The organism is Geodermatophilus sp. SYSU D00691 (assembly GCF_054050275.1).
On sequence record NZ_JBJGYZ010000008.1, the window covers coordinates 1 to 115343 of the forward strand.

At 74.1% G+C, this 115343-nt stretch carries 108 protein-coding genes, 2 tRNA genes and 2 pseudogenes (1 of these 112 running past the window's edge); 72 read left to right on the plus strand and 40 right to left on the minus strand.

The window, feature by feature from the left end:
• The first annotated feature begins 197 nt into the window (after positions 1 to 197).
• The 11 genes and pseudogenes from ACI797_RS07780 (at position 198) to ACI797_RS07830 (ending at position 12460) form a co-directional block, all read left to right on the plus strand.
• A complete protein-coding gene (locus ACI797_RS07780; RefSeq protein WP_456858028.1) occupies positions 198 to 1451 on the plus strand; it encodes a glutamate-5-semialdehyde dehydrogenase in 1254 nt (417 codons plus the stop codon).
• Between the two features lie 8 nt (positions 1452 to 1459).
• Positions 1460 to 2347 carry an AAA family ATPase gene (locus ACI797_RS07785; protein WP_456538163.1) on the plus strand — a complete coding sequence of 296 codons (888 nt, stop codon included), beginning with the start codon at positions 1460 to 1462 and terminating at the stop codon, positions 2345 to 2347.
• On the plus strand, positions 2347 to 3777 hold the full coding sequence (locus ACI797_RS07790) for a vWA domain-containing protein (protein WP_456858030.1): 1431 nt from the start codon (positions 2347 to 2349) through the stop codon (positions 3775 to 3777). Before ACI797_RS07785 ends, ACI797_RS07790 begins: the two co-directional genes overlap by 1 nt.
• A gap of 319 nt (positions 3778 to 4096) precedes the next feature.
• Positions 4097 to 4837, plus strand: coding sequence for a nicotinate-nucleotide adenylyltransferase (gene nadD, locus ACI797_RS07795; protein ID WP_456858033.1), 741 nt, complete (start codon positions 4097 to 4099; stop codon positions 4835 to 4837).
• Positions 4834 to 5385, plus strand: a complete 552-nt coding sequence (rsfS, locus tag ACI797_RS07800; RefSeq protein ID WP_456858034.1) for a ribosome silencing factor — start codon at positions 4834 to 4836, stop codon at positions 5383 to 5385. The genes nadD and rsfS overlap by 4 nt, the downstream gene beginning before the upstream one ends.
• A complete protein-coding gene (locus ACI797_RS07805; protein WP_456858035.1) occupies positions 5382 to 6110 on the plus strand; it encodes a histidine phosphatase family protein in 729 nt (242 codons plus the stop codon). The genes rsfS and ACI797_RS07805 overlap by 4 nt, the downstream gene beginning before the upstream one ends.
• Before the next feature lie 64 nt (positions 6111 to 6174).
• Positions 6175 to 7080: a DegV family protein gene (locus tag ACI797_RS07810; protein ID WP_456858036.1), complete on the plus strand. Its 906-nt coding sequence runs from the start codon at positions 6175 to 6177 to the stop codon at positions 7078 to 7080.
• Positions 7081 to 7208: 128 nt separating this feature from the next.
• Positions 7209 to 8027: a ComEA family DNA-binding protein gene (locus tag ACI797_RS07815; protein WP_456858037.1), complete on the plus strand. Its 819-nt coding sequence runs from the start codon at positions 7209 to 7211 to the stop codon at positions 8025 to 8027.
• Between the two features lie 683 nt (positions 8028 to 8710).
• Positions 8711 to 10072 (plus strand): annotated as a pseudogene (locus ACI797_RS07820) (ComEC/Rec2 family competence protein); the annotation flags it as partial.
• A 307-nt stretch (positions 10073 to 10379) separates the two neighbouring features.
• Positions 10380 to 11381, plus strand: a complete 1002-nt coding sequence (gene holA / locus ACI797_RS07825) for a DNA polymerase III subunit delta (protein WP_456858038.1) — start codon at positions 10380 to 10382, stop codon at positions 11379 to 11381.
• A 128-nt stretch (positions 11382 to 11509) separates the two neighbouring features.
• A complete protein-coding gene (locus tag ACI797_RS07830; protein ID WP_456858201.1) occupies positions 11510 to 12460 on the plus strand; it encodes an Acg family FMN-binding oxidoreductase in 951 nt (316 codons plus the stop codon).
• Positions 12461 to 12541: 81 nt separating this feature from the next.
• Here the strand turns inward: ACI797_RS07830 and rpsT are convergent, their stop codons facing one another.
• Together rpsT and ACI797_RS07840 are read right to left on the minus strand one after the other, a co-directional pair.
• Positions 12542 to 12808 (minus strand): 30S ribosomal protein S20, encoded by a 267-nt coding sequence (gene rpsT, locus ACI797_RS07835; protein ID WP_456538155.1) that lies wholly within the window; start codon positions 12806 to 12808, stop codon positions 12542 to 12544.
• Between the two features lie 190 nt (positions 12809 to 12998).
• Positions 12999 to 13667, minus strand: coding sequence for an alpha/beta fold hydrolase (locus ACI797_RS07840; protein ID WP_456858040.1), 669 nt, complete (start codon positions 13665 to 13667; stop codon positions 12999 to 13001).
• Between the two features lie 99 nt (positions 13668 to 13766).
• Between ACI797_RS07840 and lepA the strand changes: the two genes are divergently transcribed.
• The 8 genes from lepA (at position 13767) to ACI797_RS07880 (ending at position 25707) form a co-directional block, all read left to right on the plus strand.
• Positions 13767 to 15608 (plus strand): translation elongation factor 4, encoded by a 1842-nt coding sequence (gene lepA, locus ACI797_RS07845; RefSeq protein WP_456858041.1) that lies wholly within the window; start codon positions 13767 to 13769, stop codon positions 15606 to 15608.
• Complete coding sequence (locus ACI797_RS07850; protein ID WP_456858042.1) at positions 15605 to 16255, plus strand: MOSC domain-containing protein; 651 nt, start codon at positions 15605 to 15607, stop codon at positions 16253 to 16255. Before lepA ends, ACI797_RS07850 begins: the two co-directional genes overlap by 4 nt.
• Before the next feature lie 55 nt (positions 16256 to 16310).
• Positions 16311 to 17000: an LppX_LprAFG lipoprotein gene (locus ACI797_RS07855; RefSeq protein ID WP_456858043.1), complete on the plus strand. Its 690-nt coding sequence runs from the start codon at positions 16311 to 16313 to the stop codon at positions 16998 to 17000.
• A complete protein-coding gene (locus tag ACI797_RS07860) occupies positions 16969 to 18711 on the plus strand; it encodes an MFS transporter (RefSeq protein ID WP_456858044.1) in 1743 nt (580 codons plus the stop codon). The genes ACI797_RS07855 and ACI797_RS07860 overlap by 32 nt, the downstream gene beginning before the upstream one ends.
• A 126-nt stretch (positions 18712 to 18837) precedes the next feature.
• Positions 18838 to 22419 (plus strand): BTAD domain-containing putative transcriptional regulator, encoded by a 3582-nt coding sequence (locus tag ACI797_RS07865; RefSeq protein WP_456858045.1) that lies wholly within the window; start codon positions 18838 to 18840, stop codon positions 22417 to 22419.
• Between the two features lie 13 nt (positions 22420 to 22432).
• The gene (locus ACI797_RS07870) at positions 22433 to 23812 is read left to right on the plus strand and encodes an FAD-binding oxidoreductase (protein ID WP_456858046.1); all 1380 of its coding nucleotides are present in this window, start codon (positions 22433 to 22435) and stop codon (positions 23810 to 23812) included.
• Between the two features lie 108 nt (positions 23813 to 23920).
• Complete coding sequence (locus ACI797_RS07875) at positions 23921 to 25324, plus strand: FAD-binding oxidoreductase (protein WP_456858047.1); 1404 nt, start codon at positions 23921 to 23923, stop codon at positions 25322 to 25324.
• A gap of 74 nt (positions 25325 to 25398) precedes the next feature.
• Entirely contained in the window at positions 25399 to 25707 is a 309-nt protein-coding gene (locus tag ACI797_RS07880) for a hypothetical protein (protein WP_456858048.1), read from the plus strand.
• A gap of 12 nt (positions 25708 to 25719) precedes the next feature.
• Here ACI797_RS07880 and ACI797_RS07885 read toward each other — a convergent pair whose 3' ends face one another.
• The 3 genes from ACI797_RS07885 to ACI797_RS07895 are packed head-to-tail and all read right to left on the minus strand — an operon-like array spanning position 25720 to position 28319.
• A complete protein-coding gene (locus ACI797_RS07885; protein WP_456858049.1) occupies positions 25720 to 26685 on the minus strand; it encodes a zinc-binding dehydrogenase in 966 nt (321 codons plus the stop codon).
• Positions 26686 to 26694: 9 nt separating this feature from the next.
• Positions 26695 to 27702, minus strand: a complete 1008-nt coding sequence (gene selD, locus ACI797_RS07890) for a selenide, water dikinase SelD (protein ID WP_456858050.1) — start codon at positions 27700 to 27702, stop codon at positions 26695 to 26697.
• 20 nt (positions 27703 to 27722) lie between these two features.
• Entirely contained in the window at positions 27723 to 28319 is a 597-nt protein-coding gene (locus tag ACI797_RS07895; RefSeq protein WP_456858051.1) for a helix-turn-helix transcriptional regulator, read from the minus strand.
• A gap of 53 nt (positions 28320 to 28372) precedes the next feature.
• Between ACI797_RS07895 and ACI797_RS07900 the strand changes: the two genes are divergently transcribed.
• The 3 genes from ACI797_RS07900 to selB all read left to right on the plus strand — a co-directional run bounded on the left by ACI797_RS07900 (position 28373) and on the right by selB (position 31551).
• Positions 28373 to 28468: transfer RNA gene (locus tag ACI797_RS07900), tRNA-OTHER, on the plus strand.
• Positions 28469 to 28495: 27 nt separating this feature from the next.
• A complete protein-coding gene (gene selA / locus ACI797_RS07905; RefSeq protein ID WP_456858052.1) occupies positions 28496 to 29815 on the plus strand; it encodes an L-seryl-tRNA(Sec) selenium transferase in 1320 nt (439 codons plus the stop codon).
• On the plus strand, positions 29806 to 31551 hold the full coding sequence (gene selB / locus ACI797_RS07910) for a selenocysteine-specific translation elongation factor (RefSeq protein ID WP_456858054.1): 1746 nt from the start codon (positions 29806 to 29808) through the stop codon (positions 31549 to 31551). Before selA ends, selB begins: the two co-directional genes overlap by 10 nt.
• Before the next feature lie 6 nt (positions 31552 to 31557).
• Here selB and ACI797_RS07915 read toward each other — a convergent pair whose 3' ends face one another.
• Both ACI797_RS07915 and ACI797_RS07920 read right to left on the minus strand, forming a co-directional pair.
• Positions 31558 to 31710 (minus strand): hypothetical protein, encoded by a 153-nt coding sequence (locus tag ACI797_RS07915; protein ID WP_456858056.1) that lies wholly within the window; start codon positions 31708 to 31710, stop codon positions 31558 to 31560.
• Between the two features lie 50 nt (positions 31711 to 31760).
• The gene (locus ACI797_RS07920) at positions 31761 to 32528 is read right to left on the minus strand and encodes an enoyl-CoA hydratase-related protein (protein ID WP_456858058.1); all 768 of its coding nucleotides are present in this window, start codon (positions 32526 to 32528) and stop codon (positions 31761 to 31763) included.
• Positions 32529 to 32578: 50 nt separating this feature from the next.
• Between ACI797_RS07920 and hemW the strand changes: the two genes are divergently transcribed.
• The 7 genes from hemW to ACI797_RS07955 all read left to right on the plus strand — a co-directional run bounded on the left by hemW (position 32579) and on the right by ACI797_RS07955 (position 39831).
• Positions 32579 to 33766: a radical SAM family heme chaperone HemW gene (gene hemW, locus ACI797_RS07925; RefSeq protein WP_456858059.1), complete on the plus strand. Its 1188-nt coding sequence runs from the start codon at positions 32579 to 32581 to the stop codon at positions 33764 to 33766.
• A gap of 29 nt (positions 33767 to 33795) precedes the next feature.
• Complete coding sequence (gene sulP, locus ACI797_RS07930; protein ID WP_456858060.1) at positions 33796 to 35517, plus strand: sulfate permease; 1722 nt, start codon at positions 33796 to 33798, stop codon at positions 35515 to 35517.
• Between the two features lie 14 nt (positions 35518 to 35531).
• Positions 35532 to 36401, plus strand: a complete 870-nt coding sequence (locus ACI797_RS07935) for an oxygenase MpaB family protein (RefSeq protein ID WP_456858062.1) — start codon at positions 35532 to 35534, stop codon at positions 36399 to 36401.
• Between the two features lie 70 nt (positions 36402 to 36471).
• Positions 36472 to 37356 carry an ABC transporter ATP-binding protein gene (locus ACI797_RS07940; RefSeq protein WP_456858063.1) on the plus strand — a complete coding sequence of 295 codons (885 nt, stop codon included), beginning with the start codon at positions 36472 to 36474 and terminating at the stop codon, positions 37354 to 37356.
• Positions 37353 to 38099, plus strand: coding sequence for an ABC transporter permease (locus ACI797_RS07945; protein ID WP_456858064.1), 747 nt, complete (start codon positions 37353 to 37355; stop codon positions 38097 to 38099). The genes ACI797_RS07940 and ACI797_RS07945 overlap by 4 nt, the downstream gene beginning before the upstream one ends.
• Positions 38100 to 38119: 20 nt before the next feature.
• Positions 38120 to 39229, plus strand: a complete 1110-nt coding sequence (locus tag ACI797_RS07950) for a sensor histidine kinase (protein ID WP_456858066.1) — start codon at positions 38120 to 38122, stop codon at positions 39227 to 39229.
• Positions 39226 to 39831 carry a response regulator transcription factor gene (locus ACI797_RS07955; RefSeq protein WP_456538131.1) on the plus strand — a complete coding sequence of 202 codons (606 nt, stop codon included), beginning with the start codon at positions 39226 to 39228 and terminating at the stop codon, positions 39829 to 39831. Before ACI797_RS07950 ends, ACI797_RS07955 begins: the two co-directional genes overlap by 4 nt.
• Before the next feature lie 61 nt (positions 39832 to 39892).
• Here the strand turns inward: ACI797_RS07955 and ACI797_RS07960 are convergent, their stop codons facing one another.
• Positions 39893 to 40531, minus strand: a complete 639-nt coding sequence (locus tag ACI797_RS07960; protein ID WP_456858067.1) for a type II toxin-antitoxin system VapB family antitoxin — start codon at positions 40529 to 40531, stop codon at positions 39893 to 39895.
• Here ACI797_RS07960 and hrcA point away from each other — a divergent pair.
• From hrcA to ACI797_RS07980, 4 genes are all read left to right on the plus strand, one after another.
• On the plus strand, positions 40491 to 41513 hold the full coding sequence (gene hrcA / locus ACI797_RS07965; protein WP_456858069.1) for a heat-inducible transcriptional repressor HrcA: 1023 nt from the start codon (positions 40491 to 40493) through the stop codon (positions 41511 to 41513). The two genes, ACI797_RS07960 and hrcA, sit on opposite strands and share 41 nt — an antisense overlap.
• A gap of 9 nt (positions 41514 to 41522) precedes the next feature.
• A complete protein-coding gene (dnaJ, locus tag ACI797_RS07970) occupies positions 41523 to 42665 on the plus strand; it encodes a molecular chaperone DnaJ (protein WP_456858072.1) in 1143 nt (380 codons plus the stop codon).
• A complete protein-coding gene (locus ACI797_RS07975) occupies positions 42662 to 43420 on the plus strand; it encodes a 16S rRNA (uracil(1498)-N(3))-methyltransferase (RefSeq protein ID WP_456858075.1) in 759 nt (252 codons plus the stop codon). Before dnaJ ends, ACI797_RS07975 begins: the two co-directional genes overlap by 4 nt.
• A 79-nt stretch (positions 43421 to 43499) precedes the next feature.
• Positions 43500 to 43859 (plus strand): histidine triad nucleotide-binding protein, encoded by a 360-nt coding sequence (locus ACI797_RS07980; RefSeq protein WP_456858076.1) that lies wholly within the window; start codon positions 43500 to 43502, stop codon positions 43857 to 43859.
• Here ACI797_RS07980 and ACI797_RS07985 read toward each other — a convergent pair whose 3' ends face one another.
• Positions 43860 to 44708 (minus strand): alpha/beta fold hydrolase, encoded by an 849-nt coding sequence (locus ACI797_RS07985; protein ID WP_456858077.1) that lies wholly within the window; start codon positions 44706 to 44708, stop codon positions 43860 to 43862.
• 69 nt (positions 44709 to 44777) lie between these two features.
• Between ACI797_RS07985 and ACI797_RS07990 the strand changes: the two genes are divergently transcribed.
• From ACI797_RS07990 to ACI797_RS08015, 6 genes are all read left to right on the plus strand, one after another.
• Positions 44778 to 45590: an enoyl-CoA hydratase/isomerase family protein gene (locus ACI797_RS07990; RefSeq protein ID WP_456858079.1), complete on the plus strand. Its 813-nt coding sequence runs from the start codon at positions 44778 to 44780 to the stop codon at positions 45588 to 45590.
• Positions 45591 to 45856: 266 nt separating this feature from the next.
• The gene (locus ACI797_RS07995) at positions 45857 to 46834 is read left to right on the plus strand and encodes a PhoH family protein (protein ID WP_456858080.1); all 978 of its coding nucleotides are present in this window, start codon (positions 45857 to 45859) and stop codon (positions 46832 to 46834) included.
• Between the two features lie 5 nt (positions 46835 to 46839).
• Positions 46840 to 47343 (plus strand): rRNA maturation RNase YbeY, encoded by a 504-nt coding sequence (ybeY, locus tag ACI797_RS08000; RefSeq protein ID WP_456538122.1) that lies wholly within the window; start codon positions 46840 to 46842, stop codon positions 47341 to 47343.
• Positions 47340 to 48671: a hemolysin family protein gene (locus ACI797_RS08005; protein ID WP_456858081.1), complete on the plus strand. Its 1332-nt coding sequence runs from the start codon at positions 47340 to 47342 to the stop codon at positions 48669 to 48671. The genes ybeY and ACI797_RS08005 overlap by 4 nt, the downstream gene beginning before the upstream one ends.
• A gap of 20 nt (positions 48672 to 48691) precedes the next feature.
• On the plus strand, positions 48692 to 49024 hold the full coding sequence (locus tag ACI797_RS08010) for a cytidine deaminase (RefSeq protein ID WP_456858082.1): 333 nt from the start codon (positions 48692 to 48694) through the stop codon (positions 49022 to 49024).
• 94 nt (positions 49025 to 49118) lie between these two features.
• Positions 49119 to 49664 carry a GNAT family N-acetyltransferase gene (locus ACI797_RS08015; RefSeq protein WP_456858084.1) on the plus strand — a complete coding sequence of 182 codons (546 nt, stop codon included), beginning with the start codon at positions 49119 to 49121 and terminating at the stop codon, positions 49662 to 49664.
• Positions 49665 to 49698: 34 nt separating this feature from the next.
• Here ACI797_RS08015 and ACI797_RS08020 read toward each other — a convergent pair whose 3' ends face one another.
• The 3 genes from ACI797_RS08020 to ACI797_RS08030 are packed head-to-tail and all read right to left on the minus strand — an operon-like array spanning position 49699 to position 51113.
• Complete coding sequence (locus tag ACI797_RS08020; protein WP_456858086.1) at positions 49699 to 50103, minus strand: DUF1801 domain-containing protein; 405 nt, start codon at positions 50101 to 50103, stop codon at positions 49699 to 49701.
• Positions 50100 to 50501 (minus strand): DUF6176 family protein, encoded by a 402-nt coding sequence (locus ACI797_RS08025; RefSeq protein ID WP_456858088.1) that lies wholly within the window; start codon positions 50499 to 50501, stop codon positions 50100 to 50102. The genes ACI797_RS08020 and ACI797_RS08025 overlap by 4 nt, the downstream gene beginning before the upstream one ends.
• 18 nt (positions 50502 to 50519) lie before the next feature.
• Positions 50520 to 51113, minus strand: a complete 594-nt coding sequence (locus ACI797_RS08030) for a hypothetical protein (RefSeq protein ID WP_456858090.1) — start codon at positions 51111 to 51113, stop codon at positions 50520 to 50522.
• Between the two features lie 98 nt (positions 51114 to 51211).
• Here ACI797_RS08030 and era point away from each other — a divergent pair, with 98 nt between their 5' ends.
• The 3 genes from era to ACI797_RS08045 are packed head-to-tail and all read left to right on the plus strand — an operon-like array spanning position 51212 to position 53633.
• A complete protein-coding gene (era, locus tag ACI797_RS08035) occupies positions 51212 to 52132 on the plus strand; it encodes a GTPase Era (protein ID WP_456858092.1) in 921 nt (306 codons plus the stop codon).
• Complete coding sequence (recO, locus tag ACI797_RS08040; RefSeq protein ID WP_456858094.1) at positions 52132 to 52878, plus strand: DNA repair protein RecO; 747 nt, start codon at positions 52132 to 52134, stop codon at positions 52876 to 52878. Before era ends, recO begins: the two co-directional genes overlap by 1 nt.
• The gene (locus tag ACI797_RS08045; protein WP_456858096.1) at positions 52878 to 53633 is read left to right on the plus strand and encodes an isoprenyl transferase; all 756 of its coding nucleotides are present in this window, start codon (positions 52878 to 52880) and stop codon (positions 53631 to 53633) included. Before recO ends, ACI797_RS08045 begins: the two co-directional genes overlap by 1 nt.
• Positions 53634 to 53639: 6 nt before the next feature.
• Here ACI797_RS08045 and ACI797_RS08050 read toward each other — a convergent pair whose 3' ends face one another.
• Positions 53640 to 55316, minus strand: a complete 1677-nt coding sequence (locus ACI797_RS08050; RefSeq protein ID WP_456858097.1) for a serine/threonine-protein kinase — start codon at positions 55314 to 55316, stop codon at positions 53640 to 53642.
• A 264-nt stretch (positions 55317 to 55580) separates the two neighbouring features.
• On the opposite strand from ACI797_RS08050, the gene ACI797_RS08055 reads away from it, so the two are divergent.
• From ACI797_RS08055 to ACI797_RS08065, 3 genes are read left to right on the plus strand one after another with little or no spacing between them, the layout of a single operon-like run.
• Positions 55581 to 57134 carry a hypothetical protein gene (locus ACI797_RS08055; protein ID WP_456858098.1) on the plus strand — a complete coding sequence of 518 codons (1554 nt, stop codon included), beginning with the start codon at positions 55581 to 55583 and terminating at the stop codon, positions 57132 to 57134.
• A gap of 43 nt (positions 57135 to 57177) precedes the next feature.
• Positions 57178 to 57618, plus strand: coding sequence for a hypothetical protein (locus ACI797_RS08060; RefSeq protein WP_456858099.1), 441 nt, complete (start codon positions 57178 to 57180; stop codon positions 57616 to 57618).
• On the plus strand, positions 57618 to 59177 hold the full coding sequence (locus ACI797_RS08065) for an FHA domain-containing protein (protein ID WP_456858100.1): 1560 nt from the start codon (positions 57618 to 57620) through the stop codon (positions 59175 to 59177). The genes ACI797_RS08060 and ACI797_RS08065 overlap by 1 nt, the downstream gene beginning before the upstream one ends.
• 253 nt (positions 59178 to 59430) lie before the next feature.
• On the opposite strand, the gene ACI797_RS08070 is transcribed toward ACI797_RS08065, so the two are convergent.
• Positions 59431 to 61521, minus strand: a complete 2091-nt coding sequence (locus ACI797_RS08070) for a cation:proton antiporter domain-containing protein (protein ID WP_456858103.1) — start codon at positions 61519 to 61521, stop codon at positions 59431 to 59433.
• Positions 61522 to 61796: 275 nt separating this feature from the next.
• Here ACI797_RS08070 and ACI797_RS08075 point away from each other — a divergent pair, with 275 nt between their 5' ends.
• Positions 61797 to 62636, plus strand: a complete 840-nt coding sequence (locus tag ACI797_RS08075) for a serine/threonine-protein kinase (RefSeq protein ID WP_456538108.1) — start codon at positions 61797 to 61799, stop codon at positions 62634 to 62636.
• 56 nt (positions 62637 to 62692) lie between these two features.
• Here the strand turns inward: ACI797_RS08075 and ACI797_RS08080 are convergent, their stop codons facing one another.
• Complete coding sequence (locus ACI797_RS08080) at positions 62693 to 64576, minus strand: protein kinase domain-containing protein (protein WP_456858106.1); 1884 nt, start codon at positions 64574 to 64576, stop codon at positions 62693 to 62695.
• A 293-nt stretch (positions 64577 to 64869) separates the two neighbouring features.
• Here ACI797_RS08080 and ACI797_RS08085 point away from each other — a divergent pair, with 293 nt between their 5' ends.
• From ACI797_RS08085 to ACI797_RS08155, 15 genes are all read left to right on the plus strand, one after another.
• On the plus strand, positions 64870 to 65694 hold the full coding sequence (locus ACI797_RS08085; RefSeq protein WP_456858107.1) for a hypothetical protein: 825 nt from the start codon (positions 64870 to 64872) through the stop codon (positions 65692 to 65694).
• A 73-nt stretch (positions 65695 to 65767) separates the two neighbouring features.
• Positions 65768 to 66046 (plus strand): antibiotic biosynthesis monooxygenase family protein, encoded by a 279-nt coding sequence (locus ACI797_RS08090; RefSeq protein WP_456858108.1) that lies wholly within the window; start codon positions 65768 to 65770, stop codon positions 66044 to 66046.
• Positions 66047 to 66056: 10 nt separating this feature from the next.
• The gene (locus tag ACI797_RS08095) at positions 66057 to 66332 is read left to right on the plus strand and encodes a hypothetical protein (RefSeq protein ID WP_456858109.1); all 276 of its coding nucleotides are present in this window, start codon (positions 66057 to 66059) and stop codon (positions 66330 to 66332) included.
• Positions 66333 to 66404: 72 nt separating this feature from the next.
• Entirely contained in the window at positions 66405 to 67820 is a 1416-nt protein-coding gene (locus ACI797_RS08100) for a glycine--tRNA ligase (protein WP_456538103.1), read from the plus strand.
• A 57-nt stretch (positions 67821 to 67877) separates the two neighbouring features.
• Positions 67878 to 69548, plus strand: a complete 1671-nt coding sequence (locus ACI797_RS08105) for an ABC transporter transmembrane domain-containing protein (protein ID WP_456858111.1) — start codon at positions 67878 to 67880, stop codon at positions 69546 to 69548.
• Positions 69545 to 71281 (plus strand): ABC transporter ATP-binding protein, encoded by a 1737-nt coding sequence (locus ACI797_RS08110; protein ID WP_456858112.1) that lies wholly within the window; start codon positions 69545 to 69547, stop codon positions 71279 to 71281. Before ACI797_RS08105 ends, ACI797_RS08110 begins: the two co-directional genes overlap by 4 nt.
• A 202-nt stretch (positions 71282 to 71483) precedes the next feature.
• Entirely contained in the window at positions 71484 to 71852 is a 369-nt protein-coding gene (locus ACI797_RS08115) for a hypothetical protein (RefSeq protein ID WP_456858113.1), read from the plus strand.
• A gap of 94 nt (positions 71853 to 71946) precedes the next feature.
• On the plus strand, positions 71947 to 73104 hold the full coding sequence (gene dusB / locus ACI797_RS08120; protein ID WP_456858114.1) for a tRNA dihydrouridine synthase DusB: 1158 nt from the start codon (positions 71947 to 71949) through the stop codon (positions 73102 to 73104).
• Positions 73101 to 73550, plus strand: a complete 450-nt coding sequence (locus ACI797_RS08125) for a hypothetical protein (protein WP_456858115.1) — start codon at positions 73101 to 73103, stop codon at positions 73548 to 73550. Before dusB ends, ACI797_RS08125 begins: the two co-directional genes overlap by 4 nt.
• Positions 73551 to 73668: 118 nt before the next feature.
• Entirely contained in the window at positions 73669 to 73998 is a 330-nt protein-coding gene (locus ACI797_RS08130) for a hypothetical protein (protein ID WP_456538097.1), read from the plus strand.
• A 195-nt stretch (positions 73999 to 74193) separates the two neighbouring features.
• A complete protein-coding gene (gene ppdK, locus ACI797_RS08135; protein WP_456858116.1) occupies positions 74194 to 76884 on the plus strand; it encodes a pyruvate, phosphate dikinase in 2691 nt (896 codons plus the stop codon).
• Between the two features lie 58 nt (positions 76885 to 76942).
• Positions 76943 to 77572, plus strand: coding sequence for a YdcF family protein (locus ACI797_RS08140; RefSeq protein ID WP_456858117.1), 630 nt, complete (start codon positions 76943 to 76945; stop codon positions 77570 to 77572).
• A complete protein-coding gene (locus tag ACI797_RS08145) occupies positions 77569 to 78084 on the plus strand; it encodes a hypothetical protein (RefSeq protein WP_456858118.1) in 516 nt (171 codons plus the stop codon). The genes ACI797_RS08140 and ACI797_RS08145 overlap by 4 nt, the downstream gene beginning before the upstream one ends.
• Positions 78084 to 79973, plus strand: coding sequence for a DNA primase (gene dnaG, locus ACI797_RS08150; protein WP_456858119.1), 1890 nt, complete (start codon positions 78084 to 78086; stop codon positions 79971 to 79973). Before ACI797_RS08145 ends, dnaG begins: the two co-directional genes overlap by 1 nt.
• Positions 79970 to 80548 carry a hypothetical protein gene (locus tag ACI797_RS08155; RefSeq protein ID WP_456858120.1) on the plus strand — a complete coding sequence of 193 codons (579 nt, stop codon included), beginning with the start codon at positions 79970 to 79972 and terminating at the stop codon, positions 80546 to 80548. Before dnaG ends, ACI797_RS08155 begins: the two co-directional genes overlap by 4 nt.
• Before the next feature lie 224 nt (positions 80549 to 80772).
• Here the strand turns inward: ACI797_RS08155 and ACI797_RS08160 are convergent, their stop codons facing one another.
• The gene (locus ACI797_RS08160; protein WP_456538089.1) at positions 80773 to 80982 is read right to left on the minus strand and encodes a hypothetical protein; all 210 of its coding nucleotides are present in this window, start codon (positions 80980 to 80982) and stop codon (positions 80773 to 80775) included.
• A 136-nt stretch (positions 80983 to 81118) separates the two neighbouring features.
• Between ACI797_RS08160 and ACI797_RS08165 the strand changes: the two genes are divergently transcribed.
• Positions 81119 to 81191, plus strand: a tRNA-Asn gene (locus ACI797_RS08165).
• Between the two features lie 108 nt (positions 81192 to 81299).
• On the opposite strand, the gene ACI797_RS08170 is transcribed toward ACI797_RS08165, so the two are convergent.
• Together ACI797_RS08170 and ACI797_RS08175 are read right to left on the minus strand one after the other, a co-directional pair.
• Complete coding sequence (locus ACI797_RS08170) at positions 81300 to 82508, minus strand: site-specific integrase (protein WP_456858121.1); 1209 nt, start codon at positions 82506 to 82508, stop codon at positions 81300 to 81302.
• Between the two features lie 167 nt (positions 82509 to 82675).
• Complete coding sequence (locus tag ACI797_RS08175) at positions 82676 to 83059, minus strand: PIN domain-containing protein (protein WP_456858122.1); 384 nt, start codon at positions 83057 to 83059, stop codon at positions 82676 to 82678.
• A 474-nt stretch (positions 83060 to 83533) separates the two neighbouring features.
• Between ACI797_RS08175 and ACI797_RS08180 the strand changes: the two genes are divergently transcribed.
• From ACI797_RS08180 to ACI797_RS08195, 4 genes are all read left to right on the plus strand, one after another.
• A complete protein-coding gene (locus tag ACI797_RS08180) occupies positions 83534 to 83989 on the plus strand; it encodes an IS110 family transposase (RefSeq protein WP_456858123.1) in 456 nt (151 codons plus the stop codon).
• Positions 83990 to 84058: 69 nt separating this feature from the next.
• Positions 84059 to 84862, plus strand: coding sequence for a transposase (locus ACI797_RS08185; RefSeq protein WP_456858124.1), 804 nt, complete (start codon positions 84059 to 84061; stop codon positions 84860 to 84862).
• A gap of 224 nt (positions 84863 to 85086) precedes the next feature.
• Positions 85087 to 85752: a hypothetical protein gene (locus ACI797_RS08190; protein WP_456858125.1), complete on the plus strand. Its 666-nt coding sequence runs from the start codon at positions 85087 to 85089 to the stop codon at positions 85750 to 85752.
• Positions 85753 to 85938 (plus strand): hypothetical protein, encoded by a 186-nt coding sequence (locus ACI797_RS08195; RefSeq protein WP_456858126.1) that lies wholly within the window; start codon positions 85753 to 85755, stop codon positions 85936 to 85938.
• A gap of 551 nt (positions 85939 to 86489) precedes the next feature.
• Here the strand turns inward: ACI797_RS08195 and ACI797_RS08200 are convergent.
• Positions 86490 to 86864, minus strand: coding sequence for a DUF1304 domain-containing protein (locus ACI797_RS08200; protein ID WP_456858127.1), 375 nt, complete (start codon positions 86862 to 86864; stop codon positions 86490 to 86492).
• Between the two features lie 495 nt (positions 86865 to 87359).
• On the opposite strand from ACI797_RS08200, the gene ACI797_RS08205 reads away from it, so the two are divergent.
• A complete protein-coding gene (locus ACI797_RS08205; protein ID WP_456858128.1) occupies positions 87360 to 88616 on the plus strand; it encodes an IS110 family RNA-guided transposase in 1257 nt (418 codons plus the stop codon).
• 205 nt (positions 88617 to 88821) lie between these two features.
• Here ACI797_RS08205 and ACI797_RS08210 read toward each other — a convergent pair whose 3' ends face one another.
• Positions 88822 to 89142, minus strand: coding sequence for a hypothetical protein (locus ACI797_RS08210; RefSeq protein ID WP_456858129.1), 321 nt, complete (start codon positions 89140 to 89142; stop codon positions 88822 to 88824).
• Positions 89143 to 90022: 880 nt separating this feature from the next.
• A complete protein-coding gene (locus tag ACI797_RS08215) occupies positions 90023 to 90880 on the minus strand; it encodes a hypothetical protein (RefSeq protein ID WP_456858130.1) in 858 nt (285 codons plus the stop codon).
• A gap of 129 nt (positions 90881 to 91009) precedes the next feature.
• Here ACI797_RS08215 and ACI797_RS08220 point away from each other — a divergent pair, with 129 nt between their 5' ends.
• A complete protein-coding gene (locus ACI797_RS08220; protein WP_456858131.1) occupies positions 91010 to 91894 on the plus strand; it encodes a LysR family transcriptional regulator in 885 nt (294 codons plus the stop codon).
• A 131-nt stretch (positions 91895 to 92025) separates the two neighbouring features.
• Here the strand turns inward: ACI797_RS08220 and ACI797_RS08225 are convergent, their stop codons facing one another.
• The 6 genes from ACI797_RS08225 to ACI797_RS08250 all read right to left on the minus strand — a co-directional run bounded on the left by ACI797_RS08225 (position 92026) and on the right by ACI797_RS08250 (position 97704).
• On the minus strand, positions 92026 to 93294 hold the full coding sequence (locus tag ACI797_RS08225) for an acyl-CoA dehydrogenase family protein (RefSeq protein ID WP_456858132.1): 1269 nt from the start codon (positions 93292 to 93294) through the stop codon (positions 92026 to 92028).
• 230 nt (positions 93295 to 93524) lie between these two features.
• Positions 93525 to 93896, minus strand: a complete 372-nt coding sequence (locus ACI797_RS08230; RefSeq protein WP_456858133.1) for an EthD domain-containing protein — start codon at positions 93894 to 93896, stop codon at positions 93525 to 93527.
• A gap of 116 nt (positions 93897 to 94012) precedes the next feature.
• Positions 94013 to 94894, minus strand: a complete 882-nt coding sequence (locus ACI797_RS08235; RefSeq protein ID WP_456858134.1) for an alpha/beta fold hydrolase — start codon at positions 94892 to 94894, stop codon at positions 94013 to 94015.
• Between the two features lie 176 nt (positions 94895 to 95070).
• Positions 95071 to 95550 (minus strand): metal-sulfur cluster assembly factor, encoded by a 480-nt coding sequence (locus ACI797_RS08240; protein WP_456858135.1) that lies wholly within the window; start codon positions 95548 to 95550, stop codon positions 95071 to 95073.
• Complete coding sequence (locus tag ACI797_RS08245) at positions 95441 to 96520, minus strand: amidohydrolase family protein (protein WP_456858136.1); 1080 nt, start codon at positions 96518 to 96520, stop codon at positions 95441 to 95443. The genes ACI797_RS08240 and ACI797_RS08245 overlap by 110 nt, the downstream gene beginning before the upstream one ends.
• An 833-nt stretch (positions 96521 to 97353) precedes the next feature.
• A complete protein-coding gene (locus ACI797_RS08250; RefSeq protein WP_456858137.1) occupies positions 97354 to 97704 on the minus strand; it encodes a helix-turn-helix domain-containing protein in 351 nt (116 codons plus the stop codon).
• 324 nt (positions 97705 to 98028) lie between these two features.
• On the opposite strand from ACI797_RS08250, the pseudogene ACI797_RS08255 reads away from it, so the two are divergent.
• The 3 genes and pseudogenes from ACI797_RS08255 (at position 98029) to ACI797_RS08265 (ending at position 100526) form a co-directional block, all read left to right on the plus strand.
• A pseudogene (locus ACI797_RS08255) lies at positions 98029 to 98457 on the plus strand (lipocalin-like domain-containing protein).
• A gap of 99 nt (positions 98458 to 98556) precedes the next feature.
• The gene (locus tag ACI797_RS08260; protein WP_456858138.1) at positions 98557 to 99513 is read left to right on the plus strand and encodes an SDR family NAD(P)-dependent oxidoreductase; all 957 of its coding nucleotides are present in this window, start codon (positions 98557 to 98559) and stop codon (positions 99511 to 99513) included.
• 278 nt (positions 99514 to 99791) lie between these two features.
• Positions 99792 to 100526 (plus strand): HpcH/HpaI aldolase family protein, encoded by a 735-nt coding sequence (locus ACI797_RS08265; RefSeq protein ID WP_456858139.1) that lies wholly within the window; start codon positions 99792 to 99794, stop codon positions 100524 to 100526.
• A 223-nt stretch (positions 100527 to 100749) separates the two neighbouring features.
• On the opposite strand, the gene ACI797_RS08270 is transcribed toward ACI797_RS08265, so the two are convergent.
• The 13 genes from ACI797_RS08270 to ACI797_RS08330 form a co-directional block, all read right to left on the minus strand.
• The gene (locus ACI797_RS08270; RefSeq protein ID WP_456858140.1) at positions 100750 to 101307 is read right to left on the minus strand and encodes a hypothetical protein; all 558 of its coding nucleotides are present in this window, start codon (positions 101305 to 101307) and stop codon (positions 100750 to 100752) included.
• Between the two features lie 303 nt (positions 101308 to 101610).
• Positions 101611 to 102246 (minus strand): hypothetical protein, encoded by a 636-nt coding sequence (locus ACI797_RS08275; protein ID WP_456858141.1) that lies wholly within the window; start codon positions 102244 to 102246, stop codon positions 101611 to 101613.
• 8 nt (positions 102247 to 102254) lie between these two features.
• Positions 102255 to 103211 (minus strand): hypothetical protein, encoded by a 957-nt coding sequence (locus ACI797_RS08280; RefSeq protein WP_456858142.1) that lies wholly within the window; start codon positions 103209 to 103211, stop codon positions 102255 to 102257.
• Positions 103208 to 104071 (minus strand): ABC transporter ATP-binding protein, encoded by an 864-nt coding sequence (locus tag ACI797_RS08285; protein ID WP_456858143.1) that lies wholly within the window; start codon positions 104069 to 104071, stop codon positions 103208 to 103210. Before ACI797_RS08285 ends, ACI797_RS08280 begins: the two co-directional genes overlap by 4 nt.
• Complete coding sequence (locus tag ACI797_RS08290; RefSeq protein ID WP_456858144.1) at positions 104068 to 104937, minus strand: hypothetical protein; 870 nt, start codon at positions 104935 to 104937, stop codon at positions 104068 to 104070. Before ACI797_RS08290 ends, ACI797_RS08285 begins: the two co-directional genes overlap by 4 nt.
• Positions 104934 to 105428, minus strand: coding sequence for an RNA polymerase sigma factor (locus ACI797_RS08295; protein WP_456858145.1), 495 nt, complete (start codon positions 105426 to 105428; stop codon positions 104934 to 104936). The genes ACI797_RS08290 and ACI797_RS08295 overlap by 4 nt, the downstream gene beginning before the upstream one ends.
• Before the next feature lie 949 nt (positions 105429 to 106377).
• The gene (locus tag ACI797_RS08300) at positions 106378 to 108150 is read right to left on the minus strand and encodes a sensor histidine kinase (RefSeq protein WP_456858146.1); all 1773 of its coding nucleotides are present in this window, start codon (positions 108148 to 108150) and stop codon (positions 106378 to 106380) included.
• Between the two features lie 54 nt (positions 108151 to 108204).
• Positions 108205 to 109026 (minus strand): SGNH/GDSL hydrolase family protein, encoded by an 822-nt coding sequence (locus tag ACI797_RS08305; RefSeq protein ID WP_456858147.1) that lies wholly within the window; start codon positions 109024 to 109026, stop codon positions 108205 to 108207.
• A gap of 67 nt (positions 109027 to 109093) precedes the next feature.
• The gene (locus ACI797_RS08310) at positions 109094 to 109774 is read right to left on the minus strand and encodes a LuxR C-terminal-related transcriptional regulator (protein WP_456858148.1); all 681 of its coding nucleotides are present in this window, start codon (positions 109772 to 109774) and stop codon (positions 109094 to 109096) included.
• Positions 109775 to 110082: 308 nt separating this feature from the next.
• A complete protein-coding gene (locus tag ACI797_RS08315) occupies positions 110083 to 110625 on the minus strand; it encodes a VOC family protein (protein WP_456858149.1) in 543 nt (180 codons plus the stop codon).
• Positions 110626 to 110632: 7 nt separating this feature from the next.
• Positions 110633 to 111877 carry an amidohydrolase family protein gene (locus ACI797_RS08320; RefSeq protein ID WP_456858150.1) on the minus strand — a complete coding sequence of 415 codons (1245 nt, stop codon included), beginning with the start codon at positions 111875 to 111877 and terminating at the stop codon, positions 110633 to 110635.
• A 520-nt stretch (positions 111878 to 112397) separates the two neighbouring features.
• The gene (gene srmL, locus ACI797_RS08325) at positions 112398 to 113537 is read right to left on the minus strand and encodes a PheS-related mystery ligase SrmL (RefSeq protein ID WP_456858151.1); all 1140 of its coding nucleotides are present in this window, start codon (positions 113535 to 113537) and stop codon (positions 112398 to 112400) included.
• Positions 113538 to 113794: 257 nt separating this feature from the next.
• On the minus strand, positions 113795 to 114730 hold the full coding sequence (locus ACI797_RS08330) for an SAM-dependent methyltransferase (protein WP_456858152.1): 936 nt from the start codon (positions 114728 to 114730) through the stop codon (positions 113795 to 113797).
• A 248-nt stretch (positions 114731 to 114978) separates the two neighbouring features.
• On the opposite strand from ACI797_RS08330, the gene ACI797_RS08335 reads away from it, so the two are divergent.
• On the plus strand, positions 114979 to 115343 hold the 5' end (the start) of the coding sequence (locus tag ACI797_RS08335) for an NADP-dependent oxidoreductase (RefSeq protein ID WP_456858153.1). 643 nt of this gene lie beyond the right edge of the window; only the first 365 of its 1008 coding nucleotides appear in the window; the start codon lies at positions 114979 to 114981; its stop codon lies off the right edge, out of view.

Here is a 115343-nt window from a genome sequence, read left to right on the forward strand (position 1 = left end):
TCGCCGACGAACTCAACGGCCGCCCCCGCCAGACCCTGGGCTGGCGCACCCCGGCCGAGGCGATGGCCGCCCTACTCTCGACCCACGATCACAACAGCGGTGTTGCGACCGCTCCTAGAAACCACCTGAGCTGATCCCCGCCGGGGCCCGACCGCGCTGAGTTCTGGGGGCGAACCGGGCCGCGTACCCTCGCGGACGTGCCCGACGTCGCCGACCTGCCGCTGATCGGTGCCGCCGCGCTGCGTGCGCGCGCGGCCTCCCGCGTGCTGCGGACCCTGCCCACCGACGTGAAGGACGGCGCCCTGGCCGCCATCGCCGACGCGCTGGTCGAGCGGGCGGACGAGATCCTCGAGGCCAACGCCGCCGACGTGGCCGCCGCCCGCGCCGACGGGACGCCGGAGTCGACGGTCGACCGGCTGCGCCTGGACGCCGGCCGGGTGGCCGGGGTCGCCGACGCGCTGCGCACCCTCATCGCGCTGCCCGACCCGGTCGGCGACGTCGTCCGCGGGTCGCGGCTGCCCAACGGGCTGGAGCTCAAGCAGGTCCGGGTGCCGCTCGGCGTGGTCGGCATCGTCTACGAGGCGCGGCCCAACGTGACCGTCGACGCCGCGGGCCTGTGCCTGAAGAGCGGCAACGCGGCGCTGCTGCGGGGCTCGGCGTCGGCGTTCCGCACCAACACGGTGCTCGTGGCGGTGATGACCGAGGCGGCGGCCAAGGCCGGGCTGCCCGAGGGCTCGATCGAGCTGCTGCCGGCCGACCGGGCGTCGGTCGGGGAGCTGCTGGGCGCCCGCGGGTTCGTCGACGTCGTCATCCCGCGCGGCGGCGGCTCGCTGATCCAGCGGGTGGTCAACGAGGCGAAGGTGCCGGTGATCGAGACCGGCGAGGGCAACTGCCACGTCTACGTCGACGCGTCCGCCGATCCGGCGATCGCCGAGGCCGTCGTCCTCAACTCCAAGACGCACCGGGTGAGCGTCTGCAACTCCGCCGAGACGCTGCTCGTGCACCGCGACGTACCGTTCCTGCCGCGGCTGCTCGCCGCGCTGGCCGGCTCCGGCGTGACGCTGCACGGCGACGACGCCGCCCGGGCAGCGCACGACGCCGTCCGCCCGGCCACCGACGAGGACTGGGCGACCGAGTACCTGTCGATGGACATGGCCGTGCGCGTCGTGGACGACCTGCCGGCCGCGCTGGACCACATCGCCCGGTGGAGCACCGGGCACACCGAGGCGATCGTCGCCGACTCGGCGACGGCGATCGCGGCGTTCACCGCCGGGGTGGACGCGGCCGCGGTGATGGTGAACGCCTCGACCCGGTTCACCGACGGCGGCGAGTTCGGGTTCGGCGCCGAGATCGGCATCTCCACGCAGAAGCTGCACGCCCGGGGGCCGCTGGGGCTGCCGGAACTGACCTCGACCACCTACGTGGTCACCGGGAACGGCCACACCCGCTAGGAGTTCCTTTGCCCCTCCCGCCGACGCAGTCCCCGCAGTTCTCCTCGGTCGCGGACGTCAGCAAGCGGCTGTCGACGGCCGGCTACCTGCCCGACGCGCAGATCGCCACGACCGTCTTCCTCGCCGACCGGCTGGGCAAGCCGCTGCTGGTCGAGGGGCCGGCGGGCACCGGCAAGACCGAGCTGGCCAAGGCGCTGGCGGCGGCGACGGGCTCGGAGCTGATCCGGCTGCAGTGCTACGAGGGCCTCGACGAGGCCCGGGCGCTGTACGAGTGGAACTACAAGAAGCAGCTGCTGCGAATCCAGGCGGCGCAGGGCACGGACGGCGCCGACTGGGACACAGTGCACGACGACATCTTCGGCGAGGAGTTCCTGCTCTCCCGGCCGCTGCTGACCGCGATCCGGCGCACCGAGCCGACCGTGCTGCTCGTCGACGAGACCGACAAGGCCGACGTCGAGGTGGAGGGCCTGCTGCTGGAGGTGCTCAGCGACTTCCAGGTCACCATCCCCGAGCTCGGCACGGTCACCGCGGCCCGCCGGCCCACCGTCGTCCTCACCTCGAACGCGACCCGCGAGCTGTCGGAGGCGCTCAAGCGGCGCTGTCTGTACCTCGCGCTGGACTACCCGTCGGCCGAGCGGGAGCGGGAGATCGTGCTCTCCCGCGTGCCCGACCTGGCGCCGGGGCTGGCCGAGCAGCTGGTGCGGACCATCCGGGCGCTGCGAGCGCTGGAGCTGAAGAAGTCGCCGTCGATCTCCGAGACGCTGGACTGGGCGCAGACCCTCCTGGAACTGGGCCTGGACACCCTCGACGAGGGCGCCGTGAGGTCGACTCTGGGCGTGGTGCTCAAGCACGCCAGCGACCAGGAGCGGGCCGCGGCCGAGCTGCGGCTGAACTGATGAGCGCGCCGTCCACCTCGCGGGAGCCCGGTGGGCTCGCCGGGCACCTCGACGGCTTCGTGCGCGCGGTCCGCGAGGCCGGGATCCCGGTCGGGATCAGCCAGGCGGTCGACGCGGCCGAGATCCTCACCGCGGTGGACCTGCTCGACCGCGAGCAGCTGCGGCACGGGCTGGCGGCGGTGCTGCTGCAGCGGGCCGCGCAGCGCCCGGCCTACGACGTGCTGTTCGACCTGTGGTGGCCGTTGGGCGACCGGCCGGCGGCCGGCGAGCCGTCCGGCGGGGACGGCGACGGCGAGCCCGGGACGACGCTGGACCTGCCCGACGACGGCGACCCCGGCCGGATGACCGAGCTGATGCGCGAGCAGCTGCTGCAGCTCCTCCTCGACGGCGACGACGAGGCGCTGCGGCGCTTCGCCCGCCAGGCGGTCGACCTGCTGGGGCAGGCGGCACCGTCGCCGTCGGGGCAGTCGTTCTTCAGCTACCGGGTGATGCGGGCGCTCTCCCCGGACACGCTGGTCTCCCAGCTGCTCGCGGGCCTGCTGAACGGCGGGGAGCGCGGCGGGCTGGCCGAGCAGGTGGCGCGGCAGACGATCCGCGAGCGGCTGGCGGCGTTCCGGGCGGCGGTGGAGGCAGAGGTGCGGCGGCGCTCGGCCGAGCAGCGCGGCCGCGACCGGGTGGCCAAGAGCGCGGTGCGGCCGCTGGCCGACCAGGTGGACTTCCTGCGGGCCCAGCAGTCGGACCTGGCCGAGCTGCGCCGGACGGTGGCGCCGCTGGCCCGCCGGCTGGCGGTGCGGTTGTCGGCGCGGCGCCGGCACGGCCGGGAGGGGCGGCTGGACTTCCGCAAGACGGTGCGGGCGTCGCTGGGCACCGGCGGCGTGCCGGTCGTGACCCACCACCGGCCGCGCAAGGTGCACAAGCCCGAGCTCGTGGTGCTCTGCGACATCTCCGGCTCGGTCGCCGGGTTCAGCCACTTCACGCTGATGCTCACCCAGGCGCTGCGCGAGCACTTCACCGGCGTGCGGGCGTTCGCCTTCGTCGACTCGACCGACGAGGTCACCCGCTTCTTCCGGCCCGGCGCCGACGTCGTCGACGCGGTGTCCCGGATCGGGCGGGAGGCCGACGTCGTCTCCTTCGACGGGCACAGCGACTACGGCAACGCGTTCGAGGTGTTCCTCGACCGGTGGCCGACGGCGCTGGGGCCGAAGTCGTCGCTGCTCGTGCTCGGGGACGGGCGCACCAACTACCGCCGCCCGGGCCTGCCGGTGCTCGCCGAGATGGTGAAGCGGAGCCGGTCGGCGCACTGGCTGAACCCCGAGCCGCAGCGGCTGTGGGGGAGCGGCGACTCCGCCGCCGACCAGTACGGCGAGGTCATCGACATGGTCGAGTGCCGCAACGCCGCCCAGCTCGCGGACTTCGTCACCACCCTCTGAGCCGCGCCGCTCCGGGCGACCTGCCGCCGTGTCGTCTCGTCGACACGGCGACATGTCGGCACCTCGACACGCCCGGGAGCCCATCTCCGGCCGGGCTCGTAACCGAACGACACGCGTGGCGTTCTCCAGTGCGGTGCCGTTGCTCCACACCGGCGGCCCCCGTCCTCCCCGGCGGCCCACCCGGGAACGCCGGCGGACGGCGACCGGCTGCACGGGGGAGCCGGTCGCACACCGGTCCCCGCCCGGGCGGGACGGTGGCGGCCCGTCGGGGCCGGTCCCGCGCGGACCGGCCCCGACGAGCACCGGTTAGGCTCGATCGGTGGCAGGTGGGCGGATCGGGGTGATGGGCGGGACGTTCGATCCCATCCACCACGGCCACCTGGTGGCCGCCAGCGAGGTCGCCGGGCTGTTCGGCCTCGACGAGGTGGTGTTCGTCCCCACAGGTCAGCCGTGGCAGAAGAGCGACCGCGAGGTCGCCCCGGCCGAGGACCGCTACCTCATGACGGTCATCGCGACCGCCTCCAACCCGCGCTTCTCGGTGAGCCGGGTCGACATCGACCGCGGCGGGCCGACGTACACCATCGACACGCTCACCGACCTGAAGGTCCAGCGGCCCGACTCCGAGCTCTTCTTCATCACCGGCGCCGACGCCCTCTCCCAGATCCTCAGCTGGCGCGACAGCGAGCAGTGCTTCTCGCTGGCGCACTTCATCGGCGTCACCCGGCCCGGGTTCACGCTGGCCGACGCCCACCTGCCCGAGGGCGTGGTGAGCCTCGTCGAGGTGCCCGCGCTGGCGATCAGCTCCACCGACTGCCGCGAGCGCGTCGCCCGCGGCATGCCGGTCTGGTACCTCGTGCCCGACGGGGTCGTCCAGTACATCGAGAAGCGCGGGCTCTACCGCCAGGGCCGCCCCGCCCGTCGGGCCGGCGACGTGCTCGACGGCCGCCCCGCCGGTGACCGCCCGACCTACGACCGGCCGCCACCGTCGGCCAACGGCGGACCCGGCCGCCCCCCGTCGTCCGAACCACCGTCCCCCCACGCAGTCGAGGTGCCCCGATGACCGCCTCCACCGAGGCGCGCGAGACCGCGTTGGTCGCCGCCCAGGCCGCCGCCGACAAGCTCGCCACCGACGTCTCGATCGTCGACGTGAGCGACCGGCTGGCCATCACCGACGCGTTCGTGCTCGCCTCCGCTCCCAACGAGCGGCAGGTGCAGGCGATCGTCGACGAGGTCGAGGAGCGGCTGCGCCGGCAGGGCATCAAGCCGGTCCGCCGCGAGGGCGTGGCCGAGGCCCGCTGGGTGCTGCTCGACTTCGTCGACGTCGTGGTGCACGTCCAGCACGCCGAGGAGCGGGCGTACTACGCGCTCGAGCGGCTCTGGAAGGACTGCCCGACCATCCCGTTCGTCGACCGCGACGCCGCCCGGCACGCGGCCGGCATCGACACCGGGGGCACGATCTCCGGCGGCACGATCTCCGGCGGCCCGGCCGTCGGCGGCCCCGCCGCCGGCGACGGGGTGGGCACGCTGTCCGCCGACGACGTCGACCCGGGCAGCGCCGACCCGACCCCGCTGGAGCCCCCGCCGGCCGCGGACCCGACCGAGCGGTGACCGCCGCGCCCGCCACGCTGCCGGTACCGCGTCTGGTGCTCTGGCGGCACGGCCGCACGGAGTGGAACGCGACCGGCCGCTTCCAGGGCCAGCTGGATCCGCCGCTGGACGACGAGGGCCGCCGGCAGGCCGCCCGGGCGGCCCCGCTCCTGGCCGGGGTGCTGCCGGCCGGTGACGCGGTCGTGGTGTCCAGCGACCTCGGGCGGGCCGTCGAGACCGCCGGCGCGCTCACCGAGGTGCTCGGGATCCCGCTGCGCGTGGACGCCCGGCTGCGCGAGCACGGCCTGGGCTGCTGGGAGGGCCTGACCCGCGACGAGGTCGCCGAGCGCTACCCCGACCAGTACGCCGACTGGATGGCCGGCCGTCCGGTGCTCGGCCGCGGCGGGGAGGAGGCCGCGCAGGTCGCCGAGCGCGCCCTGGCCGCCCTCGCCGACCTGCCGCCGGCCGCGGTGGCCGTCGTCGTGACGCACGGCGGTACGGCCGGCCGGATGCTCGAGGCAGTGCTGGGGCTGGGCCCGGAGCACCGGCGGGTGTTCGGTCCGCTCGCCAACTGCGCGTGGAGCGAGCTGCGCTTCCAGGACCCGCGCTGGCGGCTGGTCCGCCACAACAGCTGGGTGCCGGCGGGCGTCGAGGGCGCCGGTCCGGCACCGGGTGCCGCACCGCGGGCGGGGGCGACGCCCGAGGAAGGCGCGCCGACGCGGCCCACCGACGCCGACGCCGTCTGAGCCTTTCGGGCGACCTCGCCGCCGCTGGTGCGGCATCGGCGCGCAGGCGGGCTAGCCTCGCCCGGTGTCCGTCGCCGTCGTCACCGATTCGACGGCCTACCTGCCCGCGGACCTCGTGGAGCGGTACGGCATCGAGGTCGTGCCGCTGTACGTGGTGCTGCCCGGCCGCTCGGGCAGCGAGGGCCGCGACATCGGGCCCCACGACGTCGCCGCCACCCTCTCCGCCCGCGGCCAGGTGTCGACCTCCCGCCCGACCCCCGGCGACTTCGTGGCCGCCTACCGCCGCTGCCTCGACGGCGGCGCCGACCGGATCGTCTCGGTGCACCTGTCCGCGGAGCTGTCGGGCACCTGGGACGCCGCACGGCTGGCCGCCGCGCAGGTCGGCGAGCACGTGGTCACGGTGATCGACTCGCGGGCGACCGCGATGGCCACGGGCTTCGCCGTCCTGGCCGCCGCCCGCGCCGCGGCCGACGGCGCCCCCGCCGGCGCGGTCGCGGACGCGGCCCGCGACACCGCCGCGGCCACCAGGACGCTGTTCGTCGTCGAGACCCTGGAGCACCTGCGCCGGGGCGGCCGGATCGGTGCCGCCGCCGCCATCCTCGGCTCCGCGCTGGCCGTGAAGCCGGTGCTGCACGTCGTCGACGGCAAGGTCGTCCCCCTCGAGAAGGTGCGCACCTCGGCCCGGGCCTTCAACCGGCTCGTGCAGCGGGCGGTCGAGACGGCCGGCACCGGCCCCGCCTCTCTCGCGGTGCACCACCTGGCGGCGCCGGAGCGGGCCGAGCGCCTCGCCGCCGAGCTGCGCCAGCGGCTGCCGGAGGCCAAGGAGCTGTACGTCAGCGAGCTGGGCGCCGCGATCGGCGCGCACGTCGGCCCCGGCGCGGTGGGCGTCGTGGTGGTGCCGGCGCCCGCCGAGGAGGCGCCGGACGGCCCGGCCGAGGACGACGACCGGGGAGAGCCCGCGGCGGAGTGAGGACGGCACGGCGGGCACCCTGCCCCACGCCCGGGCCGCGCGCCGTCCGTCGTCCACAGCCGGGGGCGGCGTCCACAGATCCGCCTGAGCGCCGCCCGGACGGCTGCCCGGTCCCTAGCGTCGCGCCGGTGCGTTCCTCCTCCCGCCGCATCGACGACGCCGACGTGATCCGCGCCCGGCTGCGCGCCCTCCTGGCCGAGAGCGAGCGGGCCGGCGGCTGGGTGCCCGACGACGACCCCGACCCCGATCCACCGGAGCCGGAGCCGGAGGACGCGGACGAGGACGGCGGGGGAGCGCCACCCGGCATCGGCAGGCACCGGGCGCCCGCGACGGCCGTGCGGCTCGACCCCGGCCGTCGCGGTGCCCGCGCGCTGTGGCTCGCCGGACTGCTCGCCGCGCTGCTGCTCGTCGTCTGGACCTGGCTGGACCGCCCCCGCGTCGAACCCGTCGAGCCGGCCGAGCCCGGCGGCACCACCGCACCGGCCACCCCCGAGGTGGGCGAGGCCGCCGAGACGGCGACGACCGCCGTGGTGTCGGTCGTGGGGTTGGTCGCACGGCCGGGGCTGGTCACGCTGCCGACCGGCGCTCGGGTGGCCGACGCGATCGCCGCCGCCGGCGGGCTGCTGCCGGAGGCCGATCCGGCCTCGGTCAACCTCGCCGCGGTGGTCACCGACGGCCAGCAGGTGGCGGTGGGCGTGGCGGGCGCGGCCGCCGGTCCGGCTGGCGGGACCGCGGCCGACGAGACCGCCGGCGGTGGCCTGGTGGACCTCAACACCGCCACCGAGGCCGACCTGGACGCCCTGCCCGGCATCGGCCCGGTGCTGGCCCAGCGCATCGTCGCCCACCGCGACCGGCAGGGCCGCTTCGCCAGCATCGAGCAGCTCGACGACGTGCCGGGCATCGGCCCGGCGATCTACGCCCAGCTCGCGGACCTGGTGACCGTGTGAGCACCGGCGCGCGGTGGACGTGGCTGGACCTGCGGCTCGTCCCCGCGGCGGCCGCCTCCTGGCTCGCCACCCTGGCGGTCCCGTTCGCGCCCGTGCGGGCGCTGGCGGTGGTCGCCGCGGCCGCGGGGGTGGTCGGGCTTGGTCTGGCCGTCCGGAGCCGCCGGGCGCCGGCGCTGGTCGCGCTGGGCGTGCTCGCCGCGCTCGCCCTCACTGCGACCGCCGGTGCGGTCCGCGGTCTGCAGCGGGACGCCTCTCCGCTGCGCGCCGCCGCTGAGCGGGACCGGACCGTCGAGGTGCAGGTGGTGCTCGACGACGTGCCGCGGCGGCTGACCGGCGCGGGCGCCTCCCGCGTCGTCGCCGACGCGACCGTGCGCGCGGTCCGGGTGGGCGGGACGACGACCCGGGTGGACGACGACGTCCTGCTGTTCGCCCCCGCCGAGGCCTGGGCCGACCTGCCGCCCGGTCAGCCGGTGCGGGCGCTGGTGCGTGCGTCCCTGCCCCGCGACGGGCACCTGGTGGCCGTGCTCGGCGCGCGGGGCGCGCCGGAGCTCGTCGGGGCGCCGGGGCGGGCGCAGCGCGTCGCCGCGGGCGTGCGCGAGGGCCTGGCCGCGTCGTCGGCACGGGTGCTCCCGCCGCGACCGGCGGGCCTGCTGCCGGGGCTCGTGGTCGGCGACACCAGCGGCATGGACCCGGTGCTCCGGGAGGACTTCCGGCGCACCGGCCTGGCGCACCTGACCGCGGTCTCGGGGGCCAACGTGGCGATCGTGGTCGCGGGCGTGCTGTGGCCGCTGCGCCGCCGGGCGGTCGACCGGCGGGTGCAGGCGCTGGTCGGCGCGGCCGGCCTCGCCGGCTTCGTGGTGCTGGCCGGGCCGAGCGCGAGCGTGCTCCGGGCCGCGGCCATGGGCGCGGTCGTGCTGATCGCCCTCGCCTCGGGGCGGGAGCGGGCCGCGGTGCCGGCGCTGTGCGCCGGGGTACTGGTCCTGCTGCTGGTGGAGCCGGCGCTGGCCGCCGACGCCGGGTTCGCGCTCTCCGTCGCCGCCACGGCCGCGATCGTCCTCGTCGCCCGCCGCTGGTCCCGGGCCCTGCGCCACCGGGGTGTCCTGACGCCGGTCGCCGACGCGCTCGCGGTCAGCGCGGCGGCCGGCCTGGCGACCGCGCCGCTCGTGGCCGCGCTGAGCGGGCAGGTCAGCCTGGTCTCGCTCCCGGCCAACCTCCTCGCCGCGCCCGCCGTCGCCCCGGCCACCGTGCTGGGGCTGCTCGCGGCGCTGGCCGCCCCGGTGAGCCCGGTAGCCGGCGACGTCCTGGTGTGGCTGGCCGGCTGGCCGGTGCGCTGGCTGGTGGTCGTCGCCGAGCGCGGCGCGGCGCTGCCCGACGCCGCCGTGGGGTGGACCGCCGGCACCGCGGGCGCGGTGGGTCTCACCGTGCTGCTCCTGGTCTGCGCCGCCGTGCTGTGGCGCTTCCCGCGCACGCGCCCGCTCGCGCTGGCGGTGGTGGTCGGCCTGGTCGTGCTCGGCTGGCCGCTGCGCCAGGCGGTGCGCGGGTGGCCGCCGCCGTCCACCGTGGCCGTCGCCTGCGACGTCGGCCAGGGCGACGCCCTCGTCCTCCCGACCGGCCCGGGGGAGGCGCTGCTCGTCGACGCCGGGCCCGACGTCGGCGCGGTGGACCGGTGCCTGGACCGGCTGGGCGTCGACCGGCTGCGCATGGTCCTGCTGTCCCACCTCGACGCCGACCACGCCGGCGGCCTCGCCGGGGCGCTCGGCGGCCGCCGGGTGGACGTGGTGGCGACCGGCACCCTGTCCCCGGCCGACGAGCGGGGCGCCGCCGTCGACCGGCTCACGGCCGCGTCCGGCGCCCGCCGCGAGGTCCTGGTGCCCGGGGACCGGCGCACCCTCGGGAGGGCGCGGCTGGAAGTGCTGGCGCCCCCACCGGAGATCGCCACCGCAGGCGCCGAGCCCAACGACCTCTCGGTGGTCGCCCGCGTCACGGTGCACGGGGTGCGGGTGCTGCTCACCGGCGACCTCAGCGCCCAGGCGCAGGCCCGCGTGCTCGCCCGCGGCGTCGACCTGCGCGCCGACGTGCTCAAGATGCCGCACCACGGCAGCGCCGACGTCGACCCGGCCTTCCTCGCCGCGAGCGGTGCACGGGTGGCGCTGGTGTCGGTCGGCGCCGACAACGGCTACGGTCACCCGACCGCCACCGCGCTGCGCCTGCTGGCCCGCGACGGGATGCGGGTGTACCGCACCGACCGCCAGGGCGACGTCGCCGTCGCCGGCACCGCGGAGGAGTGGGGCGTCGCGGTCGCCACCCCCGCGCCGGGCCAGGACCGTCGGCGCGCCGTGACACCATGCAGGCGTGGCAGCGGCACCTCCGGCACCGACCTCCCGGATCCGGGTCGTGGTGGGGGAGGAGGAGCTGCTGCGCGCCCGCGCGGTCAGCGCCGTGCGCGCCGCGGTGCTCGAGCGCCACCCCGACGCCGAGGAGCACGACCTCGTGGCCGCCGGCCTCCCCGTGGGCCACCTCGCCGACGTGCTGGCGCCGTCGCTGTTCGGCGGGCACCGGCTGGTCACCGTCAACGGTGTGCACGAGGCGGCGGGCGCGCTGGCCGACGCGCTGACCGCCTACGCCGAGGACCCCGATCCCGACCTGACGCTGGTGATCGTGCACGCCGGCGGCAAGCGCAACGAGGCGCTGGTCAAGGCGTTCAAGGCCGCCGGCGCCGCGGTCGACGAGTGCCCCAAGATCACCTCACCCGGCGACCGCGCCAACTTCGTGCGCAACGAGGTGCGGTCCGCGGGCGGGCGGATCACCGCCGACGCCCTGGCCGCGCTGGTCGAGGCGGTCGGCAACGACCTGCGGCAGCTGTCCTCGGCGGCCAGCCAGCTGGTCTCCGACTTCGGCGGCACGATCGACGCCGACGCGGTCGCCCGCTTCCACCGCGGCCAGGCCGAGGTCACCGGATTCACCGTGGCCGAGAAGGTGCTGGTGGGCGACCGGCAGGGGGCCGTGGAGACGCTGCGCTGGGCCCTCGAGCGCGGCGTCGCGCACGTGCTCATCGCCGACGCCATCGCCGACGGCGTGCGGACGGCGGCCCGGGTGGCCAGCCTGAACAGCAGCAACCCCGGCGACCTGGCCCGGGCGCTGAAGATGCCGCCCTGGAAGGTGAAGCGGGCCCAGGCGCAGTCCCGCGGCTGGAGCATCGACGGGCTGCAGCGGGCCATCGGCGTCACCGCCGAGCTGAACGCCGACGTCAAGGGTGCGGCGGCCAGCGCCGACTACGCCCTCGAGCGGGCGGTCCGCCGGATCATCGAGATCCGCACCGAGACCCGCCGGGACCGCGCCGTCCGCGGGCGCTGACCGGCGATCCGGCCGAGCGGCCGTCGCCCTCGGAGGCGGGCGCGCCGCCCTTTCGGCCCGTCGGGGCAGGGCCATCGCCACTGGTCCGGCCGTCCGCGCGCGGCGACGGTGGGCCGCGGGAGGTGCTGATGACCGAGCTGCTCACCGGCACGAGGAGGGCCGTCGAGGCCGCGACGCTCGCTCCGTCGTCACACAACACCCAGCCGTGGAGGTTCCGGGTTCGAGGCGGCACTGTCGACCTCCTCGCCGACCGCACCCGCGCGCTGCCGGTCAACGACCCCGTCGACCGCGAACTCACGATCAGCTGCGGAGCCGCGCTGGCGAACCTGGTCGTCGCGGCGCGGGCCGGCGGCCTCGAGCCGGCGGTCGAGGTGGTGCCCGACCCCGACGACACGGACCTGCTGGCGCGGGTGGTCCTGCGTGCAGCAGGTGACCGGGCGGAGCTGGAGCTGGCAGCGGCGATCCCCGCCCGCCACACGTGCCGCGAGCAGTTCGCCGGCGGACCGGCCGACGGCACGCTGGCCCGGATGGCGCGGGGCTGCGCCGACCTGGGGGTGGCCTTCCAGGTCGTGACCGGCGACGTGGACCGCGCCGCGCTGGCGGACCTGGTGGCCGCGGGCGACCGGGCCCAGTTCGACGACCCGTCGTGGCGGCGTGAGCTCGCTGCGTGGATGCATCCCCGTCGCCGCGGCGACGGCCTGACCGTGCCGCCGGTCACCGGTGCGCTGACCCGGTTCGTCGTCTCGCACGTGGACGTGGGCGCGGGCACCGCCGGCAAGGACGCGGAGCTGACGCGCCGGTCGCCGGTCGTCGTCGTCCTGGCCACCGAGCACGACGACGTCCGGAGCTGGCTGGCGACAGGTCAGGCGGTCGAGCGCGCCCTGCTGGAGGCGGCCCGCGACGGCGTGCTCGCGGGCTACGCCAACCAGCCCTGCCAGGTCGCCGCCCTGCGCCCCCGCCTGCGCGAGGCGCTGCGCCTCACCGGCCACCCCCAGCTGGTCCTCCGGCTCGGCGTGCCGGTCCGACCGCCGCACCCTGCGCCCCGCCGCCCGCTGGAGGAGGTCTGCGACGGCGTGTGATCCCGGGCCGGTGGCCCCCCGACATGCGACGAGCCCCCGTCCCCGGGAGGGACGAGGGCTCGCGCGAGCGGTGCGGGGAGCTCAGCCCTGGATGCTGGTGAGCTGCTTGGCCATGCCCGACTTGCGGTTGGCGGCCTGGTTCTTGTGGATGATGCCCTTGCTGGCCGCCTTGTCGAGCGCCTTGCTGGCGGTCGCGAGCGCGGTGGCCGCAGCCTCGGCGTCCCCGGCGTCAGCAGCGGTGCGGAACCGCCGGACCGCCGTCTTCAGGGCGGACTTGACCGCGACGTTGCGCTGCCGGCGCCGCTCGTTGGTCTTGTTCCGCTTGATCTGGGACTTGATGTTCGCCACGCGTGAGCCTCGGTGTCTGGAAGGGGATGCCTGCTGTCCAACGTCCGGGCGCACGTGCGCACGCGGACCGGCCTGCCAGGTTACCAGCGTCGTCGCGGTCAGCCCAACCCGCGTCCGGCGGCCGCCGCAGCGTCCACCGCGTCGAGGTGCGCCGAGAGGAGAGCGGTCAGCGGATCGACGATCCGGCCGCTCAGCGCGTGCCCATGCCCGGGACGACCTCCAGCCGCGCCGAACCGATCACCGAGGCCAGGTGCGCCGCGTGCGGCGGCGGGTTGACCGGGTCCTCCGGTGCCTCGATCACCAGCGTGGGCACCCGCACCGCGGCCAGCTCCGCGGCCCGGTCCAGGCCGGCCTGGTCGGCCTGGTCGGCCTGGTCGGCCTGGTCGGCCAGCGCGTGCGCCGACGGGTTGCTCGCGGACCCGCTGTGGGCGATCACACGTTCCTCGAGCGCCCGGAACTCCGCCTCGTCGAACGGCAGCACCCCGCCGTCCAGGAGACGCCAGTGCGCCACCCGCCAGTCCAGCTCCGCGGCCTCGTCCCGCTCCTCGCCCATCGTCTGCCAGAGCTCCAGCAGCCGCGGGTCCGGGCCGGGCAGCTCGGACTCCCCGGCGACGTCGGCGAGCCCGGCGCCGAGGGCGGAGGTCGCGAACAGCGTCGCGCTCAGCAGCCGCTCCGGGGCGTCGAGCAGGAGCAGCTGCACCAGGGTGCCGCCCATCGACATCCCCACCACGTGCGCCCGCTCGGTGCCCAGCGCGTCGAGCACCCGGACGGCGTCGGCGGCCAGGTGGCCCCGCTGGCGTTGACGCCCATGACCAGCAGGACGGGCGTGCCGGCCTTGTCGCCCCGGTCCTCCGCCCACAGCGACACGCCCTCGGCAACGGCGATCCGGTGCTCCACCGCCGACACCCTGTCAGCTGCGCCGCGCCGCCGTCGGAGGGATCGCCCGGACCGTGGGACGATGGGCAGCACTGTGACGACTCCTGCTGCCACCGACCCGGCCCGCATCCGGAACTTCTGCATCATCGCCCACATCGACCACGGCAAGTCGACGCTGGCCGACCGGATGCTCGAGGTCACCGGGATCATCGAGGCACGGCAGATGCGCGCCCAGTACCTCGACCGCATGGACATCGAGCGCGAGCGCGGCATCACCATCAAGGCGCAGAACGTGCGGCTGCCGTGGCAGGTCGACGGCACCGAGTACGTCCTCGACATGATCGACACCCCGGGGCACGTCGACTTCACCTACGAGGTGAGCCGGAGCCTGGCCGCCTGCGAGGGCGCCGTCCTGCTCGTCGACGCCGCCCAGGGCATCGAGGCGCAGACGCTGGCCAACCTCTACCTGGCCCTCGAGAACGACCTGCACATCATCCCGGTGCTCAACAAGATCGACCTGCCGGCCGCGCAGCCGGAGAAGTACGCGGCCGAGATCGCGCACATCATCGGCTGCGACCCCGGCGACGTGCTGCGGGTCAGCGGCAAGACCGGCGAGGGCGTCCCCGAGCTGCTGGACAAGATCGTCGCCGAGATCCCGGCGCCGGTCGGCGACGCCGATGGCCCTGCCCGGGCGATGATCTTCGACTCCGTCTACGACATCTACCGCGGCGTCATCACCTACGTCCGCGTCGTCGACGGCCGCATCTCCGCCCGCGAGCGGATCCGGATGATGTCCACCGGCGCGGTCCACGATCTGCTCGAGATCGGCGTCATCTCTCCGGAACCCAAGCCGGTCGACAGCCTCGGCGTCGGCGAGGTCGGCTACTTCATCACCGGCGTGAAGGACGTCCGCCAGTCCCGCGTCGGCGACACGGTCACCCTGCAGAACAAGCCGGCCGCCGAGCCGATCGGCGGCTACAGCGACCCCAAGCCGATGGTCTACTCCGGCCTCTACCCGATCGACGGCAGCGAGTACCCGCTGCTGCGGGAGGCCTTGGACAAGCTGCTGCTCAACGACGCCGCCCTGGTCTACGAGCCGGAGACCTCCGCCGCGCTCGGCTTCGGCTTCCGGGTCGGCTTCCTCGGCCTGCTGCACCTGGAGATCGTCCGCGAGCGGCTGGAGCGCGAGAGCGGGCTGTCGCTCATCTCCACCGCGCCCAACGTCGTCTACCGCGTGGTCATGGAGGACGGCACCGAGCACACGGTGACCAACCCCAGCGACTGGCCCAGCGGCAAGATCGCCACGATCTACGAGCCGGTCGTCAACGCCACGGTCATCGCGCCGAGCGACTACACCGGCACGATCATGGAGCTCTGCCAGAGCCGCCGCGGCTCGCTGACCGGCATGGACTACCTGTCCGAGTCCCGCGTCGAGCTGCGCTACACGCTGCCGCTCGGCGAGATCATCTTCGACTTCTTCGACGCGCTGAAGTCGCGCACCCGCGGCTACGCCTCCCTCGACTACACCGAGGCCGGCGAGCAGGAGTCGCAGCTGGTCAAGGTCGACATCCTGCTGCAGGGCGAGCCCGTCGACGCGTTCAGCGCGATCGTGCACAAGGACAAGGCCTACGCCTACGGCGTCATGATGGCCGGCAAGCTGCGCGAGCTCATCCCACGGCAGCAGTTCGAGGTGCCGATCCAGGCCGCCGTCGGCTCCCGGGTGATCGCCCGCGAGACGGTCCGCGCCATCCGCAAGGACGTGCTCGCCAAGTGCTACGGGGGTGACATCACCCGCAAGCGCAAGCTGCTGGAGAAGCAGAAGGAGGGCAAGAAGCGGATGAAGATGGTCGGTCGCGTCGAGGTCCCTCAAGAGGCCTTCGTCGCCGCGCTGTCCACCAACGAGTCGACCGCTTCCAAGAAGTGACCGGCCGGATCGAGGCGGTCTGCGTCTCCGGCACCACCGACCTCTACCGGCTGCCCACCCGCCGCAGCGGCATCGACAAGCAGCCGGTGGCCGGCCGGGTCGCCGTCCACCCCCTCGGCCTGGACGGCGACGTGCAGGTCAACAAGAAGCACCACGGCGGCGAGGGCCAGGCCGTCTACGCCTACGCCCAGGAAGACGCCGCCTGGTGGGAGCGGGAGCTCGGCCGCGAGCTGCCGCCCGGCCGGTTCGGCGAGAACCTGCGCACCAGCGGCCTCGACCTGCTCGGCGCCGTCCTCGGCGAGCGCTGGCGCATCGGCACCGCCCTGTTCGAGGTGACCGCCTGGCGCACGCCGTGCGCCAACTTCGCCCGGTACTGGGGCGTCCCCGACCTGGTCAAGCGCTTCGCCGCGCACGGCGCCACCGGCGCCTACCTGCGGGTGCTGGAGACCGGTGAGCTCGGCGCCGGGGACGACGTCCTGGTGCTCGACCGCCCCGACCACGGGGTCACGGTGGGGGAGGCCTTCCGCATCGTGACCACCCGGCAGGCCCGGCTGCCCGAGCTCGAGCCGGCGCTGCGCCACCTCCCGCTCAAGGACCAGCCCAAGCTGGCCGCGCGCATCGCGGCGCGCACCGGCGTGGGCGCCTGAGCCCGGTACTGTCCGCCGCGGTACGCCGGGACCCGCCGGCGACGGGGAGGTCGTCATGCTGCTGCGCCGCGCCGGCGCCGGGCTGCTCGCGGTGGGGCTGGTGCTCGCCGGGTGCGGTGGCGGCTCCGACGAGTCCGCACCCGACCTGCTCGACCGGGCGAAGCAGACCCTCGACGCCGCCGACAGCGCGCACTTCGTGCTCAGCAGCGACGGCGCCCCGGCCACCGGCACCCTGCTCGTCGGCGGCGAGGGCGACATCCTCCGGCCGGCCTCCTTCCAGGGCACCCTGCAGGTGCAGACCTCCGGCGCCACCGCCGACCTCGACGTCATCTCCGTCGACGGCACCGTCTACGCCCAGCTGCCCTTCGTGCAGGCCTGGAGCGAGATCGATCCCGCGCAGTTCGGCTTCGGCGACCCCGGCGCCCTGCTCGACCCCGACACCGGCATCTCGCAGCTGCTGGCCGAGGCCGAGAACGCGGAGCTCGGCGACGAGCGCCGGGTGGACGGCGAGGTCGTGCGCGAGGTGACCGCCGAGCTGCCCGGGCAGCTGGTCGCCGACCTGCTCACCAGCGAGGACCCCGAGCAGGCGGTCCGGGCGCGGTTCGCCATCGCGACCGAGAGCGGCGAGCTGCGGCGCGCCGAGCTCACCGGGCCCTTCTTCACCGCCGACGAGGACGGCACCTACACCCTCGAGCTCAGCGACTTCGGGGCCGATGTCGAGATCAGCGCACCGCCCACCGGCTGACGCGGCGACCGCGCCGGCGGTCCCCGGGCTCGCCGCCGTCGTCCTCGCGACGCTCGCCGTCCTCGTCACGGCGGCCGACACCTACGTCGTCGTCCTGGCGCTGCCCGACATCCTCACCGGCGTCGGCGTCGGCATCGACGAGCTGCAGCGGGCCACCCCCATCGTCGGCGGCTTCCTGCTCGGCTACACCGCCACGCTGCCGCTGCTCGGCCGGCTGGCCGACCTGCGCGGCCGGGTGCCGGTGCTGGTCGGCTGCCTGCTGCTGTTCGCCCTGGGCTCCCTGCTGACGGCGACGGCGGTGTCGCTCGGTCCCGCGGTCGCCGGCCGGCTGCTGCAGGGCGTCGGCGCCGGCGGGCTCGTGCCCGCCACGCTGGCCCTGGTCGCCGACCGCTGGCCGCCCGAGCGCCGCGCCCTGCCGCTCGGCGTCGTCGGCGCGGTCCAGGAGGCCGGCGCCGTCCTCGGCCCGCTGGCCGGCGCCGCGGTGCTCGCCGTCGCCGACTGGCGGGCCATCTTCTGGCTGAACCTGCTGCTGGGCCTCGCGCTGGCGGTCGGCGCGCTGGTCACCGGCCGCGCCCGCCGGCCCGACCCGGTCGGCGTGGCGCTCGCCGCGCTCGCGTCGCTCGCGCTCGGCCTGCAGCTGGCCGAGCCCGCCGCGCTCGCCGAGGACGTCACCCTCGGCCTGCTCTACGTGCCGGTCGTCGACGCCGTCCCGGCCTCGACCCCGCTGGTGCTCGTCGCGGTCGTCGCCGGGGTCGCCACCGTCGTGCGCTCGCTGACCCACCCGGACGGCGCCGTGCTGCCGCTGCGCGGGCTGCGGCGGCTGGCGCGCGAGGTCGACGTCGTCGGCTCGCTGCTGGTCGTCGTCGCGCTGGGCTGCCTGGTCTGGGCCTTCGCCGCGGCCGACCCGGCCACCCAGGTCGTCGCGCACGGGCCGGTGCTGCTGCCGGTCGCCGCCGCCGCGGCGGTCGCCTTCGTCGTGCACGAGCGGCGCACCGCCGACCCGGTGCTGCCGCTGGCCGCGCTCCGCCCCGTCGGCGCCTGGGGCGCCCTGCTGGTCAACCTGCTCGTCGGCGTCGCGCTCGTCGCCGCCCTCGTCGACGTCCCCCTGTTCGCCCGCGCCACCACCACCCCCGGCGACCAGTTCGGCGCGGCGCTGGTGCTGCTCCGGCTGCTCGTCGCGGTGCCGGTCGGTGCCGTGGTCGGCGGCTGGCTGTGCCGGCGGGTGCCGCCGCGCGTCGTCGCCGCGGCCGGCACGGCGCTCACCGCGCTGGCGCTGGCGGCCATGACGCGGTGGGACGAGCGGTCGCTGGACGGCGCCGCCTCCTGGGCCGTGCTGCTCGCCGCCGGCCTCGGCTTCGGGCTGGCGATCGCGCCGGTCAACGCCGTCCTGCTCGCCGTCACCGGCCCCGCCGTGCACGGCAGCGCCAGCGCGCTGGCCGTGGTGGCCCGGACCGTCGGCATGCTCGTCGGCCTCTCGCTGCTGACGGCGGTGGCGCTGCGCCGGTTCACCGCCGAGGTGGCCGCCATCGGCTCGCCGGTCGAGCTCTGCCCGCGGACGCCCGCCGCCTGCCCGGCCTACGACGCCGCCACCGACGCCGCCGTCCTCACCCAGCTGCACACCGTCTTCGCCGGTGCCGCGATCGCCGCGGCGCTGGCCGCCGTCGCCGCGCTCCTCCTGCTGCGGGGGAGTCGTGCTCGACCGATGAGGTGAGGTGCTCGTCGGCGGCCCGCAGGTGGTGCGGGGCAGGCGCGTCACGCGCCCGGTCGTCGACCGGGTCCGACCCCCTCCACGGATCCGCCGTCCTCGTCTACCTTTCCCGCCAATGAGGAGGGGTGGGTGGACGGCGGCCGGCTGCGGGTGAACCTCCTGGGCGAGCTCACCGCCGCCTGCGACGGGGCGCCGCTCGACCTGGGCGGGCCGCGGCAGCGCGCCGTCCTGGCGGTCCTGCTGCTCGCCCGCGGCGAGATCGTCCCCGCCGACCGGCTCGTCGAGTCGGTCTGGGGCGACGCCCCGCCCGCCGACACCACCGCCGCCCTGCAGTCCTACGTCTCGCACCTGCGCCGCCGGCTCGAGCCGGGCAGCGCCGCGCGGGCCCGCTCGACGGTCCTCGTGCGGGAGGGGCCCGGATACGCCGTCCGGCTGCCCGCCGACGCCGTCGACGCGTGGCGGTTCGAGCGGCTGCTGCAGCAGGCCGCCGCCGAGCCCGACCGGGCGGTGCCGCTGCTCGAGGAGGCGCTGCGGCTCTGGCGGGGTCCGGCCCTGGCCGACTACGCCGACGCGCCGTGGGCGCAGGCCGAGATCGGGCGGCTCGCCGAGCTGCGCGCCACCGCGCGCGAGCGGCTGCTCGCCGCCCGGCTCGAGGCCGGCGAGGCCGCGCTCCTGGTGGCCGACCTCGAGGCGATGGTCGCCGAGGAGCCGCTGCGCGAGGAGCGCTGGCGGCTGCTCGCGCTGGCGCTCTACCGCGCCGGCCGGCAGGCCGACGCCCTCGCCGCGCTGCGCCGGGCGCGGACCACCCTCGCCGACGAGCTCGGCGTCGACCCCGGCCCGGCGCTGCGGGAGCTGGAGCGGGCCGTCCTGGACCAGTCGCCCGCGCTGCGGCCGCGCGTGCCCCCGCCCCGCGGCGAGCCGCCGCCCCGCGCCGAGCCCCCGGTGCCCGCGCCGCGCGCGCCCGACGACCTCGTCGACCGCGACCGCGAGCTCGCGGCCGTCCGTACCGCCCTCGACGACCTCGCCGGGGGACGCCCGGGGCTCCTGCTGGTCGAGGGCCCGGCCGGCATCGGCAAGACCCGGCTGCTGGCCGAGGCCCGGCGGCTGGCCGCCGAGCGCGGGCTGCGGGTGCTCGCCGCCCGCGGCAGCCAGATGGAGAGGGCGTTCGGCTTCGGCGTCGTCCGGCAGCTCTTCGAACCCGAGCTGGTCGAGGCCGACCGGCGGGCGGCGCTGCTGCGCGGCGCCGCGTCCGCCGCCGGCGGGGTCTTCGACCTCACCGCGGGCGAGGGCGACGGCTCGTTCGCCGTCCTCCACGGCCTGTACTGGCTGGCGGTCAACGCCGGCGCCGACGGGCCGGTGGTGCTGGCCGTGGACGACCTGCAGTGGTGCGACACCGCCTCGCTGCGCTGGCTGGTCTACCTCGCCCGCCGGCTCGACGGCGTCCCGGTCCTGCTCGTCGGCACGATCCGCACCGGCGAGCAGGTCGACGACGAGGAGCTGCTGACCGAGCTGCAGCTCGAACCCGCCGCCGTCGTCGTGACCCCGCCCGCGCTCACCCCCGAGGCGACCTCCCGCATGGTGGCGCAGCGCCTCGGCGACCCGGTCTCGCCCCTGTTCGCCCGGGCCTGCCACCGCACCACCTCGGGCAACCCGCTGCTGCTCCGCCAGCTCCTGCGCGGGCTGGAGGCCGACCGGGTGCGCCCCGACGCCGCCCACGCCGACCGGGTCGTGGCCGTCGGGTCCCGCGCCGTGTCGAGCATGGTCACGATGCGGCTGCGGCGGCTGCCGCCGGAGGTCCTGCCGGTGGCCCGGGCCGCCGCGGTGCTCGGGGACGGCGCCGCCCTGCCGGTGGTCGCCGCGCTGGCCGGGCGGTCCGACCAGGAGGTCGCCGCCGCCCTCGCGGTGCTGGCCCGCATCGAGGTCGTCAAGGACGAGTGGCCGCTGGCCTTCGCCCACCCGCTGGTGCGCGACGCGGTGTACCGCGACCTGCCCGCGGCGGAGCGCGCGCTGCTGCACGAGCGCGCCGCCCGGCTCCTCGACGGGACCGGGGCGGAGCAGGTGGCCGCCCACCTGCTGCGGGCGCCGCGGCGGGGCGACGCCGGCACGGTCGCGCTGCTGCGCCGGGCGGCCGCCACGGCCGCCGAGCGCGGCGCGGCGGAGACGGCGGTGACCCTGCTCCGCCGGGCGCTGGAGGAGCCGCCGGCGGACGACGGCACCCGCCGCGACGTGCTGACCGAGCTCGGCCTGCTCGAGTCGCTGGTCGAGGGCGCGGCCGGGGCCGAGCACCTCCTGCAGGCCTACGCGCTGCACGACGACCCGCGGACCCGGGCCGACCTCGCCGTCGTCATCGGCCGGACGCAGGTGTTCGCCGGTGCGCTGGGGGTGGCGACCGCCTTCGCCCGCGAGGCGCGGCTGGCCCTGCCGCCCGAGCTGGACGACCACCGGCAGGCGCTGACCGCGCTGGAGCGCATCACCGGCTTCATGCACGACGTGGACCCCGCGGTGTGGCGCACGGCCGAGCCGCCCGGACCCGGCGGCGACGGCACCGGGGCGCTGATGCTGGCCGCCGCGCTGGCGTTCGAGGCGACGCTCGAGGGCGAGCAGCGCTCTCGGGCGGTCAGGCTCGCCCGGGCGGCCCTCGCCGGCGACCGCCTCTGGACCGTCGACAACGGGCTGTTCTGGATCGTCGCCGCCGTCGTCCGCATGCTCGCCGACGACGACCTGGGCGACTTCTGGACCCGGGCGCGCCGCGCCGCGCACGCCCGCGGATCGGTGTTCGCCGTGCACTCCACCAACCTCTGGCAGGGGCTCTGGCACTGGCGGCGGGGCGAGCTGGACGACGCGCTCGGTCTGGTCCGCATGGCCCACGACCAGGCCCGGATCTGGGGGCACGAGAGCCTGGGCGACGCGTACGCCTTCGGGGTGGAGATCGCCTGCCACCTCGACCGGGGCGACGTCGCCGCGGCCCGGAGCGCGGCGGACGCCGGGGCCGCGCTGCCGGCCGCCGGGGACGGGTACCGCTTCTTCCGGCACGCGGTGGCCCGGTTGCTGGTGGCGGAGCGCCGCTACGAGGAGGCCCTCGGCGCCGTCGTCGGGATCGCGGCCCCGGTGCCGATCCCCAACCCCGTCTGGCACCCCTGGCGCGGCACGGGCGCGCTCGCGCTGCACGGCCTGGGCCGCACGGAGGAGGCGGTCCGGCTCGCGGAGGAGGAGGTCCGGCTGCTGCGCCGGTGGGGTGCGCCGAGCTACCTGGGCGACGGGTTGCTCCTGCTCGGCCGGCTGCGCGGCCCCTCCGGGGTGGACCTGCTGCGGGAGGCCGTCGACCTGCTGTCCACGACCCCCGCCGCGGTCGACCTGGCCCGCGCCCGCTGCGCTCTCGGCGCCATCCCGCAGGTCGCCGACGACGAGGCCGTCCCGCTGCTGCGCGCGGCGGTCGAGGCGGCGACGGAGCTCGGCGCGGAGGGCGTCCTGGCCCGGGCGTGCGCCGCGCTGGCCGCCCGGGGGGTCCGGGAGGACCACCCGGTGCCCGCGCCCCGGCGGTCCGGCGCCGAGCGGCAGGTCCTCGCGCTCGCCGCGTCGGGCCTCGACGTCGTGCAGATCGCCCAGCGGCTGTTCCTGACGCCGGGGACCGTCGGCGCCGTCCTCGAGGCGGCCGACGGCGGGCGTCTCAAGTTCCCCTCAAGTCGACCGACGGACGCTGTCCACCACTGAGACGAGGAGACCCGTGACCCAGCAGCAGACGCCGGCTCCCGCCCACCTCCGGGCGGAGGGCCTGCGCGGGCTGTGCGGGGGAGCGGTGCACCTGCCCGGCGACCCGGCCTACGACCTGGCCCGCTCGCCGTGGAACCTGCAGATGTCCGACTACCCGGCGGCGGTCGTCTACCCGGCCTTCCCCGACGAGGTCGCCGAGGTGCTCCGCCGGGCCGCGGCCGAGGGCCTGGCGGTCGCGCCGCAGGGCACCGGCCACGGCGCCCCGCCGCTGCAGGGGCACCTGACCGAGGCGGTGCTGCTGCGCACCTCGGCGATGACCGAGCTGGTGGTGGACGCCGACCGGCGCTCCGCCCGCGTCGGGGCGGGGGTGCTCTGGGGCGACCTCACCGACGCCGCCGGGTCGAACGGGCTGGCCGCCCTGCACCCGTCCTCGCCCGACGTGGGCGTGGTCGGCTACTCCCTCGGCGGCGGCATCGGCTGGTACGCCCGCCAGCGGGGGCTGCAGTGCAACGCCGTGACCGCGGTGGAGCTGGTGCTCGCCGACGGCACCTTCGTGCGCGCCACCGCCGACGACGACGCCGACCTGTTCTGGGCCCTGCGCGGCGGCGCGGCACCGCTGGGCGTGGTGACGGCGCTGGAGTTCGACCTGTTCCCGCTCGACACGGTGGTCGCCGGGTTCCTCGCCTGGGACTGGACCGAGGTCGAGCGCGTGCTGCCGGCGTGGGTGCGGTGGTGCGCGGGCGCCCCGGAGACCGCGACGACGTCCTTCCGGCTGCTCGACGTCCCGGTGATGGACCACGTCCCCCCGCCGCTGCGCGGCCGCCGGCTGGCCATGGTCGACGGCGCGGTGCTGGGGGACGACGCCGCCGCCGCGGAGGTGCTGGCCCCGCTGCGGGCGCTGCGGCCGGAGTTCGACACGGCGGCGCGGGTGCCGGCGGCGAGCCTGGCGCGGCTGCACCTGGAGCCGGAGGGCCCGACGCCGGCGTACGCCAGCAGCACGCTGGTCGGGTCGCTGCCCGAGCCGGCGATCGCCGCGGTCGTGGACGCCGTCGGCCCGGGCTCGGGCACGATCCTGGCCATCGCCGAGCTGCGCCACCTCGGTGGGGCGCTGGCCCGGCCGGACCCCTCCGGCGGCGCGCTGAACGCGCTGGACGGCGGCTTCCTCGCCCTGAGCGTCGGCTTCCAGGGCGACCCGGCGGTGCAGCGGGTGGACGCGGCGCGGTTCCTCTCCGCCGTCGAGCCGTGGGCGACCGGCCGGCGGTACCTGCCGATGCTCGACGACCCGGTCGACACCCGGAAGGCGTTCCCGCCGGGGGTGCACGCGCGGCTGTCGGCGATCCGGCGCGGCGTCGACCCGCACGGGCTGTTCCTGTCCCCGCACCCCGCCGTCTGACGCCTTCTTGAGGCGCGCCCTCAAGAGGTGCGCAAGAGCCGGGCAAGAGCCCGGGGCCACGGTTTCCGCAGACGTCACGCCGACGTTCCCCGGATCCAGGAGGAAACCGTGAGCACCACCCTCGACACCGTCGTCGACGACCTCACCGTCGACGCCCCCTTCGACGTGCTCGACGCCGTCATCACCGGCTCCGTGCACCAGCCCGGCGAGGCCGGCTACGCCGCGCACGTCACGCCGTGGAACCTCGCCGTCCCGCTGCACCCGGCCGCCGTCGTCGCCGCGCGGACGGCGGAGGACGTGGCCGCCGCGGTGCGCTTCGCCGGCGCGTTCGGCCTGACCGCCGGCGTCCAGGGCACCGGTCACGGCGCGATCCCCGGCATCGCCGGCCACCTGCTGGTGTCCACCCGCGACCTCGACGAGGTGACCGTGCACCCGGAGGGCTGGGCGCGGGTCGGCGCGGGCGTCAAGTGGCTGCGGGTCGTGCAGGAGGCCGCCCCGTACGGGCTGGCCCCGCTGTCGGGCTCGGTCACCGACGTCGGCGTCGTCGGCTACACCACCGGCGGCGGCGTGGGTCCGATGGCCCGCACGTTCGGGCTGGCGGCCGACAAGGTGCGCGCGTTCGACGTCGTCACCGGCGACGGCGTGCTGCGCCGGGTGACGCCCACCGAGCACCCCGACCTGTTCTGGGCGCTGCGCGGCGGCAAGGGCACCACGGCGATCGTCACCGCGGTCGAGTTCGACCTGGTGCACCTGCCCACCTTCTACGGCGGCTCGGTCTGGTTCGACGCCGCGGACGCCCCCCGGGTCATCGCCGCCTGGCGGACGTGGGCGGCCGAGCTGCCCGAGCAGGGGACGACGTCGTTCGGGCTGTTCCAGCTGCCGCCGCTGCCCGAGGTCCCGCCGCCGCTGGCCGGCCGGATGACCCTGAGCCTGCGCTTCCTGTGGACCGGCGACCCGGAGGAGGGCGCACGGCACCTGGACCGGATGCGCGCCGTCGCGCCCGTGGTCCTGGACGACGCCGCGCTCAAGCCCTACACCGCGGTCGACTCGGTGCACACCGACCCCGTCGACCCGACGCCCGCGGTCGACCCGGCGATCCTGCTGTCGGAGTTCCCGGCCGAGGCCGCCGACCGGCTGCTCGAGGTGGCCGGCTCCGGCTCGGGCTCCTCGCTGATCCTGCTCGAGGTGCGTGCCCTGGGTGGCGCGTACGCGCGGCCGGGGGAGCACCCCAACTCCTTCTGCCACCGGGACGCGGCGTTCAGCGTGCTCGCCGTCGGGCTGGCCGCCGACGCCGACATGGCCGCCCGCGCGATGGTCGACGCCGACCGGGTCTTCGCCGCCCTCGCCCCGTGGGACAACGGGCACGTGTGGCCGAACTTCGGCCCGGTGCACGACGAGCGGTCGGCCCGGCGCGCCTACGACGAGCCGACCCTGCGGCGGCTGGCCGAGATCTCGCGCACCTACGACCCCGACGGCGTCCTGCACATCGGCCGTTGGACCCGGGACTTCTGAGGGCCGTGCGGGACTACGGTGTGGCCCGGTCCGGCGGACCGCCGGACCGGGCCGCAGCCCGAGCGGAGGCCTCCATGCCCGTAGGGATCGTCACCGACGTACCGGCGCCCGTAGAGATGTACGACGCGCTCCACGCGGAGCTCCTCCGCCGGTACCCAGGACCGGTCGAGGGGCTGCTGCTGCACGTCGCGCGGCCCACCGCGGCCGGGTTCCAGGTCGTGGAGGTCTGGGAGTCGCGGGAGGTGTTCGACCGCTACAACGCCGAGGTCGTCTTCCCGCTGATGGCGGAGCTCTCCGGCGGCGCGCCGATGCCCGACGCGCCGGCCCCGGAGGAGTTCGAGGTCCGCGGGCTGGTCATCCAGGGTGCCGGGGTACGGGTCTGACCGCCCGTCGGCTCACAGGGTGAAGACGATCTTCCCGTTCGTCCGCCCCTCGAGCATGCGCGCGAAGCCCTCGCGGGCCTCGGTCAGCGGCAGCTCGACGTCGATCTGCGGCCGCACGCCGGCGACCCGGCAGAGCTCGACCAGGTCCTCGAGCTCGTCGCGGGTGCCCATGGTCGAGCCGATGACCGACAGCTGGGTGAAGTACACCCGGTTGAGCTCCGCGCCCGGGTTGAACCCGGTGGTGGCGCCCGAGGTGACCAGCACCCCGCCGGGCTTGAGCGACTTGACGCTGTGCGACCAGGTGGCCTCGCCGACGGTCTCCATGACGCCGTCGACCCGCTCGGGCAGCCGGGCGCCGGTCTCGAAGGCCTGGTCGGCGCCGAGGGCGAGGGCGGCCGCCCGCTTCTCCTCGCTGCGGCCGGTCACCCAGATCCGGTAGCCGGCGGCCCGGCCCAGCACGATCAGCGCGGTGGCGACGCCGCCGCTGGCGCCCTGCACCAGCACCGTCTGCCCGGGGCGCAGCCCGGACCGCACGAAGAGCATGCGGTAGGCGGTCAGCCAGGCGGTGGGCAGGCAGGCCGCCTCGGCGAAGGACAGCTTGGCCGGCTTGGGCAGCAGGTTCCGGCGGGGGACGGCGACCCGCTCGGCCATGGTGCCCTGGTGCAGCTCGCTGAACAGCGAGCGCTTGGGGTCCAGCGTCTCGTCCCCGGTCCAGCCGGGGCTGGCGACGACGCCGTGGACGACGACCTCGTTGCCGTCCTCGTCGAGCCCGGCGGCGTCGGTGCCGAGGATCATCGGCATCCGCTCCTGCGGCAGGCCGACGCCGCGCAGGCTGAACAGGTCGTGGTGGTTGAGGGACACCGCCTTGACCCGGACCGTCGTCCAGCCGTCGGGCACCTCCGGCTCCGGGCGCTCGCCGATCTCCAGCACGGAGAGCGGGTCCTTCGGGGCGGGCGTGGAGACGAAGGCAGCCAGCATGGGGGGACGCTAACGAACGACCAGGACGTGCTCCCCGCGGGGGACGAACTCGCCGATCACCGGGGCGCCGGGGACCTCGCCACCGAGCAGCAGGCCGCCCGAGGTCTGGGCGTCGGCCAGCAGCAGCGCCTCGCCCTCGTCGACCGCCGACAGGTCGGTGTGCGGGCGGACCCAGTCGAGGTTGCGGCGGGTGCCGCCGGAGACGTAGCCGGCGGCGAGCGCCTCGCGCGCCCCGGTCAGGTAGGGGACGGCGGCGGCGTCGACCACCGCGGTCACCCCGCTGGCCCGGGCCATCTTGTACAGGTGGCCGAGCAGGCCGAAGCCGGTGACGTCGGTGCCGGCGCGGATGCCGGCCGCGACCGCCGCCCGGCCGGCCTCGCGGTTGAGCGCGGTCATCGACGCGACCGCCTCCGCGGAGACCTCGCCGGTCTGCTTGTGCCGGCTGTTGAGCACGCCCACCCCCAGCGGCTTGGTCAGCGACAGCGGGGTGCCGGCGACCGCGGCGTCGTTGCGGATCACCCGCTCGACGTCGACCAGGCCGGTCACCGCCATCCCGTACTTCGGCTCGGGGTCGTCGATCGAGTGCCCGCCGCCGACGTGGCAGCCGGCCTCCCGGGCGACGTCCAGGCCGCCGCGCAGCACCTCGGCGGCGAGCTCGGCGGGCAGCACGTCGCGCGGCCAGCCGAGCAGGTTGACCGCCAGCACCGGGGTGCCGCCCATCGCGTAGACGTCGGACAGCGCGTTGGCCGCGGCGATCCGGCCGAAGGTGTGCGCGTCGTCGACGACGGGGGTGAAGAAGTCGGTGGTGAGCACCAGTCCCTGGCCGCCGGCGATGCGCACGACCGCGGCGTCGTCGCCGTCGTCGAGCCCGACGACCAGCTCGGCGGCGGGCTCCACCGGCCCGCCGGCGGTGAGGCCCGCGACGACCGCCTCCAGCTCGCCGGGCGGGATCTTGCAGGCGCAGCCACCCCCGTGCGCGTACTGGGTGAGGCGGATGGTCGGCGGTGCGCTGGTCACCGCCCGAATCTAGGCGGGGGTCACGCCCGCCCGCCGGGCAGCACGGTGAGGCGGGGCGGCTGTGGCGGGGGAGCCACGGCCGGGGCCTTGGCCCCGCGGCCCAGCGCACGCCCGGCCGGGTGGGTGTCGGAGGGGGCGCCGAACAGCCCGGGGTCGCGGCGGGGAGCGGTCTCGGTGGTCAGCTCGACGGCCTCGATCCGGTCCTCGCGGAACCAGCGGGGCGCCTGCCGCTCGCGGCACCACCCGACGAGGAACCAGTGGTCGTGGGCGTGGGCCAGCAGCTGCGGCTCGACCTCGCGCCGGGAGACCTGCCCCTTGCCGTCGCGGTAGCGCACGACCAGGACGCGGTGGCGGGCCACGGCCTGCTCCACCACCGACCGGATCTCGGCCGACCGGCTGGCCTCGGCGCTGACCCACAGGCTGGTCGCCAGCAGCTGCGCCCGGCGCTGCGGGTCGGGCTCGAGGACGTCGAGCACCTTCTCCAGCGCCCCGCGGCCCGCCTCGGCGTAGGCGCCGTCGGGCTGGGCGGCGAGGGCGACGGCGACGGCCGCGGCCTCCTCGGGGGTGAGGGTCACCGGGGGAAGCGTCGCGGCGGGGCGGTGCTCGGTGCGGGCCATGCCGGAAGGGTGGCGGGAGGCACTGACAGTTTCGACGACGTAGGGTTCGCGGCGGAGGCGTCAGGGTGTCTGGTGACCCCCGCGGCCTCTAAAGCCGACGTGACCGAGCAGCTCGGTCAGGCGGGTTCGATTCCCGTCCGCCTCCGCCACTCCGCCCGCCCGCCTACGCTTCGGACGTGGTGATCACGGACCCGCGCCGGCAGGTGCCGCGCACCGACGCGCTGCTGGCCGAGCCGGCCGTGGCCGCCGCCGCGGACCGGCTCGGGCGGGACCTGGTCAAGGGCGCCGTCCAGGCGGTCCAGCAGCGCATCCGGGACGGCGAGCTGCCGCCGGGCGGCGCCGTCGACGCCGTCCTGGCCGCGCTGCCGTCGACCGCCGCCAGCTTGCGCCCCGTGCTCAACGCGACCGGGGTGCTCGTGCACACCAACCTCGGGCGGGCGCCGCTGTCGGCCGCCGCCGTCGAGGCGATCGCCGCCGCCGCCGGCACCACCGACGTCGAGCTCGACCTGGCAACCGGCCGCCGCGGCCCGCGCGGCGAGGCGGCGCTCGCGGCGCTGCTCGCCGCCGTCCCCGCGGCCGGGGCGGCGCTCGTGGTCAACAACTGCGCCGCCGCGCTCGCCCTGGTGGCGACCGCGCTGGGCCAGGGCCGCGAGCTCGTGATCGCCCGCGGCGAGCTCGTCGAGATCGGCGACGGGTTCCGCATCCCCGAGCTGCTCGCCGCCACCGGCGCCCGGCTGCGCGAGGTCGGGACGACGAACCGGGTCACCCTCGACGACTACCGGGACGCCCTGCACGACGGCACCGGCGCGGTGCTCAAGGTGCACCCCTCGAACTTCGTCGTCCGCGGCTTCACCCGCGCGGTGCCGGTGCACGAGCTGGCGCAGGCGCTGCACGGCAGCGGGGTGCCGCTGGTGGCCGACGTCGGCTCGGGCCTGCTCGCGCCCGACCCCGTGCTGCCCGACGAGCCCGACCTGCAGTCGACCCTGGCCGCCGGCGCCGACCTCGTGCTGGCCAGCGGCGACAAGCTGCTCGGCGGCCCGCAGGCCGGGCTGGTGCTGGGCCGGGCCGAGCTCGTGCAGCGGCTGCGCCGGCACCCCCTCTACCGGGCGCTGCGGGTCGACAAGACGACGCTGGCCGCGCTCGAGGCGACGCTGCGCGGCCCGACGCCGCCGGTGCGCGCCATGCTCGCCGCCGACGTCGACGGCCTGCGGGCGCGGGCCCGCGCGCTCGCCGAGCGGCTCGCCGCGGCCGGCGTCGACGCCCGGGCGGTCGCCGCCGAGGCCCGGGTCGGCGGGGGAGGGGCGCCGGAGCACCCGCTGCCCAGCGCCGCGGTCTCGCTGCCGCCGTCCTTCGCCGAGCCGCTGCGGCTCGGGCAGCCGCCGGTCGTCGGCTACGTCGCCGACGACCGGACGCTGCTCGACCTGCGCAGCCTCCCGCCCGGGGACGACGACGCGCTGGCCGCCGCCGTGCTGGAGGTGGCCGCCCGGTGGAGGTGATCGCCACCGCGGGCCACGTCGACCACGGCAAGTCCACGCTGGTGCGGGCGCTCACCGGCATGGAGCCCGACCGGTGGGAGGAGGAGCGCCGCCGCGGGCTCACCATCGACCTCGGCTTCGCCTGGACGACGCTGCCGTCGGGACGGCGGCTGGCCGTGGTGGACGTGCCCGGGCACGAGCGGTTCGTCGGCAACATGCTGGCCGGCGTGGGCTCGGTGCCCGCCGCGCTGGTGGTGGTGGCCGCCGACGACGGCTGGTCGGCGCAGACCGCCGAGCACGTCGCCGTCCTCGACGCGCTGGGCGTGCGGCACGCGCTGCTCGCCGTCACCAAGGCCGACCTGGCCGATCCCGGGCCCGTGCTGGCCGACGTGCGCGAGCGGCTCGCCGAGACCGCGATGGGCGACGTCCCCGGGGTGGCGGTCAGCGCGGTCTCCGGCGCCGGGGTCCCCGAGCTCGCCGCGACGCTCGAGCGGGTGCTGGCCGCGCTGCCCGCACCCGACCGCGGCCCCCCCGTGCGGCTGTGGGTCGACCGCGCCTTCACCATCCGCGGCGCGGGCACCGTGGTCACGGGCACCCTCGCCGCGGGCACCGTCGCGCCCGGCGACCGGCTGGCGCTGGGCGACCGCGAGGTCGTCGTCCGGGGCGTGCACTCCCTCGGCGAGCCGGTCGAGCGGGCGGCGGCCACGGCGCGGGTCGCGCTCAACCTGCGCGGGATCGCGGTCGAGGAGCTCTCCCGCGGCGACGCGCTGCTGACCCCGGGCGCGTTCCGCCGCACCGACCTGGTCGACGTCACCCTCGACGCGGTGCCGGAGGACCGGCTGCCCGCCGAGCCGGTGGTGCACGTCGGTTCGGCCACCGTCGCCGCCCGGGTGCGGCCGCTGGAGGGCAGCGCGCTGCGGCTGCGGCTGGCCGCGCCGCTGCCGCTGCGGGTGGGCGACCGGCTGCTGGTCCGCGACCCGGGCACCCGGCGCGTGCTCGGCGCGGACGTGCGCGACGTCGCCCCGCCGGAGCTGCGCCGCCGCGGCGCGGCCCGCGTGCGCGGCGCCGAGCTGGCCGCGCAGCTGCCCGGCACGGCGGGCGCGGCCGCGGACCTCGCCCGGCGGCGGTTCGTGCGGGCCGCCGACTTCGCCGCGATGGGCTGGCCCGAGCCGCCCGGCGCGACGCGGGTCGGCCCGTGGCTGGTGGCCCCCGGCGTCCTCGACGAGCTGGCCGGCCGGCTGCCCGACGTCGTCGCCCGCTACCGCCGGCTGCGGCCGCTGGAGCCCGGCCCGCCGGTCGACGTCGTCCGCCGGGCCCTCGAGCTGCCCGGCGCCGAGCTGGTCGGCGCCCTGGTGCGGCCGCCGCTGGCGCTGCGGGACGGCCGGGTGGCCGAGGCGGCCGCGGGCCTGCCGGCGGCCGTGCAGCGCGCGGTGGACGAGGTGCGGGCGCGGCTGGCGGCCGACCCGTTCGCCGCCCCCGAGGCGGGCGACCTGGCCGCGGCCGGGCTCGGCCCGCGGGAGCTGGCGGCGGCCGTGCGGGACGGGCAGCTGGTGCGGGTCGCCGACGGCGTCTACCTGGCCCCGGGGGTGGAGGGGGAGGCGCGCGCCCGCCTGACCGGGCTGCCCGCGCCGTTCACCGTGAGCCAGGCCCGCCAGGCGTGGGGGACCAGCCGCCGCGTCGCCGTCCCGCTGATGGAGTGGCTCGACGCGCGGGGCGTGACCCAGCGGCTGCCCGACAACTCCCGCCGGCTGCGCTGAGCCGGCTCAGCCGGCCGCGTTGCGCAGCATGAACTCCCGCTGCTCGGTCTCCTCGTCGCGGACCGGGTGCGCCGAGACGTCGGCGGTCTCGACCAGGTCCTCGGGGCGCACCGGCTCGGGCAGGTGCCGGAAGCGCTCGTCGTCGCGCCGCTCGGTCATGGCAGGAGTCTGCAGGTCCTGGTGCTCTGCCCACCAGGGTGGGCAGAGCACTAGGACGTCGGTACCCACATGGCCGGGCGCTTCTCCCGGAAGGCCGCGATGCCCTCCTGGCCCTCCTCGCTGGCGAAGAACCGGGCCGAGAGCTCGAGCAGGTCGTCGAACCGCAGCGGGGGAGCGCCGGCGCGCAGCAGCCGCTTGGTCTCGGCCAGCGCCGCGGGCGCGCCGGCGGCCAGGGCGGCGACCTGCTGCGCGACCACCTCGGAGACCTCGTCGTCGGCCGTGACCAGGTCGACCAGCCCACCGGCCGCGGCGGTGGCGGCGTCGAAGACCTCGCCGGTCAGCATCAGCCGGTGCGCGACGTGGGTCAGCATCCGCGGCAGCACCACCGCCGAGATCACCGCCGGGACGACGCCGATCCGCACCTCGCTGAACGCGAAGGTGGCCGAGGCACCCGCCACGACGACGTCGCACGCGGCCAGCAGCCCGACCCCGCCGGCCCGCGCCGGACCCCGGACGGCGGCCAGCACCGGCTTCGGCGACGACCAGATCGCCGCCAGGATCTCGGGGAACTCGCGGACCCCCTGGTCCTGCACGCCGCCGCCCGCGGCCTCCGACAGGTCCATCCCCGAGCAGAACACCCGGCCGGTGTGGTCGAGCACGACCACCCGCACCGCGTCGTCGGCGAGCGCCTCGGTCAGCGCGGCGCGCAGCTGTGCGCGCATCGCCCGGGACAGCGCGTTGCGGTTGGCGGGGGAGTCCAGGGTCAGCGTCGCCACCCCGCGCTCGACCGTGGCCTTCAGGACGTCGTCGTCGCTCACGCCCGCCGATCCTGCCGGTCGGCGGCGCGGACGGGGGACACTGGGAGCAGATGGACACCTTCGAGCTGCCGGAGACCGCCCGCGACGGCCTGGCCACCACGCCCTTCGGGCTGTACGTGCACGTGCCGTTCTGCGCCACCCGCTGCGGCTACTGCGACTTCAACACCTACACCTCCGAGGAGCTCGGCCCCGGCGCCAACCGGTCGGAGTACGCCGGGACGGCGATCGCCGAGCTGCGCGCCGCGGCGGCCACCCTCGGGCCCGAGCTGCCGACCGTGCGCACCGTGTTCGTCGGCGGCGGCACCCCGACGCTCCTGCCGGCCGACGACCTGGCCGCCGTCCTGGCCGAGATCCGGCGGCTGTTCCCCGTCGCCGACGACGTCGAGGTGACCACCGAGGCCAACCCCGAGACGGTGACCCCGGCGTCGCTGGCGACCCTGCGCGCGGCCGGCTACACCAGGGTCAGCCTCGGCATGCAGTCGGCCGCCGAGCACGTGCTCGCCGTCCTCGACCGGCGGCACACCCCGGGCCGGGCGGTGGAGGCCGCCCGCGAGGCCCGCGCGGCCGGCTTCGAGCACGTCAACCTGGACCTCATCTACGGCACGCCGGGGGAGACCGAGGCCGACTGGGCGGCCAGCCTCGACGCCGTCCTCGCCGCCCCGGTCGACCACGTCAGCGCCTACGCGCTGATCGTCGAGGAGGGCACCCGGCTGGCCCGGCGGATCCGCCGCGGCGAGCTGCCGATGCCCGACGACGACGTGCTCGCCGACCGCTACGAGCAGGCCGACGCGACCCTCCGCAGGGCCGGGTTCGAGTGGTACGAGGTGAGCAACTGGGCGACGTCGGACGCCGCCCGCTGCCGGCACAACGAGCTCTACTGGGCCAACGCCAACTGGTGGGGCATCGGCCCCGGCGCGCACAGCCACGTCGGCGGCCTCCGCTGGTGGAACGTCAAGCACCCCGCCGCCCACGCCGACCGGCTGGCCCGCGGGGAGAGCCCGGCGGCGGGCCGCGAGCTGCTCGACGACGCCGACCGGGCGCTGGAGGCGATCATGCTCGGCCTGCGGCTGCGCGACGGCCTGCCGCTGCCCGCGCTGTCCGCCGTCGGCCGGACCCGCGCCGCGGCCGCCGTCGACCGGGGCCTGCTCCAGCCGGGGGCGCACGCCGCCGGCCGCGCCGTCCTCACCGACCGCGGACGGCTGCTCGCCGACGCCGTCGTCCGGGACCTGACCGACTGACGGCCCCGGGCGCGGCAGGATGTCCCGCCGTGACCAGCGAGCCCACGGGTGCCTGGCGTCTCGCGCCGGGACTGCACCGGCTGCGCCGCTACGAGCGGGCCTGGCTGCGCCCGGACGTCCTCGCCGGCGTCGGGGTCGCCGCCTACCTCGTGCCGCAGGTCATGGCGTACGCCGCGGTGGCCGGTCTGCCGCCGGTCACCGGGCTCTGGGCGATCGGCGTCGCGCTGCTCGTCTACGCCGCCCTCGGCTCGTCACGGCAGCTCTCGGTGGGCCCGGAGTCCACCACGGCCCTGATGACCGCCCTGGCGGTCGCTCCGCTGGCCGACGGCGACCCGCTGCGCTACGCGGCCCTGGCCGCCGCGCTCGCCGTGCTCGTCGGCGTCCTGTGCCTCCTCGCACGGCTGGCCCGGATCGGGTTCGTGGCCGACCTGCTGTCCAAGCCGGTGCTCGTCGGCTACCTGGCCGGCGTCGCCGTGCTGATGGTCGTGAGCCAGCTCGAGCGGGTCACCGGCGTGCCGGTGGACGGCGACGGCGTCCTGGCGGAGCTGGGCTCGTTCCTCCGGGGGCTCGGGGAGGTGCAGCCGCCCACCCTCCTGCTCGCCACCGGCGTGCTCGTCCTGCTCCTGCTCGTGCAGCACTGGTTCCCGCGGGCGCCGGCGCCGCTGATCGGCATCCTCGCCGCGGCCGGCGCCGTCGCCGCCTTCTCCCTCGGCGACCGGGGGATCGCCGTGGTCGGCGAGATCCCGGCCGACCTGCCCGACGTGGGCGTCCCCGCCGTCGGCCTCGCCGACCTCACCGCGCTGCTCCCGGCCGCCGTCGGGGTGGCCATCGTCGGCTTCACCGACAACGTGCTCACCGCGCGGGCGTTCGCCCAGCGGGGCGGCTACCGGATCGACGCCGACCAGGAGCTGCTCGCCCTCGGGGTCGCCAACGTCGGCGTCGGGCTCACCCAGGGGTTCCCGGTGAGCAGCAGCGGCAGCCGCACGGTGATCGGTGACGCCCTGGGCAGCCGCAGCCAGCTGCACTCGCTGGTCGCGCTGGCCACCGTCGTCCTGGCCCTGCTCCTCGCCGGGCCGGTCCTCGCGGCGTTCCCCACCGCGGCGCTCGGCGCGATCGTCGTCTACGCCGCGCTGCGGCTCGTCGACGTGGGGGAGTTCCGCCGGTTCGCCGCGTTCCGCCGCAGCGAGCTGCTGCTCGCCCTCGCCACCACGGCCGGCGTCGTCGTGCTCGGCGTGCTGCCCGGCGTGCTGGTGGCCGTCGGCCTCTCCGTGGCCGACCTGCTGCGCCGCGTCGCCCGGCCGCACGACGGCATCCTCGGCTACGCCGAGGGGATCGCCGGGATGCACGACATCGACGACCACCCCGGGGCGCGGCTGGTGCCCGGCCTGGTCGTCTACCGCTACGACTCCCCGCTGTTCTTCGCCAACGCCGAGGACTTCCGGACCCGCGCGCTGGCCGCGGTCGACGGCGTGCCGACGCCGACGGAGTGGTTCGTGCTCAACGCCGAGTCCAACGTCGAGGTCGACCTCACCGGGCTGGACGCGCTGGAGGAGGTGCGGGCCGAACTGGACCGGCGGGGCGTCGTCTTCGCGATGGCACGGGTCAAGGAGGACCTGCGCGTGCCCCTGGCGGCGGCGGGCCTGGTCGACCGGATCGGCGAGGAGCGGCTCTTCCCGACCCTGCCGACCGCGGTCCAGGCTTACGTCGCCTGGTACACGGCGCGGCACGGGGCGCCGCCGCCGGAGGCGTGACCGGAGGAGGCGCGGTGGGGCGCTACGACGTGCTGCGGCGGATCGAGGCGCTCGACCCCGGCCGCGACTTCCGCGAGATCTACCAGCTGACCTGCACCTACGAGTTCCCGTGGGACATGAACCAGGCGCTGAGCTTCGCGCTGTTCCGCACCTACGCGGTGCCCAGCATCGGCGGCTTGCTGGCCCGCACCGGCGAGCTGGTCGACCGGGTGCAGAAGCGCTACGACGACACCGTCCTCATCCTCGAGGCGATCCTGCGGCACGGCTTCACCGACGGCGACGGGCGGACGGCGCTGCGCCGGATGAACCGCATGCACGCCGTCCACGGCATCGGCGACGACGACCTGCGCTACGTGCTCGCCACCTTCGTCGTCACCCCCATCCGCTGGTTGGACGAGTTCGGCTGGCGCCCGATGACCGAGGTCGAGCGGATCGCCGGTGCCAACTACTACCGGGCGCTGGGCCGGCACATGGGCATCCGCGACGTGCCGGAGACCTGGCAGGCGTTCACCCGGCACCTCGACGCCTACGAGCGGGCGCACTTCGCCTTCGACCCCGGCGGCCGCCGCGTCGCCGACGCCACCCTCGAGCTGCTCAACACCTTCCCGCCCAACGACCGGCTGCCACCGGCCCTGGTCCGGCGGATCTCGTGCGCGCTCATGGACGGGCCGCTGCTCGACGCCCTCGGCTACCCGCGGCCGCACCCGGCGTTCCGGGCGCTGGTCCGCGCCGGCGTGCGGGCCCGCGGGCGGGTGGTGCGGTTCCTGCCGGCGCGCCGCGCGCCGCGGTGGGCCGGCGACATGCCGCAGGTCCGCAGCTACCCGCACGGCCACGACGTCGCCGAGCTGGGCACCTTCCCCGAGCGGCAGGGCGCCCCCGCGTGACGGATGTCAGGCGGGATCGACGACGTCCCGCACTGCCGCGGCACCGGTGCCGGCCGCGAGGCTTGCCGGCGTGCCAGACACGCTCGCCCTCGACGTCTCGGGGCTGACCGTCCGCTTCGGCGACACCGTCGCCGTCGACGGCGTCGACCTCGCCATCCCGCGCGGCCAGACGGTCGCCCTGCTCGGCCCCAACGGCGCCGGCAAGTCCACCACCGTCAACGCCGTCCTCGGCCTGCTCCGGCCCACGGCCGGCAGCATCCGGGTGCTCGGCCGGTCGCCCGCCGCCGCGGTCCGCTCCGGCGCCGTCGGCGCGATGCTGCAGCACGGCGGGCTGCCGACCGAGGCGCGCGTCGGCGAGCTGCTCGACCTGGCCCGGCGCAGCTACCCGACCGCCTGGCCGCTGGACGACCTGGTCGTCACGGCCGGCATCGACGGCCTCCTCGGACGCAGCACCGACCAGCTCTCCGGCGGCCAGCGCCAGCGGGTGCTGCTGGCCCTCGCCCTGGCCGGCGAGTCGCCACTGCTGCTGCTCGACGAGCCGACCTCGGCCATGGACGTCGAGGGCCGCCGCGCGTTCTGGACGACGATGCGCGCGCTGGCCGGGCGCGGGCACACGGTCGTCTTCGCCACCCACCACCTCGACGAGGCCGACGCCGTCGCCGACCGCGTGGTGGTCGTCTCCGGCGGCCGCGTCGTCGCCGACGGGCCGGCCGCGCAGATCAAGGCCCGTGCCGCCGGGCGGACCATCTCCTTCACCACCGCCGGCGGCCGGTTCGACGACGTCCCCGGTGTGACCGCCACCGACCGCCGCGGCGACACCGTCGCCCTGACCACGGTCGACCCGGAGGCCACGCTGCGTGCCCTGCTCACCGACGGCGTCCCGCTGGCCGACCTCGAGGTCCGCGGCGCCAGCCTCGAGGACGCCGTCCTCACCCTGACGGGAGCTGCCCGATGACGACCCTGCTGCTCTTCCAGCTGCGCCGCGTCGGCCGCAACAAGCAGTACCTGTTCTTCACCGTCCTGCTGCCGGCGCTGTTCACCGTCTTCTTCACGAAGGTCTTCGGCGGCCAGGCGACCTCGGCCGCGCAGTACCAGGACTACGCGGGGAACTTCCTGGTGTCGATGATGGCGTACGGAGCCCTCGGCGCCGCCCTGGGCGCCACCATCCGGCTCTCCTTCGACCGGGCCTCCGGCTGGCTGCGCCAGCTGCGGGTGATGCCGGTGCCGACCTGGTCGGTGCTCGCCGTCGAGGTCGTCGTCGGTGCCCTGCTCACCCTGCCCAGCCTGGTGGTCGTGGCGCTGGTCGGCCGCTTCGTCAACGGCGTGCAGCTGCCGCTCGCGACCTGGGTCGGCCTGGTGGCCGTGCTGTGGGTCGGGTCGCTCGCCTTCGTCGCCCTCGGACTGCTCATCGGGCTGGCGCTGGACGAGAAGGCCGCCGGCGGCGCCACCGGCATCCTCGGCGTCGTGCTGGCGACCCTGGGCGGGCTGTGGGTGCCGGTGCAGGTGTTCCCCGAGGCGCTGCGGGCGGTCGCGCACGCGATGCCGTCCTACTGGTACGCCGAGCTCGGTCGCGACGTGGCCGCCGGGTCGGCCCCGTCGCCGTCCGCGGTGCTCGCCGTGCTCGGCTTCGGCGTCCTGTTCGCGGGGCTGGCCACCCTGGTGGGCCGCCACCGCCCGCTGCACGCCGTCTCGGGATGAGCCGGGCTACCGTCCGGGGCGTGGACGGACGCGGACGTCGGCAGCAGATCGGCTGGGCCCTGCCCTGGCTGCTGTTCCAGGCGTTCCCGGTCGTCGACCTGGTCACCACGCCCCGGCCGGTCTGGGAGACGGTGCTGGCCGGGGTCGCGCTGCTGGCCTTCACCGTCGTCTACCTCGACGTGTTCCGGCGGGCCTTCAGCCCCTGCGGGCCCGTCGGCGCGCGGCTGGTGGTCGTGGTCGCCCTCGGCGTCGCGCTCGCCGCCTGGCAGGGGCCGCCCTGGGCCGGCCTGATGATCTACGTGTCGGCCGCCGTCTCGGTCGCGCTGCCCACGCGCTGGATCGCCCCGGCAGTGCTCGGGGCCGCGGGCGTGTGCGCGGCCGTGCTGGCGGCCCACGGCCAGCTCGGCGAGCTGTTCATCCTCCCGGTCATCTGCCTGCTCACCGCCTTCGCGCTGCAGGGCACCCGGCACCTGATCTCGATCAACGCGGAGCTCACGGAGGCGCGGGAGGAGCTGGCCCGCAACGCCGTCGCCGAGGAGCGCCTGCGCTTCGCCCGCGACCTGCACGACCTGCTCGGACACAGCCTGTCGCTCATCGCGCTCAAGAGCGAGCTCGCCGGGCGGCTGGCCGAGCGCGACCCGGCGCGGGCCCGCGAGGAGATGGCCGACGTCGAGGCCGCCGCCCGCCGCGCGCTGGCCGAGGTGCGCGACGCCGTCAGCGGCTACCGGCAGGTCAGCCTCGGCCAGGCGCTGGCCGAGGCCCGCTCGGCCCTCTCCGCTGCCGGCGTCGGGCTCAGGGCGCCGGCGGTGCCGCCGCTGCCCGCGGCGGTCGACGCCGCGCTCGGCTGGGTGGTGCGGGAGGCGACGACGAACGTGCTGCGGCACAGCGGCGCCCGGTCGGTCACCGTCGAGCTCGTCACCACGAACGCCGACGCCACGCTGACCGTCACCGACGACGGCCACGGGCCCTCGGGGACGGCGACGGGCGGCGCCGGCCTGTCCGGCCTCGCCGAGCGGGTCGAGGCGCTGGGCGGGCACTTCGAGAGCGGTCCGGCGCCCGGCCGGGGCTTCCGGCTGCAGGCCCGGCTCCCGGTCACCACGCCGGCGCCGACGCGGGTGGGCGCGGCGTGATCCGGGTGCTCATCGCCGAGGACCAGTCGATGGTCCGCGGGGCGCTGCGGGCGCTGCTCGACCTGGAGGACGACCTGGAGGTGGTCGCCGAGGTCGGCCGCGGCGACGCCGTGGTCGAGGCCGCGCGCGAGCACCGGCCCGACGTCGCGCTGCTCGACATCGAGATGCCCGGCATGGACGGCCTCGAGGCCGCCCGCGCGCTGGCCACCGCGCTGCCGGAGGTGCGGGCCGTCGTCCTCACCACCTTCGGCCGGCCCGGGTTCCTGCGCCGGGCCATGGAGGTCGGCGCCTCGGGGTTCCTGGTCAAGGACGCCCCCGTCGCCGAGCTGGCCCGCGCGATCCGGGCGGTCGTGGCGGGGGAGCGGGTCATCGACCGCGAGCTGGCCGCCGCGGCGCTGGCCATCGGCGCCACCCCGCTGTCGGCCCGCGAGGCCGACGTGCTGCGCGAGGCGGCCGACGGCGCCACGGTCGCCGAGATCGCCCGCCGGCTGTTCCTGTCGGAGGGGACGGTGCGCAACTACCTGTCCTCGGCGATCGGCAAGACCGGCGCCCGCACCCGCGTCGAGGCCGCCCGGGTGGCCGAGGAGAAGGGCTGGCTCTAGAAGGACCCCGCTGCCCCCCACGCCTCGCACGCTCGGCGCGGGGCCCTGCAGCGGGGCCGTTCTACCGCTCCCGGGGCTGCGGGGCCGGCACCGGCGGCTGGGCGGGCAGCGTCTCGGTGGTCGGCCCGCTGGCCGCCTGCGACACCGGCATGAGCGCGTCGAGGTCGAGCACGCGGACGTGGATCACGTTGCGCTGCTGCAGCGCCGCCCGCAGCGCCCGGTGCAGGCCGTCCTCCAGGTACAGCTCGCCGTGCCACAGCACCGCGTGCGGGAAGAGGTCGCCGTAGAACGTCGAGTCGTCGGCGAGGAGGGCGTCGAGCGCCAGCTCCCGCTTCGTCGTCACCAGCGTGTCCAGCCGGACCTGCCGGGGTGGGATCAGCGCCCAGTCCTTGGTGGTCATCCCGTGGTCCGGGTAGGGACGGCCCTCGCGCACCGCTTTGAAGATCAGGGGAACGACCTCCGCTGTCCTGCCCCGTCCCGGGCCACCGTCCGGACCCACCCTAACGGCCGGGCCCGGCCCGCGCTGCTCCCTCGCCGGGGCGCCGACCCGCCGCGAGGCGCGCGACGGGAGCAGCCTCCGGTCGTATGCTGAACTGGCACTCGATCCCTGCGAGTGCCAACCGCCGGCACGGCGTCGACCGGTACGGGGAGGTGTACGCGTGGCGCACGAGGAACGGCGCCTGGAGGTCCTCCGGGCCATCGTCCAGGACTTCGTCTCGACCAACGACCCGGTGGGCAGCAAGGCCCTCGCCGAGCGGCACGACCTGGGGGTCTCGCCGGCGACCATCCGCAACGACATGGCGGTGCTGGAGGAGCAGGGCTACATCACCCAGCCCCACACCAGCGCCGGGCGGGTGCCCACCGACAAGGGCTACCGGCTCTTCGTCGACCGGCTCTCGGCGATCAAGCCGCTGTCGGTCGCCGAGCGGCGCGCCATCGAGCGCTTCCTCGACGGCGCCGTCGACCTGCACGACGTCCTCGGCCGGACGGTGCGGCTGCTCGCGCAGCTGACCCGCCAGGTCGCCGTCGTCCAGTACCCGACGCTGTCGCGCAGCTCGGTGCGGCACCTCGAGGTGGTGCCGGTCGGCGCCACCCGGCTGCTGCTCGTCCTGATCACCGACACCGGCCGGGTGGAGCAGCGGACCGTCGAGACGCCGGTCGAGGTCGACCACGAGGCGGTCGCCGAGCTGCGGGCCCTGCTCAACTCCGCCTTCGTCGGGGTGAAGCTCGCCGACGCCGGGGCGAAGGTGCCCGACCTGCTCGTAACCGTGCCGCCGCACCTGCGGGCGCTGGTCGGCGCCGTCAGCGCCACGCTGATGGAGACCCTGGTCGAGCCGGGGGAGGACCGCCTGGTCATCGGCGGGACGGCGAACCTCGCCCGCAGCGGGGCCCTGGACTTCCCGCACAGCGTCCGGCCGCTGCTGGAGGCGCTGGAAGAACAGGTCGTGGTCCTGCGGTTGATGGGAGAGGTGGACCCGGGCACCGTGCTGGTGCGGATCGGCGAGGAGAACGCGCACGAGGCCCTGGCCGGCGCGTCGTTCGTCTCCGTGGGGTACGGCTCCGGGGACCGCGCACTGGGTGGGCTGGGCGTCGTCGGCCCCACCCGCATGGACTACCCGGGCAACATGGCCGCGGTCCGCGCCGTGGCCCGCTACGTCGGCCAGCTGCTGGCCGAGAGCTGAGGAAGAGACTTGGCGACCGACTACTACGCCGTTCTAGGGCTGGCCCGGGGCGCGACGGACAACGAGATCAAGCGCGCCTACCGGCGGCTGGCCCGTGACCTGCACCCCGACGTCAACCCCGACCCCGAGGCCAAGGAGCGCTTCCAGGAGGTCAACCGCGCCTACCAGGCGCTGACCGACCCGGAGAAGCGCCGCATCGTCGACCTCGGCGGCGATCCGTTCGACACCGCCGGTGCGGGCGCGGGCGGGGGCAACCCGTTCGGCGCCGGCTTCGGCGGCCTCGGCGACATCATGGACGCCTTCTTCGGCGGCGGGACCGCCACGCGCGGTCCGCGCAGCCGCGTCCGCGCCGGCGGCGACGCGCTCATCCGGGTCGAGCTCGACCTCGACGAGACCGTCTTCGGCACCACGAAGGAGCTCACCGTCGACACGGCGGTGCTCTGCACCACCTGCAGCGGCGCCGGCACCGCGCCCGGGACGCACCCGACGACCTGCACCACCTGCTCCGGCCGCGGCGAGGTGCAGAGCGTGCAGCGCTCGTTCCTCGGCCAGGTCGTCTCCACCCGCACCTGCCCGACCTGCGCCGGCACCGGGCAGGTCATCCCCGAGCCGTGCCCGCAGTGCGCCGGCGACGGCCGCGTGCGCGCCCGCCGGACCATCCCGGTGAAGGTGCCGGCGGGGGTCGAGGACGGCATGCGCATCCGGCTCACCGGGCACGGCGAGGTCGGCCCCGGCGGCGGCCCGGCCGGCGACCTGTACGTGGAGATCCACGAGCGGCCGCACGCGGTGTTCACCCGCGACGGCGAGGACCTGCACTGCCGGGTCACCCTGCCGATGACGTCGGCGGCGCTGGGCACCACGCTCAACCTGACCACCCTCGACGGCGAGACCGAGCTCGACATCAAGCCCGGCACGCAGTCCGGCAGCGTGCTCACGCTGCGCGCCCAGGGCGCCCCGCGGCTGCGGGCCACCGGCCGGGGCAACCTGCTGGTGCACGTCGAGGTGCAGACGCCGACCAAGCTCGACGCCGAGCAGGAGAAGCTGCTGCGCGAGCTGGCCACGCTGCGCGGCGAGGACACCGCCGGCTCCACCCGCGAGAGCCAGCAGGGCTTCTTCTCCCGCGTCCGCGACGCGTGGAACGGGCACGCGTGACGGCCGACACCGGCGCGCCCGAGCTCGACGGCGCCCCGCTGTTCCTGCTCGACGAGCTGCCCGACACCGAGGAGCTGCTCGTCGGCGGCGCGGAGGGCCGGCACGCCGTCGACGTCCTGCGCCTGGCGCCGGGGGAGACGGTCCGGGTCGGCGACGGCCGCGGGCTGGTGGCCGAGGGCGACGTCGTCGCCGCCGGGCCGGAGGGCCTGCGGGTGCGGGTGCGCGCCCGCCACGAGGTGCCGGCCCCGCAGCCGGAGCTGGTGCTGGTGCAGGCGCTGCCGAAGGGCGACCGCGGCCCGCTCGCCGTCGACCTGGCCACCGAGCTGGGCGTCGACCGGATCGTGCCGTGGACGGCGTCGCGCTGCGTCACCCGCTGGCGGGAGGACCGCGTCGACAAGGGCCTGGCCAGGTGGCGGGCCGCGGCGCGGGCGGCCACCAAGCAGTCACGCCGGCCGCGGGTCCCCGAGGTGACCGGGCCGATGACCACCCGGCAGGTCTGCGGGCTGCTCGCCGACGCCGACCTGGCGCTGGTGCTGCACGAGCAGGCCCGCCGCCCGCTGGCCGAGGTGCCGGCGCCGCGGCAGGGGACCATCGCCGTCGTCGTGGGGCCCGAGGGCGGGCTGACCGACGGCGAGATCGTCGCCTTCCGCGCCGCGGGCGCCGAGCCCGTGCGGCTGGGCCCGGAGGTGCTGCGGACCTCCACCGCCGGCGCCGCCGCCCTCGCCGCGCTGAGCGTCAAGGTCCGCTGGGCCTGACGCGGAACGGCCCCTGTCGAGGGGCCCGCCCCGAGCGTGCGAGGGTGGGGAGGACGGGGGTCCTTATAGGGTCGCGGGCGTGAGCGACTGCCTGTTCTGCCGGATGGTCGCGGGGGAGATCCCCGCGGACGTCGTCCACGAGACCGACCGCGTGCTGGCCTTCCGCGACATCAACCCGCAGGCCCCCACCCACGTGCTGGTGATCCCGAAGGAGCACCACCGCAACCTCGGCGCCCTCGCCGCCGCCGACGCCGACCTCCTCGGCGAGGTCGCGCGGGCCGCGCACGCCGTGGCGCAGCAGGAAGGCCTGGTGGCCGACGGCGGCATCGAACCCGGCTACCGGGTGGTCACCAACACCGGCCCGCAGGCCGGCCAGTCCGTCGACCACCTGCACCTGCACGTGCTGGGCGGCCGGGGCCTGGGCTGGCCGCCCGGCTGATCACCCGGCGACCAGCGCAGCCAGCCGGGAGGGGTCTTCCTCGGGGCCGAGGTGCCCGAGGTCGTCGAGGACGACGAGGTCCTCGCCCAGGCGGTCGGCGACGGCCGCCGCCAGCGCCTCGGGACGGAAGAAGCAGTCGTGGGCGCCGGCGACGACCACCCGCGGCACCCCACGCCACCGGTCGGTCACCTCGCGCGGGAGGGGACCCGGCGCTCCCGCGGCGTGCACGTGCCGCGCGACCAGGGCCAGCCACTCGACCAGCTCGGGCCTCGGCGCGTGCCCGGGGCCGGACATCCGGCCGGCGAGCGCTGCGGCGCTGCGCGGCGAGGGCCGGACGAGCCACCGCAGGGTCACGGCGAGCACGGCCGGGGACACCCGGGCCGGCACGAAGCCCGCGGGATCGACCAGCACGAGGCGGTCGACCACGCCGGGCGTCGCGCACAGGGCGACGGCGGCGCCCAGGGAGTGCCCGACCAGCACGAGCTGACCGGCGCCGTCCTCCCGCACCCGGGCCACCACCTCGTCGACCCACCGCCCGTACGCGGCCATCCGCTCGGGCCCCGGCCGCTCCGCCGTGCTCAGCCCCGGCTGGCCGGGCAGGTCCGGGACGACCACCCGGCCGTGCGCCCGCAGCTCCGCGACCACGCGCAGGCTGGTCGCGGCGTTGAAGTGGGTCCCGGGCAGGAGGACGAACGTCCGCGGCCCCTCGCCGGTCACCAGGAGGTGGGTGGGACCCGTGGTGGTCTCCAGCGTCGTCCGCCCGTGCGGCACGGGCCAGGCGGCGAGCCGGTCGGCGCACCAGGCCTGCAGCCGCTCGCGGCCCTCGTCGGAGCGGTACACGCCGGCCACGCGCGGGACGCTAGCGCCGGGGACGCACCCGGGGTGCGTCCTCCGGCGCGGCCCTGACAGGCTCGGGCCATGACCGACCCGGTGCGCATCGAGAGGGACGGCGACGTCGCCGTCGTCGTCCTGGACTCCCCGCCGCTGAACCTCTTCGACGAGGCGGTGTTCGCCGGGTACGAACGGGCGGTCGCCGAGCTGGTCGAGCTGACCGACCCCGGCCGGCCCGACCGGGCGCGGGCGGTCCTGCTCGAGGCGCGCGGCAGGGTCGTCTCCGGCGGCGTCGACGTGCACCACTTCGACGAGATCGCGCAGTCGCCGGACGGCGTCGCGCGGGGGACGGCGCTGTGGGTGCGGCTGCTGGAGCTGGCGCACACCCTCGAGGCCCTGCCGGTGCCCACCGTGTTCGCGGCGCACGGGCTCACCCTGACCGCCGCCTTCGAGCTGTCCCTGGCCTGCGACATCATCCTGGCCGCCGAGAAGGCCAAGTTCGGCCTGACGGAGGTCGTCGTCGGGCTCACCCCGTCGATGGGCGGCCCGCAGCGGCTGGCCGAGCGGGCCGGCCCCGCACGGGCGAAGGAGCTGATCTTCACCGGCGAGTGGTACCCCGCGGCCACGCTCGCCGACTGGAACGTGGTCAACCGCGTGCTGCCCGACGAGGGCTTCGCCGAGGCGGCCCGTGACTACGCCCGCCGCGTCGCCGCCGGCCCGACCGTGGCCCACGCGGCGACGAAGAAGCTGGTCAACGCCGCGGTCCGCGACGGCGTCCGGGCCGCCGACGAGCTGACCCCCTCGCTGTCGGGCGCGCTGTTCGCCACCGACGACCTCCAGGGCGCCGTCCGCTCCTTCCTCGCCGACGGACCGGGCAAGGCCACCTACACAGGGCGCTGACCTGCCGGGATCACGTGCCCCGGACGGGTAGACCAGCGGTTCGCGTCGGCCGGCGCGGGTAGACTCGTCCGGGTCCGCAACCCCTTGCAGGAAGGCAGGGTCGAGGGTTCTTGCCCGACACCTCCTCTGGCACGCCCGCCGTGCACGGCCCCACGTCGCGTGAGGCCTCGGCGCAGGCAGCCGCCACGGACGACGCCGCATCCGGTCCTGCGCCCGCGCAGCCGGCCGCCGTCCGGACCACCATCACCGTCCCCGAATCCGTCTCCATGGTCGCCCTGCTGGGCTCCGGCGACGAGCTCCTCCGCCTGGTCGAGGCCGAGGTCGACGCCGACGTCCACGTCCGCGGCAACGAGATCGCCGTGACCGGGCAGCCGGCCGACAACGCCTTCGCCGTCCGCGTCTTCGACGAGCTCATCGCGCTGCTCGGCACCGGCCAGCAGCTGCGCCCCGACTCGGTGCGCCGGGTCATCGGCATGCTCAGGAGCGGCGGCTCCGAGCGCCCGGCCGACGTCCTGAGCCTCGACATCATCAGCCGCCGGGGCCGCACCATCCGGCCCAAGACGCTGAACCAGAAGCGCTACGTCGACGCGATCGACGCGCACACCATCGTGTTCGGCATCGGCCCGGCCGGTACCGGCAAGACCTACCTGGCCATGGCCAAGGCCGTGCAGGCGCTGCAGACCAAGCAGGTCAACCGGATCATCCTGACCCGGCCCGCGGTCGAGGCCGGCGAGCGGCTGGGCTACCTGCCCGGCACGCTGAGCGAGAAGATCGACCCCTACCTGCGGCCGCTGTACGACGCGCTGCACGACATGGTCGACCCGGAGTCGATCCCGCGGCTGATGCAGGCCGGCACCATCGAGGTCGCTCCGCTGGCGTACATGCGTGGCCGCACGCTGAACGACGCGTTCGTGATCCTCGACGAGGCGCAGAACACCACCGCCGAGCAGATGAAGATGTTCCTGACCCGCCTCGGGTTCGGCTCGAAGATCGTGGTCACCGGCGACATCACGCAGGTCGACCTGCCCGGCGGCGCGCAGAGCGGCCTCAAGATCGTCCGCGAGATCCTCGACGGCATCGACGACGTCCACTTCGCGAACCTGACCAGCTCCGACGTCGTCCGCCACCGGCTGGTCGGCGACATCGTCGACGCCTACGAGCGCTGGGACGCCGCCAACCAGCAGACGCGACCCGCGGCCGGGCCACCGGTGCGCGGCCCGCGTCCGCGCCGGCAGGGGAGCTGAGCGCCGTGCCCGTCGAGGTGTCCAACGAGAGCGAGATCGCCGTCGACGAGGCCGAGCTGGCGGGCGTCTGCCGGTTCGTGCTCGGCGAGATGAAGGTGAACCCGCTGGCCGAGCTGTCGGTGCTGTGCGTCGACGCCGACTACATGAGCACCCTGCACGAGCGGTGGATGGGCGAGAAGGGCCCGACCGACGTGCTCGCGTTCCCCATGGACGAGCTGGACACCGGCCGGCCCGACGACCCCGATCCCGGACCGGCGCTGCTGGGCGACATCGTGCTGTGCCCCTCCGTCGCCGTCCGGCAGGCCCGCGCGGCCGGCCACTCCATGGACGACGAGCTGGTGCTGCTGGCCACCCACGGCGTGCTGCACCTGCTCGGCTACGACCACATGGAGCCCGAGGAGGAGAAGGAGATGTTCGGCCTCCAGCAGAAGCTGATCGACGGCTGGCGCTCCGCACCGCGGGAGCCGGTCACCGGTGAGGCCGTGAACCGGGAGACGGGGCCCCGATGACCGCGGGTGCGATCACCCTGCTGGTGATCGCCGTCCTCCTGGTCCCGCTGGCCGGCCTCTTCGGCGCGATGGACGCCGCACTCCAGCGGGTGTCCAAGGCCCGCGTCGAGGAGATGCGCCGCGAGGGCGTCAAGCGCGCCGCCTCCCTCGAGGAGGTCCTCGGCGAGCGGGCCCGCCACGTCTCGCTGCTCCTGCTGCTGCGGGTCGTCTGCGAGATGGTCGCCGCCGTCCTGGTCACGGTGATCGTCGCCGAGCTGCTCACCGTCACGTGGCAGACCGTGCTGGTCGCCGCCGGCGTCATGACCGTGGTCAGCTACGTGCTCGTCGGCGTCGGGCCGCGCACCCTCGGCCGCCAGCACGCCTACGGCGTGGCGCTCGGCACCGCCGGCCTGGTCAAGCTCCTCGGCCGGGTGCTCGGCCCGATCGCGAGCCTGCTCATCCTCATCGGCAACGCGATCACCCCCGGCCGCGGCTTCCGCGACGGCCCGTTCTCCTCCGAGGTCGAGCTGCGCGAGCTGGTCGACATGGCCGAGGAGCGGGGCGTCGTGGAGTCCGGCGAGCGGAACATGATCCACTCGGTGTTCGAGCTGGGCGACACCATCGCCCGCGAGGTCATGGTGCCGCGCACCGAGGTGGTCTGGATCGAGCGCACCAAGACCATCCGCCAGGCGATGGCGCTCATGATGCGCAGCGGGTTCAGCCGCATCCCGGTGATCGGCGAGAACGTCGACGACGTCGTCGGGGTCGTCTACCTCAAGGACCTCATCCGCCGCTCGCAGAACCTGCCGGACCGCAACGGGCCCAAGGTCGAGGAGCTCATGCGCCGGCCCACGTTCGTGCCGGAGTCCAAGCCGGTCGACGAGCTGCTGCGCGACATGCAGGCCCAGCGCATCCACATCGCGATCGTGGTCGACGAGTACGGCGGCTTCGCCGGGCTGGTCACCATCGAGGACATCCTCGAGGAGATCGTCGGCGAGATTGCCGACGAGCACGACGCCTTCCAGCGGCCACCGGTCGAGCAGCTGCCCGACGGCTCCGCCCGGGTCACCGCCCGGCTCCCGGTCGAGGACCTCGCCGAGCTCTTCCACGTCGAGCTGCCCCAGGACGACGACGTCGAGACCGTCGGCGGCCTGCTCGCCCGCGCGCTGGGCCGGGTGCCCATCGAGGGGTCGGCCGCGGAGGTCGACGGGCTGCGCCTGGTCGCCGAGAGCACCGGCGGCCGCCGCAACCGCATCGACACGATCCTCGTCTGCCGGGTGCCCGAGCCGGAGGACGGCGAGGAGGCCGAGCCCGCCCGCGCCGAGGAGCCGGCCGCCGTCGAGAGCTGACGCTGGTGTGGAATGGGGCCGTGCCCGATCTCGACCCCGAGGACGCCAAGCTGATCACCCTCGCCCGCTCGGCCCGCGGCCGCACCGGCGCCGCCGAGGGCGCGGCGGTGCGCGACACCGACGGCCGCACCTACCTCGCGGCGAGCGTCGCGCTGCCGTCGCTGCAGCTCTCGGCGCTGCAGGCCGCCGTCGCCGCCGCGGTCTCCAGCGGCGTGACCGGGCTCGAGGCCGCGGCGGTCGTGTCGGAGGCCGACGCCGTCGAGCAGGAGGGGCTCGCCGCCGTCCACGACCTCACGCCGTCGGCCCCGGTGCTCCTCGCCGGCCCCGACGGGGCCGTGCGGACCCGGGTCTGACGACGGGGGTGTTCGACCGCTGGTGAGACCGGCGCCCCCGGGGGGAGGATGTCGGCTCGTCGTGCGGCGAACCAGGCCCGAGGAAGTGGTCCGCGTGAGCGTCTCGGCACCGGTCCTGCGGAGGGCCACGGAACGGGACGCCGAGGAGATCGCCGCGGTCATGCGGGTCTCGGTGCTCGGCCTGTTCCCCCGGTTCTACGACCAGCGGCAGACCCGGAGCGCGGCGGTGCACATCGCGCACGTCGACCCGGTGCTCCTGGCCGACGGCACCTACTTCGTCCACGTCGCGGACGGCGTGATCGTCGCCTGCGGCGGCTGGAGCCGTCGCGGCCGCCTGTTCACCGGCTCGGGCGACCACAGCGGCGACGATCGGCTGCTGGACCCCGCCACGGAGGCCGCGCACATCCGGGCCATGTTCGTGCACCCGGACTGGACGAGGAGAGGGCTGGGGCGGGCGATCCTGCAGGCCGGCCACGACGCGGCCCGCGCCGAGGAGTTCCGCGCGCTCGACCTCGGTGCCACCTTGCCGGGCGTGCCGCTCTACCGCGCCTTCGGTTTCCGCGAGGTGCGGCCCTTCACGCTCACCATGCCGGACGGCGTCTCGATCGACGCCGTGGAGATGCACCGTCCGATCACCTGACCGCGGCCGATGACGCCGCCGGCGCTCGGCCCGGCTAGGCGTTCCTGGCCCGGGCCTCGGCGGCGATCCGCTGCGCGTCCGCCAGGTAGGCGTCGCGCCGGGCCAGCGCCTCCCGCACGTACGCCGCCACCGCGTCGGCGTCCACCTCGGCGCCGAAGGCGAAGTCCCACGTCATGAGGGTCGAGCTGCCGGCGCGCAGGACCTTGCGCGGGTCGTCCATCAGCACGCCCCACAGGAAGCGCAGCTGGACGCCCTTCGTGCTGGCACCGACGGCGACCACCCACTGCCGCCACTTCGCGTCGAGCGTGTACATGAGCAGGCGGTACTTCACCGCGACGTCGAAGTCCGGCTCCACCCGGCGGATCACGGCGTCCAGCGCCCGCACGGTCCCGTGCGCCGCCTCGTCGACGCCGGCCAGGTACTCCTCCAGGGCGCTCACAGCTCGCCGTCCCGCGCCCACTTCTCCATCGCCGGCAGCAGCGGGCGCGGCGCCAGCACGAGCACCGGCCGCAGTTCCTCCCAGCCCTTCTCCTTGCACCGCATCGCGTAGGCCTGGTGCTCGGCGTCGACGGGGTTGGCGAGGTCCAGCCCGCCGCCGTCCTCGCCGTGGAGCTGCACGTGGTAGATCCACTCGGTGCCGTCGGGATCGGTGCGCCGGAACGTCGCCTCGAACACCATCCGCTCGCCGGCGAGGGTGTCCAGGCACTCCTCGTAGCGGTCGTGCAGCATGCCCATCCACCGCTCGGTCTCCTCCTGGGCGCCGGGCAGCAGGCGCGCGCGGGACAGCTCGAGGCGCATCCCCGGGGGCACGGACGGCGGCATCGCGATGTCGGTCACGCCGCGCACCCTGCCAGGTCAGAGCGGGTGGTCGAGCGCCTCGGCGAACGCCTCGGGATCGCGCACCCACACGGTGAGCGCGCGCTCGGTCTCGCCGTCGGCGGCCAGGTGGCGGACGGCGACCCGCTGCCGCCCCGGCCACCAGCCGCCCCGCCGCTTCGCCCGCGGCCACCCCGCCGGCGGCGCCCCGCGGACGACGTCCTGCACCAGGCCGCGGGTGACCACGCCGAACGACGACGGCTGGCGCAGGCCGGCGATGTCGGTGGACAGGCCGAAGTCGCTCACGGTGAGCCGGCCGGTGGAGAAGAGGACCACCAGCACGACCAGGCCGATCACGAGGGGCAGCTCGCCGGTGACGGCGTCGGCGCCGTCCCGCCAGCCGAGGAAGGCCAGCCACGCCGCGGCCGCCGCCAGGGTCAGCGCGACGACCGGCCAGCGCACCGGGTCGTACTGCCAGTAGCGCAGCGGCGCCGGGGTCACGGTGACCGACCGGCGGGGCCGGCGGGGGGAGAAGAACCCGAACGCCGTGACCTGCGAGATGTGCCGCTCGCGGTCGCGGGCGGCCCGCACCACCGGTGGCTCGTCGTTCCCGCGTCGCGCCCGTCCCGCCATGCGCACGATCTTCCCAACCACCGCTCCCGGCGCCGAAAGCGGAGCCGCTCCCCGCGCCGGAAGCGGAGGTGTCGGTGCGGGGTGGGAGACTGGACGACGTGACCGAGGAGCAGGGGGAGCGGCCGTACCGCAGCGGCTTCGCCTGCCTGGTCGGCCGCCCCAACGCGGGCAAGACGACGCTCACCAACGCGATGGTCGGCACCAAGGTCGGCATCGTCAGCAACCGGCCGCAGACCACCCGCCACGCCATCCGCGGCGTGGTCACCCGGCCCGGCGGCCAGCTGGTGCTCGTCGACACCCCCGGCCTGCACAAGCCGCGCAGCCTGCTGGGCCGCCGGCTCAACGACGTCGTCCGCGACACCCTCGCCGACGTCGACGTGATCGTCTTCTGCATCCCCGCCGACCAGCCCGTCGGCCAGGGCGACCGGTTCATCGCCCGCCAGCTGCGCGAGTTCAAGGCCCCGGTCGTCGTCGTGGTCACCAAGACCGACGCGGCGGGCAAGAAGCAGATCGCCGAGCAGCTGATCGCGGCCAGCCAGCTGGTCGGGGCCGCCGAGGTCGTGCCGGTGAGCGCGGTGGCCGGTGACCAGGTCGAGCTGCTCGAGGACCTGCTGATCCAGCAGCTGCCCGAGGGCCCGGCGATGTACCCGGACGAGCAGCAGACCGACGACGACGTCGAGCGGCAGATCGCCGAGCTGATCCGCGAGGCGGCGCTGGAGAAGGTGTACGAGGAGGTGCCGCACTCCCTGGCCGTCACGGTCGAGGAGCTGATCCGTCGTCCCGACCCCAAGAGGGCCGGTGCCGAGCTGGTCGAGGTGCGTGCGCTGCTGCACGTCGAGCGGGCGAGCCAGAAGCCGATGCTGCTCGGCCGCGGCGGCGAGATGATCAAGCGGATCGGCACCGAGGCCCGCGCGGGGCTGGAGCAGCTGCTCGGCTCCCGGGTGCACCTCGACCTGCACGTGACCGTCCTGGGGGAGTGGCAGGACGACCCCAAGAAGCTGAACCGGCTCGGCTACTGATGAGCACCACTCCGAAGTCGCTGTACCGCGACGAGGGCGTCGTCCTCCGCACCCAGAAGCTGGGCGAGGCCGACCGGATCGTCACCGTGCTCACCCGCCGGCACGGCAAGGTGCGCGCCGTCGCCAAGGGCGTGCGCCGCACCAAGAGCAAGTTCGGCGCCCGGCTGGAGCCGTTCAGCCACGTCGACCTGCAGTTCTACACCGGCCGCAGCCTCGACATCGTCAGCCAGGCGGAGTCCATCCGCGCGTACGGCGAGCCGATCGTCACCGACTACCCGGCCTACACCGCCGGCACCGCCGTCCTGGAGACCGCCGACCGGCTCACCGCCGAGGAGAAGGAGCCGTCGCTGCGGCTGTTCCTGCTCGTGATCGGCGCGCTGCGGGCGCTGGCCGAGCGCACCCATCCGGCCCCGCTCGTCCTCGACGCCTTCCTGCTACGGGCCATGTCGGTCGCCGGCTGGGAGCCCGCGCTGGGCGACTGCGCCCGCTGCGGCGAGGAGGGCCCGCACCGGCACTTCTCCGTGCCCGCCGGCGGCACCGTCTGCCCGCCGTGCCGCCCGACCGGCGCCGGCATGCCCAACCCGCTCACCATCGCCCACCTCGACGCGCTGCTGTCCGGCGACTGGGCCCGCGCCGAGGCGAGCCTGCCGCCGCAGTGCCGGGAGGGCAGCGGCCTGGTCGCCGCCCTGCTGCAGTGGCACCTGGAGCGGGGCCTGCGCTCGCTGGCGCTGGTGGACCGCAGCTGATGCCGCAGCCACCGAACCCGCACCCGTCCGGCGCGCGGCCGCCGGACATCCCCAGGGACAAGGTCCCGCGGCACGTCGCGCTCGTCATGGACGGCAACGGCCGCTGGGCCAAGCAGCGCGGGCTGCCGCGCACCAAGGGCCACGAGGCGGGGGAGTCCTCGCTGTTCGACTGCGTCGAGGGCGCGATCGAGCTGGGCGTCCAGTCGCTGTCGGCCTACGCCTTCTCCACCGAGAACTGGCGGCGCAGCCCCGACGAGGTCCGGTTCCTCATGGGGTTCAACCGCGACGTCATCCGCCGCCGGCGCGACGAGATGCACGCCATGGGAGTGCGGGTGCGGTGGGCCGGCCGCCGGCCGCGGCTGTGGCGCAGCGTCATCAAGGAGCTCGAGATCGCCGAGGAGCTCACCCGCGACAACGACGTCCTCACCCTGACCATGTGCGTGAACTACGGCGGCCGGGCCGAGATCGCCGACGCCGCCGCCGCGATCGCGCGCGAGGTCGCGGCCGGCCGGCTCGACCCCGACAAGGTCGACGAGGGGACCGTCGCGCGGTTCCTCGACGAGCCGGACATGCCCGACGTCGACCTGTTCGTGCGCAGCTCGGGGGAGAACCGCACCAGCAACTTCCTGCTCTGGCAGGCCGCCTACGCCGAGCTGGTCTTCCTCGACACCCTGTGGCCGGACTTCGACCGCCGGCACCTGTGGGCGGCGTGCGAGGAGTACGCCTCCCGGCAGCGCCGGTTCGGGACCGCCTGAGCCCGGTCAGCCGCCGAAGTCGGAGTAGTCGGGGTTGTTCCACCAGTCGAGCAGCGAGACCAGCCCGGCGGTGCCGCCGTTGCGGATCCGCACGATCGCCTGGGTGCCGAACTCGGTCTCGGTCCAGATCAGCGTGGCGGTGTTCTGCTCGTCGACGTAGCAGGCGATGCGGCCGCGGACCTGGTCGTTCGCCGTCCAGTTGCCGTACCCCTGCGACTCCGGGCAGTTGGTGCCGCCCGAGAACTCGACCAGCCCGAGGCGCTCGACGTCGGCGCTGAACGCGGCGTCCAGGGTCTCCTCGTCGGGGTAGAGGAAGAACCGGGTCGCCCGCGGCCCGGGCTGGCTGCTGCTCGGCCCGCAGTCGACCGCCGCGACGTCGCCGTCGTCGGCCGGCGGCGCCGGGCGGCACGCCTCCCGGTCGACGCCGGCCGGGACGACGGCGACCAGCTCGTCGTGCTGCGGCCCGGGCCGCGGGTCCTGCGGGGTGGGCAGCGCGTCGGCCCCGCTGGTCTCCACGAGGACGACGACGAGCACCAGCGCGGCCGCCAGCAGTGCGGCGAGGCCGAGGAGCATCGCCGGCACGCGGGACCGCCGGGGTGCGGCCGCCGGTGCCGGCACGGCACGCGACGGCGGGACGGCGCCGCCCGGGGGCGGCGTCGCCGCGAACTGCTGGGGCGCGGCGGCCGGGAACGCCGGGGCGGCACCCGGATCGGTGCCGGGGGGCGTCGGCGGGACGGCGGTGGCGCCGGTCATGCCGATCGTCCGGGGACCGACGGGGTCGCCGGGGGAGGTGCCCCGGACCGGTGGCGGCGCGTCGGTCGCGGGCCGGACGCCGGCCGACACGAGGGCCCGCCGGGCCGCCGCGGCCAGGGCCCCGGCGGAGGGCCACCGGTCCTCCGGCGCCTTGGCCAGGCCCTTCTGCACCACCTCGTCCAGGGCCGCCGGCACCTCCGGCCGCACCGCGGAGACGCTCGGCGGCGGGGTGTTGATGTGCGCCCACATCAGCGGCGCGAGGTCGGTGCCGGGGAAGGGGCGGCGTCCGGTGAGGGCCTCGAAGAGCACGCAGGCCAGGGAGTAGACGTCGCTGCGGGCGTCCAGCGGCCGCTCGAGGAACCGCTCGGGGGCCATGTAGTCGAACGAGCCGACGGCCGAGCCCACGCGGGTCAGCGACGGTCCCTCGTTGTCCATGACCGACCGGGCGATGCCGAAGTCGACGAGGTAGACGAACGCGTCGTCCGGCTCGCTCTGCTCGTCGGTGGCGCAGACCAGCACGTTGGACGGCTTGACGTCGCGGTGCACCAGGCCGGCGCCGTGGGCGGCGTCCAGCGCGTGCGCCACCTGACCGATCACCGCCACCGCCTGGCGCGGGGAGAGCGGCCCGTCGGCGGCGATGGCCGCCGCGAGGTCGCGGCCCTGCACCAGCCGCATGTCGAGGAACAGCCGGCCGTCGATCTCGCCGAACCGGTGGATGGGCACCACGTGCGGCTCGGACAGCCGCGCGGCGGCGTGCGCCTCGCGGCGGAACCGCTCGCGGTAGTCGCGGTCGGTGGCCAGGTGCTCGGCGAGCACCTTGAGCGCGACGACCCGGTCGTGCTCGGTGTCGTAGGCGCGGTAGACCTCGCCCATGCCACCACGCCCGATCAGCCCCTCGAGGCGGTACGGGCCGAACCGTTCGAACTCCACGAGAGCCCTCCGGGCGGGTCGGACGACGGCGAAGTCTAGGCCGGTGGGGGCCGCGGACGCAGTGCGCGCGACCTCGCGCGCAAGGTCGGCGCAAGCCGCTTCCAAGTGCTCCGGGCGACCCTTCCGGTGCCGCTCGGGACAACCCTCGGGCGGGCCCCGACCACCATTCGGCATCGACTGCTCCCGACGCGCGTGGACCCGTTGACACGGGTACCGCGTGCGCCCGAGAGTGGCGGCTCCCCGTGAGAGGACGGAACCCCCACCGTGAGCGAGAGCACGATCGCGCCGCAGCACGCCCAGGGTGCCGGCGCGCCCACCCAGCCGGGTGATCTGAACGACCAGCTGATCGCCAGCGACTTCTGGACAGACCAGATGCTGGCCGAGGCGGGCATCCCGATCATCGACGTACCGTTCGTCACCTTCGGTGGCGGCATCGGGTCCTTCGTGACCGTCGACTACCTGCGCATCTGCGGGGTGCCGACCAACGCCATCCGCGTGCTGACCCCGCTCAAGACGCCGTGGGAGAGCTACGAGTACCTGACCACGGTCTCGCAGATCCCCCGGCAGGAGCGGCTGCGCTCGGACTCCTCCTCCACCCCCGACAACATCTGGGGCTTCCCGAGCTACGCCCTGCGCGAGGGCCTCCACGGCAACATCAAGCAGCTCTGGAACGTCCTCGTCGAGCCCATCTTCGCGAACTACTACACGCCCAAGGCGGGCGCGGCGTTCGAGTCGATGGAGAAGGAGATGTACCGCATCCGCTACCCGGAGATGGTCGTCCACGGCCAGGTCCGGATGGTGCGGCGCCGGGTCGGCGGCGGGTACTTCACCATCCTCACGCCGCCGGAGGGCGCGGCGCCCACCAAGCGGATCGCCTACCGCAGCCAGTGGGTGCACGTCGCCGTCGGCTACCCGGGCCTGAAGTTCCTCGACGACCTGCAGAACTACCGCAAGGAGCACAACGACTACTCGAAGGTCGTCAACGCCTACGAGCCGCACGAGCACATCTACGAGAAGCTCAAGCTCAAGCCGTGCACGCTGCTGATCCGCGGTGGCGGCATCGTGGCCTCCCGCGTGCTGCAGCGGATCATCGACGACCGCGACCGGCTGGGCCTGCAGACCCAGATCGTGCACCTGTTCCGCACCTACATCGACAAGCCCCACGGCAACGGCATCTTCAAGCGCCGCAAGGGCGCCGACGGCTGGGCCTACCAGGGCTTCAACTACCCCAAGTCGGTGTGGGGCGGGCAGCTCAAGCAGCAGGTCCGCAAGAGCGAGGGCCAGGAGCGGGCCACGCTCTACAAGGAGATGGGCGGCACCAACACGCCCGTCCGCCGCGACTGGCAGGAGCAGCTGTCCCGTGGCCGGCGCGAGGGCTGGTACCGGGTCATGATCGGCCAGATCGACAACATGCGGCCGGTCGGCGACCTGGTCGAGGTGGCGGTGTCCAGCGACCAGGGTCCGCAGATCGGCACGTTCGACGCCGTCATCGACTGCACGGGTCTCGAGGCCGACATCCGCGAGCACCGCGTCCTGGCCGACCTGCTCGACCACTCCAACGCCACCCGCAACCCGGTGGGCCGGCTGGACGTGCAGCGCAACTTCGAGGTCACCGGCACGCAGAACGGCGGCAAGATGTACGCCTCCGGCAGCGCGACGCTCGGTGGGCCGTTCCCCGGCGTCGACACCTTCTTCGGCCTGCAGATCGCGGCCCAGGAGATCGCCGACGACCTGATCAAGCAGGGTTTCGCCAAGAAGCTGGGCCCCGGTCGCTCGACCAGCCAGTGGTGGAAGTGGGTCCGGAACAAGCCGATCTGACCCGCCACCCCCGACACGACCCTCGACCCCGAGAGAGACGACCGTGCTGCCCACCCTGAACGGCCGCATCCAGACACGGATATTCCTGCTGGCTGTGGTCGGGTCCCTGTGGACCCTGATCATCACGCCCATCCTGCCCATCGACGCCCCGCTGAGCACGGCCTACAAGGTCACCTTCTCGGTTCTCCTCGTGACCACCGTGCTCGGCATCGTGTGGGAGTTCATCTACCACGGCATCCAGCAGTTCCGGTGGGAGAAGGACTGGCCCACCCTGTTCGGTCTGCTCACCGCCATCCCCGAGGGCCTGCTCGTGTGGTTCCTCTTCCAGGGTGGTGCGATCTGGTGGATCGAGCCGAACGAGCTGCCCGGCCCCGCGTTCGTCATCGACTTCGCGACGACGTGGCTGGTCGTGTGGCTGGTCGCCAACGGCCCGATGCGGGTGCCCTTCATCCACTGGCGGATCCGTGGCGGGAGGCTCATCTGATGTCCGCCGACAGCGCTCTGGCGCCGTCCTCGTCCCCGGCGCCGACGACGGTGCCGCCGTTCGACCAGGTCGCGGTGGCGATCGCCCCCGGGGACGACCTCGTCGTCCGGATGCCCGGCATCCTGCTGGTCGTCGGGGTCGACGCCACCCCGGCCCCGCCGCCGTCCGCCCCCAAGCTGGGCGGCTGGGGCGCGGCGCCGGCGAAGCCCCCGGCCGCCGCGCCGGTGGGCGACACCAAGGTCGGCGAGCTCGTCGCGCTGTGCCGCCGCGTCTCGGCCGCGGGCAGCCGCGCGCCGGGCCGCCGGCTGCACGACGAGCTGCGCCGCTGGCTGCCCACCGTGGCCGAGCTCCCCTCGTTCGCGCTCGCCGCGGCGACCGAGGAGGGCCTGGCCGTGGCGCTGGTGGGGGAGGGCGTCGCCGAGGTGCCCGACCTCGGCCTGCGCCTGACCCCGGCCGACGGCGAACGGCTGCAGGACGGCACCCGGTTCCTCGACCGGCTGGTCGACTGGCCGCCGGCCCCCCTGCGGCTGTCGGCCGGCGCGTCGGTCGACATGGCCCCGCACCCGCTGGCCGACCTCGAGGCCGGGGCCGTGCCGGGGGCCGCGGCGGTGCTGTCGCCCGCGGTGGCGCCCGCGCCGGTCGCGGCACCGGACTCCCCGTCGCCGACGGCGCTGGTGCGGCTGCCCTCGCCGGGCTCGCTGCTGCCGCCCCCGCCCGGTGCTCCGGTGCCGGCGGCGGCCAAGGTGCCGCCGGTGGCCGCCGCGCCGGCCCCGCCGCTGCCGCCGCCCGCCCCCAGCGGCCGCGACGTCGAGGACGCCGCCCACGCCGGGCACGACCACGCCGACCACGACCACGACCACGCGGGGCACGTGCACGCCGCCCCGGCACCGGCCCCCGCCGCCCCGCCTCCGGCTCCCGAGCCGGTGGCGCCGCCGGCGCCCCCGCCGGTCGAGCTGCCGGCGCCGGCGCTGTCGGCGTCGCTGCTCGCCCCGCCGGAGGAGGAGGCCCCGCGGGAGCCGCTGCCGGTGCTCGACTCCGAGCAGCCGCCGGCCGCGCTCGCGCAGCAGGAGCCGGAGGACACCCGCCCCAAGGTCAAGGGCTTCCTCTGCTCGCGAGGGCACCTCAACGACCCGCGGGTGCTGTTCTGCAACCTGTGCGGCATCCGCATGGCGCAGCAGACCGGCGTCTTCGTCGAGGGCATCCGGCCGCCGCTGGGCCTGCTGGTGTTCGACAACGGCGCCACGGTGAACCTCGACATGGACTACCTGCTCGGCCGCGAGCCGGAGACCGACGAGCGCGTGCAGGGCGGGCAGCTGCGCCCGCTGCTGGTGGTGGACCAGACCGGCGGTGTCAGCCGGCACCACGCCGAGATCCGGCTCGAGGGCTGGGACGTGACGCTGGTCGACATCGGCTCGGCCAACGGCACGCTGGTGGCCCCGCCCGGGGCGCCGGCCTGGTCGTCGCTCGTCCCCAACCAGCCGGTGCGGCTGGTGCCGGGCATGGCGGTGCGCATGGGCAGCCGGCAGTTCGCGTTCGAGTCGCCGCACGGCGCCACCTGACGCCTGCGCAAGGCCCGCCCGACGACGGCGCCCGCGCTCCCGTGGAGGGGGCGCGGGCGCCGTCGTCTTCGGGGTCTGGAGGCGGCCGGTCCGCTGCCGAGATGGCAGTCGGTGCACGGGACACGCGCGCACACGCCGGTGGGTCGTGCACGGGATGCCATCTCGCGCACGGGCGGAAGCGGGCGGCCCCGGAACGCGGGACGGCCGGCCCGGGCGGGTGCCCGGACCGGCCGTCCGTCGTGCGTGCGCGCGCTCAGGCGGTACCGCTACCGGCGGCGATCCCCGCCAGCGTCTCCTCCAGGTCGCGGTCGCTGTCGGCCGTGCCCGCGTGCACGGTGAGCACGGGGGTGAGGTCGTGCGCCGCGCCCTCGGGCGTCGTGCCGGCCGGGGCGACGACCAGCGACGGTAGCGGGGCGGGCTGCTCCTCGCTGACGACGACGCCGGCCCGGCGCAGCGACTCGGTGACGTTGGCCGCCCGCCGCTCGGCGCGCCAGCCCTCACCGGCCCGCAGCTCCAGCGGGATCGACCGGCCCAGCGCGGCCTGCGCGGCCAGCCGCAGCGCGGCCCGGCCGTTGGCGTCGCCGTCCTGGACGACGGCCACCGGGCCCTGCGGAGCCAGCCCGGGCTCCCCCAGCTCGCCCGACACCACCACGACGCTGGTGGTGAGCGAGGCGGGCCAGGGGGCCACCCGCCCCGTCTCCTCGGTCGCGGCCCAGCCCTCGCGGACCAGGACGACGTCGGCGTCGGAGCTGGTCGCGATCTCCGCGATCTCCGCCCAGGGGTCCTCGCTGAACCGGGACGCCACCGACGCCTTGAGCCCGCGGGACTCGACGATCCGGGCGAGGTCGCGCAGCTCGAGACCGGCGGAGGCCATGAGCGCCAGGTCGGCGCCGAGGCCGCTGGAGACCTCCGGCTTCGGTGTCGTCCGGAGCAGGGCCCGGGCGAGCACGACCTGGGCCGGCGACTCCCGGCCGACGAGGTCGCACGCGAGGTGGACCAGGGCCTCGTCGTGCTTCGGGTCGTCGATGACGACCAGCACCGTGTACGCATCGACCAGCCCCATGGCCTCGCGCTCGGCCGCGGCGATGTCCCGCTCGAGCACCCGCTTCGGGTAGACGAGGGTCAGCAGCGGCGACGTCATCACCGTCGTCACCACGGCCATGATCACCATCAGCGTGAACATCTCGCCGTCGAGGACGCCGAGCTGCATGCCGATGTTGAGGATGACCAGCTCGGTGAGGCCACGGGTGTTCATGAGCACGCCGAGCGCCGTGGCCTGGCGGCGCGGCACGCGCTGCGCCCGGGCGGCGACGAAAGCGCCGATGAACTTGCCCGCGATGGCGACCAGCAGGATCAGGAACAGCTCCCACACGCCGGACAGGCCGACCGCGCCGACGTCGACGCTGGCCCCGGTGACCACGAAGAACACCGGCAGCAGGAGCAGGACGCTCACCTGCTCCAGCCGGTCGGTGATGTCGTGGGTGAGCTTGGCCGCTCCCTGGCGCGGCATGATCACGCCGAACACGAAGGCGCCGAAGATGAAGTGGACGCCGATCTCCTCGGCCACCCAGGCGCTGGTCAGGATGCCGATCAGCACCAGCGCCATCATGTCGGGCGTGAGCTGGCCGAACCGCTCGTAGCGGGTGACCAGGCCCTTGAGCAGCCGCTTGACGACGGTGAACATCACGATCGCGAAGACGATCGAGAAGCCCAGGATCTGGATGACGCCGGTGAACGAGGTGGCGGCGACGATGGCCACCACGATCGCCAGCAGCGACCAGGCCAGGACGTCGTCGACGGCGGCGCAGGCCAGGGCGAGCACGCCGGTCGGGATCCGGTGCATGTTCCGCTCGGCGAGGATGCGCGCCAGCACGGGGAACGCGGTGATCGACATGGCGACGCCCAGGAAGAGGGCGAAGGCCAGGAAGGTCACCTCCTCGCCGCCGACGACGTCGTGCTTGTCGTGCAGGTAGGTCGCCAGCAGGAATCCGAGGCCGAACGGCAACGCGATCGAGGCCAGGGAGACCGAGACGGCGATCTTCTCCCGGCCCCTGATGAACGACAGGTCGACCTCCAGGCCGACCAGGAACATGAACAGCACCAGCCCCAGCTGGGCCAGCACGTTCAGGAACGGCCGGATGTCGGCCGGGATGAGCAGGGTGTCCAGGTCGCCGGGCAGGGCGCCCAGCAGGGTGGGGCCCAGGAGGATGCCGGCGATGATCTCGCCGACGACGGCGGGCTGCCCGACCTTGACGGCCAGCCTGCCGAAGACCCGGGCGATGACCATGATCACCGCCAGGTCGATGAACACGTAGGCGATGATCTCGGGTATCTCGCGTTCCACTGTCTGCTCCGCTGAGGCAGGTGCGCCTGTGCTGCCAGGCGACGAGGTTCAGGTCGGCCAGAGGCCGCGCCAACGCCGCAGCAGGCGTCGTCCGGCCGCGCATGCTAATGGCGCGCACCTGCTGGTGGAGCAGATCGCGACGCGGTTCGCGCGGACTTCGGCCAGGCGCTCGCAACGGGGTTCCCCGGTCGCCCCGGCGCGGGCAGACTGACCCGCTGCCGCCCCCGCGGCGTCCCGGTGGGACCGGGAGTTGTACAGGCAACTGGAGGAGATTCATGGACGCCGCTGGCCTGGTGGGATCCGCGCCCGCCACCATCGCGGACTACCAGGTGGTCAGGGTGCTCGGTGAGGGCAACCACGGCCGCTTCTACCTGGCCCGCCCGCCTGCCCGGCTGGGCCTTCCGGACGAGTTCGTCGCGGTCAAGGTCTTCTCCGGCCAGCACAGCGAGCAGGCCTACGAGCGGGGCGTCCGCGAGCTGCGCGCCTTCGCGCAGGTCGCCTCGCCCTACCTGGTGAAGGTCTACGACGCCGTCCTGCAGGACAGCTTCATGTACGCGATGGAGTACCTGCCGCTGGGCTCGCTGGCCGCCCCGGCGCGGCCGCTGTCGCGCGGCGAGGTGCTGCGTGCCGTGGCGCACGCCGCGCACGCGCTGCACGCGCTGCACGAGGCCGGCCTCACGCACGGCGACCTCAAGCCGGCGAACATCCTGCTCACCGAGAACGGGGCGAAGCTCTCCGACCTCGGCCTGGCCCGCTACCTGACCCCGGGCGTCACGCTGACCGGCATGGCCAGCGCGGCGTCCGTCGAGTACCTGGACCCGGCGCTGCTGCGCGGCGACCGGCCCTCGCGGGCGACGGAGGTGTTCGCCCTCGGGGCGACCCTGCACCGGGCCCTCACCGGCACCGGCCTCTACGGCGAGCTGCCCGACGGCGAGCCGCTGCTGGCCATCCGCAAGGTCATGAGCGCCGAGCCCTCGATCGCCGCCGGCCTCACCGAGGACGAGGCCGCGCTGGTGCAGGCCTGCCTGGCGCCGGTCGGCCAGCGGCCGGCCACCGCCGAGGAGGTCGCCCAGCGGCTCGAGGCGCTGGCCGCGCCGCAGCTCCAGAACGCCTGAGCGACGAGAAGGCCCCGCTCCCGGACCGGGAGCGGGGCCTTCTGCGTGCCGGGGGATCAGACGACGAAGTCGCTGTTCTGCGGGTCGTTCCACCAGGTCCAGAGGGTGTTGAGCCCCTCCTGCCCGCCGCCGACGATGCCGATGAGGCCCTCGGCGCGGACGTCCTCCTGCGTCCAGACGATGACCGCCGTCTGGTCGTCCGGGTCGATGTAGCAGGCGACCCGGCCGGCGCGCTGGCTGTTCGCCGTCCAGAACCGGTAGCCCTGGGTGTCCGGGCAGTCGGTGCCGCTGGCCAGCTCGGCGAGGTTCTGCGCCTGCACGTCGCGGAGGAACACGCCGTCGAGCGTGCTGACGTCGGGGTACAGGTAGAACAGCGAGACGGTCGGGCCCGGGTCGTCGGAGATCGTGGCGCCGCAGTCGAGCGCGGCGATGTCGCCGTCCCCGGCCGGGTCCTGGGTGCGGCAGGAGTCCGCGTCGAAGCCCAGCGGGATGCTGGCCCGCAGCTCGTCCTCGGGGGCGTCCGGCGGCGGGGTCGTGCTCGACGTCGTCGTCGACGACGAGGTCGACGTGGAGGTGCTCGTCGACGTGGAGGTGCTCGGGCCAGCGCCGCCGCCACCACCGTCGCCGCCGCTGAGGACGACGACCAGCACGACCACGCCGACGACGACGAGCGCGCCGACGCCGATCAGGATCGGCAGCAGGGTGTTCTTCTTCCCCCCGCCGCCCTGGCCGGTCGCGCCGTACGGCGGGCCGGGCTGCGCGGGCGGTCCGTAGCCGCCGGGCGCCGAGGCCACCCCGTAGCCGGCGGTGGGCGGGCCGGGGTTGCTCGGCGGGCCGAAGCCGCCGGTGGGCGCGCCGGGGTTGGACGGCGGGCCGTAGCCGGTGGGGGCGCCCGGGTTGGACGGCGGGCCGTAGCCGGTGGGGGCGCCGGGGTTCGACGTCGGGCCGTAGCCCGTCGGCGGCGCACCGGTGCCCGCGGCCGGCGTGTACGCACCGGCCGGTCCCGGGTTGGAGAACCCGACCGTCTGCGGCGGCACGTAGGGGATCGGGGTGATCGAGGTCGGCGGGGCCGCCGGCGCGGGCACGTCGGGCTTGGGTGCGACACCGGAGGCGGTCAGCGCGCGGCGGGCGGCGGCGGCGAACTCGCCGGCGGTCGCGTAGCGCTCGTCGGGGTCCTTGGCCAGGCCCTTGAGGATCACCTCGTCCAGCGCCTTGGGCAGGTCCGGGCGAACCGCCGACGGCGGCTGGGGGTCGGTGTTGAGGTGGGCGTACATCAGCGTGGCCAGGCCGTCGCCGACGAACGGCCGTCGCCCGGTCAGGCACTCGAAGAGCACGCAGGCCAGGGCGTAGACGTCGACCCGCTTGTCGGCCGGCTTCTCCAGGAACCGCTCGGGCGCCATGTAGTCGAACGAGCCCAGCGCCGCGCCGGTCTGGGTGAGCGCCGGCCCGGCCTGGTCGGTGGTCGAGCGGGCGATGCCGAAGTCGACCAGGTAGACGAACTCGTCGTCCCCCTCGCCGGTGATGAGCACGTTCGACGGCTTCACGTCGCGGTGCACCAGGCCGTCGGCGTGCGCGGAGTCCAGCGCCCGCGCCGTCTGGCTGATGATCGCCACGGCCCGCTCGGGGCTCATCGGCCCCTCCTGCGCGAGCACCGCGGCGACGTCGCGCCCTGGCACCAGCCGCATGTCGAGGAAGAGCCGGCCGTCGATCTCGCCGTAGCGGTGGATCGGCACGATGTGCGGCTCGTTGAGCCGGGCGGCCAGGTGCGCCTCGCGGCGGAACCGCTCGCGGTACCCCTGGTCGGCGGCGAGCGTCTCGGAGAGGACCTTGAGCGCCACGACCCGGTCGTGCTCGGTGTCGAAGGCGCGGTAGACCTCTCCCATGCCACCGCGGCCGAGCAACGCCTCGATGCGGTAGGCACCGAACTGTTCGAACTCCACGCGTACAACCTCCGTAGCCGCGACCCGGCGCTCCTCGGTACCGGCGCCCAGGTGCGGTCGTCGGCGGAGTCTAAGGACGGAGCTGGCGTGCGACCAGCGTTCCGGTCCTGGGCGAGCCGCGTCGCAGGTCACCTCGCGGGTCACGGCAACCGTAAGGGGGCACCTGGGGTGATTCGTGACGGACCCGTGACGAATGCCGCGCGCGAACCGGTAGGCGCGGGCACGGCGCATCGCTACCTTGGCCGCCGCTACGGGCGCCTCCCGCCCACCTGTACCCGAACGAGAGAAGCACGATGAGCCAGCCTCCAGGTCCATACGGCGGTCAGTACGGCCAGCCCGGCCCGTACGGTCAGCCCGGTCAGCCCGGCCCCTACGGCCAGCCGGGTGGCCAGCCCGGCCAGTACGGTCAGCCCGGCCCCGGCCAGTACGGCCCTCCCGGGGGCGGGTTCCCGCCCGGCGGGCCCGGTGGCTACGGCGGGTACGGCCAGCCGCCGAAGAAGAGCAGCCCCCTGCCGTGGATCATCCTCGCGGTCGTGGTGGTGCTCGCCGGCGTCGGCGTCCTGCTGTTCTTCCTGCTCGGCGGGGACGACGACGAGGGCGGCAACACCGCGAGCAGCTCCAGCTCGACCTCGACCTCCACCTCGACCAGCACCTCGACCAGCGAGGTGCCGGACATGGGCATGGACATGGGCGACATGTCGCTGCCCGGCGGCGCCTCGACCCCGCCGCCCACCAACCCGGGCGGTGGGATGAGCGACACCCCCACCTCCGGCGGCGAGGAGGGCTTCCCCGGCTCCACCGACACCGCGCTCACGTTCGTGGACTCCATGGCGACCGGTGACTTCGCCACCGCCTACGCGACGCTGAGCCCGACGCTGCAGGGCCAGTTCCAGCAGCTGGCCGCCGAGAACCAGGTGACCCCGGAGCAGGTCCTCGCCGCGCTGTTCTACGACACCCTCGGCGGCGCCGGCATCACGGGCGGCACGCTGGACAGCGTCGAGAACGCGCCCAGCGAGGGCCTCGACGTCGTCTCCTTCACCCTGGAGCTCGACAACGGCAGCACCTTCAACCTGCTCGTCGGCATCGACCAGAACCTGACGGTCGTCGGCTGGGCCTGATCCCACCCGCACGCGCGAACGGCCCCCGCACCTGCCCAGGTGCGGGGGCCGTCCCGTGTAGCAAGCTGTGCCGGTGTTCGCGGTGACGCGCCTGCGGGTGCCCGACGACGGGGCCGGCGAGCTGGCCACGGCCCTCGACGGCCTGCTGGCCGCGCTCGGCGCCCGCCCCGGGTTCCTCGGCGGCGAGGTGGGCCGCTCGACCGAGGACGCCGCCCTGTGGGCGCTGCTGACCCGCTGGGACGGCGTCGGCTCCTACCGGCGCGCGCTGTCGGCCGCGGACGTGAAGATCGCCGGGGCGCCGGTGTGGGTACACGCCCTTGACGAGCCCGGGGTCTACGTCGACAGCCAGTAGGGGAGCGCCGATGAGCCAGCCACCGGACGACGCCGAGCGGACCCGGGCGATGCGCCTGCCGCCGGTGCCCGGCCGGCGCCGACCGGACGGCGGGACCGCGGCCGACCAGCCCACCGACCAGCTGCCGCCGTCCCCGCCCCGCGAGCCGACCGACCGTTTCGGCCCGTGGCAGCCGCTGCAGCCGCGGGTCGTCCCGCGCCGGCGCAGCCGGACCGCGGTCGTCGTCCCGCTGCTGGCGCTGCTGGTGGTCGCGATCGGCGTGCTCGCCGTCGTCCTCTGGGGCTGACGAGGGCGCCGCGGGCCGCCGACTACCGTGGACGGGTCAACCCCCGCCGACCGCCAGCCGGATGGAGCACCTGTGGCAGCCCCTGCCAACGCCAAGTCCAAGACGCACGACCCCGCCCACCTCGACAAGGTGGTCAACCTCTGCAAGCGCCGGGGGTTCGTCTTCCCGTCCGGTGAGATCTACGGCGGCACCCGCTCCGCCTGGGACTACGGGCCGCTGGGCGTGGAGCTCAAGGAGAACATCAAGCGGCAGTGGTGGCGGACCGTCGTCCAGGGCCGGGACGACATCGTCGGCCTGGACTCCTCGGTGATCCTGCCCCGCCAGGTGTGGGTCGCCTCCGGCCACGTCGGCGTCTTCACCGACCCGCTGACCGAGTGCCAGCACTGCCACAAGCGGTTCCGGGCCGACCACCTCGAGGAGGAGTACGAGGCGCGCAAGGGCCGGGCGCCGGAGAACGGCCTGGCCGACATCACCTGCCCGAACTGCGGCACCAAGGGCGCGTGGACCGAGCCGCGCGACTTCAACATGATGCTCAAGACCTACCTCGGCCCGGTCGAGGACGAGTCCGGGCTGCACTACCTGCGGCCCGAGACCGCGCAGGGCATCTTCGTGAACTTCGCCAACGTCAGCGGCGCCGCCCGCAAGAAGCCGCCGTTCGGCATCGGCCAGATCGGCAAGTCGTTCCGCAACGAGATCACGCCGGGCAACTTCATCTTCCGCACCCGCGAGTTCGAGCAGATGGAGATGGAGTTCTTCGTCGAGCCCGGCACCGACGCCGAGTGGCACCAGTACTGGATCGACGAGCGCACCCGCTGGTACACCGACCTGGGCATCTCCCCGGACAACCTGCGGCACTACGAGCACCCGAAGGAGAAGCTGTCGCACTACTCGACCCGCACCGTCGACATCGAGTACCGCTTCGGCTTCCAGGGCTCCGAGTGGGGCGAGCTCGAGGGCATCGCCAACCGCACCGACTTCGACCTGAAGACCCACACCGAGCACTCCGGCGTCGACCTCTCCTACTTCGACCAGGCGACCGGCACCCGCTGGGTGCCCTACGTCATCGAGCCGGCGGCCGGCCTGACCCGCTCGCTCATGGCGTTCCTCATCGAGGCCTACACCGAGGACGAGGCGCCCAACACCAAGGGTGGCGTCGACACCCGCACGGTGCTGCGGCTGGACCCGAGGCTGGCGCCGGTCAAGGCCGCGGTGCTGCCGCTGTCGCGCAACGCCGACCTCTCGCCCAAGGCCCGCGACCTCGCCGCGAAGCTCCGGCAGAGCTGGAACGTCGACTTCGACGACGCCGGCGCGATCGGCCGCCGCTACCGCCGGCAGGACGAGATCGGCACGCCGTACTGCCTCACCGTCGACTTCGACACCCTCGAGGACGACGCGGTGACGGTGCGGGAGCGCGACACGATGACGCAGGAGCGGGTGGGCCTCGACCGGGTGGAGGGCTACCTCAAGGAGCGGCTGCCCGTCTGCTGAGCCGGGCCGGGGGAAGGTCAGGCTAGCCTTCCCGCGTGCGCACCGCCCGTCCGTCCCGTGGCTGAGGCCCCGACGACGGGCGGGCGGCTGCTGCTGCGCGCCCTGCGCCGGCACCGCGGGCGGCTGGCGCTGTCGGTGCTGCTGCTCAGCCTCTGGCAGCTGTGCGAGGCGCTCGTCCCGGTGTTCATCGGCGTGGTCGTCGACCGGGCGGTGGCCGGCGCCGACGTCGGCGCGCTGCTGCGGTGGCTCGGCGGGCTGGCCGTGCTGTTCGTCGTCCTCAGCCTCGCCTACCGGTTCGGCGCCCGGACGACCGTGCGGGCGATGCAGGAGGAGACGCACGACCTCCGCATGGAGGTCGCCGACCGGGTGCTGCACCCCCGCGGCGTGCGCACCGAGCTGCTGCCCGGCGAGACCCTGTCGCTGGCCACCTCCGACGCCGAGTCGGTCGGCAACGTGCTGCACCAGGTGTCGTTCACCGTCGCCTCCCTGGTCTCGCTGGTGACCGGCGCCGTCGTCCTGGTCCGGGCCGACGTCGTCGTCGGGCTGGTCGTGCTCGGCGGGGTGCCGGCCGTGGTGGCGGCGACGCTGCTGCTCGCGCCCCGCATCGAGAGGCGCAGCGGGGAGCACCAGGCGGCGGTGGCCCGCGCCACCGGGGTGGCCACCGACCTCGTGCGCGGCCTGCGGCCGCTCAAGGGCATCGGCGCCGAGGACGCTGCCGCGGCGCGGTTCCGCACCGAGAGCCGGCGGGCGCGGACGGCGAGCATCGCGATGGCGCGCTCGGTGGGCGCCCTGTCGGGCCTGTCGGTCGCCCTCGGCGGGCTGCTGCTCGCCGCCGTCGCGCTGCTCGCCGGCCGGGCGGCGCTGGCCGGCGACATCGGCACCGGCGAGCTCATCGCCATCGTCGGGCTGGCCGCCTTCCTGTCCGGGCCGATCCAGTGGCTGGGCGAGCTCGGCGCGCAGGCGGCCACCTCGCGGGCCTCGGCCGGCCGGATCGCCGCCTTCCTCGCCGGCCCGCCGCTGGTGGCCGCCGGGTCCCGCACCGACGCGGCCGACCCGCCCGAGCTGGCGCTGGAGCTGGCCGGCTCGGTCGTGACCGCGCGCCCGGGGGAGCTGCTCGCGGTGGTGGTCGACGACCCGGCGCTGACCCGCGACCTGGTCGCCCGGCTCCGGGGGGAGGACGGCGGCGGGGTCGTCCTCGGCGGGGTGCCGCTCGGCGAGCTGAGCACCGCCGCCGCCCGCGAGCGGCTGCTGGTCACCGACACCCGGATCGACCTGTTCGAGGGCACCCTGCGGTCGGCCGTCGACCCCCGGTCGCGGCTGGCCGACGACGAGCTCGCCCGCGTGCTCGGCCAGTCGGCCGCCACCGACGTCGTCGCGCTGCACCCCGACGGGCTCGAGCAGCCGGTCGTCGTGGACGGCGCCGCGTGGTCGGGCGGCCAGCGGCAGCGGATCGCGCTCGCGCGGGCGCTGGCCACCGGGACGCCGGTGCTCGTCATGGCCGAGCCGACCAGCGCGGTCGACGCGGTCACCGAGCAGCGCATCGCCGAGGGCCTGCGCGCGGCCCGGCACGGCGCGGGAGCGCGGTGCACCACGGTGCTGCTCACCGGCAGCCCGGCCCTCCTCGCGCAGGCGAGCCGCGTGCTGTTCGTCGCCGGCGGGCAGCTCCGGGAGGGCCGGCACGCCGATCTCCTGCACGACCCGGTGTACCGCGCGCTGGTGGCCCGGTGAGCCGGCTTCTGCTGCCCGTCGCCGGGCGCCGGGAGACCGCCCGCCTGGCCTGGGCGCTGGCGCGCCGGCGCCGCGGGGTCCTGGTCCTCACGATCGCCGCCTTCACCGCGGTGGGGCTGGCCGGCCTGGTGGGGCCGTGGATGCTCGGGCGGATCGTCGACGCGGTGGCCGCCGGCGACGCGGGCGCGGTGACCGCGTCGGCGCTGGCGATCGCCGCGGCCGCCGTGGTCGGCGGCACGTGCACGGCCGCCTCGATCGCGCTGCTCGCGCGGACCGGCGAGCCGGTGCTGGCCGAGCTGCGGGAGCGGGTGCTCGACCGGGCGGTGCACCTCGACGCCGGCGAGGTCGAGCGGGGCGGCGCCGGGGACCTCCTCTCCCGCGTCGGCGACGACGTCCGCGCGGTGGCCCGCTCGCTCGTCGACGCCGTCCCGCTGCTGGTCGACTCGCTGCTGGCCGTCCTCCTCACCGCCGCCGGGCTGTTCGCGCTGGACTGGCGGCTCGGGCTGGCCGGGCTGGTGGTCGCGCCGCTGTACGCCGCCGCCAGCCGCTGGTACCTCGGCCGCTCGGGGCCGATGTACCGGCGGGAGCGGGCCGCCAACGGGGAGCGCGCCCAGGCGCTGGTCACCGGGCTGCAGGGGGCGGGCACGCTCCGGGCGCTGCGGTTGGAGGCCGACCAGCGGGCCCGGGTCGAGGCGGCCTCCCGCGGGGCGCTGACCCTGTCGGTCGACGTGTTCACGCTGCTCACCCGGTTCTTCGGCCGGAACAACCGCACCGAGTTCGTCGGCCTCGCCGCCGTCCTCACGGCCGGGTTCCTGCTGGTGCGCGCCGACGCGGTGACCGTCGGCGCGGTGACCGCGGCCGCGCTGTACTTCCACCGGCTGTTCAACCCGGTGGGCGCGCTGCTGCTCGTGCTCGACGAGGTGCAGTCGGCCGGCGCGTCGCTCAGCCGGCTCGCCGGGGTGGCGCTGCTCCCGCAGCCGCCCGCGGCCGGCGGCGCCGAGCCGGCCGGTCGCGACCTCGAGCTGTCCGCGGTGTCCTACGCGTACGTGCCGGGGCGGCCGGTCGTGCGGGACGTGACGCTGCGGCTGGCGGCGGGGGAGCGGGTGGCCGTCGTCGGGGCCACCGGCGCCGGCAAGACGACGCTCGGCCGGCTCGCCGCGGGGCTGCTGGCGCCGACCGCCGGCACCGTGACGTTCGGCGGCGTGCCGCTGGGGGAGCTGGGTCCCGAGCGGTTGCGGCGCTGCATCGCCGTCGTCACCCAGGAGGTGCACGTCTTCGCCGGCACCGTGCGCGACAACCTCGCGCTGGCCCGCCCGGCCGCCACCGACGGCGAGCTGTGCGCCGCCCTGGCCGCCACCGGCGCGCTGCGGTGGGTGCAGGCGCTGCCCGACGCGCTGGACACCGTCGTCGGCGAGCACGGGGAGGCGCTGACGCCGGCGCAGGCGCAGCACCTGGCGCTGGCCCGGGTGGTCCTCGCCGACCCGGCGGTGGTGGTGCTCGACGAGGCCACCGCCGAGGCCGGCTCGGCCGGCGCGCGCGAGCTGGAGCAGGCCGCGGCCGCCGCGGTGCGCGGGCGCTCGGCACTGACCGTGGCGCACCGGCTCACCCAGGCGCGGGCCGCCGACCGGGTGCTGGTCATGGACGACGGCCGGGTGGTCGAGGCCGGCACCCACGACGAGCTGGTCGCCGCCGGCGGCCGCTACGCCGCGCTCTGGGCGGCCTGGGCCGGCTGAGGGCAGGGCCGTCCGGATCTGGTCGCCACCGGCGGGCGGGAGCATGATCGGCCGCCCAGGACCCGAGGCAGGGTCGTGCGGCCCGGCCCGCATCGTCGAGGAGCAGCCCGGACACGAGGAGGCCTGCTCCCGATCCCTGCTCCGAACCGCCACGTCCCCGCACTCCGCCTGGGAGCCGAACGGAGGATCAGGGGGAACGACGATGTCCGACAAGGGCAAGACCAACATCTGCGTCATGTGGGTCGTCGGCCCGGACGACGTGGCCGAGGGCGACCGCATCTTCGAGAGCCACGCGCAGTGGATGACGGGCCACCCCCGGGAGGGGGACGAGGCGCTGCTGTCCTACCGGATCTCCAAGGGTCCGCAGCTGGAGGACCCGACGGACCCGAACTCGGCGCCGACCGGCAACACCATCTTCGTCCTGTACGAGGTCTACGAGACCCCGGCCGGTGTGCCCAACCACTGGAAGATGGCGATGGAGAGCTGGGAGGACCTGCCGGCCTTCATGGACTGGAGCAAGGGGAGGGCGGCCACCTTGCACGACGGAACCCTGGTCCAAGCGCTCTGGTGACGCCGCGCAGCCGTCGACGGGACGCGCGCCGGAGGCCCCCGCACCGTCGGGGGTCTTCCGGTCTCGCGGGCGCGACCCACTTACCCTGGGTGGAGTGACGACGACGCTCGAGCCGGCGACGGCGACCGCGCCGCTGCGGCTGGGCGCGCTCACCGTCGACCCCGCCGTCGTCCTCGCCCCGATGGCCGGCATCACGAACCCGGCGTTCCGCACGCTGTGCCGCGAGTTCGGCGCCGGCCTCTACGTCTGCGAGATGATCACCACGCGGGCGCTGGTCGAGCGCAACGAGAAGACGCTGCAGATGGTCCGGGCCACGCCCGACGAGAAGGACGCCTTCTCCGTGCAGCTCTACGGCGTCGACCCGGCGACGGTCGGCCGGGCGGTTGAGATGCTCGTCGACGAGGACGTCGCCGGCACCCGCCCGGCGCACATCGACCTCAATTTCGGCTGCCCGGTGCCCAAGGTGACCCGCAAGGGCGGCGGCTCGGCGCTGCCGTGGCGCCGGCGGCTGTTCGAGAACATCGTGCGCGCCGCGGTGGCCGCCGCCCGCGACGTCCCGGTGACGGTCAAGACCCGCGTGGGCATCGACGCCGAGCACCACACCTACCTGGAGGCGGGGCGGATCGCGGAGGACGCCGGCGCCGCCGCGATCACCTTGCACGGCCGCACCGCCGACCAGCTCTACAGCGGGACGGCGGACTGGTCGCACATCGCCCGCCTGGTGGAGCACGTGGACATCGCGGTGCTCGGCAACGGCGACATCTGGGAGGCCGACGACGCGCTGCGCATGGTCGCCGAGACCGGGTGCGCCGGCGTCGTCATCGGCCGCGGCTGCCTGGGCCGGCCCTGGCTGTTCGGCGACCTCGCCGCCGCCTTCGCCGGGACGCCGGAGCGGGCGCTGCCCAGCCTGCGCGAGGTGGCCGCGGTGATGCTCCGGCACGCGACGCTGCTGAGCGAGGAGCAGGGGGAGCGGCACGGCTGCACCGACTTCCGCAAGCACGTCGCCTGGTACCTCAAGGGCTTCTCGGTCGGCTCCGACGTCCGCCGCGGGCTGGCGATGGTCAGCAGCCTCGACGAGCTGGCCGGCCTGCTCGACCGCATCCCCGAGCAGCCCTACCCCCTGGAGGTGCTGGGCGCCCCGCGCGGGCGCACCAGCCCGCCGCGGCCGGTGGCCCTGCCGGAGGGCTGGCTGGCCGACCGCGACGACCCGCGCCCGCCCGCCGGCGCCGAGCTGGAGGTGAGCGGGGGGTGACCCAGGGCCCGTACCTGTACGACGAGGGCCCCGAGCCCCTGCACACCGGGGCGGCCCGCAGCCGACGCGGCCTGCTGGTGGTCGTCCTCGGCGGCACCGTGCTGGCGGCGGTCGCCGCCGCGCTGGCCCTGCCGCTGGTCAAGGGCTCGGCCGACGAGCAGGCGCGCGAGGTGGCCGGCGTCTTCGTCGCCGCCCTGCAGCAGGGCGACACCGAGACGGCGTTCGAGCTGCTGTGCGAGTCCGAGCAGGCCCGCGTGGCGCCCGACCGGCTCGCCGACGAGTACCTCGTGCCCGGCACCGGGGAGGTCGTCGGCGCCGAGGACGGCGAGGGCTCGGCGCAGCGCGTGGAGGTCGAGTGGACCGACGACGGGGCGGTGACCAGCACGTTCCTGACGGTCGTCAGCCAGGGCGGCGCGAAGGTCTGCGGAACGTCGTCGTCCGGCTGAGTTCCGGTTCGCGGGAGCGCGGAGAGGCGGGGCCGTAAGCCTTCTCATGAGCGGACGAGCCTGCAACCATGGCGCCGCCCGGCTGACCGACCGCCGGGCCCGCTCGAGAGGAAGTCCGTTGTCGCAGCCGCCGTACCCGCCCGTTGCCGGCCCCCAGGGCCCCGCTTACGCACCGGCGCAGGGGCCCGCTTACGCTCCGGCGCCGCCGGCCGCACCGCAGCCCGCTGCGCCGACGCAGGTCGTCTTCCCCGGCCAGGTCCAGCTCCCGCCGCAGCCGCAGTTCGCCCCCACGCCGCAGCAGCAGCAGCCGACCCAGTTCGCCACGGGGTTCCCGAGCTACGTCTCGCCGCCGCCCTCGCCGAAGAACCGCACCGGCCTCATCGTCGGCATCATCGTCTGCCTGCTGGTCGTCGTCTTCGCCGTCCTCGGGTTCATCCTGGTCGGTTGACCACCGCGGGACCGGGCGCCGGGGACATCCCGGCGCCCGGGTGACCCGTGTCACCCTTCCCGGGCTCGCCTTCGGCGGCGTCGTCCGCCACGATCTTCTCCAACATTCTCGACAGGACGTCCAAGACGTCTGCCGGTCGCCGCACCTTTCCACGACGATGGGTGCGGCGGCTGACCGGGTGCGGAGGTGGGCATCGTGAAGTGGGTCTACGACTTCAGCGAAGGCAGCAAGGACCAGAAGGACCTGCTCGGCGGCAAGGGCGCGAACCTCGCCGAGATGACCAACCTGGGGCTGCCCGTCCCGCCCGGTTTCACGATCACGACCGACGCCTGCCGCCACTACCTGGAGCACGGGGCGCCGCCCGGTGAGCTGGCCGACCAGGTGACCGAGCACCTGACGGCGCTCGAGAAGGCCATGGGCAAGACCCTCGGCGATCCCGCGGACCCGCTGCTGGTGTCGGTCCGCTCCGGGGCCGCGGCGAGCATGCCCGGGATGATGGAGACCGTCCTCAACGTCGGCCTCAACGACGAGTCGGTGCAGGGTCTGGCCGCGCAGTCGGGCAGCGAGCGCTTCGCGTGGGACTCCTACCGCCGGCTGATCCAGATGTTCGGCAAGACCGTGCTCGGCATCGAGGGCGAGCTGTTCGACGACGCGCTCGACGAGGTCAAGCGCGAGCAGGGCACCGAGCTCGACCTCGACCTCGACACCGAGCACCTCAAGGACGTCGTCGAGCGGTTCAAGGCCATCGTCCGCGACCACACCGAGCGCGACTTCCCGCAGGACCCGCGCGAGCAGATGGACCTGGCGATCAACGCCGTCTTCGACAGCTGGAACTCGCCGCGGGCGATTCTCTACCGCCGCCGCGAGCGCATCCCCGGCGACGCCGGGACCGCGGTCAACGTCGTCGCCATGGTCTTCGGCAACCTCGGCATGGACTCCGGCACCGGCGTGGCGTTCACCCGCGACCCGGGCAGCGGCGAGCAGGGCGTCTACGGCGACTACCTGCAGAACGCGCAGGGCGAGGACGTCGTCGCCGGCATCCGCAACACCGTGCCGCTCACCGAGCTCGAGCAGATCGACCGGGGCGCCTACGACGAGCTGATGTCGATCATGTCCCAGCTCGAGGGCCACTACCGCGACCTGTGCGACATCGAGTTCACCGTCGAGCGCAACAAGCTGTGGATGCTGCAGACCCGTGTGGGCAAGCGGACCGCCGCGGCGGCCTTCCGCATCGCCACCCAGCTGGTCGACGAGGGCCTCATCGACATGGACGAGGCGGTCCGGCGGGTCACCGGCGACCAGCTCGCCCAGCTGATGTTCCCGCGGTTCGTCTCCGGCGGGGACGCCCGGCAGCTCACCCAGGGCATGAACGCCTCGCCCGGCGCCGCGGTCGGCAAGGCGGTGTTCTCCTCCGAGCGGGCCGTGGAGGAGGCGCAGAAGGGGGAGAAGGTCGTCCTGGTCCGGCGGGAGACCAACCCCGACGACCTGTCCGGGATGATCGCCGCGCAGGGCGTGCTCACCAGCCGCGGCGGCAAGACCTCGCACGCGGCCGTGGTCGCGCGGGGGATGGGCAAGACCTGCGTGTGCGGCGCCGAGGAGCTGCAGGTCGACACCAAGGCGGGGAAGTTCACCGCGCCCGACGGCACGGTGGTGAACGAGGGCGACGTCATCTCCATCGACGGCTCCACCGGCCGGGTGTGGCTGGGCGAGGTGCCGGTCGAGCCGTCGTCCGTCGTCCGCTACTTCGAGGGTGAGCTGGACCCCGACGCCGCGGACGCCGACGACCTGGTCAAGGCGGTCCACCGGATCCTCACGCACGCCGACTCCCGGCGGACGCTCGGCGTCCGGACCAACGCCGACACGCCCGAGGACTCCGCGCGGGCCCGCCGATTCGGCGCGCAGGGCATCGGCCTGTGCCGGACCGAGCACATGTTCCTGGGCGACCGGCGGCAGCTGGTGGAGAAGCTGATCCTGGCCGAGGGCGACGAGGAGCGGCAGGCCGCGCTCGACGCGCTCGAGCCCATGCAGAAGCAGGACTTCACCGAGATCTTCGAGGCCATGGACGGCCTGCCGGTGACGGTGCGGCTGCTCGACCCGCCGCTGCACGAGTTCCTCCCCGACCTCACCGAGCTGTCGGTGCGGGTCGCCGTCGCCGAGGCCGAGGGGCAGCCCGACGAGGGACAGCTGCGGCTGCTGGCCGCCGTCCGCCGGCTGCACGAGTCCAACCCGATGCTCGGCCTGCGCGGCGTGCGGCTGGGGCTGGTCGTACCCGGGCTGTTCGCGATGCAGGTGCGCGCGATCGTCGAGGCGGCGTGCGAGCGGAAGAAGGCCGGCGGCGACCCGCGGCCGGAGGTGATGATCCCGCTGGTGGGTGCGGTGCAGGAGCTGGAGGCGATCCGCGAGGAGTCGGAGAAGGTGATCGCCGACATCTGCGCCGAGCACGGGGTGGAGCTGCAGGTGCCGATCGGCACGATGGTCGAGGTGCCGCGGGCGGCGCTCACCGCCGAGGAGATCGCCCACTCGGCCGAGTTCTTCTCCTTCGGCACCAACGACCTCACCCAGATGACGTGGGGCTTCTCGCGCGACGACGTCGAGGCGGCGTTCTTCCACGCCTACCTCGACAAGGGGATCTTCGGGATCTCGCCGTTCGAGTCGCTCGACCGCGACGGCGTCGGCCGGCTGGTCAAGTTCGCCGTCGAGCGCGGCCGCCGCGGCCGGCCCGACCTGAAGCTGGGCATCTGCGGCGAGCACGGCGGCGATCCCGAGTCGGTGCACTTCTTCCACGAGGTGGGCCTGGACTACGTGTCCTGCTCGCCGTTCCGGGTGCCGGTGGCCCGGCTGGAGGCCGGTCGCGCGGCGCTCGGCGCGGAGCACGTCGGCAGCTGAGGCGGCACACCGTCCCCAGGCGCCTCACCCGGTCGGCCCCGCGTGGTACCCATGACGCGTGGGGGTGCGGCTGGGCAGCTGGGTGAGCAGGGTGGTCGCGGCCGCCGTGCTCGCCGTCTTCCTGCTCGTCGTGTCCACGGCGCTGGGCATCTGGTGGACGGCGCGGCAGGACTCCCGGCCGGGGAGCGACGCGATCGTCGTCCTGGGGTCGGCGCAGTACAACGGCGTCCCGTCGTCCATCTTCGAGGCGCGGCTGGAGCACGCGCTCACGCTCTACGAGCAGGGCGTGGCCCCGGTGATCGTGACGGTGGGCGGCAAGGCCGCCGGCGACCAGTTCACCGAGGCCGAGGCGGGTGCCGCCTACCTCGCGAACTCCGGGGTGCCGGACGACGCGCTGCTCGCCCTGCCCGAGGGCGTCGACACGCTGGAGAGCATGCGGGCGGTCGGCGCGGCGTTCGAGGAGCGCGGCTGGACGACGGCGGTTCTGGTGACCGACCCGTGGCACGCGCTGCGTGCCGAGCGGATGGCCGAGGACTCGGGCATGGAGGCGGAGAGCTCGCCCACGCGCCAGGGTCCGGCGGTGCAGACCCGCGCCACGCAGTTCCGCTACATCCTGCGGGAGACGGCGGCCTACCTGCTCTACCGCGCGACCGGCGAGAGCGTCGCCGGCGCGCCGGGGATCGGGTGACGGCGGTGCTGGAGCTGGGCAAGGCGGGCACGGCGGGCGTCGCGAACGGCGAGCTGCCGGTGCTGCGCGACGGCGCCGTGGTGGCGGTCCTGCGCGCGGCGAACTGGAAGGAGGCCGCCACGGCGGTCATCGGCGAGGCGGAGTGGGTCTACGCCAAGGCCAAGGGGACGCTGACGGCCCGGCGCGCGACCGACCCGGAGGGGACGGCGCTGCTCACGGCCCGGCAGACCTCGATGTGGAAGGGCACCTGGGGGCTCGACCTGGCCGGGACGCCGGTGGAGCTGCAGGTCGTCTCGTTCTGGAAGGGCGCCCACCGCTACCTCGCCGGTGGGCGGCAGATCGCCGAGAGCGGGTCGACCGGCGGCTGGTCGCCGCGACCGACGCTCACCGCCGACGAGCTGCCGCTGGAGCAGCAGGTCTTCCTGCTGTGGGTCGAGCTGGTGATCAGCCGCCGCAACACCGCGACGGTCACCGCCGCCACCGGCGCCGCCGTGATCGGGGGCAGCAGCTGATGGCCGGGCGTGGGCGGATCCGGGCGGCCGACATCGCGCTGGTGCGCGAGCGCAGCCGGATCGACGAGGTGGTCGGCGAGCACCTGCAGCTCAAGCGCGCCGGTGGCGGGAGCCTCAAGGGCCTCTGCCCGTTCCACGACGAGAAGTCGCCGTCCTTCCACGTCACGCCGGCACGCGGGCTGTACCACTGCTTCGGGTGTGGGGAAGGCGGCGACGTGATCGCCTTCATCCAGAAGATCGATCACCTGTCGTTCTCCGAGGCGGTCGAGCACCTGGCCGGCAAGGCGAATGTCGAGCTGCACTACGAGGACGACGGCGGGCGGCCCACGGGTGCGCCCGACCGGGCGCAGGCCGGGCAGCGGGCCCGGCTGGTCGCCGCCAACGCCGCGGCCGCGGAGTTCTACGCCGAGCAGCTGCGCACGCCCGAGGCGGTGCCGGCGCGGCAGTTCCTCGCCGACCGCGGCTTCGACCGGCAGGTCGCCGTCGACTACGGGTGCGGCTTCGCGCCGGGCGGCTGGGACGCGCTCACGCGGCACCTGCGCGGCAAGGGCTTCAGCCAGCAGGAGCTGGTCACCGCGGGCCTCGCGAAGGAATCGAGCCGCGGGTCGCTGATCGACCGGTTCCACCGTCGGCTCATCTGGCCGATCCGCGACATCACCGGCGACGTCATCGGCTTCGGAGCCCGCAAGCTGATGGACGACGACCCCGGCCCCAAGTACCTGAACACCCCCGAGACGCCGCTGTACAAGAAGAGCTCGGTGCTCTACGGCATCGAGCGGGCCAAGCGCGACATCGCCCGCCGGCACCAGGCGGTCGTCGTGGAGGGCTACACCGACGTCATGGCCTGCCACCTGGCCGGGGTCACCACCGCGGTGGCGTCCTGCGGCACCGCGTTCGGCCCGGAGCACATCGCCGTCCTGCGCCGGCTGCTCATGGACCAGGACGAGTTCCGCGGCGAGGTCGTCTACACCTTTGACGGCGACGCGGCCGGCCAGGCGGCGGCGATGAAGACGTTCAAGGAGGACCAGCGCTTCGTCGCGCAGACCTTCGTCGCCGTCGAGCCCGACGGCCGCGACCCGTGCGAGCTGCGGCAGGCGCACGGCGACGCCGCCGTCCGGGACCTGGTCGCGCGGCGCACCCCGCTGATCGAGTTCGTGCTCCGGACGACGCTGCAGGACTACGACCTCGACACCGTCGAGGGCCGGGTCGCCGCGCTCGAGCGCACGGCGCCGCTGCTCGCGCAGATCAAGGACCACGCGCTGCGCCCGGCCTACGCGCGGCGGCTGGCCGGGCTGATCGGCAACACCGACGAGGCCGAGGTGCTGGAGCGGGTGCGCCGGGTGACCGGCGGCGACGTCCCCACGCAGAGCCGCGGCCGGGGGCGGGTGCCGCGGCGCGGCCCCGACGAGATCGCCGTCGGCGTCGAGCGGGAGGCGGTCAAGGCGGCGCTGCAGGTGCCGGAGGTCGCCGGTCCCTCGTTCGACGCGATCCCGCCCGAGTCCTACACCGACCCCGACTACGCCGCCGTCGCCGCGGCGGTCGCCGCCGCCGGGGGAGCGGCCGCGGCCCGGGTGACCGGGCCGGAATGGCTGGACGAGGTGGCCCGCCACTGCGACCGGGAGACGGCGCGGGCACAGCTGACGGCGTTGGCCGTCGAGCCGCTGCGCTCGATCGGCGGAGAGTCCGACACCGTGTACGTCAACGCGATCCTTGCCCGGCTGCAGGAGATGGCGACCGTCCGCGAGGTGGCCGCGCTCAAGGGCCGGCTGCAGCGGATGAACCCGGTCGAGGAGGCCGACGCCTACAACAAGGCGTTCATGAAACTGCTGGCGCTGGAGCAGCAGGCGCGGTCGCTGCGCGAGCGGGCGATGGGCGGGCTGACGCCATGAGCCTGGTGGACACGCTGCGGCGGCGGTTCGCGCGACCGCCGGAGCTGGTGCGCGCCGTCGTCCAGGCGTCGTCGGACCCCGACGAGCGGGTGCTCGCCTGGGGCGTGCTGGCCGGCGAGGAGGGCTGGCTGGCCGCGACCTCGCGCGGGCTGCGCCGGGTGCCGGCCGACCTGCCGCTGGAGCAGGCCGGCGAGGTCGGCGTGCTGCCCTGGCACGAGGTCGGCACGGCCACCTGGAAGAAGCAAGGGGACGGCGGCACGTTCGTCGTCACGCCGCTGACCGAGGTGGAGCCCGGCGTGCAGGCGCGGCTGCCCGCCGAGCGGCACGCGCTGGCCGACGCCGGCGACCTGCCGGCCGTGCTCCGGCGGCGGGTCGACCAGACCGTCGTCGCCAGCCGCCGGTCGCCGCTGCCCGGCGGGGGAGGGGTGGTCCTGGTCGCCCGGCGGCTGCCCGGTCAGGCCGCGCGCGAGTGGACCGTCGTGTTCGACGACGACGCCGACCGCAACGACCCGGCCGCCCGCGAGGTGGCGCGGCAGAAGCTCGCCGACGCCGTCGCGGCCGAACAGCCGGACTGAGCGTGGGCGAGCTCGCGGTGGCCGTCGGGGGCGCGACCGTGCTCGTCGGCGTCCCGGTCGGCCTCGCTCTGCTGGGCCGGCGGGCGCGGCGGCGCGGCATCCCGGGCTCGGTGCTCGCGCCGTTGGAGGAGATCTGGGACCCGGTGGCCCACCGACGTCGATCGAGGTGCAGGTGCACGCCGAGCGCCAGGCCCCCGCACCCGCGCCCGGCGACCCGCCCCGGACTACTGCGGGGCGTCGCTCCCCATCTTCGCCTTGACGCCCTGGACGACGGCGTCGGCGCGGGCCTGCGCCATGCCCGCCACGCTCTGCAGCTTCGGGTCGTCCTTGGCGTGCTCCCAGGCGCGGCGGATCTGCTCGTAGCGCTCGCGGCCGGCGCGAGCGCCCAGCACGTAGCCGGCACCGAAACCGGCGAGGAAGGACAGCTTCGCCACGGGGGACCTCCTGGGGGCTGGGAACGTCGTGATCACGCTACCTGTGAGACACCCGACGCGCGGCTCCACGAGCCGGTCCCGGGCGGCCCGGAGGCGTCAGGTACTCTCGATCCGTCGCGCGGGCAGCGCCCGCCGATCCCCCGTAGCTCAATTGGCAGAGCATGCGACTGTTAATCGCAGGGTTATTGGTTCGAGTCCAATCGGGGGAGCAAAGCTCCTGGTCAGCACCTCGTCGATCGTGAGATCCGGGGACCATTAATTGCGCTGTTTGCTGTTTCCCCCCAACTTTCGCGTCGTCTGACGTCGGCGGCGGCTCGCTACAGGGCCCGGCGGATGGCTGCCGCTGTACGCACGCTGGCGGTTCCACGGGCGAGGTGGACGTCCTGGGTGAGGCTGGGCCGGCTGTGGCCGAGGTGGTCGGCGATCTGGCGGGCGGACAGTCTGGCGTCGTCGAGTCGGGTGGCCACGGTCTTGCGGAAGGTGTGCGAGGTGACCCAGGGCAGGCCGGCCCGGTCCAAGGCTTGGCGGAGGTCGCCGCTGGTGTTGCTGGGGTCGCGCAGGTGACCGTTCGGGCTGGGGAAGAGCACAGGGGCGCCCTCCTGTGAGGGCAGGTCGGCGAGGCGGCGGCGGAGCAGGTCCAGGGTGCGTGCGGGCAGGGGGATGGTGCGTCGCCCGGCGCCGGTCTTGGGCACGTCCTGGATGATCAGTCCGTGACCGGGCTGCCGGATGACGGTGCCGGTGACGGTCAGCGTGCCGGCGTTGAGGTCGACGTCGGCCGGGCGCAGCGCACAGGCCTCGCCGATGCGCAGGCCCGTGCCCAGGAGGAAGTCGACGAGATCGGGCAGGTCCCGGCGGACCGCCGCGGCATCGGCGGCCAGACGGGCGCGCAGGAGGTCGACGTCCTCGCTGCTGAGCGCGCGGGGGCGTCGTTGGCTGCGGCCGGTGCGACGGGCCGGGGCGTCGCGCACCGGATTGGTGGGGAGCAGCCCGTGGCGGACGGCGAGCCCGAGGATGCCGGACAGCACGCTGCGGGTGGACTTGGCCGCGGCCGGGCCGTGCTGGGCGGCAACGGCGGTGAACAGGCGGTCGACGGTGGTAACGGTGAGCTCGCGCAGGAGCAGTTCGCCGAGGCCGGGCAGCACGTAGGACTGGACAGCGAACCGGTACAGCCGCTTGGTGCCGATCGCCAGGTCGCTGGCGTCGGTGTCGGCCAGCCATTGGGCGGCCATGGCGCTGAGCCGGCTGTCGGCCGGCAGGGGAGGGGCCGCGGTGTTGGCACGGTCACGGAGAGCTTCACGCAGCAGCCGCTCGGCCTGTGCTCGAGTCGGGCCGGCGCGCAGGACGTGACGGCGCCGACCGTCGGGATCGCGGAAGCTGGTCGACGCTTGCACGCGGTTCCTGCCGAGCCGCTCGAAACGAATCGTCCCGAAGGTCCCCACGGCCAGTGGCGGCCTGCCCATGGGGTCTCCTCGGCTGTCGGCCCTTCTGCAGCGGGCTCGGTCAGCGTGCGAGGCATCCGGATTCATGGCGAGCGCTCCGGCCAGTGCCTGTGGACGGGCCCGGGCCTGTGGACCCGGGCTTGACAGCCGCCGATGCTGCCGACCAGGGCTCCAGTCCTTCTCCAGCAGCGCATCGAGCGCCCTCGCGAGGACGAGAACTCCACCCGGGCCTGATTGCCGAGCAGGGACCAGCGTCAGCGGATGGCAACGACCCGCACACCAAGGTCATCGGCCCAGTTCAGCCACTGCCGGTCGGTGGTGTACGTCGCGCTGTCCAGGCTGCGTCCGAAAGCCAGGCACACCCGGTCGGCAAGGCTCAGGTCCGACCGGTGGCGGTAGAACGACGCCGCGAGCCGGGCGTCCAGGCGGCCGAAGGGCGTGACGGTGATCGCCAGTTCGTCCAGGACCTGGTCGATCTCCCCCGAAGCGATACCGATCCGGGCGGCCTTCTGCAGCACCTCGGAGTAGTTGACCGCGCTGATGGTCATGTCCTCAGCAGAGGCCACGCGGGCCACGACCTCCCAGCCGGGCTCGTGGTTGAGCAATGCCAACAGCGCGGAGGCGTCGAGGACGATCACTGGCCGGCAGACTCCTGGCCGTCGCTCGCCGCTGTCTCTCTTCGTCGGTCGGCGATCACCTGGTCACTCAGGCGCGCCCCGCCCGACGCCCTTTGAAACCGGTGCCACAGGCGCTCTAGCGCCGAACGGCGCCTCGGATCCCACCCCGCGAGGGGATCCTCGACCCTGCCGGTCTCGCCCATGGAGCAGACAGTAGTTCCTCGTACCTGCCGGAACCGTGTCTTTCCCCAGGTGGCATCAGACTCCGATGAGCAAGAGGTGTAATCCATCGCGATCTTGATCGCCGCCCTTGGCGATGAGAATGCGTTCGGGTCCGGCGACGTCGACACACAGTGGTGCGGGAGAGCCCGCAGAGGTGTATGGCGCGGGGTCCTCGGGTGCCCTTGATTGCGGCTGCGAGCGCGTGGGTCTGTCTCCAGGCAGAGGTCCCTCCGGACGACACCGAATCGGTGGCGAGCAGGGGAGGGAACGGCAGTGGAGGTGCTGTACGAGCGGGTCGCCGGGCTGGACATCGGTAAGGCGACGCTGGTGGCGTGCGGGCGCACGCCCGGGGCGCGGCGTGGGCGGCGGTCGGAGACGCGGACATTTCCGACGACCACTCGAGCGCTGCAGGTGATGCGGGACTGGCTGCTGGCCGAGGGCGTGACGATCGCGGCGATGGAGTCGACGTCGACCTACTGGAAGGCGCCGTTCTACTGCCTGGAGGAGGTCATGGACACCTTGCTGGTCAACGCCGCGCACATCAAGGCGGTGCGCCGGCCGAAGACCGATGTCCGGGACGCGGAGTGGATCGCCCAGCTGCTGGAGTGCGGATTGCTGCGGCCGTCGTTCGTGCCGCCGCCCGACATTCGGCGGCTGCGGATGCTGACCCGCTATCGGGTGCAGTTGATGGGCGACCGGACGCGGGAGGTCCCCCCCGGCTGGAGCTGATGCTGGAGGACGCGAGCATCAAGCTGTCGTCGGTGGCGGCCAGTCTGACCAGCGGTCTCGGCCCGGGCGATGCTGACCGCGCTGATCGCCGGCGAGCGTGATCCACGGGTGCTGGCCGAGCTGGCCAAGGGCAAGATGCGGATCAAGATCCCGCAGCTGGTCGAGGCGCTGACCGGCAACTTCAACGATCAGCATGCTCAGCTGGCCCGAACGATGCTGCACCGGGTGCAGCTCATCGAGGACGCCCTCGCCGAGCTCGACGCGGTCCTGGCCACCGCCTGCCAGCCCTGGGCGCACCAGCTGGAACTGCTGCAAACCATTCCCGGAGTGGGTCCCAAGGTGGCGCAGGTGATCCTGGCCGAGACTGGCGGGGACATGTCTCGCTTTCCGACCGCTGAGCATCTGGCCTCTTGGGCGGGGTTGGCGCCGGGAGTGCACGAGTCGGCTGGCAAGCGGCATCCGACGGCCGCCCCGCATGGCAACAAGTGGCTGACTGCGATGCTGGTCGAGGCGGCCGGCTCGGTGGGGCGGATGAAGGGCAGCAACTACCTGTCGGCCCAGTTCGCCCGGCTCACCAGCCGGCGGGGCATGAGCCGGGCGGCGGTCGCGGTCGCCCACTCGATGCTTGTCTCCGCCTACTTCATGCTGCTGCGCGACGAGCCCTACCGAGACCTCGGGCCGGACTGGTTGGCCAAGCGCCACGACGAGGCGCACACCCGCAGGCTGGTCGCCCAGCTTGAACGCCTCGGGCACACCGTGGTCCTCGATCCGGCCGCCCGACTTACTGGACAAGTACTGGAGGACGGGCTTCGCCCGCCCCGCGCTGGCGCGCGCCTGCAGCACCGGTATTCACGGGTCTGTGACGGCGGATGATCTTGAGGTCTTCAGGTCGTCGGCGCGGAGAGCGGGCGCCGCATCGGCAGCAGCTGATCATCTGCCGACGAGGCGTCTCTGAAGGCGGCCTCAGGACACACCCCTGGGGTGCGCTGCCTGTGCGCTGAGACCCACCGAACCTGTGAACCCGGCCCGATAACGTCCTCCCGGGTTTGCATCAAACACGGGGGGTTGCCATGCCGTTCTCAGCGAACGTGGTGCAGGTGCTGATCGCGTCCCCGGGGGACGTAGCCGCGGAGCGCCAGGCGCTGCGGGAAGCCATCTGGGCGTGGAACGACGAACACGCGGCCGCATACCGGGTGGTGCTCCTGCCCGTCGGCTGGGAGACGCACTCCCGGCCGGAGCTGGGCGATCACCCGCAGCACCTGATCGACCGGCAGGTTGCCGAGCAGGCGGACGTGCTGCTCGGCGTGTTCTGGACCCGGCTGGGCACGCCCACCCCGGACGCGGCCAGCGGCACCGTTCATGAGGTGGAGGGATTCCGCGCGGCCGGCAAACCGGTGCTGCTCTACTTCTCGGGCATGCCGGCGGTGCCCTCCAGCATGGACCTGGACCAGCTGCAGGCGGTGCGCGACTTCCGCAAGAAGGCGGAGAGCTGGGGACTGCTCGGCCGGTACGAAACCATCCCGTCCCTGGTCGACCAGGCTCGCCGGGCGCTGCTCGGACTCGTCCGCGACCGGTTCGGCTTGCAGACCCCGGAGGCGCCAGCCACCCCGGCCGCCGGTCAGCCACGGGTGGTGGCCAGCGCCGCGGAGGAACGCGAACAGTCTGGCGTCGACACCAAGGGGAAGTTCAGCTACAGGACGCGGCACTACCTGGTGCTCACGAACGACGGAGGGTCCACCGCGCGGGCCGTGACGGTGGCGTAGGTGGAAGGTCAGGAGGGGCCGCAGATCCACGGCGCGGAGCCGGTCGAGTATCTGGCCCGCGGTGGCAGCGTTCAGTTCCCGGTGTTCGCCGGCTTCAGCAACGCCAGCACTATGGGGACACTGCAGCTGACCTGGCAGGACGACGACGGAGGGACGTACGACGAGCGGCAGACCGTCCGGTTCTGATTGGCCCGCCGGCCGTCACCAGCACGCCGCCAGCCGGCGCAGGTGTCGGTCCAGCAGTCGACTTCGGCGGCCGCCGAAAGCCTCCAGCGACAGCGTGCGGTGCACCAGCCCCTCCGTGAGGAGGACACCCTCCCCGGTGGGCCCACCCGCCCGGTGCTCGTGCCGCGGCGCACTGAGCAGGACTTGCCTTGACTGCGGCGAGGCTGCGTTGCCGCTCTGGTTGCGCTTCGGGGCTGTGTGTGGGGTCCGTGCCGCTGGCGCGTGGTGCCGCCGCTGACGGGGACTGGCGCCCCGTCCGTCGCGGCCCGTCGCGGGTCGCCCTAAACGGCCCACCTAGGGACACCGACCGATCCGTCCGACGGTCCGTGCGAGCGCGCCTCGACGCTCCCAGCGAGCCGGCTCACGACACCGCCGACGATGCGGTCCACCCCGCGTCGAGGAACGCCAGCAACGCTCCCACGACGACCGAAGCGCCGGGCGGCCCCACGGACCTCGAAGCCACACCGCTTGAGGAGCGCCCCGGGACCCGGGTGCTAGGCCGAGCGGCGCGGCTACATGAGCGCCGCGATGAGGGCCACCAGTGGTGGTCCGCTCTGACCGATCATGCCGCGCCACAGCCGTCGATCTGAAACAAACAAGATGACACCGCACCCCGTCATGAACGCGCAGCCGTAGATCACCAGTGCACGACCTGCACTCTGCTGTCCGAGGTGATACGCGACGACCCCGGCCGCCGGACCAATTGCGAGGAAGAGGTTGTAGAAGCCCTGGTTGAAGGCCCACATTCGGACGCTTGCCGCCGGTTCCGGCCTTCCGAGAAGGAAGGTCTGCACACTCGGCCGTCCGAACAAGAAGCTTTCCAATACGAACGCTGTGACGCCGCACACAGCCGCGATGATCGCGAAGGTCTGCGCCACTGCGTTCACGGCGCCCAGTATGAGCGAGAGCGGGCCGGCCGCGGGGCGGGACTGGAACAACGGGGAATTGGTTCTCCCAGACGCGGCGAAGGTCCGGCGACGGCCGTAGGCCTAGTGCCCCAAAGGGACTGCGTCGATGACGTCGTTCAACGCCGCGTGCTCGCGCGCGGTGGCGACATGCGGCTCGCGACACGAGCGTCGTTCCGGCCGGGTGTCGGAGCGGATCGGCATCGGGCCCGGACAGCGGTGGCGGGCGGGCAACTCTGCTCCCTGTCCCTGAAGTCCTGGGTGTCCCCTGTCGGGGAGCGCCGTTCCGGGCCGAAAATGGTGCGCGGCCACCCGTCGACGTCGTGGTGGCTTGGTCGATCGTGGCCGGTCTGAAGTCGGGCGCCGGGAGCTGCGCTGTGGGCCGTTGCGTGTGCTTCGAGCACGAGGATCAGATTCGCCTTTCCCTGCAGCTCCCACGGGTGACCGCCCCACAACGAGACCGGGGAGGCGAAGGCGATGCGGATCGACACCGACGAGCCCGAGATCATCGAGCGGGTCGCCGCGCTGGATGTGGCCAAGGCCGAGGTGGTGTGCTGCGCCCGGGTGCCCGGCCCGGGCCGGCAGCGGATGCAGGAGGTTCGCACCGTCTCCACGATGACCGCCGCGCTGCTCGAGCTGGGTGACTGGCTCGCCGAGCTCGGCGTGACCCGGGTGGTGATGGAGGCGACCAGCGACTACTGGCGGGCGCCGTTCTACCTGCTCGAGAACCGGTTCGAGACCTGGCTGGTCAACGCGCACGACGTCAAGCACCTGCCGGGCCGGCCCAAGACCGACCGGCTGGATGCGGTGTGGCTGTGCAAGGTCGCCGAGCGGCAGATGCTGCGCCCGTCCTTCGTGCCCCCGCCGGCCATCCGGGCGCTGCGTGACTTGACCCGCTACCGGGTGGACCTGCTCGCGGTGCGCACCGCGGAGAAGCAGCGGGTGGACAAGCTGCTCGAGGACGCGCTGATCAAGCTCACGGCCGTGGTCAGCGATCCGTTCGGCGCGTCCGGACGGGCGATGATGGCCGCGCTCATCGCCGGCGAACGCGATCCGGCGGTGCTCGCCAACCTGGCCCGGGGCAGCCTGCGCTCCAAAACCGCCCGCCTGACCGAGGCCCTGACCGGCCGATTCACCGACCACCACGCCTTCCTGCTCGCCCAGATGCTGCACCGCGTCGATGAAGCCACCGCCGACATCACCGCCGTGCAGGCTCGCATCGACGAACAGATCGGTGAGCTGGCACCCGCGGTCGCCAAACTCGACGCGATCCCCGGCGTGGGACCGGTCGCCGCGCAGATGATCCTGGCCGAGATCGGCACCGACATGACCCGCTTCCCGACCCCAGCACACCTGGCCTCCTGGGCCCGCTTCGCACCCGGGGTCAACCAGTCCGCAGGCCGCCCTACCGGCAAGGCAGCCAGCGGCAAGGGCAACCGCTACCTGGCCCGCGTGCTCGGCGAGGCCGCCGTCAGCGCCGCCCGCACCGACACGTTCCTCGGTGAGCGATATCGGCGGATCGCCCGACGCCGCGGCAAGAAGCGGGCCATCGTCGCGATCGGCCGCTCGATCCTGGTCATCATCTGGGCGCTGCTCTCCGACACCGACGCCCAGTTCATCGACCTCGGCCCGGACTACTACGCCAAGCGCAACAACCCCGAGCGCAAGGCCCGGCATCACATCCGCGAGCTCCAGGCGCTCGGCTACTCAGTCACCCTCAACCCCGCAGCCTGACCGAGGTTCCGGGATTTTCGGATTAGCCGCCCTCAGAGACACTCACAGCGGCGCTGACGTGGTTGCAGTTCTGGTTGCAGTTGACGATGTTCGCGGTCGTACACCGCCGTCCGCCACAGTCCGTCCTCCTAGGTCAGGCGGCTTACGGAACGACAGTGAACGCCTGCGAACGCGATCATGACGGCCTGGCAGTGTGGGATCTGACCTAGCGCCGGGCCAGCGCCGCCAGGGTGGCCTCGATCCGCAGCCGGGTGTCGGCGGAGGTCCAGCCCGCGAGGACCGCCGCGTCGTCGCCGGCGTTCGACTCGATCGCTGCGATCGCGGGGCGGTGAAGCTGGTCCTTGGCCAGCCGATAGGCCTCCGACGGCCGGGCGGCCAGCTCACCGGCCAGCGCAACCGCCCGCGGGAGCAGCTCGTCGGACCCCCATTCTCGACTCGCTGACGAACCCGGCTCAGTCTGGCTGGCCAGCCAGTCGTCGTCGAAGACTCCGTGCGGCACCAGAAGCTGGTCGAGGTCGGCCGGCACCGGAGACCCCCGCGAGTCAGCCCAGAAGGACGAGCCGGTCTGTTTGCCGCCCTGACACCGCTGCGGCGGGCCTTCGGGTCGTCGTAGCCTGGCGCAGCCTGCCTGACCACGGCTCGTCCCCGGGGCCGTCCGGTCTACTCGGTTCCGATCGGGACGCCGATCGCCAATGTCGCCTACATGCCCTACGGCGCAACGCAGCCGGTGATGTGGCACCCTCGACCGATAACCACGGGGCTCTCCGTCACCGAACTCGGGAACCGAAAGGTTTCGTGAGGAACCGTCAGTGCTGCTCAGCGAGCAGCTAAGGGTGGCCTAATGGTGGTCAAACCCCCCAGAAGGCGGTCAAAGGCCGTTCCTGATCTCTCCGGACACGGCCCCTGAACTGCGGCTTCCCACTGTCGGGCAGACAGGATTGAACCTGCGACCCCCTGACCCCCAGCCGTAGGCGGCGGCTTCACGACCGTCCGCCGAAGTTCATTGGCGCAGGTCAACCGGCATACGGAACGGCGGCGAACGGTGCCGAACACGGCGCAATGGTGGTCAAAATGGTGGTCAGAAACGCCGCGGCAACCTGCCGCGTGGCCGGCCTCGCCCCTCACTTCGTCTGTGGCTGAGCGTGACGAACTCGCGGTGCCCACCCCAGTCGCCGCCCGGCGGCCCAGTCAGGCCACGTCCGTGACCTGGCCGACGGCAGGAGGGCCCGCCAGGTAGCAGTGAAGCCGTCCGGAAGTGAGACGACGTCACCGGAGTTGAGCCGGATCTTATCCGCCGGCTGGCGGCCAATGTCCATGGCGAGCCGGATCCGCGCCCGAAGACGTCGCCGGTCGTCCCGTGTCATCAGTGCCGCGGTCGTGGAGCCGCGACGTGATCCCACTATCCGTCAGTCATGGGCCGGCCCGATGGTGTTCCACCGGCCCCACGGCTTCTCCTGTTGAAGCAGAAGCGCCTCGAGGCTCTTTGGGTTCTCGACCGCCGGGCGAGGTAGGGGTTGGTCTGCGGTGTAGTCCCATACGACCCGTTCAACCACCACCATGCTGAAGCTGCGGTCCACGTCGATCAGCTCCTGCTTGACCTTCGCAGTGTCTTGGTCGTCGTCGACGACCTTGAGGTAGGAATGGAGGTCTGCGAGGTCGGCGAACCACAACTCCTCGGTGCCGGCGTAGGTCTGGACGCCGCCCATCTCGAAAAGGGTGCCCTTGAATGTCGCAGCGTCAAGGGGAAGTTGCGTGTTGAGCACGGCGCGCTTGACGAGGTCGGAAGCGGCGATTCGTCGCAGATTCTCTGCGTAGTCACCATTCCAGGACGCCGCGAAGGCCGTCTGATCCACGCCTTCCCGACGGGCGATGAAGTTGACAAGTTTCACGCCACCTCGACCTGTGAACGGGCGCGGTTGGTCGTGAATCACCTCGCCCTCGAGCAGTTCGATGACGAAGTTGTGGTCGGCGAAGTTGTGCGGCTGCATCCGCTGTGGGTAGTCATCACCATGGAACATTGCCAAGAGGTCTTCGAGGCTGTCCAACCAGTGGTCGGAGAAGGCGTACCACCCCATATCGTGACTTCCGTACTGGTATAACTCGTCGCTCACACCGTCGGGCGTTCGATGTTGTGCGTACCTTTTGAAACCGCGCATGACCGACGGCGTCGTGATCATGAGAGTGGGATGGATGACGCCCCACTCGAAGTCGAACAGTTCTCGGGTGCCCTCCGGCTTAGGGCGGAATGCGAGGATGAATTTCATTGCGGCTCCTCCTAAGCTAAGCTCTGGTCTGGTGCTAGGAGTATCCGGAGGGTGGCGGGACGACGTCCACGTCGATCCGGGTGCTTATCGTTTAGGACCGCTTAATCCCTCTCGTTCCGGGGAGGCCGGATGGACGCCAGCCCGACGGCGTTACGCGCCTTCGTGAAGGTCGCCGAGGAACTGCATTTCGGGCGCGCCGCACGAGCGCTCTACCTCACGACACCGGCGCTGAGCCAGCAGATCGCGCGGCTGGAGAAGGTGTTGAACGCTTCGCTGTTCGATCGCTCGTCCCGAGCCGTGGAGCTAACCGCGGCCGGCCGGGAGCTCCTTCCGTTGGCTCGTGAGGCGGTCAGCGCGCTGGACCGCATCGACAGCTGGAAGCGCCGCCGAGGCGCGCCGTCGCTGCGAATCGCATTCTCCGACTATGGGCCCCTCGAGTTGACGTTCAGCATCTTCGATGCCGTCAACGAGGGCATGCAAGGCGTCGAGCTGAGCTTCGTCTACACCCATCGGGACGAGATCATCGAGGTCCTGCGAGCCGGTGAGGTGGACGTCGCGTTCCTTTGGGGTCCCTTCAGCCACGAGGGGATCCGGACCCGAATCCTCACCGTCCAGCCCCGGGTTCTCATGCTCCCTGAGAGCTGCCCACTCGCCGCCAGTGACGAGCTCAAGGTGTCAGACCTCGCGCGGCTGCCGTTACTGGAACCCGACTCGTCGGACCCGGCCTACCTGGCTTGGGTCCTGCTCAGCCCCCGTCCCGACGGCAGCGCCGTGCGCAGAGGTCCGCGCGTACGTGACCTCCAAGAGGCGCTGGCGTTCGTCGCGGCAGGTGTCGGCGGGTACCTGGTGCCTCAGGACGTCGCCGCCTTCGTGCGCCATCCCCGCGTGACGTCGAAGCCGGTGATCGACGCTCCGGGCTGGCCTTTCTCGGTGAGTGCGGTGAAAGAGAACTCGTCAGAGATCGTCGAGCGATTCCTCGAGATCGTCGATAGAGTCGCGTATCCCTCGCGATAGAGGTGCGTCGTTCTTCGCGACCTACTGCCCGTTTCATGCGCGAGCGTCGGGCGATCTCCTCGTGAAGCATATCGCGACGATCCGCGCTGAGCTGTTACCTGGAACTGCAGCTAGCTCAGGAGGGTCTGGGATCACACGTCCACCGAATCCGGACGAGCAAGCATGGCGACGACGTTGATTCCCAGAATCGTGTTCTCACCATCTTCGATCAGCGACGACTGACTGTCGCGGTGCAACTTCTCGACGGGGTACTCCGACGTCAAGCCGTTCGCGCCGAAGAGCCGCATCGCTTCTTGAGACAACGCGAACGACGCTTCCGTCGCGTGCACCTTGGCGGTGATGCTGCCAATGGCACTTGGCCCGTACGGTCCGTAGTGATAGGCGACCGCACGGCGCACCAGAGCGCGAGACGCTTCAAGCCTGTTCCACATCTGGAAGATCCGCGCTCGCACAGATTGATGCCTGATCAGCGGCACACCGCCTTGCGAACGTTCATGGGTATAGGCGAAGGCATAGTCGAATGCTGCCCGCCCTACACCGACAAACGCGGTCGCGACGATCGTCTTGGCCAGGGCGAGATTGGTCGCAAGGTCTCGATGGGCGTCGACCCCTTCGGCGACAACGAACTCTGCTGGCACCCGCACCGAGTCGAAGTAGATGGCGCCCTGCGGCAGGCTCCGCTGACCGATCTTCGAGAGCGGAGGGCTCTTGCTCACGCCGGGCTCATCGAAGGGCACCATGAGACCGATGTAGTTGAGGCGACCGCCATCGTCGTAGAAGCCGTCACCGAAGTCACAGGCGGCCTGGAGGATCCCGCACGATGCTACCGGTGCGCCTGAGATCCACTGCGACGATTGACCCTGGACCACGTAGTCGGCACCTTCCCGCCGTACCGTGAGGTTGCCGACCGTGGGGCGCATGCCGGGATAGGTCTCCAACCCCAGGTGGTCGATCGCATCGCTGCCGCGATCGGGCTGAGTGCCAATGAAGCATCCCAGTCCATCCCCGACACGTTCGATAAGCTCCGCGCTGTTCAGCCTGAAAGCCGTGAACTTCGCGACGTCTCGCACGATTGACAGGGTGGCAAGGCCGGCGTCTCCCCAACCGAGTTCCTCCATCAGGACCGGCATCATCAATGCCTGCTCCTCCGGCGGGAGCTGGACGAGTGCAGCCAGGTCGGCGAGACCTGTGCGCTTGACCTCAGCCAGAAAGTCATGCAGTGGCGAACCTGGTCGCACAACGTCATCTGCAGACATCTTGTCCAGTTCTTCGGCTACCGGTCGCATGACTTCCCGCGCGAACGTGCGCGACTCGCTCTGAAGGTCAGCCACTTCGGTGGGAACCCGAGCGTCGAGGCCTGTCGGTCCCAGCTTTGGGTGTTGCGGAAGCGTCCCGATCATTCATTTCTCCAAGTACCGGTTGGCCGCACATGGGGCGGCCACATCCCGATCGCACGGATTCGACGATCCTGGGCTTGCGCCCAACCTGAGTCGTAAACCAAGTTCGAGGTCGGATCTCGGTAACCCAGACGCGAAGACCCGACCTGCTCCCCGACTGGCCGTCGAGTCATCGTCGACAACGAAATGGCGTTGCCGGTGGGCGGGCGAGACCGGCTCGCCCACCGACAAGATCAGCGGTTGATGACGACGTTCTCCTCGGTCATCAACACATCGACAGCGTCTCCGAGGTTGGGCTCGTCCTCACCCAGCTCTTTCATTGCCGCCTGCCCTTCTGGGGTCGACATCCCCACAGCCAGGTCCTCCTCCGAGTCCCAGTAGAGCTCAGCCACTCCGTCAACTCCAGCCTCGCTGGTCCAGCCACGCTCAGCCCGCAATTGCCCCACAGCTTCTGACTGGAAGCCGATCGACTGTACGTACTTCTTGATGCGCAGCGTCTCTGCGTGCTTCTGGACGAGCTGGGCGTGGGTGGTTCGCCAGTAGATGTCGAAGTCCGCTTGGCTCAAGTCGGCCCTTTTCTTGATGATGAGTACGAGCTTCACCATTGCTCAATTCCTTTCCTAGTGGTTTCCCCGATGTCTGGTACAGCGATCCGAGCGGATCCATCTGCAGTGTGTGCGTCAGCGAGAAGCCGGCGTCATCCTCGGTCCGAGGCGGTCGGTCAGGAAGTCTTCGATATTCCCCCCAGGAAGTCGAGGACGAGCTTGTTCCACTCGTCGGCGGACTCGACGTTAAGAACGTGACCACATTCGGGGAATTCGACCAGCCGGGCATCCGGGGTGCGCTCTGCAAGCTCCGTCGCGTAGCCTGGCTCGCGGAGCTGATCCTTTCCTCCAGCCGTATACAGCACCGGAACCGAGATCTGCTCGTACGGCGTGTCATCGGGCAGGCCGAATTCTGAGCGGGGAGGAGTCGCAGGTGCCTTGAACCGCGCCGATGCGCTCGTCTCCCAAGCCCCAGGCACGAGGGACTTCTCCCAGCGCAGCTTCACGAAATCGTCGTCCTCAGCGAACCTTGGGTCGGCATAGGCGACGCTGACGAGCTGCTGCATCTTCTCCATGGTCTGGTCATAGTCGAGCAGAACCTGTCGGGCATCGTTCGCCGGAATGAATCCGCCACCGGAAGCCACGAACACCGACCGGATAGGCCATTCCGGAGCTCCGAGCGCCGCGACCTTGAGCAGGAATGTGCCACCCATCGACAGGCCACCGAAATGCGCGTCGTTGATGCACATGACCCTGAGGAACTGGGTCATGTGGTCGATCATCCGGCCCGCTCCCGAGACGAAATCGCGGATCTTGTCGGTACCGCCGAAGCCGAGCCAGTCCGGCGCGACGACGCGATAACGCTCCGCCAGGGCGGGAATGTTCGGTTCCCAGCTCAGCCAGGCGTCCTCGCCGAAAGCTCCACCGTGCAACAGGACAATGGTCTCTTCGCCATCTCCGGCTTCAAGGTACTGGGTACGGATACCGTCGACGAGAACGTGGCGGGTGCGAATGCTAGGCAACGTGGCTGCTCCTTCTGTGTGATCCGCCATCGCCATGCGATAGCACTGAGGTACGGGAAAAGATGGGCATGCTCCCGCCACGCTGGGGTGCGGCACCGAGGCGACAGCGCTGTTTGATAAGAAGCACACCCAGGGGCGCGAAGCGGCGCGGCGCCGCGGGAGCCAATTCGCCGCCGAACGTCACTGATCTGTGCGCGGCCCAGTCGGGTGGGTCACCGAGCCGGCACCGGTCGGATGACTTGCAGTCGGCGCTTCGCGTCAGAGGTCATGTTCGCGGGCGTCCAATCCATCCCGTGATCGGCGTTGCAGACCACCGAGTCCACATCGGGAAGCTCAGCAACGGCCCGCTCAACGGCCTCTCTCATCGGAGCCGCGTTCCAACAGATCGGTGACGTGAGTCGAAGATCCACCACCACGTGGGCGCCGTTCCGCTCCACCCGACGGACCAACCCCATCTCGAGCAGACTGAGCGGTGCACCAGTCGCTGCGCTGCAAGGGTCGATCACTGTTCGTAGAGCCGCGGCGATGTCGTCATCGATAACAGGCACGTCCAGATCGGCTCCTCGCCATTGCACGGCTTCCTCACTCATTCGTGCCCGCCGATCGCGTGGTGGAGTAAGGCGGTGCGATACCGTCCTTCTTGGCCTTGCTGAACTCGTCGTCGGCAATTCGCTCCAGACGCTCGGCCACATCGATCCCCATGATCCGGGCGTAGTTTCCACTTAGGATCGCGGCCTTCATCTCGCGCGTGAACTGGGGCACGCCATATTGGTCCATGACGTCCTGGTCGAAGTGCAAGTTCCAGAACGCTTCAAGCGGCGGATGCGGGTGGTACGCCATGGCCCCCGTCCCCCAGACGATCTGCTGAGCGGCGTACGGGCCTCCCACTGACATCAGGCTGGCCATCGCATGCTGGAACATCTTGGGCTTGATCGCCGCCATTGCACAGGTGATCTCTAGGTTGACGAACACGTTGGGGAATCGAGCGATTTGCCAGGCCGTCTCCTCGAGAAAGGCGGAGCCGCCGTGCACAATTTCGAAAGTCAGGTTCGGAAAGGCCATTGCCGCGCGGTCGATGTCGTCAACGCGATAATGCTCCATGGCGTAAGGGCCCAGAGGGACGGCTTTGTGGATCGCGACTGTCTTGACGCCACGGTTCAGAGCATGCTCAAACACCGGAAAAGCGATCTCCGGGTCGTCCATCTTCCAGCCCAGAACCTCATCATCGCGCCAACTGTTCGGGTACAGCTTCAGGCCAGGAGGGTTACCCAAGAGCTCGAACTGCCGGTCGAATTCATCGATCGCCGCCTGACCCGCCATCGGGTCGACGCCGGCGTAGACAATAAAGCGATCGGGCCACCGGGTGATTGCTTCGCGGGTTTTCTCTACCGAGACCATGCCATCCTTGAAAGCGCCGACCGGAAGGGCGTGATGCACTGCAAGATCGGTGTTGCTCTCGAGGAATACCAGAGAGGCTGTCTCCTCGATGCTCCAATCGCGCATGTACTCATTGGCCGGCACTCGATAGCCGGGAATCTGAGCAGCGTAGGTTGCCGCGGTAACCAATTCCGCCGAAGGACGGCCCCACTTGTTGGCGAAGTTCGAGGGGTCGATGTTGTAGGCATGGACGACGGCATCAATGACGGGGACGTCTTCGATCATGTGATGCTCCAAGGCTTCGGGCTTGATGAGTCAGGCAATGCCGATTCTGGGCCCTTACGGGACTGTTGCCCACGTCCATTTAGGCGCTGATCGTTAACCGACTGTGAACGGCGTCACCATGCCGGGTCGAGAGACGCTGCACGACGATGCACATCCCGCTCGCCAGTTCCCCCAGGTAGAGCTGCCGGTGCGCTCGCGGCGCAGCATGGCCTGCCGCCCAAACGGCTGCCCGAGTACTACGCCCGCTTCGACCTCGGCCGGTTGGCCCGCAAGTTCATCTTCGCCACCGACTGGCCCGGCGTGCCCGGTACGGCGGCCAACGCGCGAGCGGTGGCCGGGCTCGGCATCCCCGACGACGTCGTCCCGCTGGTGCTCGGCGGCAACGCGCTGCACGTCTACGCCGGCCCGACCCGGCGGTCTGAGCCCGGCGACACGGCCTGGCTCGTGCACCCTTTGTGCACCCAATATGGCCGACAAGAGCCCACGGCAGTCGTCGCCGGTCAACGGTCGATCGAGCATTTGACCTGCTCAGCCGTCTACAGGCAGAGGCCGCCAACTGCACCAAGATCCAATCGCAGGGTTATTGGTTCGAGTCCAATCGGGGGAGCATCACTGCAGGTCAGAGACGCATAGGCTTCGCTTGTTAGCGTTCTCCCCCCAGTTTTCCCCCATCTTTGGCTCAGTCTCGCTCTCGGGTCGGGTAGGGCTGAACGTCGGCCGGGCCAGACTCGGAGCCGCTTCCGCAGGGAGCTGAGGCCGGGCGTTCGCCCCCGAACGCGACGCCGAAGGAAGCAGGTCGCTTCCCATGCCGCACCTCGCGCAGGCTGTGATGGCTACTCGCTCGGGACCCGCCCGGCCTCGATGAACGCGTCGAGCGCCGAGCGCTGCAGTCGGATGAACTTCCCGATCTTGACGTACGAAATCCGTCGCCCTGCCACAAGGCGACGGATGAACCGTTCCCTCTTTCCGAGGTACTCGCCGGCCTGTCCGACCGTGAGCAACTCGTCTCGCGGGGCGACGTGGCCGACCTGCTGGCTTCGATGCGCCCGCCTCCCGGCAGAACCGAGCCTCCACTGAACCCCGGGGCGGTTCACGTCTTGAGTGGTCGCCTCGCCCCTGGGTGGAAGCTGGAGCGGGCAGCGGAGTTGAAGGTCGGTCCAGCGCTTCAGCTCCTCCAGCGTCATAGGGGCCGCTGTGGCCTCTCGTGCGTGCTCGGCGTACAGCTCGTCCAGGACCCGGCCAACATCGGGAGGGCGAGCCTTAGAGGATCTGCGAGGACTTCGAGAGGACGGCAACGCCGCGGTCCCCCGCAGCCACGGGCCGCCGGCGCCCGATGCGGCAGAACGCTCCGCCGCCGCGCTAGGCCCCCCGGGTCGCCGGGTGGCAGCAGATCTGGAGCCACGGCTGACGGATGACCGCCGGGGCTCCCAGTCTGTGGTCAGAGGCGCGCTCTGCCAGAGGCATCTGGGGGTATTGGGCTGCCAGCTGAACGAGCTCTTCAGTGACCAATGGACCGCGCGCGCGAGCTCCTCGGTCGGTGGCAGCTGGTCTCCTGGACCGCCGTCGACGGTGTCGGCCGGGTCGAGCGCCCCTTCGGCGAGCGTCCGGACGGAATCCTGGTGTACCTGCCGGACGGCTGGATGGCGGCGCAGTTCGCCGGCACCGACCGGCCGGTGATGAGTCCGGTTCCGTTCGCCGCGTCGGAGGCCGAGCAGGCGCGGGCGTTCGCCACCTACCTCGCCTAAACCGGGCGGTGGGAGGTGCGCGGGGACACCGTTCTGCACACTCTCGAGCTGAGCCTCTTCCCGCCGATGGCGGGCAGCGTGCAGCAGCGGCGGTTCCACTTCGACGACGGCGACCTGTTCCTGCATCCTCCGCCGACCGACTTCGGCGGCCGGGTGCTCACCCATGAGCTGCGGTGGCGCCGCGCGGACTGAGGCGTGACGAGCCGTGGCCGCTGGGCCGGGACGTCGGCCTCTGGGCCACCGAAACCCGGCCGCCTACCCTGGCGGTTCTCCGTCGCAGGAGGTGCCGCAATGAGCGGTCGATCGGTGATCCGGACGATGCCGCGCGTCGCGATCGTGACCGGCGGGGCCTCCGGCATCGGCCGGGCGCTGGGCGCGGCTCTGGTCCGGCGCGGGGACGAGGTCGTGCTGGCCGACCTGGACGGTCCCGCCGCGACCGCGGCGGCCGACCGGCTGGCGGCCACCGGCCCGGGATCGGCGACGGCCGCCGCCGTCGACGTCCGGGATCCGGCAGCGGTCGCCGACCTGGTGAGCCAGACCGCGCGGCGGTACGGCCGGCTGGACCTGATGGTGAACAACGCCGGCATCGGGATGGGCGGCAACGTCGAGGAGCTCACCGTCGCGCACTGGCGGCGGGTCATCGACGTCAACCTGCTCGGTGTGGTCAACGGCGTCCAGGCTGCCTACCCGCTCATGGTGCGGCAGGGCCACGGGCACATCGTCAACACCGCCTCGGTCGGCGGGCTGCTGCCCATGCCGACCGGCGCGCCGTACGCCACGACCAAGTGGGCGGTCGTCGGCCTGTCGCTCAGCCTGCGCGCCGAGGCGTCGGACAAGGGCGTGCAGGTCAGCGTCGTCTGCCCCGGGGGCGTGGACACACCACTCCTCGACCAGCGCCCTCCGGCAGACCTGCCCCCGGTGCCGAGCGCCGAGGCCCGGGACGTCCGCGCGGAGATCACCCGCGCCAGCGGGGGGCGGCTGTTGTCCCCGGACGCGCTCGCGGAGGAGGTGCTGCGCGGTATCGACCGCAACCGGGCCCTCATCGTCGTCCCTCGGCAGGCCCGGGTCCTGTGGCGGCTGATGCGGCTGTCCCCGCCGTTGCTGACGCGGCTGTTTGCGACGATGGCCACCCGGACCGGCCGTGCCGGCGCCACCGGCACAGCGCCGCAGTCCCCACCCGCCGAGACGACGTCCTCCCCGGCCGGACTGCCGCACACCGGTGACCTGCAGAGCACCAGCTCGCCGTGAGGGGGGCCGGTCGCCGTCGGCCCTCTCCCACGACCCCCACGTAGTCACCGCGCTACCGCACTGACACGGGATCAACTCATCGCCACCGTTGTCCTTGCCATGGCGTCCATCGGCCATCGCACTCCGGTTGCGGCCGGCTTGGCCCGCACGGCGTGTGACGTCGTGGACGCCGTGGCGGAGGTTCTGGCACGGTGGCCCCGTCACGACGGGCCGTCCCGTGGTCCCCCCTGCGGGCGGATGCATGGGCGGGAGGGGCCATGCCGGGTGTCCGGGACCGTATGCGGGGCCAGGCCCCGCTCGCGGCGTTCATCAACGTCGTCCCGTCCGCCGTCGTCACGCAGGCTCTGGCGGCGGGCGGCGCCGACGTCGTCATGATCGACCAGGAACACGGCCCGATCGGGCCCGAGAACCTGCACGCGATGGTCGCCAGCACCGCTGGGACCCGGTGCTCCCCCTGGGTCCGGGTGCCCGGCTGCGACCAGGCCGCGGTGAAGACCGCCCTCGACGCCGGCGCCGAGGGGATCGTCTTCCCGCTCGTCACCACCGCGGAGTCGGCAGCCGAGTGCGTGGCCCTGACCCGGTACCCGCCCGAGGGACGGCGGGGATGGGGGCCGTTCGTGGCCCACTCGCGGTGGGGCGTGGACGTGTTCGAGTACCTCGGCCGACGCGGCGCCGAGACGGTCTGCACGCTGCTGATCGAGACGCGCAGCGCCGTCGACAACATCGAGGAGATCTGCCGTGTCGACGGCATCGACTGCCTGACCGTCGCCCCGTTCGACCTCTCCACCGAGATGGGCGTGTCGGGACAGCTCGATGCGCCAGAGCTGGTGGAGGCGATCACTCACGTGGAGCGCGTGGTCTCGGAGGCCGGCATCCCGCTCGGCGGCGCGGCCCTGACGCCGGAGCAGACGCAGGCGCTGCTCGGGAGGGGCTACCGCCTGCTCTGGCACGGCTTCGACGTGCTCGTGCTCGAGCAGTTCGTCCGCAGGACGGTGGAGTGGCGGGCCGTCTGACGGCGCCTTTGACCTGATCGCCCGCACCGGCCATCCCACTCAGAAGGAGCGACGAGCGAGCCTCGCAGGAGCCGCGATCGCCTGCCCCCCGGTCGGGACGACGTGGACCGGTCGGCGACCTCGCACTCCACACTCGCAGCCCGGGTCGTGACGACTCATCCAGTCCGGGACGGCGGCCGCCGTGCGATCCGGCTGTGGAGGTGGGGAAGTGGCCGGTGCCTTCTCAGGTCTCCGCGCCGTAGCCCCCGCTGAACAGCTCGCCCTGACCGTCGGCGAGCAGCGGCAGGGCGCAGCCGTCTTCGGCGCCGCCGACGTCGCGCGTGGGCACCGGAACCGGCTCCGGCGGGATGGCGATGCCGCCGGCGCGGTACATCGCGACCAGTGCCGGCATGCTTGCAGCGAACGTGCGCTTCACGCGCGCGAGGTGCTCGGTCGGTGGGGTGAACGACGGAGCCGGGCGCCGCCACAGCCGCTCGACGTAGGCGAAGTCGTTCCGGGTGACGCGCCGGCCGGCCAGCCGGAAGAAGACGATGAAGCGGCTGGCCCACAGCTGCCGCAGGGACCGCCGCGCGTTGCGTCGTACGTAGGCCGGGTACGCGCCGGGGAGCAGCGCTGCCGAGGAGAACCGGTGCGGTGCGCGGGCCAGCGCAGGATAGGCCAGCTGGCAGCATGCTGGCCCGCTGCCGTACGGCGCTCGCCTGAGTTCCGCGGACCGCGGCCGGCTGCCCTGGTCGATGGAGGCCGGACCGGGGGTACTCCCGCGGTATGCCCGGCTCTCCATCGTGCCCGGACGCCGGTGCCGACGAGCTGATCGGCCGCGACCCGCTCGCACTGCTGCTCGGGATGCTGACCAGCAGCTCCCGAGGTACTGCCCTTCCAGTTCACCGCACTGATCTCCTGCTGCGCCGGTGCGGACCGCCGAGCACTGAGCTGCCTGCGCTGCACCCTCGCTGGCCGGACCAGAAGGGCCTCGAAACCTCAAGCGATCGTGCTGGAGATCGGTCCGTCCGCGAAGCCTGACAAGATCGGAGGGCCCACTGTCATTGGCGCCAGCTTCTCAGCTGACGTCGTTGCGCGAGGCCCGTCACGCCCTTCCGGCAGCGACGTCGGGGTCGTGAGCCGAGCCGGACATCCTCTCGCCCCGCGCGGCGGGGTCCCGGGTCGCCCACGCGAGTGCCACCGCGGCAACGGCCAGGACGAGGGCGAACCGCTTCCCCGGGGAGTTCCACGGCGCCGCGCGCAGCACTGCCTCCGGCAGCGACATGTGCAGGACGAGCCCGGCGCTGAGGAGCAACGTCGCCGAGACCGTCCCCGGCACCCCCGCCCGGCGGCCGACTGCTCCCACCGCCAGCGCGAGGACGCCGAGCGCCGCCCACAGCCGCACCAGTCCCCAGCCCGGATGGGCCCCGCCCGCGGCGGCGAGGAGGACGACGCCGGTCAGCCCTGTGGCCGACACCGGCAGGGCCAGCGCCGCCCGGGCCAGCAGGCGCCGGCGGACCGTCACGGGGGTGGCCGTGGTCAAGGCCGCCGTGCCGTCGTCGGCGGCCCCACCGAGGCCGCAGGCGAGTACGAGCACGGCCAGGCCCGGGAGCAGGGTGTCGAACGGCGCCGGCAGGACGGCGAGCAGGGCCGTCACGGCCAGCGCGGCGCCGCCCGCTGCGACGAGGGTGCGCCACGCCAGCACCGGCCGGGTGGCGGCGAGCAGGGCCGGCCACGGCACGCCGGTGCTCACAGCGGGGCCAGCCAGCCCAGGTCACCCTCGTGGGTTCCGAGCTGCCCGGCGAGGCCCAGCACCACCAGGGACAGACCCACCGCCAGCACCCACCGTGTGCGGCGGTCCCGGCCGCTGCGCGCCAGCGCGAACCCGGCAAGGGTCAGCGTCACGCCGGCCACGTAGACCAGGTGCGTCCCGTAGAAGGCCAGGGATCGGTCCAGCCCGAGGAACCCGTCGACGAAGCCGCCCGGTGGCTCAGCGGCCTGGTGCGCCGACACCTGCGCCGCCGACGGGTCCATGCCGAGGTCCGTGGCGACCACCGAGGACCGGGTCACGGCGAACAGGCCGAAGGGGGCGTAGACCCACGCGTAGAACATGACGAAGAAGGTGGCCCAGCCGACGATGCCGAGCACGGCCCCGGTCGCCCGCGAACGCACCAGCCGGGCCACCGCGACCCCGGCGACGAAGGAGCACGCGACCGCCAGCGGGCCGCCCAGCAGCTCCACCGGTGCCGGGTCGAACGTGCTGGTCGAACGCCCGTCGCCCAGCACCGCGCCGCCTCTGGCCAGGACGGTCAGGTACTGGCCGGCGAGGACGGCCAGGGCCAGGACCGCGGGCACCACGGCGGCGGGGAGCAATCCCGCCGTCCGCTCCCACCCGCGGGCCGGGGTGCTGCCGAACAGCTCTGCGGTCGTGGCGGGCCGGTCCCGGAGGGCGGCCGCGTTCGCCGCGAGGAAGGCGGTGAAGGCGAGCGGCGCCACGGGGTACTCCCACAGGGCGTAGCCCTCGGGCATCGGCTTCGGCGCGGCGAACCCGCCGTCCGTACCGGCCCACCAGGCCAGGGCGACCGAGCCGGCGGCACCGGCCCAGAGCAGCGGGCTCCGGGCGGCGTAGCGGATCTCGGCGCCGGCCAGGGCGCCGAGGGTGTTCCGGCCGACGACGGCGGGTGGGGCCGAGACGGCGGCGGTCACGAGGCCACCTCCACGGACGCGGCCGTGCTGGTCAGCAGGAGGTATCCGTGCTCTGGCCCCGCCGGGACCACGTCGGCCCCCGGCGGTGGGGAGCCGACGTTGCGGAACCTGCCCTGCGCGGTGCGCCAGGAGACGGTGGCTCCCGGATCGGCGGCGTCGGCGTCCCAGACCCGGCCGTCAGCCAGCGCGGCGAGACCGGACGTCTCTCCCTCGTACAACACCCGGCCGGAATGGAGGACGACCACCCGCGGGCACAGTGCGGCGACGTCCTCGGTGAGGTGCGTGGACAGCACCACGCAGGTGCTGGCCGGCAGGCCGGCCAGCACCTCCCGGAACCGCAGCCGCTGTTCGGGGTCCAGGCCGGCCGTCGGCTCGTCGAGGACGAGCAGGTCCGGGCGGCCGAGCAGCGCCTGGGCCAGCCCGACGCGGCGGCGCATCCCGCCGGAGAGGGCGCGGATGCGCTGGTGGGCCTGGTCGCCGAGGCCCACGGCGTCCAGCACCCGCCGGACCTCCGCGTGCCGGGTGGCCCGGTCGGTCATCTCCTTGAGGACGGCGACGTAGTCGACGAACGCGAAGGCCGTGAAGCCGGCGTAGGCGCTGGAGTCCTGGGGTAGGTAGCCCAGCCGGCGGCGGATCGCCAGCCGCCCGGCCGGGTCGGCCGGGTCGTGCCCGAGGGCCGAGACGGTGCCGCGGTCCGGCGACAGCGCCGTCGCCACGATCCGCAGCAGCGTCGTCTTGCCGGCGCCGTTCGGGCCGAGCAGGCCGGTCACCCCGGGCGGCAGGTCCAGGGTCACGGGGTGCAACGCGGTAGTGCCGCGGAAGCGCTTGCCGACGCCCGCCAGCGCAACGGGTGGGGTCATCTCCTGCTCCAGTCCTCGAAGTCGGTGCGGCGGGTGACGGCGACGGCGAGGGCGACGGCGGCGACGCACAGCAGCGCCACCTGCCCCGGCGGGCGGAAGGCGAGGGACCGCTCGAGCGCCTCGGCGACCGGGAGCGGTGCGCGGACCGGGAGCAGCGCGGTCCAAGACGCGGCGAGCCAGAGCGCGGTGAGCACCGCGGCGACCCGGCGCGGGTCCCGGCGGGCGGAGAGGGCGAGGGTCAGGGCGCACAGCGCCAGCGCGGGTGCCAGCCACAGGCCGGCCGGCCGGCCCTCGACGGGCAGCGCCCAGGCGAGCAGTCCGGCGACGGGGAGGGTCGCGGCGGCCACCGCGGCGGTGCGCAGCAACAGCAGCCGGAACCGCGAGTAGGGCGTGGTCCCGGAGACCTCACCGGCGACGTCGTCGACCGCGGCGTAGGCGAGGGCGACGCCGGCCAGCGGCAGGAGCGGGGCGGTGACGACGAAGACCGCCGTGCCGGCGGCCCCGTCGCCGATGAAGGAGACCGTCAGCGCGAACGCCAGCAGGCCGGTCCCGGCCACCCACCAGGCCCGTCTCAGGGCAGGCGCCGCGGCCAGCAGGCGCACCAGGTGCAAGGGCAGGACACGGCCGAGCACGCGCTCGGCCACGGTCGCCGGCTCGCCGTCGATCGCGACGGTCAGGGCTGCCCAGCCCCGGTCGTGCCGCTGCAGGGCGGCGGCAGGGGCACCCGTCGCGAGGGCGATGCGGCACCCCGCGCACTGCAGCAGGTGCGTCTCGACCGACGCCGCGGTGGTCGCGTCGGTCAGGGACCCGTCCCGGTACCCGGCCGACGTCTCAGCGTCGACGTGCCAGCTCGCGGGCTCGCTCATGTGAGCGCCTCCTGCATCTGGATCCGGGCCCGGGCCATCCGGGTGCGGACGGTGCCTGCGGGCACTCCGAGCAGCCGGGCCGCCTCGCGGCTGGTGAGGCCATCCAGCACGACCGCGCGAACGACGGCGCGCAGCTCCGGGGAGAGGCCGTTGACGGCCACGGCGAGGTCACCGTGCTCGACGCGCAGGAGGACCTCGTCCTCGGCGGAGGGCGCGGGCGGGGGCATGAGCAGCCGCAGTGGCAACGGGCGGCGCGGCCGTATGGCGGCCAGCAGCCGGCGGATCCCGATGCCCCAGAGCCAGGCGGGCACGTCGCCCTCGCCGCGGTACCCCGTGGGCTTGCGCCACACGGCGAGAAACGTGTCCTGCAGGACCTCCTCGACCACGCCGTCGTCGCTGCACCGGCGGCCGAGGCGGGCGCGCAGCCACGGCCCGTGCCGGTCGTAGAGCTCGTGCAGCGCCGAGCGGTCCCGGTCTGCGACCGCTCGCAACAGGTCACCGTCCGAGCGCGGCTCCTGCCTCATGCTTCACCTGTAGCTCCGGGGGCCCCGAGGTGTTCGCTGCCGCCGAAGTGTGTAGGCGGAGGGTCGTCCGGACCAGGGTCTGCGGGCCTCGGGCGGCCAGGCCACCCAAGGCGCGCGCCAGGTCCCAGCCACCCTCGTCCAGGCCCGCGCCGTGCGCCTCGATCAGACGGCCGTAAACGCCTGAATGACCAACAGCGAGAGCGGTGGTTCGGCCGGTCCCCCCGCTACTACGCGGACCTGCGATGCCGCAGTTCCGGACCGGCCCTCGTTCGGCGTGGCCGCTGCTCAGGCGATACCCCGGCATCCGCGTGGGCGCTGCCGGGGAAGCCTCCGTGCGCCGCCCCGCTGCACCCCCGGCTGACGCAGGGGTTCTTCGCCGGCCGCCCCGGCACACGTGGGCGCACCGGCCGGGCAGCGCGGCCGGAGCCCGCCGCGGAGTCGGCAGGTCGTGGCTCGGCTCCGCTCTTCTCCGCTGCTGGTGGCGCGGCGTCCGAGGCTCGGGAGGCCAAGGCGTGGATCAATGCCAGCGTGTCCGGTCCCGACGGAGCGGAGAAGGACAGGCACACCGTCCTGGCGCTGCGCCCTGGCCGGACATGTCGTCAGCCTGCGTGTCCGTCGTCGATGACACATCAGGGAAATCCGTGATCCGCGGACCGTCCCGGCGGATCGATGCTGGTCTCGTCCGCCGCCGGACCGACACGGCATCGGAGGGGTCATGGGCTCCGATGGATCGAGATCTGAGCTGGTGTGGGAGATCCTCGCCTCTGGGTGCTGGGCCGCCTGTCCCGTGCCGTGGGACTGGTGGGCGGAGCGGTACGGCATGCCGGCCCTCGAGGACGGCGGGCCGACCGCGGAGGCGACCGCCGCGGCGGGGCCGCCGGGGCGTCGCCGCCGGTGGAACCTGCGCCGCTCGCGTTCAGGGCCATCCGCGGGGGAGCTCGGCGCGGAACCGGGTGCCGCCGCCCGGGGGGCTGTCGACGGTGAGTCGCCCCTCGACGGTGGCCAGCCGGTCGGCCAGGCCGCGCAGCCCGGCGCCCTCCCTGCGCGCGCCGCCTACACCGTCGTCGGCCACGGTGAGCAGGAGGCGGTCGGGTTCCTCGTCGAGCCGGATCAGGATGCGGCTGGCGCCGGCGTGCTTGACGACGTTGGCCACCGCTTCGCTGGCGCAGAAGTAGGCGGTCGTCTCCACGGTGGTGGGTAGCCGCCCGGGGTCGCCGCCGGTCACCTCGGCCGGGAGCGGGCAGTTCGCGGCCAGCGCGTCCAGCGCAGGGCGCAGTCCCTGATCGGTGAGCACGGCGGGGTAGATCCCGGCGGCGAGCCGCCGCAGCTCGCGGACGGCGGTGGACAGCTCCTCCCGGACGTCCTCGAGGAGGGCCGCGGCCGGGCCACGCCGCGGGATCTCCTGCTCGAGGACCTGCAGCGCCAGGCCGACGCCGAGCAGGCGCTGCTGGGCGCCGTCGTGCAGGTCGCGCTCCACTTGCCGCCGTGCCTGGTCGGCGGCGGCCACGATGCGCAGGCGCGAGGCGCGGACCTCGCTCAGCCGTGCCCGGAGCTCGGCCTGCAACCGGGCGTTCTCCAGCGCCAGCCGGGTGGCCGACGCGGCCGCGTCGAGCAGCGCCCGGTGCTCGGCCACGGACGGGTCGTGGATGACCTCGGCGACCGGCGGGTCGCCGAGCGGGGTCAGCTCCTGGTCGGGCCGCGGCTGGACCACCGCACCCTGGGAGTCGACCAGCCCGGTCGGGGTCGGGAAGGCCACCCGCAACTCCGGGTCGCGCAGGGCCCGGGCCAGGAGGGGCTCGATCTGCTCGGCGGGCGCGCGCTCCAGCTGCACCAGCAAGGCGCCCACCGAGCCGACGGCGAGCCGTTCGCGCAGGATGGCGAACAGCAGCGCGGCGGGCAGCGCGAGGGCGACCGACCAGAGCGCGAGGTGCTCCAGCGGTACCGACAGGCCGGGCGGCAGCCACCGGGCGTAGCCGGCCAGGGCGACTGCCTCCGAGGCGACGTAGCCGGCGGCCGCCAGGCAGCCGGCGACGAGGACGACGACACGGCTGCGGCGCTGCCGCGGGGTCCACCGGCGCGCCTGCCGCACCAGCAGCACCACCACGGCGAGGGCCAGGGCGATGAACCCGACCCGCACGACGATCCGCACGGCGAAGAAGAGCGGCAGGCTCTGCGCGACGGCGAAGCGGCTGGGAGCGCAGAGGTCCCCACAGAGCCACGGCACCGGGGTGTAGGTCAGGGTGAGCGCCACGGTGGCGACCAGGACCAGCGCGAAGCCGGTGCGGACAACGATGCGCTCGGCCCGTCCCGGGAGCCGTCCGGACGGGAAGCCGAGCAGCAGCCACCCCACCAGCACGGGCCCGAGGAGGATCACCGGGACCACCAGGGCGAGCGCCCACAGCTCGCCGGCGAGGGTGTCCGCGGGGAGGACGACCTGACGGAGCATCTGCAGGACGGCGAAGCCCACCATCAGCGGTCCGGTGCGGCTCCCAGGGCGCACCCGCCAGACGACGACCCCGGCGACGGCGAAGAACAGCCCGCCGAGGAAGCCGGAGAGCAGCCACATCGGCGGCGGACCGTCGTACAGGGCGACGCCGAGCGACACCTGCCCGACGGCCAGCGCGGCGACCCCCGCCGCGGCGGCGAGGATCAGCCGCGGGCCTGTCGGGCGGCCCTCGACCTCGGCCACCGGGACATGGTCGCACCGGCGGGGGCAGTGGGGGAGCGCACCGGCCGCCGGGGGTCACCCGGTGGCGGCGGTGAGCGCGGGGAGGAAGCCGAGGGCGTAACCGTCGCGGTCGGGGTGGTAGGTGTCCACGCCGGCGAGGGGACCGTTGATCCAGTCCTGCCCGGCCGGGGCGCAGATGCCGTGCCCGGTGAAGCGGTCCCGGACGTCGACGAAGGTGTCACCGAACGCGCGGGTGACCGTGCCGATGACCTGGTCGAGCAGGTCGGCGCCGGCGTTGAGGGCGGTCCGGCGGGTCTCGTTCGGCACCGGCGCGGGGCAGGGGCCGAGTTCGAACAGCCTGGGGTAGCCGAGGACCAGGACCCGCGCGTGCGGTGCCGCTCGGTGGACGGCCACCAGCAGCGCCGACAGCCGCACCGGAAGCACGGTCGTCGCGATCACCGTGCCCTGTCCGATGGCTGCCAGGCAGGCCTGGTCGTCCACCGCGAGGGTGCAGGTCTGCATGATCGGCCAGAAGCCGACGTCGTTGCCGCCGATCGTGAGGGTCACCAGGTCGGTGTCGCGGGGGATCTGCGGCACCTGTGTGGCGAGGACGTCGAGGGTGGTGGCGCCGGAGCAGGCCAGCAGGGCGAAGGACCGGGCGGCGTGCCGTTGCGCCCAGAGCGGCCCGTACGCCGCGCCGGAGCGCCAGCAGGGGGAGCCGCCCAGGTCGTAGAGGCCGGTTCCCTGCCCGGAGGCTGAGGAGTCGCCGAGGGCGACGTAGTCGATCGGCGGCGCCGCCGCGGCGCTCGCGCCGGGTGACGCGGCGACGGTGGCAGCGAGGGCGAGCGCGACGGCGCAGAGCAGGACGCCGAGCAGGCGGAGGAGTCGTGTGGTCATGGGCGGAACGGTCGGCGGGCGCGCCGTCCCGCACGTCCCGGAAAACACTGATCCTGGGCCTGTCCGGTCATGTTCCCTGCGGTGGCCCGGACGGTGTCGGTGGCCCGTTCTGCAGCCAGGTCACGACGGCCCGCACCCGGCGGTTGTCGGCCTCGGTGTCGGGGATCGCCAGCTTGCGGAAGACGTGCTGTACGTGTGTACCGACGGTGTGCAGCGAGACGACGAGGCGGTCGGCGATGCCGCGGTCGGACAACCCCTCGGCCATCAACGCCAGGACCTGCCGCTCGCGCTCGGTGAGACTGCCGAGCGGACCGGAGTGCGCGCGGCTGCGCATCAGCAGCCGGACGAGCTCCGGGTCGACCACGGTCTCGCCGGCCGCGATCCGCTCCAGGGCCCGGACGAGAGCACCGGCGTCCACGAGCCGGTCCTTGAGCAGGTAGCCCACCCGGTCCGGCGCCTGCTCCAGCAGCCAGGTCACGTAGCCGGGTGCCACGTACTGGGAGAGCACCAGCACCCCGACGTCCGGGTGGCGGTGGCGGATCACCGCCGCCGCTCGCAGCCCCTCGTCGGTGAACGTGGGCGGCATCTTGATGTCGACGACGACGACGTCGGGCTGCGTTCGGGCGACCTCCGCCGCCAGGCGGTCCGGGCGGTCCACGGCGGCCACCACCGCGTGCCCCCTGGACTCCAGCAACCTGGTCAGTCCCTCGCGCACGATCAGCGAGTCCTCAGCCACCGCGACCCGCATGACCATTCCCTGCCAGGGCATCGCAGAGCCGGGGCGCAGCGGTCACCGCCGTCCGCACCGCAGGTCCGCTGTGCGCGGGAGCATGAAGCCACGACGGACCCGGTCGACGGGGCTGACCGCACCGGCGTCGTCCGGGGCCGGTCTCGCGCCGCACAGGATGCGCCCCGGGAAGGCCCGGCGGCAGTGCAGTGCAGCCGCCCCGCCGGCTCCCCCCGTGGCCGGCGGGGCGCACAGCCTGCTGCGCTCGCGACGTTGCCGTGTCGGCCCGTGGTGCGGACCGTGTGGGGACCACGGGGGCCCGCCGTCGGCTACCCGGCCGGCGCACGACGCGGGGTTCCGGGGATGTCGGCGTCTGCGCCCGGACGCTCGAGGTTCAGCCGCGGCTGCTGGTACGTCTGCGGCCGGCCGTCGGCGCCGGGCTCCACCCCTAGGAAGTCATGCCGCCCCAGCGGACCGTCGGGGTCGTGCCAGACGACCCGCACCGGTATCCCGTCCGGGTCGGGGATGTCCATGCCGGCGCCGAACCCGGGAAAGCGCCACACCTCGGTGTGGGCGACGCCGAGCCGGTCGCAGCGCTCCACGACGGCGGCCAGGGCCTCCTCGGCGGGTGCGCTGAGCGCAAAGACGTCGAAGCCGGCCAGGTCGGGCCGGCCCGCGCAGAACTCTCGTCGGCGCAGGTCGATCTCGATCCCGGAGTCCGGGTCGTACAGCGCGACCCCGCGGACCTCGCCGGCCTCGGCGTACTCGGTGACCAGCTCGAGGTCGAACAGCTCGGCGTACCAGGCGGCGCTGCGCCGCAGGTCGGTGACCGGCAGCTTGACGTGCTTGATCCGGCTCAGCCCGAGGCCCACGGCGCGCTCATCCCCCTAGCGCAGGTTCGGCGGGTGTGCGGGGTCGTGGGTGCACGCCGGCCCAGACGCCGCCGACCATGACCGCCGCGACCCGCTCGAGGGCGGTCGGGTCGGTGAGCGGGTCCCCGGCGACCAGCAGCACGTCGGCGTCGTGGCCGGCCCGCAGGCGTCCCTTGCGGTCCGCGAGCCCCAGGTGCCGGGCGGGCACGGCGGTGGCCGAGGCCAGCGCCTCGGCCGGGGAGAACCCGCACTCGGTCAGCTCGCTGACGGCGTCGGTGAGCACACCGTGCGGCTTCGCGGCGCCGATCCCGCCGTCGGTCCCCGACACCAGCACGACGCCGGCGTGGTGCATGGCGGCGACCATCGCGAACCGCTCAGCCCGGCCGCTCTCCGGCGTGAGCCCGGCCCGGGCCATCATCGCCACCAGCGGCGCAGGCACCGGCACGCCCGCCGCCTGTCCCAGCGTGGGGCAGACGACAACCTGCTGGCCGACCAGGGCCGCGAGCACCTCCGGCGTCGGCCTGTGCCCTGCCGCGGTCAGGCAGGTGCAGTGCTCGATGCCGTCACTGCCGGCAGCCAGCGCCTGCTCCACGGCGGGCAGCCCGTGCGCGTGGGCGGTCACCGGCAACCCAGCCGCGTGCGCCTCCTCGACCACCAGCCGCAGCTCCTCGGCGGTGAACTGGCAGCTGAGCACATCGGTGCCGGGTGTGGTGCCACCGCCGCTGGCCATCACCTTCACCACGTCGACACCGCGTGCGGCCCGCTCGGCCACCGCGGCCCGCAACTGCTCGGGCCCCGCGGCCTCGCCGCCCATGTGCCAGCAGTGCCCGCGCACGCTGGTGATCGGCGGCCCCGAGGCCACGATCGTGGGCAGACCCGGAGTTCCCGCGTCGCGGCGGTCCACCACTGCCCAGCGCCGGTCGCCCAGGTCGCGCACGGTGGTCACCCCCGCGGCGAGCTGGGTCCGCAGCGACTCGTCGATGACCGCGTCGAGGTCGTCGTGGGTGAGCGCCCTCAGCCGGTCGAGCGCGCCGTTGCGGCTGTCGGCGCACAGGTGCACGTGCATGTCGATCAGCCCGGGCAGCACCGTCGCGTCGGGGAAGTCGCGCACCGGCCAGCCGGCCGGCACCGGCGCCGCCACCGGCTCGACCCCGACGATGCGGCCATCCTCGACGAACACCGCTGCGCCGCCGGCCAGCACCTGGTCACCGTCGAAGGCCCGGGTTGCGCGGATGACCGCTCTGCCGGCCATCACTGGCTCCTTCCTGCCGGAGGGCCGTCAGCGTCGGCCGCCGTCGTCCTCCGGTGCAGGGTGCGCGCCCGCTCGGAGAGCGGCGCGGAGTTCGCGGAACGACGGGTTGCTCAGGTAGCGGTCAACGCCGATACGAACGGTGGGCACCAGCTCATCACCGTGGTTGAGCGACCGCACGAGGGCGGCCGCGTCGGGGTCGTCCCAGATGTTGGCCGAGTGGAACGGGATGCCCGCGAGCCGAAGCCGGGCCGCCAGTAGACCACCAGCTCTCGCTCATGGCACCCCCTCACGGTTCGTGCCGAGAGGGCTGATGGTCCGCTGGCCGGCCCGGTCCGGCCACTCATTTCCGTGCGCCGGCCGTACTTCCCGTCGCCTGATCGGCGTGCCGCAGGTGCCTTGATCGACTGCCCGCCCGGTGCCGCTCGTTCGCGGCGAACTCGGCGGCGGTGCCGGCGCGGGACCGCACACCCTGGCCGTTGCCGCCTGCCGGGGCATGTGACGCGTCGACGTGGGCGGGCGGTCACCGGGCCGCCCATTCCCGGTGCGGTCCGTGGTGGACGGCGGCGTAGACCTCGTCGCGTAGTTCGTTGGCCCGCTTGTCGGTCAGGGTGCCCGACAGCGGGCGCAGCACCAGACGCAGCAGCACGTTGACCTGGTCTGGGCGCAGGCCCAGCCGGCCGCGGACGGTGGCCGGCAGGTCGGAGTAGCCGGTGCTGGTCACGACGGTCACGGACTCCAGGTCGTCGGCGGCGGGACCGAGGGCGGCGCGGACGGCGTCGCCGAGCAGTTCGGCGTCGACCGGCGCGTCGGAGACGATCGACAGATCACGGCGTACCGGCGGCTGCCCTGACACCGGCCGCCACGGGCTCAGGTCGCGCAGTTGGGCGGCGATGCGCGGCTCGGTCGAGCGCAGCAGGCGGATGTCGTCGATGCCCTTGCGCAGCATCAGCGCTCGGTCCAGGCCCAGGCCCAGGGCCAGTCCGCTCCACCTGGCGGGATCCAGGCCGGCCCTCGCCAGCACCCGGTCGGCGGCCAACCCGCACTCGGCCAGCTCCACCCAGCCGGTCGGCGTGTCCACGTCGATCTGCAGGCCGCGGCGGGTGTAGGGGTGCCGGGCCGGATGGGTGCGCCAGCGTGCCCCGGGGAGGACGGTGTCGACGAGCAGCTTGATCATCTGCTGCAGGTCGTCCTCGTCCAGTCGCCCGCCGGCGCCGCTGGCGATGCGCCAGAGGTCGACCTGGTGCGGGGTGCCCACGTGCAGCCGGTCGATGCTGTCCCGGCGGTAGCACAGGCCGGGCAGCGCCAGCAGGACGTCGGCTTCCGCGGCGTCTTCGCGGGTGCTCGCGGCGACGGCGCGCAGGGCGGGCGGGATGCCGGCGCTGGTGTGGCTGCGCAGCATGACCGTCTCTGCGGCGTAGCGGCTGTACCGGGCGTCGCGGGTGACGTCTTCGGCGGCGTAGCCGAGGCGGTCGTAGTTGTCCTCGACGCTTACCAGCGGCGCGCGCCGTTGCAGGTCGAGGGTGCAGCCCCACGCGTCGGTCAGCGCGGTCAGCACGTCGTCGAGCAGCAGCTGCATCGCATGCGGCCCGCCGGCAGGGTCGGACAGGTCTCGCAGCTCGAGAGCGACTTTCAGGTCGTCGGCGGAGAGCAGGGTGGTCACGGAGTCCCCCTCAGGATGTCGGGTCGGGTGGCGAGTTCACCCCCGACCGACGGCTCCGTGAACGGGACTACCGGCAGACCTCGGAGCCCGCACGGCTGCTCGGCAGCCGGGGGCAGGAAAACGAGGTTGCGCGTCCGGGCACGGACCGACGGTAGCCCTCTTCGGGCGCCATCGTCCACGAGAATGGGTCACGACGACGCCGGCTGAGCGTCGCGGGGTCGCACGCCGGCGGCGGCGGCGTCCACGGCGCGAACCCCTCATCCGGCGCGGACCCCGACGACGAGGGCCGGCACCAGCGGATGGAACACGACCGTGTGCACCTGCTGGAGTCCGGCTGCCCGCAGCCGCCGGACCGTCTCCGAGGCGTCCCAGGCGCAGGCGTCGCCGCCGGCCTGCCGCCACGCCCAGACGGCGCGGCCGAGCGGGCTCTCGGCCGCGGGATGCGCGGCCACGACGAGCCAGCCGCCGGGGCGCAACGCCGTGTGGATCCGCGGCAACGCGGTGACGACGGCGTGCTCCGGCACGAAGTAGGCCGGCAGGTAGACCAGGTCGTAGGCCTCGACCTCACTCAGCGCCGCGACGTCCTGGTGCCGCAGGCTGATCCGCGCCGACAGCCCGCGCTCGGCCACCGTCCGCCGGGCGACGTCGAGGACGTCGTCGAGCACGTCGATGCCGACCACCCGCAGCGACGGAGCCGCCTCCGCGAAGGCGACCGCGATCTCCCCGACCCCGGTACCCACGTCGAGGACGGCCGTGCCCGGTGCGGCGAGCCGGTCGGCGAGATCGCCCAGCCGGGGCGCGAGCTGGGTGACGAACGTGGTCGCGGCCGGGCCGGACAGCCGGCCGAGGTCGACCTTGAGCGCGAGGTCCTGCTCCACCCAGGTCAGCCGGCCGTCGGCGGCCGCCGCGGCCCGCCGCAGGGTCACCGCCAGCCGCTGGGCCAGCCCGCGGCGGATCCGGTCAGGCAGCTGGGCCAGGTGCGGGACGAGCGCCCAGCCGCCTTCCGCGCTCCGTACGGCCATCCCCAGCTCGGCGAGGACCCGGCCCTGCTCCTCGGACAGGAGGCCGGGAGTGTCCTGACGCAGTGCGTCGGCGACCGCGGCGAGCGCGAACGCCGCGTCCGTGAGTTGGCCGACGCGCCGGGCCATCTCCTCCATCCCGACCGCCTGGCCGGTGTCGCCGTCCGCGTGCATGGCCGCACCCCGCTTCGGATCGCAACGGCCGGGGGCCCGGTGAGCCCCCGGAGGGCCAGGATGGCGCAGGACCGCACACAGGTCACCGGGCCCGGGACCCGATGCGGGGACGGACGGCACCGGCGGGGACCTCGTGGTCGAGGTCCCATCCAATGACGGCGGTCGTCCGGAGGACGTCCCCCGGTGACACCTCTCCGTGCACGCCCGACACTGGACGGCCACCGGCTCGGGACGGGCAGGGAGGCCGCATGACCGCGAGCTACCGCCGACTGCGTCTCACGTCGCGGCCATCGGGCCTGCCGGCGCCGACGGACTTCGCGGTGACCACCGAGCCGGTCCCGGAGCCGGGGGACGGGGAGTTCGTCGTCGAGGTCACGTACGTGTCCCTCGATCCGGCGATGCGCGGCTGGATGAGGGACGTGCGCTCCTACCTGCCGCCGGTGGGCATCGGCGAGGTCATGCGGGCCGGCGGGATCGGCCGGATCACCGCGTCCGCGCACCCGGGGTTCGCGGTCGGCGACTGGGTCCTCGGCTTCTTCGGGGTCCAGGAGTACGCCGTCTCCGATGGCCGCGGCGTGCGCCGGGTGGATCCGGACGTCGCGCCGCTGCCCAG

Coding starts and splice junctions, on each gene's coding strand:
- ACI797_RS08155 (WP_456858120.1), top strand. CDS start 79,970: ATGAGCCTGGTGGACACGCTGCGGCGGCGGTTCGCGCGACCGCCGGAG.
- ACI797_RS08095 (WP_456858109.1), top strand. CDS start 66,057: ATGAGCCAGCCACCGGACGACGCCGAGCGGACCCGGGCGATGCGCCTG.
- ACI797_RS08305 (WP_456858147.1), bottom strand. CDS start 109,026: ATGACCACACGACTCCTCCGCCTGCTCGGCGTCCTGCTCTGCGCCGTC.
- ACI797_RS08285 (WP_456858143.1), bottom strand. CDS start 104,071: ATGACCCCACCCGTTGCGCTGGCGGGCGTCGGCAAGCGCTTCCGCGGC.
- ACI797_RS07915 (WP_456858056.1), bottom strand. CDS start 31,710: ATGACCGAGCGGCGCGACGACGAGCGCTTCCGGCACCTGCCCGAGCCG.
- ACI797_RS08220 (WP_456858131.1), top strand. CDS start 91,010: ATGGACGCCAGCCCGACGGCGTTACGCGCCTTCGTGAAGGTCGCCGAG.
- rsfS (WP_456858034.1), top strand. CDS start 4,834: ATGACCGCCTCCACCGAGGCGCGCGAGACCGCGTTGGTCGCCGCCCAG.
- ACI797_RS08320 (WP_456858150.1), bottom strand. CDS start 111,877: ATGGCCGGCAGAGCGGTCATCCGCGCAACCCGGGCCTTCGACGGTGAC.
- ACI797_RS08205 (WP_456858128.1), top strand. CDS start 87,360: ATGCGGATCGACACCGACGAGCCCGAGATCATCGAGCGGGTCGCCGCG.
- ACI797_RS08215 (WP_456858130.1), bottom strand. CDS start 90,880: ATGAAATTCATCCTCGCATTCCGCCCTAAGCCGGAGGGCACCCGAGAA.
- recO (WP_456858094.1), top strand. CDS start 52,132: ATGAGCACCACTCCGAAGTCGCTGTACCGCGACGAGGGCGTCGTCCTC.
- dnaG (WP_456858119.1), top strand. CDS start 78,084: ATGGCCGGGCGTGGGCGGATCCGGGCGGCCGACATCGCGCTGGTGCGC.
- ACI797_RS08085 (WP_456858107.1), top strand. CDS start 64,870: ATGAGCCAGCCTCCAGGTCCATACGGCGGTCAGTACGGCCAGCCCGGC.
- ACI797_RS07880 (WP_456858048.1), top strand. CDS start 25,399: ATGCCCGTAGGGATCGTCACCGACGTACCGGCGCCCGTAGAGATGTAC.
- ACI797_RS08290 (WP_456858144.1), bottom strand. CDS start 104,937: ATGAGCGAGCCCGCGAGCTGGCACGTCGACGCTGAGACGTCGGCCGGG.
- ACI797_RS08045 (WP_456858096.1), top strand. CDS start 52,878: ATGCCGCAGCCACCGAACCCGCACCCGTCCGGCGCGCGGCCGCCGGAC.
- ACI797_RS08245 (WP_456858136.1), bottom strand. CDS start 96,520: ATGATCGAAGACGTCCCCGTCATTGATGCCGTCGTCCATGCCTACAAC.
- ACI797_RS08265 (WP_456858139.1), top strand. CDS start 99,792: ATGCGGGGCCAGGCCCCGCTCGCGGCGTTCATCAACGTCGTCCCGTCC.
- ACI797_RS08075 (WP_456538108.1), top strand. CDS start 61,797: ATGGACGCCGCTGGCCTGGTGGGATCCGCGCCCGCCACCATCGCGGAC.
- ACI797_RS08115 (WP_456858113.1), top strand. CDS start 71,484: ATGTCCGACAAGGGCAAGACCAACATCTGCGTCATGTGGGTCGTCGGC.
- ACI797_RS07945 (WP_456858064.1), top strand. CDS start 37,353: ATGACGACCCTGCTGCTCTTCCAGCTGCGCCGCGTCGGCCGCAACAAG.
- ACI797_RS08225 (WP_456858132.1), bottom strand. CDS start 93,294: ATGATCGGGACGCTTCCGCAACACCCAAAGCTGGGACCGACAGGCCTC.
- ACI797_RS08260 (WP_456858138.1), top strand. CDS start 98,557: ATGAGCGGTCGATCGGTGATCCGGACGATGCCGCGCGTCGCGATCGTG.
- ACI797_RS07990 (WP_456858079.1), top strand. CDS start 44,778: ATGACCGACCCGGTGCGCATCGAGAGGGACGGCGACGTCGCCGTCGTC.
- ACI797_RS07790 (WP_456858030.1), top strand. CDS start 2,347: ATGAGCGCGCCGTCCACCTCGCGGGAGCCCGGTGGGCTCGCCGGGCAC.
- ACI797_RS08270 (WP_456858140.1), bottom strand. CDS start 101,307: ATGGAGAGCCGGGCATACCGCGGGAGTACCCCCGGTCCGGCCTCCATC.
- ACI797_RS08330 (WP_456858152.1), bottom strand. CDS start 114,730: ATGCACGCGGACGGCGACACCGGCCAGGCGGTCGGGATGGAGGAGATG.
- ACI797_RS08230 (WP_456858133.1), bottom strand. CDS start 93,896: ATGGTGAAGCTCGTACTCATCATCAAGAAAAGGGCCGACTTGAGCCAA.
- ACI797_RS08250 (WP_456858137.1), bottom strand. CDS start 97,704: ATGACGCTGGAGGAGCTGAAGCGCTGGACCGACCTTCAACTCCGCTGC.
- ACI797_RS07855 (WP_456858043.1), top strand. CDS start 16,311: ATGCTGCTGCGCCGCGCCGGCGCCGGGCTGCTCGCGGTGGGGCTGGTG.
- ACI797_RS08065 (WP_456858100.1), top strand. CDS start 57,618: ATGTCCGCCGACAGCGCTCTGGCGCCGTCCTCGTCCCCGGCGCCGACG.
- ACI797_RS07895 (WP_456858051.1), bottom strand. CDS start 28,319: ATGGCCCGCACCGAGCACCGCCCCGCCGCGACGCTTCCCCCGGTGACC.
- ACI797_RS07885 (WP_456858049.1), bottom strand. CDS start 26,685: ATGCTGGCTGCCTTCGTCTCCACGCCCGCCCCGAAGGACCCGCTCTCC.
- ACI797_RS07960 (WP_456858067.1), bottom strand. CDS start 40,531: ATGGCCCGGAGGACCTCCAGGCGCCGTTCCTCGTGCGCCACGCGTACA.
- ACI797_RS08030 (WP_456858090.1), bottom strand. CDS start 51,113: ATGGCGGGACGGGCGCGACGCGGGAACGACGAGCCACCGGTGGTGCGG.
- ACI797_RS08005 (WP_456858081.1), top strand. CDS start 47,340: ATGACCGCGGGTGCGATCACCCTGCTGGTGATCGCCGTCCTCCTGGTC.
- ACI797_RS08310 (WP_456858148.1), bottom strand. CDS start 109,774: ATGCGGGTCGCGGTGGCTGAGGACTCGCTGATCGTGCGCGAGGGACTG.
- ACI797_RS07830 (WP_456858201.1), top strand. CDS start 11,510: ATGACCGAGCTGCTCACCGGCACGAGGAGGGCCGTCGAGGCCGCGACG.
- ACI797_RS08185 (WP_456858124.1), top strand. CDS start 84,059: ATGCTGACCGCGCTGATCGCCGGCGAGCGTGATCCACGGGTGCTGGCC.
- ACI797_RS08235 (WP_456858134.1), bottom strand. CDS start 94,894: ATGGCGATGGCGGATCACACAGAAGGAGCAGCCACGTTGCCTAGCATT.
- ACI797_RS07860 (WP_456858044.1), top strand. CDS start 16,969: ATGTCGAGATCAGCGCACCGCCCACCGGCTGACGCGGCGACCGCGCCG.
- lepA (WP_456858041.1), top strand. CDS start 13,767: ATGGGCAGCACTGTGACGACTCCTGCTGCCACCGACCCGGCCCGCATC.
- ACI797_RS08240 (WP_456858135.1), bottom strand. CDS start 95,550: ATGTGGCCGAGCGTCTGGAGCGAATTGCCGACGACGAGTTCAGCAAGG.
- hemW (WP_456858059.1), top strand. CDS start 32,579: ATGGACACCTTCGAGCTGCCGGAGACCGCCCGCGACGGCCTGGCCACC.
- ACI797_RS08170 (WP_456858121.1), bottom strand. CDS start 82,508: ATGAATCCGGATGCCTCGCACGCTGACCGAGCCCGCTGCAGAAGGGCC.
- ACI797_RS07995 (WP_456858080.1), top strand. CDS start 45,857: ATGGTCGCCCTGCTGGGCTCCGGCGACGAGCTCCTCCGCCTGGTCGAG.